This window comes from Undibacterium sp. GW821-FHT07F11 (assembly GCF_059418665.1).
Genome location: NZ_JBWKQH010000003.1, coordinates 1 through 115,343 on the forward strand (window position 1 = coordinate 1; position 115,343 = coordinate 115,343).

General features: G+C 49.0%; 95 protein-coding genes and 1 tRNA gene (1 of these 96 running past the window's edge). 58 read left to right on the forward strand and 38 right to left on the reverse strand.

Features of this window, described 5'->3' with window-relative positions; translation table 11 throughout:
- A partial coding sequence (locus AC07OI_RS07480; RefSeq protein ID WP_495256771.1) for a beta strand repeat-containing protein occupies positions 1 to 1,788 on the forward strand: 1,788 nt, incomplete at its 5' end.
- Between the two features lie 269 nt (positions 1,789 to 2,057).
- Here the strand turns inward: AC07OI_RS07480 and AC07OI_RS07485 are convergent.
- From AC07OI_RS07485 to AC07OI_RS07495, 3 genes are read right to left on the reverse strand one after another with little or no spacing between them, the layout of a single operon-like run.
- Positions 2,058 to 3,017, reverse strand: coding sequence for a GlxA family transcriptional regulator (locus AC07OI_RS07485; protein ID WP_492704162.1), 960 nt, complete (start codon positions 3,015 to 3,017; stop codon positions 2,058 to 2,060).
- A 6-nt stretch (positions 3,018 to 3,023) separates the two neighbouring features.
- Entirely contained in the window at positions 3,024 to 3,935 is a 912-nt protein-coding gene (locus AC07OI_RS07490) for an EamA family transporter (protein WP_495256772.1), read from the reverse strand.
- A 17-nt stretch (positions 3,936 to 3,952) separates the two neighbouring features.
- Positions 3,953 to 4,186, reverse strand: a complete 234-nt coding sequence (locus AC07OI_RS07495; RefSeq protein ID WP_492704165.1) for a DUF1272 domain-containing protein — start codon at positions 4,184 to 4,186, stop codon at positions 3,953 to 3,955.
- A 127-nt stretch (positions 4,187 to 4,313) separates the two neighbouring features.
- Between AC07OI_RS07495 and AC07OI_RS07500 the strand changes: the two genes are divergently transcribed.
- The gene (locus AC07OI_RS07500) at positions 4,314 to 4,979 is read left to right on the forward strand and encodes a ribonuclease HI family protein (protein ID WP_492704167.1); all 666 of its coding nucleotides are present in this window, start codon (positions 4,314 to 4,316) and stop codon (positions 4,977 to 4,979) included.
- Between the two features lie 32 nt (positions 4,980 to 5,011).
- Here the strand turns inward: AC07OI_RS07500 and AC07OI_RS07505 are convergent, their stop codons facing one another.
- Positions 5,012 to 5,890 carry a LysR family transcriptional regulator gene (locus tag AC07OI_RS07505; protein WP_492704169.1) on the reverse strand — a complete coding sequence of 293 codons (879 nt, stop codon included), beginning with the start codon at positions 5,888 to 5,890 and terminating at the stop codon, positions 5,012 to 5,014.
- Positions 5,891 to 6,010: 120 nt separating this feature from the next.
- Here AC07OI_RS07505 and AC07OI_RS07510 point away from each other — a divergent pair, with 120 nt between their 5' ends.
- From AC07OI_RS07510 to AC07OI_RS07520, 3 genes are all read left to right on the forward strand, one after another.
- Entirely contained in the window at positions 6,011 to 6,424 is a 414-nt protein-coding gene (locus AC07OI_RS07510; protein ID WP_492704171.1) for a VOC family protein, read from the forward strand.
- Entirely contained in the window at positions 6,421 to 7,368 is a 948-nt protein-coding gene (locus tag AC07OI_RS07515; protein WP_495256773.1) for a 2-hydroxyacid dehydrogenase, read from the forward strand. Before AC07OI_RS07510 ends, AC07OI_RS07515 begins: the two co-directional genes overlap by 4 nt.
- Positions 7,369 to 7,689: 321 nt before the next feature.
- Positions 7,690 to 8,148, forward strand: coding sequence for a cache domain-containing protein (locus tag AC07OI_RS07520; RefSeq protein WP_495256774.1), 459 nt, complete (start codon positions 7,690 to 7,692; stop codon positions 8,146 to 8,148).
- A 144-nt stretch (positions 8,149 to 8,292) separates the two neighbouring features.
- Here the strand turns inward: AC07OI_RS07520 and AC07OI_RS07525 are convergent, their stop codons facing one another.
- The 8 genes from AC07OI_RS07525 to AC07OI_RS07560 form a co-directional block, all read right to left on the reverse strand.
- A complete protein-coding gene (locus AC07OI_RS07525; protein ID WP_495256775.1) occupies positions 8,293 to 9,681 on the reverse strand; it encodes a hypothetical protein in 1,389 nt (462 codons plus the stop codon).
- A gap of 295 nt (positions 9,682 to 9,976) precedes the next feature.
- Positions 9,977 to 10,681 (reverse strand): GDSL-type esterase/lipase family protein, encoded by a 705-nt coding sequence (locus AC07OI_RS07530; protein WP_495256776.1) that lies wholly within the window; start codon positions 10,679 to 10,681, stop codon positions 9,977 to 9,979.
- Between the two features lie 36 nt (positions 10,682 to 10,717).
- On the reverse strand, positions 10,718 to 11,584 hold the full coding sequence (locus AC07OI_RS07535; RefSeq protein WP_492704180.1) for a rhamnogalacturonan acetylesterase: 867 nt from the start codon (positions 11,582 to 11,584) through the stop codon (positions 10,718 to 10,720).
- Positions 11,585 to 11,654: 70 nt separating this feature from the next.
- Positions 11,655 to 12,845 (reverse strand): rhamnogalacturonan acetylesterase, encoded by a 1,191-nt coding sequence (locus AC07OI_RS07540; protein ID WP_495256777.1) that lies wholly within the window; start codon positions 12,843 to 12,845, stop codon positions 11,655 to 11,657.
- 248 nt (positions 12,846 to 13,093) lie between these two features.
- Positions 13,094 to 15,391, reverse strand: a complete 2,298-nt coding sequence (locus tag AC07OI_RS07545) for a TonB-dependent receptor domain-containing protein (RefSeq protein ID WP_495256778.1) — start codon at positions 15,389 to 15,391, stop codon at positions 13,094 to 13,096.
- A 232-nt stretch (positions 15,392 to 15,623) separates the two neighbouring features.
- Positions 15,624 to 18,395 carry an exo-rhamnogalacturonan lyase family protein gene (locus AC07OI_RS07550; protein ID WP_495256779.1) on the reverse strand — a complete coding sequence of 924 codons (2,772 nt, stop codon included), beginning with the start codon at positions 18,393 to 18,395 and terminating at the stop codon, positions 15,624 to 15,626.
- A 70-nt stretch (positions 18,396 to 18,465) separates the two neighbouring features.
- Positions 18,466 to 20,364 carry a rhamnogalacturonan lyase gene (locus tag AC07OI_RS07555; protein WP_495256780.1) on the reverse strand — a complete coding sequence of 633 codons (1,899 nt, stop codon included), beginning with the start codon at positions 20,362 to 20,364 and terminating at the stop codon, positions 18,466 to 18,468.
- A gap of 23 nt (positions 20,365 to 20,387) precedes the next feature.
- Positions 20,388 to 24,425 (reverse strand): beta-galactosidase, encoded by a 4,038-nt coding sequence (locus AC07OI_RS07560; RefSeq protein ID WP_495256781.1) that lies wholly within the window; start codon positions 24,423 to 24,425, stop codon positions 20,388 to 20,390.
- Between the two features lie 485 nt (positions 24,426 to 24,910).
- On the opposite strand from AC07OI_RS07560, the gene AC07OI_RS07565 reads away from it, so the two are divergent.
- From AC07OI_RS07565 to AC07OI_RS07620, 12 genes are all read left to right on the forward strand, one after another.
- Positions 24,911 to 26,605: a rhamnogalacturonidase gene (locus tag AC07OI_RS07565; RefSeq protein ID WP_495256782.1), complete on the forward strand. Its 1,695-nt coding sequence runs from the start codon at positions 24,911 to 24,913 to the stop codon at positions 26,603 to 26,605.
- Positions 26,606 to 26,802: 197 nt separating this feature from the next.
- Complete coding sequence (gene dgoD, locus AC07OI_RS07570; protein WP_495256783.1) at positions 26,803 to 27,951, forward strand: galactonate dehydratase; 1,149 nt, start codon at positions 26,803 to 26,805, stop codon at positions 27,949 to 27,951.
- Between the two features lie 2 nt (positions 27,952 to 27,953).
- Positions 27,954 to 28,955 carry a 2-dehydro-3-deoxygalactonokinase gene (locus tag AC07OI_RS07575; RefSeq protein ID WP_495256784.1) on the forward strand — a complete coding sequence of 334 codons (1,002 nt, stop codon included), beginning with the start codon at positions 27,954 to 27,956 and terminating at the stop codon, positions 28,953 to 28,955.
- Between the two features lie 32 nt (positions 28,956 to 28,987).
- On the forward strand, positions 28,988 to 29,641 hold the full coding sequence (locus AC07OI_RS07580) for a 2-dehydro-3-deoxy-6-phosphogalactonate aldolase (RefSeq protein WP_492704192.1): 654 nt from the start codon (positions 28,988 to 28,990) through the stop codon (positions 29,639 to 29,641).
- A 183-nt stretch (positions 29,642 to 29,824) separates the two neighbouring features.
- Positions 29,825 to 30,850, forward strand: a complete 1,026-nt coding sequence (locus AC07OI_RS07585; RefSeq protein WP_492704193.1) for an SMP-30/gluconolactonase/LRE family protein — start codon at positions 29,825 to 29,827, stop codon at positions 30,848 to 30,850.
- Positions 30,850 to 31,872, forward strand: a complete 1,023-nt coding sequence (locus AC07OI_RS07590; protein ID WP_495257172.1) for an arabinose ABC transporter substrate-binding protein — start codon at positions 30,850 to 30,852, stop codon at positions 31,870 to 31,872. The genes AC07OI_RS07585 and AC07OI_RS07590 overlap by 1 nt, the downstream gene beginning before the upstream one ends.
- A 13-nt stretch (positions 31,873 to 31,885) precedes the next feature.
- Positions 31,886 to 33,403, forward strand: coding sequence for an L-arabinose ABC transporter ATP-binding protein AraG (gene araG / locus AC07OI_RS07595; RefSeq protein WP_495256785.1), 1,518 nt, complete (start codon positions 31,886 to 31,888; stop codon positions 33,401 to 33,403).
- 18 nt (positions 33,404 to 33,421) lie between these two features.
- A complete protein-coding gene (gene araH / locus AC07OI_RS07600) occupies positions 33,422 to 34,441 on the forward strand; it encodes an L-arabinose ABC transporter permease AraH (protein WP_495256786.1) in 1,020 nt (339 codons plus the stop codon).
- Positions 34,441 to 35,241, forward strand: a complete 801-nt coding sequence (locus AC07OI_RS07605) for an SDR family oxidoreductase (protein WP_495256787.1) — start codon at positions 34,441 to 34,443, stop codon at positions 35,239 to 35,241. Before araH ends, AC07OI_RS07605 begins: the two co-directional genes overlap by 1 nt.
- Positions 35,242 to 35,264: 23 nt before the next feature.
- Positions 35,265 to 36,212 carry a LysR substrate-binding domain-containing protein gene (locus tag AC07OI_RS07610; RefSeq protein ID WP_495256788.1) on the forward strand — a complete coding sequence of 316 codons (948 nt, stop codon included), beginning with the start codon at positions 35,265 to 35,267 and terminating at the stop codon, positions 36,210 to 36,212.
- 403 nt (positions 36,213 to 36,615) lie between these two features.
- Positions 36,616 to 39,786 (forward strand): TonB-dependent receptor, encoded by a 3,171-nt coding sequence (locus tag AC07OI_RS07615; RefSeq protein WP_492704198.1) that lies wholly within the window; start codon positions 36,616 to 36,618, stop codon positions 39,784 to 39,786.
- 154 nt (positions 39,787 to 39,940) lie between these two features.
- Positions 39,941 to 41,866 carry a family 43 glycosylhydrolase gene (locus tag AC07OI_RS07620; RefSeq protein ID WP_495256789.1) on the forward strand — a complete coding sequence of 642 codons (1,926 nt, stop codon included), beginning with the start codon at positions 39,941 to 39,943 and terminating at the stop codon, positions 41,864 to 41,866.
- Positions 41,867 to 41,946: 80 nt separating this feature from the next.
- Here the strand turns inward: AC07OI_RS07620 and AC07OI_RS07625 are convergent, their stop codons facing one another.
- The 6 genes from AC07OI_RS07625 to AC07OI_RS07650 all read right to left on the reverse strand — a co-directional run bounded on the left by AC07OI_RS07625 (position 41,947) and on the right by AC07OI_RS07650 (position 48,960).
- Positions 41,947 to 43,323 (reverse strand): FGGY-family carbohydrate kinase, encoded by a 1,377-nt coding sequence (locus AC07OI_RS07625; RefSeq protein WP_495256790.1) that lies wholly within the window; start codon positions 43,321 to 43,323, stop codon positions 41,947 to 41,949.
- A 7-nt stretch (positions 43,324 to 43,330) separates the two neighbouring features.
- Positions 43,331 to 44,347, reverse strand: coding sequence for an ABC transporter permease (locus AC07OI_RS07630; RefSeq protein WP_495256791.1), 1,017 nt, complete (start codon positions 44,345 to 44,347; stop codon positions 43,331 to 43,333).
- On the reverse strand, positions 44,344 to 45,351 hold the full coding sequence (locus tag AC07OI_RS07635; protein WP_495256792.1) for an ABC transporter permease: 1,008 nt from the start codon (positions 45,349 to 45,351) through the stop codon (positions 44,344 to 44,346). The genes AC07OI_RS07630 and AC07OI_RS07635 overlap by 4 nt, the downstream gene beginning before the upstream one ends.
- Entirely contained in the window at positions 45,348 to 46,919 is a 1,572-nt protein-coding gene (locus AC07OI_RS07640; protein ID WP_495256793.1) for a sugar ABC transporter ATP-binding protein, read from the reverse strand. The genes AC07OI_RS07635 and AC07OI_RS07640 overlap by 4 nt, the downstream gene beginning before the upstream one ends.
- A gap of 173 nt (positions 46,920 to 47,092) precedes the next feature.
- A complete protein-coding gene (gene rhaS, locus AC07OI_RS07645; RefSeq protein WP_495256794.1) occupies positions 47,093 to 48,097 on the reverse strand; it encodes a rhamnose ABC transporter substrate-binding protein in 1,005 nt (334 codons plus the stop codon).
- Positions 48,097 to 48,960 (reverse strand): DeoR/GlpR family DNA-binding transcription regulator, encoded by an 864-nt coding sequence (locus tag AC07OI_RS07650; protein ID WP_492704207.1) that lies wholly within the window; start codon positions 48,958 to 48,960, stop codon positions 48,097 to 48,099. The genes rhaS and AC07OI_RS07650 overlap by 1 nt, the downstream gene beginning before the upstream one ends.
- 387 nt (positions 48,961 to 49,347) lie before the next feature.
- Here AC07OI_RS07650 and AC07OI_RS07655 point away from each other — a divergent pair, with 387 nt between their 5' ends.
- From AC07OI_RS07655 to AC07OI_RS07680, 6 genes are all read left to right on the forward strand, one after another.
- The gene (locus AC07OI_RS07655; RefSeq protein WP_492704209.1) at positions 49,348 to 51,456 is read left to right on the forward strand and encodes a bifunctional rhamnulose-1-phosphate aldolase/short-chain dehydrogenase; all 2,109 of its coding nucleotides are present in this window, start codon (positions 49,348 to 49,350) and stop codon (positions 51,454 to 51,456) included.
- A gap of 73 nt (positions 51,457 to 51,529) precedes the next feature.
- A complete protein-coding gene (gene rhaI, locus AC07OI_RS07660; RefSeq protein ID WP_495256795.1) occupies positions 51,530 to 52,825 on the forward strand; it encodes an L-rhamnose catabolism isomerase in 1,296 nt (431 codons plus the stop codon).
- Positions 52,826 to 52,993: 168 nt separating this feature from the next.
- Positions 52,994 to 55,759 (forward strand): glycosyl hydrolase, encoded by a 2,766-nt coding sequence (locus tag AC07OI_RS07665; protein WP_495256796.1) that lies wholly within the window; start codon positions 52,994 to 52,996, stop codon positions 55,757 to 55,759.
- Positions 55,756 to 57,222, forward strand: a complete 1,467-nt coding sequence (locus AC07OI_RS07670) for a glycoside hydrolase family 28 protein (RefSeq protein ID WP_495256797.1) — start codon at positions 55,756 to 55,758, stop codon at positions 57,220 to 57,222. Before AC07OI_RS07665 ends, AC07OI_RS07670 begins: the two co-directional genes overlap by 4 nt.
- Positions 57,223 to 57,259: 37 nt before the next feature.
- Positions 57,260 to 58,471 carry a glycoside hydrolase family 88/105 protein gene (locus tag AC07OI_RS07675; protein ID WP_492704215.1) on the forward strand — a complete coding sequence of 404 codons (1,212 nt, stop codon included), beginning with the start codon at positions 57,260 to 57,262 and terminating at the stop codon, positions 58,469 to 58,471.
- Positions 58,472 to 58,488: 17 nt separating this feature from the next.
- A complete protein-coding gene (locus AC07OI_RS07680) occupies positions 58,489 to 58,803 on the forward strand; it encodes an L-rhamnose mutarotase (RefSeq protein ID WP_492704216.1) in 315 nt (104 codons plus the stop codon).
- A 56-nt stretch (positions 58,804 to 58,859) separates the two neighbouring features.
- Here AC07OI_RS07680 and AC07OI_RS07685 read toward each other — a convergent pair whose 3' ends face one another.
- The gene (locus tag AC07OI_RS07685; protein ID WP_495256798.1) at positions 58,860 to 59,777 is read right to left on the reverse strand and encodes an alpha/beta hydrolase; all 918 of its coding nucleotides are present in this window, start codon (positions 59,775 to 59,777) and stop codon (positions 58,860 to 58,862) included.
- 55 nt (positions 59,778 to 59,832) lie between these two features.
- On the opposite strand from AC07OI_RS07685, the gene AC07OI_RS07690 reads away from it, so the two are divergent.
- On the forward strand, positions 59,833 to 60,498 hold the full coding sequence (locus tag AC07OI_RS07690) for a 3-keto-disaccharide hydrolase (protein WP_495256799.1): 666 nt from the start codon (positions 59,833 to 59,835) through the stop codon (positions 60,496 to 60,498).
- Between the two features lie 38 nt (positions 60,499 to 60,536).
- On the opposite strand, the gene AC07OI_RS07695 is transcribed toward AC07OI_RS07690, so the two are convergent.
- On the reverse strand, positions 60,537 to 61,928 hold the full coding sequence (locus AC07OI_RS07695) for a hypothetical protein (protein ID WP_495256800.1): 1,392 nt from the start codon (positions 61,926 to 61,928) through the stop codon (positions 60,537 to 60,539).
- Positions 61,929 to 62,243: 315 nt separating this feature from the next.
- Here AC07OI_RS07695 and AC07OI_RS07700 point away from each other — a divergent pair, with 315 nt between their 5' ends.
- From AC07OI_RS07700 to AC07OI_RS07735, 8 genes are all read left to right on the forward strand, one after another.
- Positions 62,244 to 63,173: a rhamnogalacturonan acetylesterase gene (locus tag AC07OI_RS07700; RefSeq protein ID WP_495256801.1), complete on the forward strand. Its 930-nt coding sequence runs from the start codon at positions 62,244 to 62,246 to the stop codon at positions 63,171 to 63,173.
- 80 nt (positions 63,174 to 63,253) lie between these two features.
- On the forward strand, positions 63,254 to 63,928 hold the full coding sequence (locus tag AC07OI_RS07705; RefSeq protein ID WP_495256802.1) for a DUF6250 domain-containing protein: 675 nt from the start codon (positions 63,254 to 63,256) through the stop codon (positions 63,926 to 63,928).
- Positions 63,929 to 63,976: 48 nt separating this feature from the next.
- Entirely contained in the window at positions 63,977 to 65,389 is a 1,413-nt protein-coding gene (locus AC07OI_RS07710; protein ID WP_495256803.1) for a glycoside hydrolase family 88/105 protein, read from the forward strand.
- A 349-nt stretch (positions 65,390 to 65,738) separates the two neighbouring features.
- A complete protein-coding gene (locus tag AC07OI_RS07715; RefSeq protein ID WP_492704226.1) occupies positions 65,739 to 66,506 on the forward strand; it encodes an SDR family NAD(P)-dependent oxidoreductase in 768 nt (255 codons plus the stop codon).
- Positions 66,507 to 66,642: 136 nt separating this feature from the next.
- On the forward strand, positions 66,643 to 68,226 hold the full coding sequence (locus AC07OI_RS07720) for an alpha-N-arabinofuranosidase (RefSeq protein ID WP_495256804.1): 1,584 nt from the start codon (positions 66,643 to 66,645) through the stop codon (positions 68,224 to 68,226).
- A gap of 47 nt (positions 68,227 to 68,273) precedes the next feature.
- Positions 68,274 to 69,830: a glycoside hydrolase family 43 protein gene (locus tag AC07OI_RS07725; RefSeq protein ID WP_495256805.1), complete on the forward strand. Its 1,557-nt coding sequence runs from the start codon at positions 68,274 to 68,276 to the stop codon at positions 69,828 to 69,830.
- Between the two features lie 330 nt (positions 69,831 to 70,160).
- Positions 70,161 to 72,119 carry a TOL_0244 family TonB-dependent receptor gene (locus AC07OI_RS07730; RefSeq protein WP_492704230.1) on the forward strand — a complete coding sequence of 653 codons (1,959 nt, stop codon included), beginning with the start codon at positions 70,161 to 70,163 and terminating at the stop codon, positions 72,117 to 72,119.
- 110 nt (positions 72,120 to 72,229) lie between these two features.
- The gene (locus AC07OI_RS07735; RefSeq protein WP_492704231.1) at positions 72,230 to 72,712 is read left to right on the forward strand and encodes a TOL_0243 family YfiR-like periplasmic protein; all 483 of its coding nucleotides are present in this window, start codon (positions 72,230 to 72,232) and stop codon (positions 72,710 to 72,712) included.
- 16 nt (positions 72,713 to 72,728) lie between these two features.
- Here AC07OI_RS07735 and AC07OI_RS07740 read toward each other — a convergent pair whose 3' ends face one another.
- From AC07OI_RS07740 to AC07OI_RS07750, 3 genes are all read right to left on the reverse strand, one after another.
- Complete coding sequence (locus AC07OI_RS07740) at positions 72,729 to 75,374, reverse strand: EAL domain-containing protein (RefSeq protein ID WP_492704232.1); 2,646 nt, start codon at positions 75,372 to 75,374, stop codon at positions 72,729 to 72,731.
- A 3-nt stretch (positions 75,375 to 75,377) separates the two neighbouring features.
- Positions 75,378 to 78,416 (reverse strand): sensor histidine kinase, YfiR-like protein-associated, encoded by a 3,039-nt coding sequence (locus AC07OI_RS07745; protein ID WP_495256806.1) that lies wholly within the window; start codon positions 78,414 to 78,416, stop codon positions 75,378 to 75,380.
- Positions 78,417 to 79,020: 604 nt separating this feature from the next.
- Positions 79,021 to 79,097 (reverse strand) — tRNA-Pro (locus AC07OI_RS07750).
- A 209-nt stretch (positions 79,098 to 79,306) separates the two neighbouring features.
- On the opposite strand from AC07OI_RS07750, the gene AC07OI_RS07755 reads away from it, so the two are divergent.
- From AC07OI_RS07755 to AC07OI_RS07770, 4 genes are read left to right on the forward strand one after another with little or no spacing between them, the layout of a single operon-like run.
- Positions 79,307 to 80,431 carry a M14 family metallopeptidase gene (locus AC07OI_RS07755; RefSeq protein WP_495256807.1) on the forward strand — a complete coding sequence of 375 codons (1,125 nt, stop codon included), beginning with the start codon at positions 79,307 to 79,309 and terminating at the stop codon, positions 80,429 to 80,431.
- 27 nt (positions 80,432 to 80,458) lie between these two features.
- Positions 80,459 to 80,926 carry a CYTH domain-containing protein gene (locus tag AC07OI_RS07760; protein WP_492704236.1) on the forward strand — a complete coding sequence of 156 codons (468 nt, stop codon included), beginning with the start codon at positions 80,459 to 80,461 and terminating at the stop codon, positions 80,924 to 80,926.
- A gap of 2 nt (positions 80,927 to 80,928) precedes the next feature.
- Positions 80,929 to 81,198 carry a MoaD/ThiS family protein gene (locus AC07OI_RS07765; RefSeq protein WP_495256808.1) on the forward strand — a complete coding sequence of 90 codons (270 nt, stop codon included), beginning with the start codon at positions 80,929 to 80,931 and terminating at the stop codon, positions 81,196 to 81,198.
- A complete protein-coding gene (locus AC07OI_RS07770; protein WP_495256809.1) occupies positions 81,198 to 82,283 on the forward strand; it encodes a WD40/YVTN/BNR-like repeat-containing protein in 1,086 nt (361 codons plus the stop codon). The genes AC07OI_RS07765 and AC07OI_RS07770 overlap by 1 nt, the downstream gene beginning before the upstream one ends.
- A gap of 70 nt (positions 82,284 to 82,353) precedes the next feature.
- Here the strand turns inward: AC07OI_RS07770 and AC07OI_RS07775 are convergent, their stop codons facing one another.
- The 8 genes from AC07OI_RS07775 to AC07OI_RS07810 form a co-directional block, all read right to left on the reverse strand.
- Positions 82,354 to 82,734: a nuclear transport factor 2 family protein gene (locus AC07OI_RS07775; RefSeq protein ID WP_495256810.1), complete on the reverse strand. Its 381-nt coding sequence runs from the start codon at positions 82,732 to 82,734 to the stop codon at positions 82,354 to 82,356.
- Positions 82,735 to 82,767: 33 nt separating this feature from the next.
- On the reverse strand, positions 82,768 to 83,220 hold the full coding sequence (locus AC07OI_RS07780; protein WP_495257173.1) for a MaoC family dehydratase: 453 nt from the start codon (positions 83,218 to 83,220) through the stop codon (positions 82,768 to 82,770).
- A gap of 24 nt (positions 83,221 to 83,244) precedes the next feature.
- The gene (locus AC07OI_RS07785; protein WP_495256811.1) at positions 83,245 to 83,706 is read right to left on the reverse strand and encodes a MaoC family dehydratase; all 462 of its coding nucleotides are present in this window, start codon (positions 83,704 to 83,706) and stop codon (positions 83,245 to 83,247) included.
- A gap of 77 nt (positions 83,707 to 83,783) precedes the next feature.
- On the reverse strand, positions 83,784 to 84,923 hold the full coding sequence (locus AC07OI_RS07790; protein WP_495256812.1) for an acyl-CoA dehydrogenase family protein: 1,140 nt from the start codon (positions 84,921 to 84,923) through the stop codon (positions 83,784 to 83,786).
- 10 nt (positions 84,924 to 84,933) lie between these two features.
- Positions 84,934 to 86,124 (reverse strand): acyl-CoA dehydrogenase family protein, encoded by a 1,191-nt coding sequence (locus AC07OI_RS07795; RefSeq protein ID WP_495256813.1) that lies wholly within the window; start codon positions 86,122 to 86,124, stop codon positions 84,934 to 84,936.
- A gap of 145 nt (positions 86,125 to 86,269) precedes the next feature.
- Positions 86,270 to 86,797 (reverse strand): GNAT family N-acetyltransferase, encoded by a 528-nt coding sequence (locus AC07OI_RS07800; protein ID WP_495256814.1) that lies wholly within the window; start codon positions 86,795 to 86,797, stop codon positions 86,270 to 86,272.
- A 32-nt stretch (positions 86,798 to 86,829) separates the two neighbouring features.
- Positions 86,830 to 88,056 (reverse strand): DUF2863 family protein, encoded by a 1,227-nt coding sequence (locus tag AC07OI_RS07805; RefSeq protein ID WP_492704248.1) that lies wholly within the window; start codon positions 88,054 to 88,056, stop codon positions 86,830 to 86,832.
- A gap of 67 nt (positions 88,057 to 88,123) precedes the next feature.
- A complete protein-coding gene (locus tag AC07OI_RS07810; protein WP_492704250.1) occupies positions 88,124 to 88,816 on the reverse strand; it encodes a glutathione binding-like protein in 693 nt (230 codons plus the stop codon).
- Positions 88,817 to 88,984: 168 nt separating this feature from the next.
- Between AC07OI_RS07810 and AC07OI_RS07815 the strand changes: the two genes are divergently transcribed.
- The gene (locus tag AC07OI_RS07815; RefSeq protein ID WP_495256815.1) at positions 88,985 to 89,842 is read left to right on the forward strand and encodes a DMT family transporter; all 858 of its coding nucleotides are present in this window, start codon (positions 88,985 to 88,987) and stop codon (positions 89,840 to 89,842) included.
- A gap of 477 nt (positions 89,843 to 90,319) precedes the next feature.
- Here AC07OI_RS07815 and AC07OI_RS07820 read toward each other — a convergent pair whose 3' ends face one another.
- Positions 90,320 to 91,579 (reverse strand): acyl-CoA dehydrogenase family protein, encoded by a 1,260-nt coding sequence (locus AC07OI_RS07820; RefSeq protein ID WP_495256816.1) that lies wholly within the window; start codon positions 91,577 to 91,579, stop codon positions 90,320 to 90,322.
- 69 nt (positions 91,580 to 91,648) lie between these two features.
- Positions 91,649 to 92,716 (reverse strand): phosphotransferase family protein, encoded by a 1,068-nt coding sequence (locus AC07OI_RS07825; RefSeq protein WP_495256817.1) that lies wholly within the window; start codon positions 92,714 to 92,716, stop codon positions 91,649 to 91,651.
- A 408-nt stretch (positions 92,717 to 93,124) separates the two neighbouring features.
- On the opposite strand from AC07OI_RS07825, the gene AC07OI_RS07830 reads away from it, so the two are divergent.
- Positions 93,125 to 93,628, forward strand: a complete 504-nt coding sequence (locus AC07OI_RS07830) for a hypothetical protein (RefSeq protein ID WP_495256818.1) — start codon at positions 93,125 to 93,127, stop codon at positions 93,626 to 93,628.
- A 60-nt stretch (positions 93,629 to 93,688) separates the two neighbouring features.
- Here AC07OI_RS07830 and serB read toward each other — a convergent pair whose 3' ends face one another.
- Together serB and mfd are read right to left on the reverse strand one after the other, a co-directional pair.
- Positions 93,689 to 94,537: a phosphoserine phosphatase SerB gene (gene serB / locus AC07OI_RS07835; RefSeq protein WP_495256819.1), complete on the reverse strand. Its 849-nt coding sequence runs from the start codon at positions 94,535 to 94,537 to the stop codon at positions 93,689 to 93,691.
- A 23-nt stretch (positions 94,538 to 94,560) separates the two neighbouring features.
- Complete coding sequence (gene mfd / locus AC07OI_RS07840; protein WP_495256820.1) at positions 94,561 to 97,992, reverse strand: transcription-repair coupling factor; 3,432 nt, start codon at positions 97,990 to 97,992, stop codon at positions 94,561 to 94,563.
- A gap of 126 nt (positions 97,993 to 98,118) precedes the next feature.
- Here mfd and ispD point away from each other — a divergent pair, with 126 nt between their 5' ends.
- The 8 genes from ispD to AC07OI_RS07880 all read left to right on the forward strand — a co-directional run bounded on the left by ispD (position 98,119) and on the right by AC07OI_RS07880 (position 103,574).
- Complete coding sequence (gene ispD, locus AC07OI_RS07845; protein ID WP_495256821.1) at positions 98,119 to 98,847, forward strand: 2-C-methyl-D-erythritol 4-phosphate cytidylyltransferase; 729 nt, start codon at positions 98,119 to 98,121, stop codon at positions 98,845 to 98,847.
- A 10-nt stretch (positions 98,848 to 98,857) separates the two neighbouring features.
- On the forward strand, positions 98,858 to 99,361 hold the full coding sequence (gene ispF / locus AC07OI_RS07850; protein WP_495256822.1) for a 2-C-methyl-D-erythritol 2,4-cyclodiphosphate synthase: 504 nt from the start codon (positions 98,858 to 98,860) through the stop codon (positions 99,359 to 99,361).
- Between the two features lie 55 nt (positions 99,362 to 99,416).
- The gene (locus AC07OI_RS07855; RefSeq protein ID WP_492704262.1) at positions 99,417 to 99,689 is read left to right on the forward strand and encodes a DUF4404 family protein; all 273 of its coding nucleotides are present in this window, start codon (positions 99,417 to 99,419) and stop codon (positions 99,687 to 99,689) included.
- A gap of 308 nt (positions 99,690 to 99,997) precedes the next feature.
- Positions 99,998 to 100,477 carry an FKBP-type peptidyl-prolyl cis-trans isomerase gene (locus AC07OI_RS07860; protein ID WP_495256823.1) on the forward strand — a complete coding sequence of 160 codons (480 nt, stop codon included), beginning with the start codon at positions 99,998 to 100,000 and terminating at the stop codon, positions 100,475 to 100,477.
- A gap of 129 nt (positions 100,478 to 100,606) precedes the next feature.
- Positions 100,607 to 100,885: a DnaJ domain-containing protein gene (locus AC07OI_RS07865; protein WP_110253570.1), complete on the forward strand. Its 279-nt coding sequence runs from the start codon at positions 100,607 to 100,609 to the stop codon at positions 100,883 to 100,885.
- The gene (locus AC07OI_RS07870) at positions 100,882 to 101,484 is read left to right on the forward strand and encodes a hypothetical protein (protein ID WP_495256824.1); all 603 of its coding nucleotides are present in this window, start codon (positions 100,882 to 100,884) and stop codon (positions 101,482 to 101,484) included. The genes AC07OI_RS07865 and AC07OI_RS07870 overlap by 4 nt, the downstream gene beginning before the upstream one ends.
- A gap of 9 nt (positions 101,485 to 101,493) precedes the next feature.
- Positions 101,494 to 102,264, forward strand: coding sequence for a hypothetical protein (locus AC07OI_RS07875; protein WP_495256825.1), 771 nt, complete (start codon positions 101,494 to 101,496; stop codon positions 102,262 to 102,264).
- Between the two features lie 86 nt (positions 102,265 to 102,350).
- On the forward strand, positions 102,351 to 103,574 hold the full coding sequence (locus AC07OI_RS07880) for a hypothetical protein (protein WP_495256826.1): 1,224 nt from the start codon (positions 102,351 to 102,353) through the stop codon (positions 103,572 to 103,574).
- A gap of 44 nt (positions 103,575 to 103,618) precedes the next feature.
- On the opposite strand, the gene AC07OI_RS07885 is transcribed toward AC07OI_RS07880, so the two are convergent.
- The 3 genes from AC07OI_RS07885 to AC07OI_RS07895 form a co-directional block, all read right to left on the reverse strand.
- On the reverse strand, positions 103,619 to 104,779 hold the full coding sequence (locus AC07OI_RS07885; protein WP_495256827.1) for an iron-containing alcohol dehydrogenase: 1,161 nt from the start codon (positions 104,777 to 104,779) through the stop codon (positions 103,619 to 103,621).
- A 64-nt stretch (positions 104,780 to 104,843) separates the two neighbouring features.
- Positions 104,844 to 105,596, reverse strand: coding sequence for an SAM-dependent methyltransferase (locus tag AC07OI_RS07890; RefSeq protein WP_495256828.1), 753 nt, complete (start codon positions 105,594 to 105,596; stop codon positions 104,844 to 104,846).
- Positions 105,597 to 105,640: 44 nt separating this feature from the next.
- Complete coding sequence (locus tag AC07OI_RS07895; protein ID WP_495256829.1) at positions 105,641 to 106,252, reverse strand: Maf family nucleotide pyrophosphatase; 612 nt, start codon at positions 106,250 to 106,252, stop codon at positions 105,641 to 105,643.
- Positions 106,253 to 106,368: 116 nt separating this feature from the next.
- Here AC07OI_RS07895 and AC07OI_RS07900 point away from each other — a divergent pair, with 116 nt between their 5' ends.
- From AC07OI_RS07900 to AC07OI_RS07955, 12 genes are all read left to right on the forward strand, one after another.
- Complete coding sequence (locus tag AC07OI_RS07900; protein ID WP_495256830.1) at positions 106,369 to 106,893, forward strand: YceD family protein; 525 nt, start codon at positions 106,369 to 106,371, stop codon at positions 106,891 to 106,893.
- A gap of 124 nt (positions 106,894 to 107,017) precedes the next feature.
- Complete coding sequence (rpmF, locus tag AC07OI_RS07905) at positions 107,018 to 107,200, forward strand: 50S ribosomal protein L32 (RefSeq protein WP_008449924.1); 183 nt, start codon at positions 107,018 to 107,020, stop codon at positions 107,198 to 107,200.
- A 256-nt stretch (positions 107,201 to 107,456) separates the two neighbouring features.
- Entirely contained in the window at positions 107,457 to 108,548 is a 1,092-nt protein-coding gene (gene plsX / locus AC07OI_RS07910; protein WP_492704279.1) for a phosphate acyltransferase PlsX, read from the forward strand.
- Positions 108,545 to 109,531, forward strand: a complete 987-nt coding sequence (locus AC07OI_RS07915) for a beta-ketoacyl-ACP synthase III (protein WP_495256831.1) — start codon at positions 108,545 to 108,547, stop codon at positions 109,529 to 109,531. The genes plsX and AC07OI_RS07915 overlap by 4 nt, the downstream gene beginning before the upstream one ends.
- A gap of 63 nt (positions 109,532 to 109,594) precedes the next feature.
- Positions 109,595 to 110,536 carry an ACP S-malonyltransferase gene (gene fabD / locus AC07OI_RS07920; protein WP_495256832.1) on the forward strand — a complete coding sequence of 314 codons (942 nt, stop codon included), beginning with the start codon at positions 109,595 to 109,597 and terminating at the stop codon, positions 110,534 to 110,536.
- Entirely contained in the window at positions 110,533 to 111,285 is a 753-nt protein-coding gene (fabG, locus tag AC07OI_RS07925; RefSeq protein WP_492704283.1) for a 3-oxoacyl-ACP reductase FabG, read from the forward strand. The genes fabD and fabG overlap by 4 nt, the downstream gene beginning before the upstream one ends.
- A 152-nt stretch (positions 111,286 to 111,437) precedes the next feature.
- Positions 111,438 to 111,677, forward strand: coding sequence for an acyl carrier protein (gene acpP / locus AC07OI_RS07930; protein ID WP_110253556.1), 240 nt, complete (start codon positions 111,438 to 111,440; stop codon positions 111,675 to 111,677).
- Positions 111,678 to 111,710: 33 nt separating this feature from the next.
- Positions 111,711 to 112,952 (forward strand): beta-ketoacyl-ACP synthase II, encoded by a 1,242-nt coding sequence (fabF, locus tag AC07OI_RS07935; protein WP_495256833.1) that lies wholly within the window; start codon positions 111,711 to 111,713, stop codon positions 112,950 to 112,952.
- Positions 112,953 to 113,013: 61 nt separating this feature from the next.
- Positions 113,014 to 113,472, forward strand: coding sequence for a protein YgfX (locus AC07OI_RS07940; protein WP_495256834.1), 459 nt, complete (start codon positions 113,014 to 113,016; stop codon positions 113,470 to 113,472).
- A gap of 136 nt (positions 113,473 to 113,608) precedes the next feature.
- Positions 113,609 to 114,211, forward strand: coding sequence for an RNA polymerase sigma factor RpoE (rpoE, locus tag AC07OI_RS07945; RefSeq protein ID WP_492704286.1), 603 nt, complete (start codon positions 113,609 to 113,611; stop codon positions 114,209 to 114,211).
- A 73-nt stretch (positions 114,212 to 114,284) separates the two neighbouring features.
- Positions 114,285 to 114,962 carry a sigma-E factor negative regulatory protein gene (locus tag AC07OI_RS07950; RefSeq protein ID WP_495256835.1) on the forward strand — a complete coding sequence of 226 codons (678 nt, stop codon included), beginning with the start codon at positions 114,285 to 114,287 and terminating at the stop codon, positions 114,960 to 114,962.
- Between the two features lie 2 nt (positions 114,963 to 114,964).
- Positions 114,965 to 115,343, forward strand: the start of a protein-coding gene (locus AC07OI_RS07955) for a MucB/RseB C-terminal domain-containing protein (RefSeq protein ID WP_492704288.1). 638 nt of this gene lie beyond the right edge of the window; the window shows 379 of its 1,017 coding nt (coding positions 1-379); its start codon is at positions 114,965 to 114,967; its stop codon lies off the right edge, out of view.

Sequence of the window (115,343 nt, forward strand, 5' to 3'; positions counted from 1 at the left end):
GGTGCGATCAACCTGGCCGGTGCACAACTGTCCAACATCGAAAACATCACTGCGAACTCTGCGGTTGTGATTACTGCTTCCCAGTATGCTGCTCTGGTCGCTGCCCGTGCTGCTCTGTCCCTGAGCACACCAGTGATCACTTTCACAGGCAATGTGCCACATCAACTGACTATCGTTGATGACATCGCTGGTGTAAACAACATCGATCTGTCCTTGATCTCTGTTACTAGCGGCACTTTGGTGATTGACACAACGTCTTCTTCCAATGCAACTGGCGGCGGCGTGAACAACACGACAACATCCAATGCAGTGACAGTGTCTGGTGGCGCAACAGTAACAACAGGTGTTGTTGGTACTAACCCAGTCAACGGCGGCGGTACAGCTTTGACTCCAACAGCATTGACAGCTGGCGGCACATTCAATAGCACATTGAACGTGAACGACAATTTCACAGGCTTGACTGCAACTTTGAATGGTACAACTGTCAACGGTAATGCTGCTGATACAGATATCATCACTCTGGGCGATGCAGCTACAGTTGCTATCGGCAACGGTACAGCTGGCGGTACTATCACCAACATCAAAACTCTGAACCTGGCTAACGCAACTAACGCCATCACTTTCGGTGCAACTACCACTGGTATCACTACAGTGAACGGCGGCACAGGTAATGACAGCGTTGACGTAACAGGTGCTGGTGCTTCCTTTGCAGCTGGTAATGTGAATCTGGGTACAGGTACTAACAACCTGACATTGGGTGCTTTCACTTACGCTGGTACTTTCAGTGCAGGTGCAGGTACAGATACGTTGACTTTGGCAGCTAATGCTAACATCGCTGGTTCAAATATCTCCGGCTTTGAAAACCTGACATTGGCAGCGACTGGTAACTACACCATGACTGCAGCGCAATACAATGGCTTCACAGGCACTGTAACTGCAGGCAATACAGAAACTATCACTCTGACTACAGCCGGCACTATCGTTGCTAACGCAGCGCTGGAACGCTTCACACTGGCTAACGGTACTAACACTTTCACTGCTGGTACTAACACAGTGAGCGTTGTTGGTGGCACAGGTGCAGATACATTCAACTACACAGCAACACAAATCGCCGGCGCAACAACGCTGGACGGCGGCTTGGGTGCAGACGTTCTGAACATCGGTGCTATCGGTGCTAACTTGAACATCTCTGCTCTGGTTACTGGCGTTGAAACACTGAACGTCACTGGCTCTGCAGCAACTGGCTACACTTTCACCAATGAAAACGGTGCTGGTGTTGTTCTGAACTACTCCAAAGGCGCAACTGGCGACGTAGTTGTTCTGGGTACAGGCGGCCAAACAGTTAATCTGTTGGGTACAGCTGCGACAGCAGTAACAGTCACAGGCGGTACAGGTGCTGATACGATCAATCTGTCTGCAACTGCAACTGGTGCTGAAACTATCACTACTGGTTCTGTTCTGGGCAATATCGATACAGTGGCAAACTTCAAAGTTGCTGGCGCTGACGTGTTCAAAACTGGCACTGCAGCAACAACATTGAACTTGTTGTCTATCGCTTCTGCTGACACAGCAACTCTGGCAGCAGCTATCGCTACAGCAGCAACTGCAGCTGGCGCGACTCTGGCAGCTAACACCCAGGCTTACGTCATCACTGTAACTGCAGGTACAGCAGCTGGTACTTATGCCTTCCAAAACATCGGTGGCACGGTAGGTACTGTTGATGCAACTGACTTTATCGTTAAAATCACTGGCGCAGGTTCTATCGTTGCCGGCGACTTCATCGCTTAATTCAGTAAGCTATGCAGGAAAATGGGTAGCTTGCTACCCATGCAGCAGGGAGAGAATATCCTCCCTGTTGTGTAAAAATAAAAACCCCACCTCTGGAAAGCGGTGGGTTTTTTGCAATGTGACTTGCAATTGTTTTAAAATTAAGCCGATATAGATCGGTAACAAGGCCGGGGTAAGATCCCTTCACAGCACGATAAGAACAGACAAGCCCGTCACTGTAAAGTGTCGGGCTTATCTGTCTTTATTAAATGCCATTTGAGCCTGACGTGCTATCTGAATTGTCCGGCTGAAGGTGGGGCAGAAAAATGCATGTGCCAAATACGTCTGAATTGTCTTGCTGAGCCAAAACCGGCTGCTTCAGCAATACGTTCTATTGACCAATCAGTATTAGCCAGGAATTTACTCGCCAGCGATAAACGGAGTGAAGTCAGATAGGTTTGTATTGAAACTTCTGCATGTAACTTGAAGAGCCGTGTGACATGGCGTGTGCTGCTACAGGCAATATTTGCCAGTTCAGTCAAGTTCCAGGGATAGGCAGGATCTTTGACCATGGCATCCTGTATTTTGTGAACGATGGGATGCAAATGGTTACGACATTTTAGCCACGGCGATAATTGTGGGTCATTGCCCGAGCGACGCATGTACACCACCAGATTGCGTGCTACCGCACTCGCTGCCAACGGGCCGGCTAGTTCGCTAACCAGGTGCAGCGCCAGGTCTATGCCTGCAGTAACGCCGGCACTGGTACTGATACGACCGTCTTCAACGAAGATGCGGTTTTCTTCTATCCTGATAGAGCTATCTATTTCAGCTAATTCATGACAATGATTATGATGTGTGGTTGCCTTATGGCCACTTAATAAGCCAGCGTGAGCTGCCAGTAAGGCACCAGAACAAATGCACACCACCCTGTGATCGGAGTGCACATGTTGTGACAGCCATGTGATGGCAATTTGTGCGTCTGGCAGCGCATAGACTTCATTGCCGCCTATCAGTCCGGGCAAGATCAGGATGGTATTTTCAGCAAGTTGTTCCGGCAAAGCTTGCAATGGTCCTAGTTGCAAGCCAACAGAAGAGTTGACGCTCTGCTTGGGGCTGATAAAGTGCATCTCAAAACGCACTGCATCCTGATAGCGATTAGCGAACAAGAGCGCATCTGCTGGCCCGGCGATATCCAGGAGCAGAGTGTCTGATAACAATAGAAAATAAATTGGCTGAATGCGGGGCATGGTCAGTCAGGCGAATATATTGCGTAAATTGTGAGCCAGTTTTGATCCGAATACATTAATGAGTAAGCCCGCCATTACAGTAACTGCACCTAATAGCTGGATTTGACTCAGTTTCTCATCAAGCATCAGCCATGCTGCTGTCAAGCCAACCACTGGCACTATCAGTGTCAACGGTGCAACCAGATGGGTGGGTAAGCTGGACAGTAGTTTTCCCCACAAGGTATAACCTATCAGAGTTGCTGCGACTGCCAGATAAACAATAGTCAGGCCAGATGACAAACTCATATTGCTCAAGCTATGCAGAATGACATCGCTACCTTCAAAAAAATAAGAGAGCAAAAGAAATGGCAGTATAGGCACCAAAGCGCTCCATGACACCAGGCTCAATACATTCGTCACACCTATCTTTTTATTGATGACATTACCACTCGCCCATGAAAATGCTGCGCATAAAGTCAGCATAAAACCTGCCAAGGTCACTTGACTGCCTGAGCTGGCAATACTTGCGCTGCCCAATAATATCAGACCAACGCTAGCTACCAGCATGCCAAGTAAATTACTGGTGCGCAGCTTATCGCCAAACACCATAGCAGATAAACCGACGGTAAAGAAAGCCTGAGCCTGCAAAACCAGCGACGCTACACCGGCCGGCATACCAACTGCCATCGCTGTAAATAGAAAAGCAAATTGTCCAAGGCTGATGAACATGGCATACGCCAATAATAATTTGAAAGGCACTTTTGGGCGTGGCAAAAAGAAAATTGCCGGGAATGCCACCAACATAAAGCGCAGCGCACCCATCAGGAAGGGAGGGATGCCTTTCAAGCCTATTTTTATCACCACAAAATTCATCCCCCACAGCAAAATGACAATGGCAGCGATCAGTATATGGCGTGTGCTAAGGACAGATTTGGACATGGATTAGTCAACTGACGTTAATTTGTTTTTGCATGTACGCGTTTGTTCGACGCAGGATTGTTGAGCAACTTATTTTGAGGTCTGATAGGCCTGGGGACAAAATTTCCACCACAATTCGGACACACGCCTTGCAACGGGCCTTCAACGCAATTGCTACAGAACGTGCATTCAAAAGTGCAGATGCGGGCTTTGTCAGAATCCGCTGGCAAATCGCAGTCACAACGCTCGCAATTTGGTCTGAGTTCAAGCATGATACATTTCCTTTCTGTTGTGGGTGAATATCAAGAAGAATATCAGTTTTAATGTTACATGCCAGTGTAGATCGCGACCTATATCGGTCATATCAGGACATCTATTAAATCCAAATTACAAAGCTGTATGTATTTCAATTTTACACATCAACAACTAATCAAGATTGCCACACGCAAAGAGCATGCACTTAGCCGCCAATTGGCAAGGCAGGAAAAACTGCAACCAGTGCAGGCGCTTTTTAATCTGCTGGAACAAGCAGCACAGAATGCAGGTTTGCAGGACATCGCAGAACTTGCATTACAGCGCGATGCAGTAAAAGCGACAGGTGCAGCTCATAGATTGGCAAAGAAAGCAGAAAAGAAGAGAGACAGAAAAATTCAGCAACTTACCGCTTTGCCCTTAAATACGTGGCAAGCCTGGTTCGATGGCTCGGCTGTCCCCAATCCTGGAAAGTGTCAGATTGCTTGCATATTTAAAGCCCCGGATGGCCAAAATTTTGAATACGTAGGTCATATGGAATATGGTGACAGCTGCGATGCAGAATATAGTGGTTTGATTTTGGTATTGCGTCAGGCGCAACAACTCCAGATTGTGAACTTGCTTGTGCGTGGAGACAGCCAGGTCGTCATCAATGACTTTAATCAGATCAAGGCTAGTGACTTGGCGCGTATGCAGCAATATCGACAGCGGGCACAACAATTGGCCTCAGCTTTTGAGCAATTGCAGGTATGTTGGGTTCCTCGACACAAAAATCAAATGGCTGATGCGCTTACTCAAATCCGCTCAAAATAGCAAAAATGAACTCGGCTATTGATCAGATGAAATTAGAGCCGGTCAGATCGGGACTTGATCTTCAATGATTGAGTTAACAGGTCCAACATCGCAGGCCGTGAATGTAAGGTTTTTCTGAGTAATACCAATTCGCGTGCATATGCCGGATCAGGTATGCTGGTTAATGCACAATGCCTGGCCAGTTGCTCAAGACCTGACCAATGCGGTATCAAGCTAACGCCTACATCATCTGCCACGAGCATAGCGATGGTTTCAAGTGCATCAAGGTCGCACATGGCTTGCAGCTTCAAACCCTGGTCTTTAAGGTACTTTTCAGCATAACGCCCACCCCATGCCATCGGGTCATAGCGCAGATACGGTTTTGATTGCAGTGTAGATTTAATATCACCCTGTGGCACATACCTGGAAAGCAAAACAAGGTTCTCTGTCTTGATGCGGTATGCTGTCAGGCTTTTGGGCAATTCAAACGCTGGAATAACCAGTATCGCTGCGTCTAACTCTTCATCCAGTACAGCCTGATACAAGGAGCGGGATGTACCAGGCACGATACCTGGCTTCAGATTCGGGGCGTGCCTGTTCAAATGGCGTAGTACTGCGGGCAGCATGCCTGTCATTGCGGTAGAAATGGCACCAATCTTTATCGTGCCGGTTAAACCATCCGTGTCTGCATCACCAGCCAACAAACTGACTTCGCGCACAATATTGCGTGCCCGTGGCAATAAATGCAAACAGGCCTCAGTCGGCCTTGCTGCATGCATGTGTCTCGATAATAAAGGAAAACCCAGTTCCCTTTCCAAAGCCTGAATTCTCTGGCTGATGGCGGCCGCAGTCAGGTTTTCAACTCTCGCGGCTTCGGCGATCGAACCATACTCTATCGTTGCGATCAGGCTTTGCAAATACCGGGTGTCCATAAAAAATTCTTTTGAACTTCATAAAAATAATATGCTATCTCTTTCGAATGAATGGCGCTAGCATTTCAAGCTTGCTGAATCGCTATGCGAGCAACAATAATTCAACAAGGAGTCAAATGTATGAAGGCCTTATTTCACCTTGCCTATCACGTACACGATCTTGATCAGGCCAGGCAATTTTATGCGGGCATACTGGGTTGTTGTGAAGGGCGTAGCACTACCACCTGGGTAGACTTTGATTTCTTTGGTCACCAAATTTCCCTGCATTTGGGTGCGCCCTTTGCCACGACTAACACTGGTAGGGTAGGGGATCATATGGTGCCCATGCCTCATTTAGGCGTGATTTTAACGATGGCTGATTGGCAGAAATTGGCTGAACGATTACGCAGTCATGAGCTGACATTTGTGATGGAACCAGCGATACGCTTTGCTGGTCAGCCAGGTGAGCAAGCAACCATGTTTTTTCTCGATCCTTCAGGTAATCCTATAGAAATCAAAGGTTTCAACAATCTTGAAAGTGTTTACGAAAAATGACATCAAATGTAATTCCATTCTTGGCTGCGCCTGGTTACTCTCATACTCAAGCTTGGGTAGATGCACTGCAAAAAGCCTTGCCTGATGAGCAGATTCTCGATTTTGATGCCATGAGTGATGAGGATAAGGCTACTTGTAAAGTCGCCATCGTCGCCAACCCCAATCCGGAACAATTAAAGCAATTGCCACAACTGCAATGGGTGCATAGTGTCTGGGCCGGGGTGGAGCGCCTGGTCGCCGACTTGGGTAATACAAAATTGAAAATAGTACGCCTGATTGATCCGCAACTTGCCAGTACCATGGCAGAAGCCGTGTTGACATGGGCGCTGTACCTGCATCGTGAAATACCTGCTTATGCGAGACAACAGGCGCAAGGACTATGGCTGCCACGCACTTATACGCCTGCCCAGCAAAGGACTGTAAGTCTGCTTGGCCTGGGAGCCTTGGGGGAAGCTGCAGCCCAAAGTTTGGTGAGGGCAGGGTTTACAGTTTGTGGCTGGAGCCGTAGTGAGAAATCTGTTGCTGACATTGAATGTTTTACTGGTGAAAGTGAATTGCCTGCTATGCTGGCGAAAACCAGTATCCTGGTTTGTCTGTTGCCCTTGACACCTGATACCAGGGGGCTTATCAATGCCAAGGTGCTGACACAATTGCCGCTTGGCGCATCCGTGATTAATTTTGCCCGCGGCGCTGTCATCAACGACGAAGATTTGCATGCAGCCCTTGATAATGGTCATGTTTCGCATGCAGTTCTTGATGTATTTGAAACGGAACCATTACCGACATCAGAATGGCATTGGCAACATCCGCATGTGTCAGTATTGCCACATTGTGCGGCACCAACAGATAGAGCGACCGCTTCGCTGATTGTTGCTGAAAATATACGGCGCTATCGGAATAGTGGCGAATTACCGCAGGCTGTGGATATTGTCAGAGGGTACTGATACGCTACAAATGCTATTCCTGCAAAATTGAGCTTACTTTCCAAGAGAGTATGCAGGAAGCAATGTCTTGAAACGAGCCCTTTCTTATGCAACGGGAGATAGGGAAAAATATCTGTTAATTGACGCTGTATTTTGTGGAGACTGTTCTGGACAGTCTTATTGTCCAACAATATACTGATTTTCCATATGAGCTTCTGATGCTATTCGTGTCTCATATTCATTTTAAGGGAATTGAAAATCTTCTTGATACCATAATTGCATATTCAAACCTACAGTTTCGACGTTCTCAAAAATAAATTTTATTTCTTAAGGAGACGCACCATGAGGAAACTTTTTTCACTGATTTTATTTGCATTTTTATCCTTGGCGCTACAAGGTTTTACGCATGCGGCCGAAAATAGCAGCAGCGACCAGGCCAAGGCGATGGTTAAAAAAGTGATTGCCTATTACAAGGCAAATGGCAAAGACAAGACCTTTGAAGCTGTGAACGACACTGCTGGTCCTTTCAATGAACGCGATCTGTACGTCGTCGCATATGATCTGACGGGTACAGTCGTTGCACATGGGGCTAACAAGAAACTGATAGGCAAAAATATCATTGATCTTAAAGATTCTGATGGTGTGATGATCATGAAAGAACAATTATTGGCAGCGAAGGGCAAGAATGCAGGTTGGGTTAATTATAAATGGCCGCACCCTTTGACCAAGGAAATGACGCAAAAATCCATGTATAACGAAATCGTTGATGATGTCATGTTTGCCAGCGGAGTTTACAAATAACGCTCTGCATATCTCCAAAAAAATGAAAACATAGTTTCCAAATGGCAAGAAATTATGCGTCTATTTTGTTGTTAAAGACGGGAGCAATCAATACTCCCGTCATGCCTGTTTTCAGTGAATTATTTCACTTGATATCACTGTAGTTCAAAATCCCAACAAGCCTTTCAAGACATCTGTTGCCTTGACCTTGGGTTCTTCTTTTGGCTCAGGTCTTTGCTGCTGTTCTGCTTGCGATGCATTGTTTGACCTGCGTCCGCCCATATCACCCATGCCGCCCAGAATAGAGCTGTAAGTCGACTTCATGCGCAGCTTGGTCTGCCAGTCAGGTTCCCAGGCTATTTTGGGATCACTTGGACGTGGTGGATATGCAAAATAAGCGTCTGAACCATACGCAATCATGCGCAGCATGCCAGCACCTTGTTCACCAAAAATGCCCTTGGGGACATCACATTTGGTCGTGCTGGCAGGCAGGACGACTTTTTCATTAAGCCATTTATCAACATCTGCATTCGCTTGATAATCTACCAGACCAAAACCAAAGTCTGGTAATTCACTGGATGTCCAGAGCACGACTTCAGGATTATCACCGCCACCAGACTGACCACCCATGACGCTAATGAAATAGCCGCGTGCACTTGGCACTGGTTTCCATTCCAGGCCAACGCCGCCGGTCTTCTTGGTTTGTACCAGTTCAATCGCCGCCATCAAATCATTGTTTGACGCCAGATTGAGTTTGAAACTTTCAGGTATGCCATTACCAACAAACTGATGTTGTCCTACCAGTGAGGCTGTATCCGGCACTTTTCTATCATCGTTCTTGTTAGGCCATGCCGGGTTGCCAGGCTGCGAACGCGCGCCCTTGGTGACTTTGCCACGCATGGCAAAGAATTTTGCATAGTCCTCTGGTGACGCCTTGGAAGCATCGAGTGTGCGAGGTTGGCCGGGTCTTATAGTTTCACCACAGCCCCAGTAAATCGAAATCTTACCTTTGGGTTTTTCATAATTGGGCTCTGATGGTGTTTCTTCAGATTGGGTGTATTGCACAGGCTTTTCTGGAGCGGGAGCTACCAGCTTCAAGCTATCACCCAGATTCATGCCAACGGGTATCATCTGGTTGGCATCTGTCAGCGAGGTATTCTTGTTTGTGAAAACTGACACATCCATAAATTTACCGCTGACAAAACCCATGGAATGAGTATTGCCGAACACGTTTCCCCTGTCATTGTTAGTTGTGCCGCCACGAGTCATACCGCCCAATGCACCGAAAAATCCACCAGACTGCGCGCCCTGCATGGCGCCACCCATCATGCCGCCAGGCATATCGCTGGCATTGGTCGCCAAGTCGATATACGCAAAAGCAATCGGGGGTTTAACCACTTGTGTTCCAGTTTTTGTAGTGGTGGTTTTGCTTTGTGCACTGGCGGCGGGTTTGGTTTGTGATGTTGCAATCAGAGGGGCGGCTAATAAACCGCAGGTAATGAGCGTTGTTTTTAGAAAAGGCACGCTGCTTTTCTTTGTCATCAAAGTCTTCATGGAATAACTCCTGTTATCGATCAGTTGCTGAAAGAGAAAAACCAGAAAATTTTTTGAGGCTGAGGATGTTCTGGCTCAAACCCTTGAAAGGATTATGTTAGCGCAAAAGAATCGCAACAATACGGATTTGATCCAAACATTTGCTGCAAGAATTTATCTTCCTTGCAATTTGAGGATACATATTTAATTTCCACGCAGATGTGGACGCGGAAAATTAAAACAAAGACAGAGTGCTTTTTTATTGGTGCTGCGTCAAAGAAAAAAATGAAAATTGAATTTGCCAAAAATGGCTATATTATTTTTGGTTCATCATTGTCGAAAGCAAAGGTTCCAGGGCGTTTGCCCAAATTTCGTATCCTTCAGTAGATAAATGCAGCTTGTCCTTGCTCATACCTTTCCAGTTGTCACCCAGAGGTGGAAGTTGCGCAGCGAGATCAAGGTAATAGATGTTTTTTTGATCGTCCAGCGGTGCTAGTAATGTGTTGGTCGCTGCCATTTTTTCTGTCGCTCGCGCATTAGGTAAAATACTTAACAAGACAATTTTGATCCCAGAGAATTTCTTTTGAGTTGCCGCAATGACGGCTTTTACACCATCAGCAATTTCTTCTGGCGTATCTTGTACATTATTTGTGCCAATAAGGATGATAGCGATCTGAGGCGCAAAGGCAGACAGATCGATATTTTCAAGGCGCCAGATCGTATGTTGAGTTCTGTCCGAACCTAGTCCGAAGTCGATAGCGCGTTCTTCAAAATGTTTTTTCCATACGGGGGAGCCAGCTCCCCAGCGCCATTGCTCTGTAATAGAGTCCCCGATGAAAATAAGATCAGCCGGGCGATCCTTTCTGAGCGTTATATAGTCATTGAAGTAGACTTGATAAGCCAATTTCGGACTGTAATTCTGATCGCTTGCAACAGTAGTTGGCTGCTTGACTGGCAGCGAACCTACTTGCGCATTGCAAAGGGATGTGAATAGAAGAGCAGAAAAAAGTAAGCGTTTCATGAGGCGATCAATGATGGTAGAAATTCGTCAAAAAAATCACTCAGGTTGCGGTGAGATTAGACCAGCCTTAAGTGAAAGATAGTTGTTCAAACCATTGCTTGAAAGACCCTTGATGCCTGCAATGACAGATTCTGCATTGATCCTCGCACCAGTAATGTTGGTATGGGTGCGCTGATCGCTAAATAAGGTATCGACTTTTTCTTTACCCAGGACCTCATATGTTTTACCAGTAATAGCTGTGACATCAATCAAGGCTACCTGCGTTTCGTTTGCTACAGTGCTCGCCAGTTTGCGATGCTCGGCGAAATCATTAACCCAGTCTTTGTGTGGAACAGGTGTGGCGATGATGATGGAAATACCTTTAGCCCTGGCATCTTGTATATATTTCTTCAAATACCAGCCATAGCTATGTACGATCTCAATACTGCCATCTGGTTTGTTGATGATTTCGGTATCTTCACCGGTACTGCGCAAGGAACCCCTGAATTTACCTCTGGCATCCACTGGGCCAACATCATTGTGTCCAAACTGTACAAGCAAAAAATCACCGGCTTTCATTTCACCCAATACCTTTTCCCAGCGACCTTCCTGGATATAGGTGCGACTACTGCGGCCGCCTATGGCGCGATTGATGACATTGATCTTGCTGAGGTCAAAGTAGGGTGCAATCTCATCAGCCCAGCCACGCATGGGGGCATCACTGCGAGCTGTGGAGTCACCAACGATAAAGAAAGAGGGCAGTTTTGGATCTATCGCCTGTTTGGCCACCTGTTTGCTTTCTTCCACGATAGGTCTGTCATCTTCCTTGGCAGTCTGTGCTGAGGCTATACCGGTAACCGCCAGGAGGAGAGCGATTTGTATGGCCTTGCGCCAGGAGAGAGTAATTGTGTCGTGTATGATCATGAAAAGTCCTGTGAGCGGTGCAATAATAACAATTGGCCAAACTGATTATAAGGTGCGCATCAATAAGAACTCAACTGCCATCTGGTTTCTTGGTGCTGACATTGGCAGGACTGGCCGGTACAAAAAACGATTCAGGAGCATCCGGTTTTGCAGGATCGAAACTCTCTGATTGAGAAAGAATGGATTTTGCCAGAGGTAATTTGGCTTGGCGTACACCCTCAACTACGCACTTTGCCAGCTCGTAAGCGCCATAGGCATTGTGATGCGTACCATCGCCCGGTTTGAAGGCAAGTAATGATTTCTCTGGCCCCAGCGCTTCATAAAAAACCTTGCTCATGGCGTGTAAATCGATCAGGGGCAAGCCTTCTTCTTTGGCTACTTCGCGTACGGCATCCGGATAGCCCTTGTGTGAATTGGTGATTATCTCCCCATCAAACGTACGACGTTGCACCTGCGTGACCAGAATCACTTGCACATGCTTTTCAGCCAGTGCTGCTGTATAGGTTTTCAGATTGTTTTTGTAGGTGGCTGCATCTATTGCCTTCATGTCATTGTGCCCAAATTGAATGAACGCATAATCGTTAGGCTTGACCAGACTGAGTACTTTGTCCAGTCGGCGTGCTGCTCTGGACGAGGCCAGGGATTCGCCAGATTGCGCATAATTGGCGACACTGATATCGGATGAAAAAAAGCGTGGCAACATCTGACCCCAACTGGCATAGGGTTCGCCGGGTTGATCGGTGACGGTGGAGTCCCCCAGCAAATAAAGAGTAGGGATGTTGTCGATACGTTCTATCTCGATTGCTTCAAGGCTGGGGTGAGTGCCGTTGAATTCCAGTGTCAGCTTCTCATCCCAGGTAAATTGTTCTTCTGCTGTTTCACGCGGCTTTAGTTTTACTTCACCACCACCTGCAATGGCTGGACGACGGACATTAACAACAAAGCTTCTGTCAACTCGCTCACCTTTTTGAGTAACCACTTTCTCCAGCATCAGACGGCGTGTCTCGGCCTTCACCGTGGTTTCGGATACGCTATCAGCATCACCCAGTGTGACTTTTACACGGTAATTTCCTTCCGGTACTGCCACCGAGAACAGGAAAGGTTTGGTGCTGCTGACGCCAGTGCGGGTGCTAAGGATTTGCGCGCCGTTTTCAAAGCCATATCCAGTATCGACCGTATAGATAGTGTCGGGTTTTATAGCCTGGGACTTAGCTGCTGGTTTGACATTGAAATCAAATGAATATGTCTGCGCATACAGCATGCAGCTAAATGCAGCGCCGTTAAGAAAAATAAATGCGTTTAAAAGAGACAGTATCTTCATAAGTGAATGTGGTAAATGAGTGCGTAGGAACTAAATATGAGCAAACAAATTATCAAGGTATTTTAGGGGGGCCACGTAGCAAAGTGCAGCATCCTGAAAAACAATCAAGCCTATGATTAACGGTATGAAATGCAAGTGGCCTGCTGATTGCTATCAGCAGGCCACTTCAATGCGAATGAATTTGGTTTTTAGCCTGACGGGCGGCGCATTTCAGGGCGATTATTGCCAGATCCAGCCGGAGTAAAGCCACCAAACCGATACGAGAGGCCAACATAGATCAGGCGGCCATCATACCGTCTGGTGTTGCGTTCCTTTAGCGTATCCGTATCGACTATCGTTTCTGTTTTGTTGGAGTTGAAGATGTCAGTGACATTCAAAACCAGATTCAGATTTTGTGTAATGTTGTGGCGCAGACTGAAATTAGCTGTCGAATTGGGTTGACGGTATCCTTCTCCTGACAGGGTTTTTCCCTGCGTATTCAAACTCAATTGCAGATGGTCTTGATCACTAAGCTGATAATTGAAGCGCCCGCGCAAGCTCAGTGAAGATGCTGAACGCTGTATCTCCTGGCCAGATGTGGTCAGGATTTTTTGTTCTGTGAATAAAAGATTGCCGCTGGTATTGATAGAGAACTTGGGTGTCACCTTGCCACTGAGCGTGAATTCTATACCGCTGGAATGATTGCCACCGCCATTGTCCAATGTAGTCAGTAATACCGTGTCAGTAATGAAGGTGCGGCGATACAGTATGCTGTCACTTTCTTTGCGATAGTATCCTCTGATATTCATGTCCAGGCCCATCGCCCGGGTTTCGTAAGCAAGTTCAAAAGAGTCCGTCTGGGTCGGCTTTAACTTGGGATTGCCGCTCGATACATTCAATTCATCGCGGTACACAACAAAGGGATTCAACTCATTCGCATTGGCGCGACGTATGCGATGGGCATAGCTAAAACGTATGGTGGCGTCGTCGCTGGCTTTGTAGCTGACAAAGAAACTGGGAATATAATTAATATAGTGATTGGTTGCTCCAATTTGCGCAGTCAATTGCTGAATATCGATATGCGTGTATTCAGTTCTCAACCCAGCCAGTACACCCCATTTTTCATTCAGGCGTAACTGATAGGAGCCATATAGTGCAATGTTTGCTTCATCCAGATTATAGCGATTGGTGCGCAATGGATTAATCGTTGCTATGCCGCTGGCGGGATCAACATTAAAATATCCTGTATCGAAATCGCTTTTGTTATTGGCTATTTTATAGCCCATCTTCAAAATTCCCCGATCATCTGGGCGCTCATAGTCACCGGTAAAATCGACGATTTTGATGTTGTTGACGTTATTTTGCTTGCTGTGTATGTCGTTGAAGAAACCAGGGTTAATGGCATACACATTCGAATAGTTATTTTCGCTGGCATTGTCAGACGCTGAAACACGCAAATCCAGGCGCATCAGTTCGCCATTGATATCGCCCTTATGGTCATAGCGCCCACCCCAGCTATAGTTGGTGCTTTCTCCACTGCGCAGGGTAGAACGCACATAGTCACTATAAGGATTATTGTTTTGATCAAGTGTGAAGTAATGATCGGTCGATTTTTGATCATTGCTGCGCCTGGCATAAGAAAAGTTGGCACCCAGGGTATCTTTGGTGCCAAGGTTATAAGTGACTGCCGCGTTGATGCCAGATGAATCATTCAGCCCTGCAGAGTTGGATGACTGGGTACTGTGTTGGCTAATGCCAGTGAAGCCATCTGTGCGGTCGCGAACTGCTTCACCCACTGAATTTCTGCCATCGTGACGGAAGTTGACACCACCCTGTATGCCAAATGGACCCTCATGATAACTACCGGATAATGCAGTGTTAAAGCGGCCTGCAGATCCGGCGTTGGCATTGATAACGCCAAAGCCACCTGGTTGACGATTGCGACGCATTACCAGATTGATGATAGGTCCGCCACCACCTTCATTACCGAATTGTGCGCCAGGATTGTTTATGACCTCTACCGACTCTATATCATGTGAAGGCATGGCATTCAACGCAGCGCCACGGTTGTCACCCTGCATCATGGCAGATGGTTTGCCGTCAATCAGAATTTGTACTTTTGTACTGCCTCGCAAACTGACCGTGCCATCGGGATCGACCGCTACTGAAGGGACATTATTGAGTGCATCTGCTGCTGTTCCGTTAGTGCTGGCAACATCTGATTTAACGTCATAAACCTGGCGGTCTATGCGATTGCTAGGGCGTTCTGCCTGCACCGTAACAGATGGAATATCAGCATTGCCGGGAGCAGCTTGTTCTGGTGTTGCGGGTTTGATTTCCGTTTTATTGACGGCACTCGTCTTGCTGTCAACTTCTTCTGGTTTGTTATCCCCAGTTTTTGCTGGGACCGTAGCATTGGGTACGTTGACAGCGGGAGTAGCAGGTGTAGTTGGTATTGCAGGTACAACTGGTTTTGCCGGAGGCTGCGCGTAAGCACTGTGTCCCATACACAAAATCTTGGTGATTAACACACCAAGTACCAGGTTTTGGTTTGTCTTGCCACCATGACGGATAAATTGCGTTACAGTTGAAGCGCATCTTTTTTTACTACGTGTAGTCATGATTTAGGTTTAGTTAAATACCATTGGATGAAATTGCCAACACTATGACGTAAAAAAGCTTGCGTGGTTCAACTTGCTTTGTATCAGTTTGTTGTCAAAAGATAGTTTTTCCATTTGTTCAGTCGTTGTCGGTAGCATCCATTTTTTTTAGGTCTGCGATCGAAGGAATATACTCACCGATTAGCGCCAGGTTTTGTATTGCTGCCAAACCCCATTGTGCCGTGTCATTGGTACTGATCCAGGGCACTTCATCGACCGGATTCAAACTATTAACACCCTGCACATGTACTGTCTTCAGCAATGGAGGTACACCACGGTTGCCAAAAAACTCGCGCCAGGCGCGTTGTGCCAATGCTGGATTTTTGTTTTTCCAGGCAACGTAGGCAGTGAGCCTGGAGTGACCGTTACGCAGGGCATTGCCAGCACCGTGCGGCATGCCCAGTGCATTGATCTGCTCCTGTTTGCCTGCATTAAAGAGCTCGCAATACTGCAGCCATGCTCGTACAAACCCGGGTTCGTCAGTCAGGGTCACCAGTTCGGCAAAGATTTCTACCGCACCAAAGACAGCATTCAAATGGCTGGCAGATGCGCGGTTGCCAAAGACGTTAATCAGATGGCTGGTGTCAGCGTCATAGGCAAAGCTGTTGCCATTGAAAAAACCATGGGGCATGCCAGCTATGTCGCGCATGCCGGTCAATATCTTGTTGCGGTATTTGGTGTCACCGCTGCGCTCCCATTCGGTCAGCCAGTTACCGGCGAGCGAGCCCCAGTCCGTGCCGAAACCAGCATGTGCCTTGATCTTGTTGATATCTTCTTTAGGCTTGAGTTTGCGTGCAGGATCGGTGGTTTCCAGTTTTTTGTCAGCGTCTATCAGTGAATGCATGATGTCACCTATACGCTCATCTGCCGTCAGGTAATAATAAAAGCGGCGATAGACGGCGGCACTGATGCGCAACTGCTTTGCACTGCAGCCCCAGTGCTGGACATTATGGCGTGAACCCAGACCGGCAAACTGGCCCAGGTGATAGGTATCAACTTCACTGGTATGCCTTACCATGGCTTCGGCAAAACGGAAGATGTCTGCCCGCCCGGTGCGTAGAAAGGAATACCAGAGCCATAGATCAGGGGAGAGTTCGGAATTATCCCATGCAAAACCACCCACGTCATAACGCCACTCATGCCGGTCCAGATCATAGGTATGGCGGATGTCACCGTAATCCCAGAAGCCATACCAGTGGCGTTGCTCTACCTGTTCCTTGTAAAAATTGAAGCGGAAATCAAGCTGATCTTCAAGCGCTGCTTTTACGGGATGCGAGCGATCAGGAAGGCTCCATAGCCCTCCGAAGACGCCAGTCGCCAGGATATGGCTGGGCTTCGCCATCAGTTGCGGCGGTGTCTGTATGGCATTGGCAAACTGCACCAGTTTTTCCCTTGAAGGAGTGGCGGCGCATACCCATAAAGTGATTTCGCTGCTGCGGGCCACACCCATAGGGCTGCCAAATCCTTTTTCATAATCTTCGTAGGTGATTTCCAGGCCTTCGCGTTCCTGATCATGGGTTTCCATACCCATGCCATCATGATAAAAACGCAGATCCATGGCCGGGGCATCAGGTGACCACATCCAGACGGTGACCTGGGCGGTATCGGTATGGGCCTGACGGATATCCAACTGGGTGGGATGACGTTGCCAGAAATCACGCAAGCCAAAAGCGACGCCGCCACTGACCCCGCCTATATAGCCGGTACCGGGTGATCTGTGTCCCCAGGCTGCTTCCACCCAGCCGTAACCGGATTTAGTGCGTTTGCGTATCTTGAAGCCGTCTGCTGATTGTTGTGACAGGGTGTAGTCACCCCATGCCGGCACCAGATGGATCAGGCGCTGTATCACGTCGGGAAATTGTGTCAATGGCGGACAGGCGAGACCTGCCAGTTGGGCATTCCGTACTGCGGGGCCAGGGTCACGGCGTAGGCCGGTCATATTACGCACACCTTCTGCCCACAAACCTGTGTTCTCACCGGCAAAGCGCACATGTCTGTCATACAGCGCGTCACGCATGGCGACATCGAAGCGTAAACCTATTCCGCGCAAGAAATCGCGCTGTTCATCACCATCATAAACAAAGCTGTGCATGATGCGTATTGTATCCGCGCCTGCATAGAAATACAGCCTGAGTACGAATGGCAACCAGGCCCGTTTGGCATCCTTGTGCATGCCTTCCACCTTCAGTACTGCACGTACCGGGCCATCTTGCTCTAGACTGACCTGGCTGATATTGCTGAGGTAATTGTGCTGACGGGTGGTACCGTTTTCGCCATCTGGCTGATCATCGTTGATGACGACCAGGTGGCCGTTGCACATGATGTCTTTTCCATCACGCTGCACGCTGCGGATAAACTGTGCCCCATGAGTGGCCACTTCGCACACCATCAGGCCGGTATCTATCAAATACCTATCTTTGCTTTGTTTGACGCTGACAATCTTTTCAGATGGCAGGTTAGTTTTTGCTACAGGCTTAACCTGCAATTCAGAGCCCAGGCTGACGCCAGCAGCGACTGCATGTGCAGTCCATTTCAAAGTGCCATCGGGCCAGTATGCCAAGGGCCAGCTTTGGGTAGGCAGGTCTTTGCCGTCCTGATTAATCAATTGAAACTGCTGGCTCTTGGTGATCTTGCCGCGTGGCCAGGGTACGCCTACTGTCGTACCTGTCAATATCTGTGGGGCTTTGGCTTCCAGCCAATTCAGACGTATGAACTCATCTGCTTTTACTGTAGCACCTGTGGTCCCCACATTGTCCGGAGACAGATTCTGTGCTTGTATGGATGGTATTTGGCTGGCAAATGCGGTAGCTGCCGTTGTCTTGATGAAACTGCGACGCGTTAATTTAAACATTATCCGTTGCTTTATAGGTCTGGAGATAGCTGTGCTTGTTGCTTACTCGCGCATTGAAAATCAGGGCGTATCAAGGTGTGTAAATGGGCTCTGGCTTGGTCACGGTCATACCGTCACCCAGGTAAAAACTCGGGTGAGGGGGCTGGTTGTAACCGGCATTTTGTCCCGCCACTTGCATCCTGTATTGCGGATTGTGCATCAGGCTGGTGATACGATGCGCTGTCGGTATGGTGGTACTGAATACCAACAGGGCAGTGCTGTCACTATTGCGCCAGACAACTTCTTCGCGCCAGTCACCGAACAAGTCTGCTGACAGTACAGGTGTAGATTTGGTGCCATTATTGGATGCAGCATTGTAAGTCGCACCATTCAGCAATCTCTCGAAGGCGAAGGCTTTTGGATTCCATTTTTCTATGAGGGTGCCGTCCAGTGATTCACGGAGCAGATCACCATCCCACCATACAGCGAAGTTGACGCGGCGTGGATGCTGGGGTGAAATTTCCACACCTGCGGCGCTCATCAGCCCACCGACTGATCCCCAGCATTCTTCACCGGGATAAGCAGGATCTATGTCCATGCAGACGCCTCGGCCAACATCGGCACCTTTGCCATCTATGCTCCAGAGTATTTTTCCGGTAGCAGCATCATGCATTTCCAGACCATGCGGGCCATAACAACTTGGTGTTTCATGCACCATGTAAATTTGTTGTCCCGGGCGATTGGGATCAAGCTTGCCTACATGCAGGGCATCACCGTGGCACAGGCCCGTGCTGTACAGCATCTTGCCGTTGCTGCCTACCGTGGCAGCGCCATAGATGAGGTCGTCTTTGCCATCGCCGTCCACATCAGCGACCGACATCCAGTGTGCGCCCTGGTGATTGACCGGACTGCCTTCGATATCGCTGTCAAATGTCCAACGGCTGGTGAGTTTGCCATCGCGCCAATCCCAGGCTGCAATGACTGCGCGTGTGTAATAGCCGCGCGAAAATACAGCGCTGGGACGTTCTCCATCCAGAAATGCCACCGTGCCAAGAAAGCGATCTACCCGGTTGCCATATGCATCACCCCAGGCAGCAACATCGCCACGTGCCGGGATATAGTTGGTGCTGGCCATGGCGGCACCGGTCATGCCATTGAATACAGTCAGGTATTCAGGGCCGGATAAAATGTATCCCTTGCTATTGCGATAGTCAGCAGCTGCATTGCCGATGACTTTGCCTTTGCCATCTATGGTGCCATCCGCAGTTTTCATCATGACTTCTGCCTTGCCATCACCATCGAAGTCGTACGCGAGGAAGGTGGTGTAATGTGCACCGGCACGGATGTTCTTGCCGAGATCGATGCGCCACAACAATTTACCATCGAGCTTGTAGGCATCCACATAGGTATTGCCGGTGTAGCCAGCCTGGGAATTATCCTTGGCATTAGTCGGTTGCCATTTGATGATGAGCTCATATTCGCCATCACCGTCTAGGTCCGCTGCAGAACCATCATTCAGCATATAGCTGTAACTTGATCCATCAGGGGTAATGCCATCGGCCGGTTTTTGTACAGGTATGGTTTTATATAAATTGCTCCATGTGCTTTTGGGCGCATCTGCCAGCAATTCAGCACCGTCAATGACCGGACGTATGGTGTAGCTGCTGGCAGGTGTACCTGCGTCATCGGTGTAATTGGTTACATGCTGGGGTACTCTGTTTAATTTTTCCTGTCCGCGATAAATATTGAAACTGATATTTTCTGGATCGGTTCCCAACAAGCGCCAACTGATGAAATTGGTCTTGCCGGTATTGATGGCTACGACCCCGCGATCGAGTTTTTCCATTTGCTTGCCGCTCAGCGATGTGTTACCCAGGCTTACAGTTTTGGCTTTGACAGTGGTATGGCCTGCTGCCTGCACCTGGCTGTTGTAAACACCGGTCAGACTGGTGACTACCAAGGCGCAGGTCAATACATGATTGATTTTCATATTTGCAGATTTTCTGTTTGTCATCAGCGTTGCAGATTGGAAGGGCTTGGTACCAGTTCCAGCGGTACACCACCACGGGCTGCGCGTATCTTGACCAATTCCAGTGGCTCCAGCGCATTCGCAGGCTTGCCATCGGTACTGACTGCCAAAGCAAGCGTATTTTCACCATTCGGGTTCAATATGCCCGGTGGCAGGATGAAAAGACGTTGCGGGCCTATATGGGAAATGAAATTCCCTATATTCCAGCCATTGACGAAAATCAGGACGCGATTTCTGCGGTCAGAACGTGGCTGACTGGTATCACCTATGGCCAGGCCTAGTTGTACGTCATGGCCAGCCGGCATATCCAGATTGAAATTGGTACGTAACCAGTAAGTACCTGCCGCTGGTGGTGCAGCGTCGGGGCTGGTTTTTTCCCAACCGTTATTTTTTTTCTCGGCATCAGGTTTCGCACCAACCGGCAAATACCAGCCTGCACGCTCACCATACAGGCCGCCGTTATTCATGGGGCCGCGTACCAGATCAGCAATTTCTTCACCGCCTTTATTACCCTGGATTTTCCAGGAAATTGGTGTGGCAAATTTTTCTTTGATGTCATGCGTCAGTGACACGCTGATCAGGCCACGCGCTACTTTATGTTCATCGTCCGCTGCCAGATCCCAGTTATGGGAATTATTTCTGACCATGACAGACAGTACATGCTCGCCTGCACTTAATGCCTCGGCGGGCAGCTTGAAGTTGGCTGTGCCCCAGTTGTCTGGCTTGGGTTTCCCAGTCGGCATTTCATTTTCACCGATGTAGACACCATCCAGCCATAGCTGCATGAAGCCCGCACCGCCGCCGCCATAGCTTATTTCCAATTGTTCAGGCAGTGGTTTGTTAGTCTGAACCTTGAAGTAACCTCGGTACCAGACATCGCCATGGTGAAAGCCATAATCACTCATGCTGAGTATGGGTTGACCAGCAGGTGGTGTGGTCTTGATAGTGGCTGCAGTAGAGGTCAGGTCAGTCTTGCGCCACTTGCTGTCGTCAAATACTTTGGCTGCCTCAGGCGAATCCATGCGGCGCATCCATGTTTGTTGCATCAGTTTTGGCAAAACAATGTCAGCAGGGCCAGTCAGGGGCTCGGTCGACAAACTGCCATCAACATTCTTGTTGCTGGCGATGGCGACTGTATTCCAGGTAATGTGCGTGACGGCTTTTGGTGCCCATATGTCCAGCTTACTACTTTCGTGAGTATCGCCACTCAGGTGCAAGGTGCTGCCTTGCACGCTGGCCTGACGCACCAGTGCTGGCGAGCGCTCAAGGACGGTACCGTGCGAGGTTTCCTGGCGCCAGAAGTTGCGTCCAGTTTCATCATCTGCCAGCAAGAGCAATAAATCTGCTTTGCCGCCACCACTGATACGTACACGTATCAAATCCTTGTGCACATAATTCAATCGCAGATCGCCGTTTTTAGGATCAAAGACTGTATTGACTGCACCTTCCAGTACTTCGACTTTTGGCGCTGATTTATAACGCAGCACGGTTTCACCATCTTCACCCTTGCGGCCATACAGCAGGGCGATATCGCGCTCGTCTTGTCGCAGGTGGGTCTGGGTATCTGATGTAGTGTAGACCAGATGCTGGCGCTCCAGTGCATAATCAGATAACAGCAATTTGACGTTCTGGTCCTTGATACGCAAAGTACCTGCCTGCGGAATCTGGTAGCTGCCATTACGTGTAGTGAGCTTGAAGCTGAATAATTCTTCCGTGATGGAATCGGTCTTGGTATGGATGGCGAAAATCAGACGTGAGCCATTCACCGGACTGATATTGTGGTACAGCCTGACCGCAGGATTGGAAGCGGTGATTGCCTCGCCTTTATCCATGGCACTCAACACAGATTTTGCGGCTTCTACAAAATGACCCATCTGTTTCAATGTCAGGGCTTTTTCGCGCAAGCCACGGCCTTCGTCAATTGCTGCACCATAATCGTAGGACGTATACACCACTTGCGCTGGCAGCCAGCCCCAGGATGTGCCGCCATACATCATGTAGATGGAGTGGATGGAAATGCCATTGATCAGATTCGCGCCATAGAATGTGCGTACGTATTTCGACCCGGTGCGCTGCGCGGTACAGTCATAGGTACCGACGCTGCCCCAGAAATCAAACCAGCCGCCGCCCATTTCTGCTGCAAAGCCTGGTGTGTTGGGAGAGGCGAGGGCTCCAATCTTGACAGGCCCAGTTCCTGTATTGGCAGGGATTTCACCATACATACCCCAGTTAGGCACGACATTTGGTTTGCCAATTTCTTTGGTATTGGTGCAGCCGCCGCCAGGGTATCCGTCAAAGCTGTACAAGTCAGTGGGGCCAGGCACTGCGTAAGGAGCGCTGGAATTGGGTGGGGTCCAGTTAGGCAGGCGACCGGCAGAATTGTGGAACAGCGGCACGCTGATGCCATCCGCCCTGGCTTTGTCTGCCAGGTGTTGCATATAGCGCTTATGCGTATCCGAGGTATTTGATAATTCGTTTTCCAACTGATAGGCAATCACGGTGCCACCGCCAGTGGTGATTTGATGGCGCGCGATGATCGCATCAACCTGGGTCAGCCATTCATCAGCAGACTGCATATATTCGGCAGCATCAGTACGGGCAATCGCCTTTTGCCTGGCCAGATAACCGGGGAAACCACCCAGTGTCAGCTCTGCATTCACATAAGGGCCGGGGCGGGCTATGACATACATGCCTTCCTGTTCTGCCATTTCTATCGCCAGTTCTACATTACGTATGCTGGAAAAATCATATTGATTCGGGCGAGATGAGTGATAGCCCCAGTCAAAGTAAATGGCTACAGTGTTGAGGCCGGTGGCCTTCATTTTCTGTATGACATCACGCCACAGTGAGGGATTGGGCAGGCGGAAGGGATGAAATTCACCGGCCCAGATCATTTCCCTTTTGCCGTCTATCATCAGCGAGTGTTTATCCCAGGTGATCTTCCTGGCAGGGGCTTTGGCTGCGGTGGCCTGCTCGAGGACCTTGGTCGGTTCGCTGATGACGGTGAAATGGCGTACCGCACCCGATACGCCACCCAGTTCTTGCTTTGCTGACCAGGTTTTGAAATTGTCCTTGCTGTCTGAATACCAGTAATGCTTGGTCGTATAGTCGTCAAAGTAAATGCGCCAGCCGCCATCTTTCAGCTTGACCAGGGCCTGGCCTTCCGAAGGCTTGCCCCAGCCTGCCCAGTCGCCAGTTTTTTCCACTTTCCATGGCCCGGCAAGAGCTGGGGCGGTCGCCATTTCTATGTACTTGCTGGTTTCATTTTTGGTGAAAACCACATAGCGTGAACCATCCTTGACAGTGAAGGTATCAATGTAATTATGTTGCAGACCTGCCATAGCCTGGGCTTGCGAGAAATTGGCATATGTCTTGTCCAGGGCATGCAGTACATAGGCACCAAAGGGGCCCTTGGTCCCCTGAGTTGATACTGAAACGACGATGTGGACCGAGCCATCACTGTCTGTAAACCATTCAGGCGCCCAGACATTGCTGACTTTGGCATTCGCATCCGGCAATTGCAGGCGTACGTCACGCACGTGCTGCCAGTGGCGCAGGTCGCGGCTTTTGGCGACACCAAAGGTATCGCCAGTCCAGCCGGTCGTGTAAATCACATAATAATAGCCATCATCTGCATGCAAAATTGATGGATCACGCAGCAGGCCCTGTGGTGGTGTATAGGCTTCGGAGGCAAGTGGTGCAAAGCTTATGCCGTCATAAGAAGTGAACAGGCTGAGTTTGTTTTGTGATGTAGAAGGAAAGGCTGACATCAGAAAACTGGTGTCACCTTTGAGCGGAATCACTTTGGGGTTGGCGTTTGGCGGTGCAACAGTATTATTGGTCTGCACCTTGTTGGTACTGGTCAGTCCGAAACTGTCCATCAGGGCATCACCGGTGATGGGGGAACTTTGTGGCGGATTTTGAGGTTGTACTGTATTTTGTGCCTGCGCCTGCGCCTGCACCAAGCTTACGCTGCACGTCAATGCCAGCATAGTCAATCCTAATCGTACTACTGAGTTCATCGTTTTCCTTCTGACCATAGTCAAACAAAGAATTGGGAATGAGTAGATGAATGCCCACACCGGGCGGTGAACCTTGTCCATCTGGCCTGGTAGCTTGATTTGCTTGGACTTGGTGTGAGATGTCTCTGTTTTTATGGCTACATTCATATTTAAGACTGCAGCTTATTATTTCGAGTATCAATTTGGCGGTAAAGCATGTCAACAGCAGGGAGTGATGTAATCACGCTGATGAGCAATAGCAGATTGCTTTCGTTTTTTTCAAGCAATTCAGAGTGTGCAATATCTTATCCACCAGATCAGATCAGAATAATTGATGCTTTTCATGCGAATTGCTCAGGGATTTGCTCACTATTAATCATCAAGTTGAACATTTTGACCAGATGTACCCTCGTTTTTTAATGGTAATCTCAATTGATATTTTGCATGGATAAAAAGAAAAAATGCTATGTCAAATCCATTAAAAAGATCAGTTGGAGACAAGAAGATTGAATAAACAGACATCATCGCCATTGCGACGTGGCCTTTTGCGCATGTTCGGCACAGGAGCTATAGCTGCCACGCTACCCATATATGTGCTGCCAGTGATGGCGCAAGGGAAAGCAGCTGCCAACACCAATCTGGTGGGTAATTTTAATGTCAGGGGTTTCGGTGCCAGCGGCAATGGCAAGAAGCTTGATACTGATGCCATCAATCGCGCTATCAAGGCTGCTGCGGCAGCAGGTGGTGGAACAGTATACTTCCCGGCTGGTAAATACCTGAGTTTTTCGATTCGCCTGCAAAGTCATGTCACTCTGTATCTGGATGCTGGTGCCACCCTGATTGCTGCAGACCCTGCAAGACATGGTGGTAGTTACGATGAGGCAGAATCAAACGAATGGGATGCCTATCAAGATTTTGGGCATAGCCATTGGCACAATAGTCTGATCTGGGGCGAAAATCTTGAACACATCGCTATTTTGGGTAGCGGACTCATCTATGGTGCCGGTTTAACGCATGCCGGGCCTGGGCCGCGCCGCACTGCCAAGCCTGGTGATATGCCACTCAGTCTTGGCGGTAGCGATCCGCATGGTGAGCGTGGTAATGGCAAGACTTATGGTGCTGATATGGTGGGCAAGGGCAATAAAGCGATTGCCCTTAAAAACTGTAAAAACATTATCTTGCGTGACATCAGTATTTTCAATGGCGGTCACTTCGCCTTGCTGGCAACAGCCGCTGACAATATGACGATAGATAATTTAAAAGTCGATACCGACAGGGATGGCTTTGATATAGATTGTTGCCGTAATGTTCATATCTCTAATTGCAGTATCAATTCCCCCAATGATGACGCGATATGCCTGAAAAGTTCATACGCACTGGGCTACAAACGCTTTACCGAAAATATCAGCATCACTAATTGCCAGGTTTCTGGCTTTGATCTGGGCACTTTCCTGGATGGCAGTTTCCAGCGCAAGCAAGAATTTGCGCCAGATAAAGAAGGCGTGGCTGGGCGCATCAAGCTAGGTACAGAGTCAAACGGCGGTTTCCGTAATATTGCAATTTCAAATTGTGTGTTTGAGCGCTGCCGTGGGCTGGCTATAGAAAGCGTCGACGGTGCCATTATTGAGGATATCAGCGTCAACAATCTGACCATGCGTGATTTGACCAATCCACCCATATTCATCCGTCTTGGTAGCCGCTTGCGAGCCCCTGATGGTGCAACGACTGGTGCCATAAGGCGCATCAATATAAGCAATATCACAGTGTCGGGCGCCGATTCACGCTATGCCTCCATCATCAGTGGTGTGCCTGGCTATCCTATAGAAGATGTGCGTATCAGTAATATGCATGTCTTGCATCAGGGCGGTGGTGAGCTTGGTAAAGTAGCTGCCAATCCGCCAGAAAATGCCAGTAGTTATCCCGAACCCAGCATGTTTGGCCTCAGCCCTGCGCATGCATTGTTTGCCCGTCACGTCAATAGCCTGGAGTTGCATCATGTGGATATCAAATATGCGCAACCAGACAGCAGGTCAGCCTTTGTTTTGCATGATGTAAGTCGTGCTTATTTTGGGCGGGTGAATTTCCCGCTTCGATCTGGAACACCAGGTTTTAGCCTGCAGGACGTGAAGGATTTTTCTGTGAAAGATTGTAGTGGGCTGGCAGATATCCAGCGCAAACAGGTAGAGCGAGAGAGCCTGTAGTTGTGTATCAGCGTCGAGCCTGTCTTCCGCAATACGCTCTGCGATCCTGACTGATGTTGAGCAGGTTGGTACGGACCTGGCTTGCCTGGTCATGTCAGCAGCTATTCCAAATTCATATACTTTGGGCCAGTTAATTCATATTTCTTATCATGAGTGCCCATCTACACTCATGACTTCATTTGCTTAGCCATTGCGTCATGAAAATAACAAAACTGACTACTTACCGTGTTCCTCCAAGGTGGATGTTGTTGAAGATAGAAACCGATGAAGGCATCGTTGGTTGGGGCGAGCCTGTCATAGAAGGGCGGGCCCGCACTGTAGAAACAGCGGTGCAGGAATTTGCCCCCTATCTGATAGGCCAAGACCCGGCCCGCATCAATGACCTTTGGCAAGTCATGTATCGCGGCAGTTTTTATCGTGGTGGTGCCATTCTCATGAGCGCCATGGCAGGAATTGATCAGGCTTTGTGGGATATCAAGGGCAAAGCCCTGGGCGTGCCGGTATATCAGTTGCTGGGTGGCCTGGTGCGTGACCGCATGAAGACCTATAGCTGGGTGGGCGGTGATAGACCTGCTGACGTGATTGCCGATATTCGTCGTTTGCGTGAAGCCGGCTTTGATACCTTCAAGATGAACGGCACGGAAGAATTTGGCATCATCGACAGCGCGGCGGCAGTCGATGCAGCTGTGGGGCGTATTGCTGAAATTCGCGGTGCCTTTGGTAACCAGATCGAATTTGGCATTGATTTTCATGGTCGTGTTGCAGCACCCATGGCCAAGGTCTTGTTGCGCGCTCTGGAGCCATACCGCCCCTTGTTTGTGGAAGAGCCGGTGCTGGCAGAGCAGGCAGAATATTATCCGCGCCTGGCAGAAAGTACCTCAATACCGCTGGCCGCGGGCGAGCGCATGTATTCGCGTTTTGAATTCAAACGGGTGTTCCAGGAGGGGGGCATTGCCATCGTCCAGCCTGATTTGTCTCATGCTGGTGGTATTTCCGAATGCCATAAAATTGCCGCAATGGCAGAAGCCTACGATATTGCCCTGGCACCGCATTGTCCCTTGGGGCCGATTGCGCTTGCAGCCTGTTTGCAACTGGATTTTGTCGCCCATAACGCAGTTTTACAAGAGCAAAGCATGGGTATCCATTACAACAAGGATGCAGAGCTGCTTGATTACGTCATCAATCGCGAAGACGTGCGGATTACCGATGGCTATATTGCCGCCTTGCCGAAGCCTGGCCTGGGCGTGGAAATTGATGAAGAACGCGTAAAAGAAGCCAGCCTGCGTGCCCCTGACTGGCGCAATCCGCTATGGCGCCATCCTGACGGCAGTGTTGCGGAATGGTAGAAATGAATACCACACAAAGCAAGGCAGTTCTGCCTTTGGACGCGAAAGAAAATGTCAGCCTGATCGGTATTGACTGGGGTAGTACAGGCTTGCGGGTTTTCTCGATTGGACAAAATGGTCAGCTTATCGATAGCCGGGAAGCGGCTTCGGGTATTTCTGTCATGCAGGGCAGACAAGCAGCTTATGTGCAGGTACTGCAGGAACTGGCGGGCGACTGGCTGGCAAGTTGGCCTGATGCTCCATTGCTGACTTGTGGCATGGTCGGCAGCAAGCATGGCTGGCAAGAAGTGCCGTATGTGCAAAGTCCGGCAAATGCACGGGATATTGCTATCAATATCCTATCTATAGATGCAGGAGATTTGCGCTCTGTGCCTTCACGCATGGGTATTGTGCCGGGCTTGTTATATCGCGGCGATGCACCTGATGTCATGCGTGGCGAAGAAACCCAGATTGTTGGTGCACTGCAAGGACAGCCAGACTGGGCTGGCCAGTCATGCATAGTCATGCCAGGCACGCATTCGAAATGGGCCAGTATTGTAGATGGAAAAGTGCATGCTTTTGCCACGCACGTGACAGGTGAATTGTTTGCCGTGCTTAAGCAGCATTCAGTCCTTGGCCGCCTGATGCCTTCGGACCATGGTGAAATTGACGATGCCAGCTTCATTGCTGGCCTGGATGCCGCCCGCAAGATGATGGGCCAGGGTTTGAGCCATCAATTGTTCAGTGTGCGCACTCTGGGGTTGATGGGTGATATGGCACCTGGTGGACTGGCTGACTATCTGTCTGGCTTGTTGATCGCCAATGAATTATTGGCCGGTTTGCATTGGCGCTCAGAACGTGGCCTGGTACATGCACCACTGATAGTAATAGGCGATGCCTCTCTTTGCGCACGATACACTTTGGCTTTTTCACGCCTGGGTGTCAAACCAGATGCAGTGCTGGCCAATACTGCACCAGCGGGTTTATGGCATCTGGCAGTTACGGCTGGCATGCTGCAACCCTGAATGTAGACATCCACGCAATCTGGAAGAATTTCATGAAAACCATCCCCGCCACATTCGATCAGGCATTTGCTGATTTGCCCTTGATTGCCATCTTGCGTGGCATACGCCCCGAAGAAGTGGAAACACTATCCACTGATTTGTATGAAGCCGGTTTCCGCATCATAGAAGTCCCGCTGAATTCACCTTCTGCGCTCGAATCGATAGGCATATTGAGCCGTTGCCTGCCAGCAGATGCCTTGGTGGGAGCTGGCACGGTGTTGAGTACGGATGCCGTACGTCAGGTGCGTGACGCTGGTGGGCGCTTGATCGTCATGCCGCACGCTGATGTTCAGGTCATCAAGGAAGCCAAAACCCAGGGCCTGTATTGCGTGCCAGGTGCCAGTTCACTGACGGAGGCATTTGCTGCCATGTACGCAGGTGCAGATGCGGTCAAGCTTTTCCCCGCTGAACTGGTCACGCCACCGATAGTACGCGCCATGCGTGCCGTCTTGCCAGCCAGCTTGCGTCTCTTGCCTGTGGGTGGGATTACTCCGGACAATATGCAGGCTTACTTGAAGGCTGGCGTCAGTGGATTTGGTCTGGGGTCTGCCCTGTATAAGCCAGGGATGGATGCTGCAGCAGTAAGGGTGCAGGCACGCAATTTTGTCAGAACGATCAGGGAAGGCGTGGAGAAAAACCATTCTTGATATTTAAATTGGGAGCTATGCCAAATTCATATACATAATACGAAAATTCATATTTGTTCGGGATAGTTGGAATTGTTATTTTATTGTCTGTATTGAAAAGAATTTGCTGGCGATCAGGATCGCTGGCACGCAAGCATCTATTAGCAATAAACATAATTTTTACACAGAATACCTATAGAAGTCATGCCACTTTCTCATATTGCATCATCGAGTGACAAAACGAGCAGTCTGCAACAGGCCGTCGCGCATTCTGCCACTTTGGGTGAGGGCCTGAGCTGGCATGGTGTCACAGAAAGCTGGTGGTGGACCGATATTGAAGCCGCAAGCCTGCAAACCTGGAAGCCTGGTCAAGCTGTGGTCACGTACAGATTGCCAGATCGCCTGGGTTCTTTCGCTCACTGTCGTTCTGGCCGTATTTTGCTTGGTTTGGCAAAGCGCCTGTGTTTTGCCAGTTTGCCAAAAAATACAGGAGCACCTGCTTCATCTGCACAGTTGACGGCGAGTGCAACTGCGGCAGTCCAGTTGGCGGTGCAGTCACTGGTTGCGGTTGATCCGGCAGAAGCTCGCACACGTGTGAATGATGGGCGTACCGACAGGCGTGGTTATTTCGTATTTGGCACCATGAATGAAGCGCCAGAAAAACGTCCTATTGCCAGTTTTTACCAGTTTTCCATGCCTTATGGTTTGCGCCGGCTGGCTTTGCCTGCCGTAGCAATTGCCAACAGTATTTGCTTTAGCCTTGATGGCAAGATCATGTACTTTACCGACACATTAAGTCGTCGCATACAACAATGTGATTATGACGCTGAAACTGCCAGTGTTAGTAATATCCGTTTGTTTGCCGTACCGGAAGGCGATAAAGCCTATCCAGACGGCTCTGTCATTGACAGTAATGGATGCCTGTGGAATGCAGAGTGGGGCGCTGGCAGTGTTGCCCAGTACGCGCCGGATGGGCATTGCCTGCAGAGACTATCCGTGCCGACCAAAAATCCTACCTGCCCTGCATTTGGTGGCGCCAATGGCGACTATCTCATGGTCAGCAGCGCACGCCAGGAAATGAGTGCCGAAGAGTTATTACGTATGCCGGCTGCTGGCAGCTTGTTTGCGATGCAGATGGATGCACCGTTGGCAGTAGCAGATGTCTTGTTTGATGACAGTGATGCTGGCTCTGTATTGCCCTTAGCCCCAAAAACAATAAAGAGACAATGATGATAAAAAACGCAATAAAAAAAGTAAGTGCGCAGCTCTTGAGTGTCATCGGCACCACTTTAGCTGTTGGCTGTTTCAGTCTTGCAGCAATATCGGCAGCGCAGGCTGCTGATCCTGTAAAAATAGGTTTTCTGGTGAAACAGGCTGAAGAACCCTGGTTTCAGGATGAATGGCGTTATGCAGAACAGGCTGCCAAGGAAAAAGGGTTTTCCCTGGTGAAAATAGGCGTGGCTAATGGTGAGAAAATGATGGCTGCCATAGATAACCTGGCTGCGCAAAAAGCCCAGGGTTTTGTGATTTGTGCGCCTGATGTCAAACTGGGTATGGCGGTTGAACGTGCCGCCAAAAGAAATAACCTGAAAGTGATGTCGGTCGATGACCAGCTTGTCGATGGTAGTGGCAAGCCAATAGCATCTATTCCGCACATGGGTATTTCGGCCTATGAAATTGGCAAGCAGGTTGGGCAGGGGCTGGTAGAAGAATTGAAATCACGTGGCTGGAATATGGCTGAAGTCGGTGCCATGCGGATGGCATTTGATCAGTTACCTACGGCTCGTGAACGTACTCAGGGGGCATTAGATGCATTAAAGGCTGCGGGTTTCCCGGCAACCAATATTGTGGATGCAGCACAGGCAAAAACGGATACAGAAAGTGCCTTCAATGCTGCCAATATCGCTTTGACCAAACAAACAAAATTCAAGCGTTGGCTGGTTTTTGGAATGAATGATGAAGCTGTTCTTGGCACAGTGCGTGCAGCCGAGGGCAGGGGCTTGCGCAGTGATGCCGTGATAGGCATAGGCATAGGCGGCAGCAAAACCGCATTGAATGAATTTGCCAAACCCAATCCAACTGGATTTTATGGCACCGTACTGATCAGTCCTAAGCGTCATGGTTATGAAACATCAGTGAACATGTATAAATGGATAGCTGAAAACAAGGCTCCTGCGCCACTGACACTGACTACCGGTGTCTTGATGACACGTCGCAATCAGAGCGATGTACGTGCAGAATTCGGACTCTAGGATACAGTCGCTCATGTCATCATCTCAGGCTCCATCTCTTCAGTTTGAAGATGTGTGTAAATATTTTCCGGGTGTGAAAGCACTTAATGGCGTCAGCTTTGAAGCCCATGCGGGTACGGTACATGGCTTGCTTGGCGAAAATGGCGCGGGTAAATCGACACTCTTGAAAATACTGGGTGGTCAGTACAAACCGGATGGCGGGCGCTTGTTGTTGAATGGACGCGCTTGTCATTTCTCGTCTGCCGGTGATGCCATCGCAGCGGGCATCGCAGTCATTCATCAGGAGTTGCAATATGTCCCTGAACTGACGGTGGCAGAAAACCTGCTACTGGGACGCTTGCCGCAAAAGCTGGGTTTCGTGAACAGGGTTGAAGCACGGCGCCAGGTAAGCCAGCGTTTGCAACAAATGGGCGTGGATCTCGATCCGGATGCCCGGCTCTGTGATTTGTCGATAGCACAAAGGCAAATGGCAGAAATATGCAAGGCCTTGCTGCAGGACGCACAGGTTATTGCCTTCGATGAACCTACCAGCAGTTTGTCATATCGCGAAAGCGAAATTCTGTTCCGTCTGATACGTGATCTGCGTACAGCAGGTCGCACCATCATCTATATTTCACACAGACTGGAAGAGTTATACGCTCTCTGTGACACCTGCACGATCTTTCGTGATGGTCAAAAAATCGTCACCCATCCGGTAATGGCCGATGTGCCACGGGATGTACTCATCAACGACATGGTGGGACGTGAACTCAGTGATATTTACGATTACCGGCCACGCCAACTACAGTCTGAAAGGCTGGTGGTAAAGCAGTTGAAAGGCGAGACGCTAAAAGTAGCTCAAAATTTCAGTGTGCGCGGTGGTGAAGTGCTTGGTTTCTTTGGCCTGGTTGGCGCTGGCCGCACCGAGTTAATGCGGCTCTTATATGGTGCCGACAAGAAAAGTGCTGGTTACAGTGTGACGTTGGATGGTGTCAATGTACCTGATCATGGGCCAGCCGCAGCTATAGAGGCAGGCATAGTCTTGTGCCCTGAAGACCGCAAAGAACAAGGTATTCTGGCAGATGCATCCGTCGCAGAAAACATCAATATCAGTTGTCGCCGTCATGGCTTGTTGGTGGGTCTTTTTTTAAGACACAAACATGAAGCAGAACTGGCTGATCGCTTTATTCAAAGGTTAAAAATAAAGACACCGAATCGCGAACAAGAAATTCGCCTGCTGTCAGGTGGCAATCAGCAAAAAGTGATTCTTGCCCGATGGCTGGCAGAACCAGGTTTGAAGGTACTGATACTGGACGAACCAACGCGTGGAATAGATGTGGGCGCAAAAAATGAAATCTATCGCATCATTCATGAAGTCGCCGAGCGTGGTTGCTGTGTGATTGTGGTGTCAAGTGAATTGCCTGAAGTATTGGGAATTTGCGACCGCGTCATAGTCATGCGTGAAGGGCAGATCAGTGGCGAACTTGAGCGCAGCCAGGCAAATGAAGCAGCAGTTTTGCAACTGGCGCTGCCTGATTTGCAAGTGGCATAATTTTTACAGGAATTTTTCATGTCTTCCCTTAATCCTGCACAGACAGATGATGAAACAGTAGTTCAGCAAATAAAACCGAGACAGAACAACAGTATGAAGACGACCCAGCACTGGTTGCATGAGCAGAGTATGCCATTGGCATATGCCTTACTTTTTATTGTGTTGTCCTTCACAGTAGAAAATTTTTTCTCAGGTACCAATATTGTCGGGTTGATGCTCTCCGTGGCACAGATAGGCATGGTCGCCTGTACAATGATGATGTGTCTTGCTTCACGTGATTTTGATTTGTCCATAGGATCGACCATTGCCTTCACTGGCGTGCTGGGGGCGATCATCCTTGAACGTACCGGCAGTATCACACTTGCGGTTGGTGGCGGTTTGCTAGCTGGTGCATTGATAGGTGCAGGCAATGGCGTGTTGATTGCCTATTTGCGGGTGAATGCCTTGATCGCTACACTCGCTACCATGTTGATGGTGCGTGGTCTGGCTTTCATTGTTTCAAAAGGCCAGGCAGTGGGTATTTCCAATGAGGCGTTCATCAGTTTTGGTGATGGCCGTATTTTGGGATTGCCGTTTCCGGTGCTGGTTGTTGCGGCCTGTTTTTTGATATTTGGTATTCTGCTCAATCACACGGTATTTGGCAGAAACACTTTGGCGATTGGTGGTAATCCAGATGCCGCAGGCCTTGCAGGGATCCGGGTTGAACGCTTGCGTATCTGGATATTTCTGTTGCAGGGTCTGGTGACTGCATTGGCTGGCCTGATACTCGCATCCCGCATCACCAGTGGCCAACCAAATTCGGCGCAAGGTTTTGAACTTGATGTCATCTCCGCTTGCGTACTGGGTGGCGTATCCCTGCAAGGTGGAAAAGCCAGAATCACCGGGGTACTGGTCGGTGTGCTGATTATGGGTACGGTAGAGAACGTCATGAACTTGCTGGATGTAGACGCTTTCTATCAATACCTGATGCGCGGCTTCATTCTGTTGGCTGCTGTATTGCTGGACCAGTTAAAAAGCCGGTCTGCGCGCAAATCATAATGTCCTCACCAGTCAATAATACTCAGGTGCCCGGAAGATTGCATGGCAAAGTCGCTATCATCACTGGCTCTACCTTGGGCATAGGCGCAGCTATCGCACGCCTTTTTGTGCAGCAAGGCGCGCGCGTTGTATTGAATAGTCATAATCATGATGCCGCTGCTGAACGTATCTCGTCTGAGCTTGGGCCTGAGCATAGTCTTTTTGTTCAGGCAGACGTCGCTGATGCCAGTGCCATGCGAACCCTGGTAGACCAGGCGATAGCCAGATTTGGTAAAGTGGATGTGCTGGTCAACAATGCAGGCATGAATGTATTTTCTGACCCCTTGCAAATGACAGATGAAGAATGGCAACGTTGTTTTTCTGTCGACCTGGAAGGTGCCTGGAATACTACCCGCGCCGTCTTGCCGTTCATGCTTGAACAGGGTGCTGGCAGTATCATCAATATCGCTTCTGTACATGGGCATAAAATCATACCGGGATGTTTCCCATATCCAGTTGCCAAACATGCTTTGATAGGCCTGACGCGGTCTTTGGGTATGGAGTATGCAGCGCGCGGAATACGAGTTAATTCCATTTCACCTGGTTTGATACTAACTGAAGCCATACAATCCTGGTTTGCCAGTTGCCCTGATCCAGTAGCAGAACAACAACGACAAGCCTCCTTGTTGCCTTGTCGTCGCATAGGTGAGCCTGAAGAGGTCGCTTATACGGCGGTTTTTCTTGCTAGTGATGAAGCACGTTTCATCAATGCCACCGATATCTTGATTGATGGGGGGCGGTCACAGTTGTATCATGATTGACCTTAGTCTTTACTGCTGAAGCCATGAGCAATTCCAGCCCCGACCGTTTTGTCCGTACCCATCTGAAAACACGTCATCTGGTGTTATTGGTTGAATTGGGACGCCACGGTTCCATTTTTCATGCGGCTGAGGCTGCTCATCTGACTCAGCCTGCGGCATCCAAATTGCTGACAGAATTGGAATATGCTCTGGGTGTACAGTTGTTTGAGCGTCTTCCACGCGGGATATCACCGACCTGGTATGGCGAGATCATGATACGCAGGGCAGGTGCGGCGCTGGCAGAAATGAATGCCGCCCACCAGGAAGTCATGGAGTTGTTGTCAGGTTTAAGTGGCTTTGTCTCGATAGGCTCGGTTATGACTCCATCGACGAATCTTATCCCACAAGCAGTAAGCCTGCTTAAATCACGCCACACGCGCTTGCATGTTGCCATACAAGTTGATACCAGCAAAATACTGATACAGCGTTTGCGTGCAGGTGAGCTGGATATGGTGATAGGACGTATCCTTGATTCTGAATCTGCCGCGGAATTAAATTTTGAGCCCTTGACCGATGAGCCTCACAGCCTGATTGCACGTAGCAAGCATGCGCTTGCATTGCGTAAAAAATTGACTCTGAATGATCTCGCGAAAGAGGCCTGGATACTTCCCCCGAGTGGCAGCATTCTGCGCGATCGCCTGACCTCACTGTTCTTGTCTCATGGTCTTGATCAACCTATAGAAACGGTAGAGACCCTATCGCTGCCAGTGATTACGAGTTTATTGATGGCCAGTGATATGGTGGCGGCTTTACCGGAAGACCTGATCCGCACCTATCTTGATTCTGATCTGTTGACTGTGCTCCCATTTGATCTGGGATTGCGTATGGATGCCTATGGTATTGTCACCAGAAAGCAACATCGCTTGTCACCAGGTGCACAAGCCATGCTCGATATCTTGCGCGAGTTGGCAGTGCAAGGTGCTGGCAAGTAAGTCACGGGGCATTTCAGCTATTTGTTTCCTGCATTTCTTAATGAGGGAATTTGAATGCCTTATCTGGCCTTATTCTTAAGGACTTGACAAACTCTATCCCATTTTTCGCTTTGTTTTTTTGATGTTTTTTATTTCTATTATTGCATGCTGCATCGCATGAAAATGCGTTGAAAATCTGCAATCAGCTTTAATCATTTTTTCATCTTCTCGTCTTAAACGATCAAATTTCTGCTTAAAAACCAATCACTTTCTTGATTCTTTTTTTTATGAACGTAATTGGAATTAATCATCACTTAAAATCTTTTTCATTGAATGAGCTGGATTTAATGACATACCAAATTTGATAGTCGGAATACAGCTAATAACACAGGCCATAAATGGCCGACAAATGGAGGAGACAATTGTGTTAAACAATCGCAGCAAAAAAGAATTTTTTAATCCTAAGCTCAAAGGCACAGCCTTGGCCGTACTTTCTGTTTTGGCTGCCAATTCAAGCATGGCACAAGAAGCAAAAAAACCGGCAGAAACTAAAGAGCAGGCAGATCATGTTGTCGTTGTTTCCGGTACGCGCAAATCAGTAGCCTCGGCAATTGATAGAAAACTGCGCGCAGATACGGTAGCTGATTCCATTGTTGCTGAAGACATCGGTCAATTCCCGGACAAGAACGTCGGTGAAGCACTGTCGCGGGTTACAGGTGTGCAACTGGAACGTTCGTTTGGTGAAGGTACCAGTGTTTCCATTCGCGGTGTTGAGCCGGACTTGAACAGGATTGAAGTCAATGGTGTTTCAGTGTTGAGTACAACCGGTGGAGCCGGGCGTGGTGCTGATTTGCGTGAATTGCCTGCAGAACTGATTTCTTCGATTGACGTTATCAAAGGTGTGACAGCCAATATGACCGAGGGCGGTATTGGTGGTTCGGTACAGATTACGACACGCAAGCCACTCGATTTCAAAAAAATGACTGTCGTTGGCAGTGTCGCTGGTGAGCAGGCGCCACAGCGCGGTGGTATACAGCCACGCGTCAATCTCTTTATCACTGATAAATTCTTTGATAACCGTCTTGGACTGATGGCGAATGTCATTTACGACAAGGTGTTGACGCGTGGTGATTTTTCGCGGAATACTTCATGGCGTTATTTCCGTGACTGGGACTTTTCGGCGCAAAAAACAGTACCCAGTATTGATCCGGTATTGGCAGGAGTGGGCTCCAAAGCTGATTGCTCCAATTTGAGTAGCCCAGCGAATGCAACACAGACTGCAGCTGTTGCTACAGCTGCTCTGCAGGCAAGCTGCATATCACAGTGGAATGATTATTCGCCACAGATTGCGCGTTACGGTATTTGGGAACGTGATCATGAAAGAACTTCGGCCGAACTGACCGCTCAATATAAATTTACCGACCGCTTGAATGCCTGGGTAAGTTACCAGACCAATATTCAGAATCAAAAACTGAGGGATTACAACTACGGTACAGATTTCAGTGCAGTAACGCGCTTGTCAGGTACAGGTACTTTACCGACCTATGCCGCAACGACTGCTGTACCGACTGGTGGCTCATGTACACCGGTTTCAACAACCACGACGCCAGCCGGGATGATTGTGGAAAATCATATTGTTACTCAGTATGTGCTCGGCAATTGCCTGGTGCCAGGTAGTGCGGCTTCGCCAAATGGCGGGCAAGCAGGCTTCAGTACATCCCTGCGTGATTTTGGCTTGAAGATTGATTCGAAATATACGACAGCGGGTTTTACTTATAAGGGTGAAAGCCTTGATGTAGAAGGCTTGGCATCAACTGCCAAATCTACTTACAGCAGCGATTCAAATAATCTGATATTGACGCAGAATGCTCCAGGTCTGCAGGTGAACCTTGATTCTTCCGGGCTGCCACGTTTCACTTTCCCTTCAGGCTACAACCCTTCGAATCCAAATTCTTATGTTGCTGCTCAGTTGCAGTATCGTCCTTCAGAGACGATCAACAAAGAAGACCAGCTCAAGCTTGACTTTAAATATAAGCTGAAGACTGATTTCTTGTCCCGCATCTGGTTTGGCGTGCAGTCGCAGCAGGCAAAATCCAGTCAATATAATGGCGGTGGTTACCTTGCAAGTGCAGGCAATGACTTGAACAGTACAGCAGACGATGTTTATGTGCAAACAGCAAATATCAACCAGACTTACAGTTACGATCCATTGAATACGACCAATGTGGTGCGTGCGACAGTGGGCCCGACAAATCTTGCTGACGCGAATGCATGGACCAGGTCAGTCAATGGTTCTGCAATGGCTGCGCTGGCGCAATCTGTATTCTCGACTTCGCCTGGTACCTTCTTCAAGGGGTATAGCGGCATCAGCAATGTGCCCACAAACTGGGTTGCTCCTTCATTTGCAAATGTGGGCTCCAACTTTGATCTGACCCACTTTAACCATGATTACCTGTATAACGCCCCTGGTAGTGACGGTAAAATGTATGCACAGATTCCTGCCTATGTTGTCGATGAGAAAGTGAAATCAGTCTATCTGCGAGCAGACTTTGACACTGAATTGTTTGGTAAGGATATCTTCGGTAATATCGGTGTCCGGTATACGCAAACGCGCGATGTCTCTCAGGGTTTGTTCAAGCAACAGATCAATGTCGAGAAAACACCTGGCTCCACAACTTTTAATACAGTCATTCTGTCGAATTCCATTACCAGCATAGACAATACTTATTCGAATGTATTGCCAAGCTTTAACGCCGGTGCATGGTTGATACCAAATCAGTTCCTGGTACGTGTAGGTTGGGGTAAGGTCATGGCCAGGCCAAGGATCCTGGATATCGTCCCGAATGCGACATGTACCAAGAATAGCGGTGCCGCACAATTTGGTGGCGATGGTACAGATGATTGCACAGCTGGTAACCCTGCCTTGAAACCATTCCAGGCAAGCAATACAGATCTGAGTCTGGAATATTATCCAAATGCTGACAGTCAGCTCAGTCTGGCAGTATTTCGCAAGAACATCACTGTTGGTAATAGCGTATCGACTAACGTGAAGAATGTGGATCTGTTCAAAGACGGCACCTTGTGGGACGTCAAGATGCCTATCAATTACCCTGGTGCTGTGACGCGCGGTATAGAACTTGCTGGCAGGACGGCACTCACTTTCTTGCCTGGCTTCCTCAGCGGTTTTGGTGTTGATGCCAACTATACACGCATGAATTTTACCTATGCGCCAGGAACAGAGCGTTTGAATCCTCTGGATAACTCGATTTTGCCATATGCTGGCCTGTCCAAAAATGCCTATAACCTGGGTCTGTGGTATGACAAGGACAAGTTCAATGCACGGCTTGCCTATCACTATCGTGACCGTTATTACACAGGTACCAATGATGTATCTGGTAATCCTAACTTTATCGAGAAAACCGGTTACCTGGATGCGAAATTTCAATATCGTTACAGCCCGTTTATTACTATCTCATTCGAAGGCAAGAACCTGACTGATCAGGCAAATATCACGGATGCAGGTGATCTGTCACGTCCGAATGAGCTGGCATGGTCTGGTCGTCGTTACTTCATCGGTGTCTCGATCAAGAATTAATTCGTAAAAATTTTTGTTAATCGCAGTATTTGACCCAGCCATGCTAGTGCAGATGGCTGGTTTTTTATTGCACGCTATTATTTTTAAGTTATTTCCTATGACTTCACATGTAAAGTACCGGATTGCCATCCTTAGCCTGATATGGATAGTATTAATGTCTGTCGTTAGTTCGCTGTCTGCCCAGCCTGTCTTTAATAATCCATTAGTGAAAAATCGGGCAGATCCGCAGATATTTTTACACACAGATGGCTATTATTACTTTACTGCTACAGCGCCAGAATATGATCGTATCGAGTTGAGACGTGCACGCAGCATCAATGAGCTGGGTACAGCAGATGTCAAAATCATCTGGCGCAAACATGCCAGTGGCACCATGAGTCATCACATCTGGGCACCAGAATTACATTTCATTGATGGAAAATGGTATCTGTACTTTACAGCTGGCAGAGCAGATGCGATCTGGGACATACGCCTGTATGCGCTGGAAAACAGTGCACTCAATCCTGTTGAGGGAGAGTGGGTAGAGCGGGGTCAGATCAAGACGGGTTGGGAATCGTTTTCACTGGACGCGACCACCTTTTCCCATGTAGGCCAACGTTACATGGTGTGGACGCAACGCGATTCTGCGCCCGATAAAAAGAATACCAATATCTATCTGGCGAAGATGGATACACCTTTGTCCATTACCGGGCCGGCCACTTTATTGTCGCGCCCAGACTATGAATGGGAAAAGCGTAAATACGAAGTCAATGAAGCACCAGCAGTATTGATCAGGAATGGTCACATATTCATCACCTATTCAGCCAGTGCTACCGATGAAAATTACTGTATGGGTTTATTGACAGCGCCAGCAAACGCAAATCTGCTTGATGCAAAGGTGTGGAGCAAATCTGCACAGCCTGTATTCAAGAGCAACGCCGCAAGTAATCAGTATGGACCTGGGCATAACTCCTTCACGACTACTGTGGATGGCAAGACTGATGTACTGGTATATCACGCACGTGATTACCGGGAAATCAAGGGAAATGCACTGAATGACCCGAACCGGCATGTTCGTGCTCAGACATTTAGTTGGAACGCTGACGGAACACCAGATTTTGGCCAGCCTGGTGCGCCCATGATTAATCAGGGCAAACGGGCCGCCAAACCTTTGTTCAGAGATCCCATCATGGATGGCGCTGCAGATCCTGTGCTGGTGCGCAATACAGCATTGGGGAAATGGTGGATGTTTTACACCAACCGACGGGCTAATGTTTCTGATGCACCTGGCGTCGCCTGGGTACACGGGACACGCATAGGCATTGCTGAATCAGATGACGAGGGTGCCAACTGGCATTACATAGGTGAAGCAGACATAGCGTTGCCACCATCCATGGGCGAGCTTGAAGCTACTAATTGGGCGCCGGATATCATCCGGGCTGATGATGGCAGCTATCATATGTTCCTGACCGTGGTGCCCGGCATCTTTAGTGACTGGAAGCACCCTCGCTACATGGTGCATCTGGTCAGCCAGGATTTACGCCACTGGCGTAATGCCAGGGTATTACAACTTGCTTCTGAAAGAGTGATTGATGCCACGGTGCTGCGCTTGCCAGAAGGTGGGTATCGGATGTGGTACAACAATGAAGTGGACAAGAAATCTATTTACTATGCTGACAGCGCTGACCTGGAAAATTGGATAGACAAAGGCAAGGCCGTAGGTGACCAAAGCGGGGAAGGGCCCAAGGTTTTTCGCTGGAAAGAGCAATGGTGGATGATTACTGATGCGTGGCGCGGATTGGCCGCATACCGTTCGGATGACTTACTGAATTGGAAGCGTCAGTCAGGTGGAAACCTGCTGGAGATGCCGGGACATGGCGAAGATGACGGCGTCATCGGCGGACATCCCGACGTTGTCGTGAATGGTGACAGGGCATTTTTATTTTACTTCACTCACCCGGGGAAGCGTGGTGCAGATCAGAAAAAAGACGGTAAGGAACAGAGACGCAGTTCCTTGCACGTAGTCGAGTTATTGCTGACGGAGCAGGGCTTGCAGGTTGATCGCGATGCGCCTGCCTATATCCGTTTATCAAATGAGTAGTTATTGAATAAATGCAAAATGGGAGCGTGATGACAAGGCTTCCATTGTTGAATTGATGAATTACCGAGACCGATAAAGACTTATCTGGACATCACCAATTCGCGCCACTTGGCTTTATACGCTAGCCAGCCTTGAGGTTTCAATTTGTTCGTGGCATCTGCTTGTTCACTCACGACTGGCAATTGGTCCCAGTGATGAAGCATCCAGGCCCCGTAAGTGGTGCCGCTGGTATCATTTGACAGCATGATGCTTTGCATTGGTCGCAAGCTGGCCAATAATGCTGCCAGGTAAGGGTTGTTAGTGAAACTTCCCTCAATAATGATATCGCCTTCAGACCCCAATTTTTCCAGGCAATAATCTGTCATGAGTACGCAGTACAGAGTGGCGAGCGCATACCTTTCCTGCATGTTTTCTGGTGCCTGTCCTGATATTTTGGCCAATTGTCCAGAAAACGGGCCGCCTGATTCGGCAAAGCAAGGGAGTGCGTAGGTATTTTGGCTGATTAGTCTGGACAGGTCCGATGGGCTGCATGTGACAGGTTCTTGTCCAGCCAAAGTTGCAAATTCTCGCCCGCCCATAAAGCGCATGCATGAAACTGCCTCACCCAGCACATTGGTGTTGGCCAGCATATCTGCATGTTCGTCCAGCCTTTTCTGATCTGCACCCAAGGCGGCTGCGATCATCCAGGTACCCGTTGATAGTACAGTACGATGCGTATTGCCTGTATTTTTCATATGCCTCAGCAGGGATGCATTGCTGTCATGCACACCACATACTATTTGACAATTTGCTGGCAAACCGGTTTCCATCGCCAATGTGGGACGTATCGTTGCCAGTCTGGACCATGCTTTTTGCATGGGTGGGAAAAGGGATGTCCATCCCTTTTTTTCCACTAAAATAGAGTATGTCTGCTGGCTGGTGTCCCACAAATCAGTATGACAACCCAAGGAACTGACTTCAGTTGCGGCAACGCCAGATAAGCGCCACGCCCAGTACTGTGGATACATCAGTATATGTGAGGCTTTGGCAAACTCATGCGGATAGCTGTTTTGCAGCCAGGCCAGTTGGCGGCCCAGATTGAGGCCCGCTGGCAAATCAGGAGAATAGCTTTGCTGGTATGGCGGGCGTAGCGGCTGATATTGATGATTATCCCGCTCAGGCAATTCTGACTCATAGTCCAGAACTGGTAGCATCAAGCCTTTATCATTCACTAGCGCAGCAGTTGCACCATGGGTCACAGGGATGATTGCTGACACCCTGGCAATCCTGGAAAACTCACTGAATACCTGCAGCATCCACGACCATATCCTGTCGGTATCGTGATGTGGATAGATACCATCCTGGATGATGTTATTAGCGCAGCGTTGCTCGGCCAAAGTATTTGCCTGCGCATCCAGCAAGCTGAGTTTTACATTGGTCTTGCCTATGTCAAGGATGATGCTGGCATTCTGCTTCATTTGCTTTTTATTTTCTTTGTTTCTTAAGATTCATCAGGCGGGGCAGGGCAATAGTGATCAGCAACAGGATACCTACTATGATGGTCATGATAATGCCAGGGATATTTGCCAATGCCATACCGTAATTGACGATGCCCAATGTCAAAACTGCCAGGAACACACCGATAATGGTTCCGGCACCACCTGCAATGCTGACACCACCCAAGATCACCATGGTAATGATTTCCAGTTCCCATCCCGTGGCAATATTCGGGCGCGTACTGCCGATACGACCTGTCAGGAAAAATGCAGCCAGGCCAGCCATAGAGCCGGTCAGTGTAAATAGCATGAAACGATATTTATCGACCGCCACACCAGAAAATCTGGCAGCAACAGGGTTGTTGCCAATCGCATAGATGCGGCGTCCCCAACTGGTTGCATGGAGCAGAATCGCAAACAGTACGACAAAGACCAACAGGACGATGAATTGTCTGGGAATAAGATCAAAGAAATAGCCCTGGCCCCAGTCTATCAATAACTGAGGATAAGAAGTAAATGCCTGATCGCCAAGCACGACGCTGGCCAGGCCACGAAACAATGACACACTGCCTATCGTCACGACGATGGAGGGAAGGGCAAAGCGTGTCACCAGCAAACCATTCAAACTGCCACAGGCTGCACCGGTAAATATGGCGATGAATAATAAAGTGTAAGCAGGAAAACCATGTGAATTAGCCAGCCCCATGGCAACTGAACATAATGCCAATATGCCGGACACAGAAATATCGATCTCGCGGCAGATGATCAGCAAGGCCATGGGCAAGGCGATCAATGCTTTTTCACTGAAATTGAAAGTGCCATCAGCCAGATTGTGCAAATCAAAAAAATTTGGTAATACCAGGCTGTTGACAATGAAGGCCGCGACAAACAGCATGGCCAGCAGGGTCTCCCAATGCGAGAAGATTTTTTTAAACTGAAAATCTTCCCGGTCGCGTATGGTGTAGCGTGAGTTGTTGCTTGATGGTGTCATGGTCGTTGTGTTCACGTACTGCTCCTGATTGCATTTTTTTGCAGCAACTGCAAAGGCAAAATCTGGCGGCTGCTTTTCTTATTGCTACGCGCATTGATCATTACAGCGGTAAGTATCACAACGCCGGTCAGTGCGCTTTGCCAGAATGGAGAGATTTTCATGATAGGCAGGGCGTTGTTGATGACTGCCAGGAACAGTGAACCCAGCACGGCTCCAGATACTGTACCTGCACCACCGGCGATATTGATGCCGCCAATAACGCAGGCTGCAATGACGGTAAATTCAAAGCCATAGGCAATTTCTGTATAGGCCACTGCGTAACGCGCCACCCACAGATAACCACACAAGCCAGCCATCAAGCCCGACAAGCCATAGGTCCAGAACAGACGGCGCGGAGTAGGGATGCCAATGTAGTTGGCCGCATTCGGTTGATTGCCAATAGCATACAAGTCTCTGCCAAAATGCGTATAACGGGCAAGATACCACATCACCGCAATAACGATAGCGGCAATCCAGACCAGGTGCGTAATCCCCAATAACTGACTGAGCGGGAAGGCAATGAAGTCTGCAGGCATCTGGTGCGACGATACCCAGGCACCACCAGACAATACAAATACCAGGCCGCGGTAGACACTCATGGTGCCCAGCGTTACGACAATAGGTGGCAAGCCCAGATAACCGATCAGGTAACCATTGATCAGGCCCAGACCAAGGCCAATGGCGATTGCCACCAATATAATCAGCAACAGGGGTAGGTCAGGGAATTTTGACGCCAGCAAGGCAGACATCATGCCTGACAGTGCCAGATTGGATGCCACTGATAAATCAATACCACGTGTAATGATGACAAACATCTGGGTCACCGCCAGCATGATCAACAGCGTGCTGTCCGTTAACAGATTGGACAGGCTGGATACGCTGAGAAAAACCGGTGCACGTAGTCCAACCAGGCTTATCATAAAAACGATCATGAATCCCAGCAATACTTCCCTTTGCTGTAAATACTTCAAGTGCTTCATGCTATTTCCTCTGCCATTTCCCTTACTAGTGCATCGCTGCCAGATGCCGCAGCGACTACGTTCTCTGGTGTGGCATGTGCTCTGTCAAATATTTTTTTGATATGTCCCTGATGCATGACGATAACTCGGTCAGACATGCCCAGTACTTCCGGTAATTCGGACGACACCAGTATCACTGACAATCCGGTTGAAACCAGTTCACTGATGAAGCGGTGCACCGCAGCCTTGGAACCAATATCGATTCCCTTGGTTGGCTCGTCCAGAATGATGACTTTGGGTTTGGTTGCCAGCCACTTGCCCAGGATGACTTTTTGCTGGTTGCCGCCAGACAGCTCGGCGATCAGTTGCGTCAAATGACTAGCCTTGAGTTCCAGTTGTTCGCTGTAGTGTCGTGAAATTGCAGCTTCTTCGCTGCGTCGCTTGCCCAGCAGAAAGCCTATGCGGTCCAGGATAGGCAAGGTGATATTTTGCTGCACCGACATGGTCAGATGCCCACCTTGATGCTGCCGGTCTTCTGGCACATAGGCTATGCCATGGGCTATTGCATCTTTGGCTGATTTGATGGCCAACACCTTGCCTTCCAGGCTTACGCTGCCACTAACGTCACTGCTGAGCCCGAACAGGGCTTGCATGACTTCTGAACGGCCCGCACCCACCAGACCATAAAACCCCAGAATCTCCCCCTTGCGTAAAGAAAAACTGACATTGTCAAACTCGGTAGGATGACAAAAATCTTTTACTTCAAGCAGAGTGTCGCCTATGGCCACGTCTTGCTTGGGGAAGGTTTGATGGATGGAGCGTCCCACCATGAGGGACACCAGATCTGGTTCCGTGATATCAGCCAGTGCGCCTTCGGCAACAAAATGACCGTCACGTAAAACGGTATAGCGATCGGCCACGGCATAGATTTCATCAAACTTGTGTGAGATGAAAATCACTGCTGTTCCAGCGGCGCGCAGTTGCCTGATGATGCGGTACAACTCTTGAATTTCCCGCTGTGACAAGGATGCGGTGGGCTCATCCATGATGACCACGCGCGCATCTTGCGACAGGGCGCGGGCAATTTCGACAAAATGGCGTTGTGCCACGCTCAGGTCCTTGACCTTGGCGCGTACCGGCAGCGACACTTCTAATCTGGCAAACAGTTTTTCAGACTGTGCTTCCATCAATGCCCAGTCCACCCGTGCCGGAAATCCATGCATGGGCTGACGGCCTATGAAAATATTTTCTGCCACCGTCAATTCATCAAACATGACGGTTTCTTGATGGACAGCTGTAATGCCTGCCAACATGGCATCTTGTGGATTGGCGAAGCGAACTTGCCTGCCAGCGATGTGCATGCTGCCACTATCCGGTTGATAAATGCCAGTCAGTGTTTTTACTAAAGTGGATTTTCCTGCACCGTTTTCACCGATCAGTGCCATGACTTCGCCTGCACGCACATTGAGCGCAACTTCATGCAATGCAATGATGCCCTGGAAGCGTTTACAAATACCTGTCAATGCCAGAATAGGTGGTGCCGGTGAACCGTCCGGGGCGATAGGAAACGGATTGTGCTCGTTCGTCATTAACGTCATTAATATAAGGCAAGGCGATAATAGAAAAGAAGTCAGTTGTCTGCATCAAAAAATAACAGGCACAAGCATCTGCTGCAGGTATGAATTTTTACAAACAACTGACCTCTATTTGCAGGCGGCCCATTGAAGCGAATCACGGGCCGATACTGAACATGTATCTTTACTTAAAAGATCTTGGAGAATTGCTCTACATTCTCTTTGTTATAAGTAAACGGCGGGGCCATCGCTGCCTCACCATTGGCATCAATCGCAATCGTACCCATACGGCCTATGGTAAAGTTGCCACCTGCCTTGGCATTTGGGTTCCCTTTGACAAATTCATTGGCGATATAAGTTGCAGCATAACCAAGATCGATAGGATTCCAGATGGCGAATTCCTTGACCGCACCGCTTTTAACATGCCCAGCCATTTCTGATGGCAAGCCCAGGCCGGTAACGAATACCTTGCCTACCAGTTTTTCATCGACCACGGCCTTGCTGGCAGCGTTGATACCAACAGTGGAAGGGGAAATAATGACTTTCAGATTTGGATTGCTGCGCAACAGGCCTATCGCTTCGCGGTAACTTTTATCAGACTGGTCATCACCATACACAGTTGCCACCAGTTTCAGGCCAGCAAACTCAGGCTTTTCCAGGCCTTTTTTCATGACGTTGATCCAGATGTTCTGGTTGGTCGCCTGGGCGGATGCGGACAAGATAGCGATTTCACCCTTGCCACCAGTCGCATTGGATGCCATCTCCAATTGCTTGATCCCTATCAATTCAGCATTGGATGGATTAAGCTGCATCAACCGGCCTTCTGGTGCGATCCCGCTGTCGAAAGAGATGACCTTGATGCCGCGTTGCATGGCTTTTTTGGTAATAGGCACCAGGGCATTGGCATCATTTGCTGAAATGACGATGGCATTGACCTTTTGGCTGATCAGTGAATTGATAATTTCTATCTGGCCTTCGGCACTGGGTGTGGTCGGGCCTGTGTAAATGATCTCTACATTGCCAATTTGTTTGGCCGCTTCTTTGGCACCTTCATGTGCAGCATCAAAAAAACCATTACCCAGATTTTTAACAACGATGGCAATTTTTGTTTTGTCTGATTTCTGTTCACAACCCTGCAAGGCACCCAGCATGCCAAATACAATTGCTGCCAGTAATACTTTTCTTCTTTTCATCAAACTGTCTCCGCCTGGAACATGCTTGCAGACTCGGTGTCATAAGCATTTGTAAATTTATTTAATATGTCTTTTGCAGGTAATTCTTCCGGTGCCACAGTAATGACTTTGACGCCAGACTGCTCTAGCAATTGCACGGCTGAGTCGGATGCATAATGATCAGTGATGAGGCAAGACACGCGATTCAAACCGCAGAGTATGAGCCCGGCTTTCTTGGCGAATTTTGAGCTGTCTGCCAAAACGATCAGTTCCTCAGCCTGACTGATCAAACGTTTTTCAGCCTGTATCAAGAGCGGGTCAACTTCCATCAGACCCAGCAAAGACAAGCCATACACGCTCATGAACATTTTGCCAGCGTAATGGTGCTGAGTGATGTCGTTGTCAAAAGGGCTGAGGATGACATTCTGTTCGCGATACACGCGGCCGCCAGGGACGATGATTTCATTTTCACTGGAGACCAGCAGGCGTTCTGCCATCATGAAAGAATTCGTCAGTATCTTGAGCTTTTTATCAACCAGGAACTCAGCCATCATGAAAGTCGTTGTGCCGCCGTTGATGATGATGGTTTCGCCGTCGTTGCACATGTTTGCCGCATAGCGCGCAATAGCTCGCTTTCTGTCGGCATAGCATTTGATATTGTTCTGGAAGGTTTCGCTGGTGAGTGCAATTGAGCGCTTTACCTGCTGCAGGTTTTCTGCACCACCACGTGTGCGGGTAAGCAGATTGCGGGCTGCAAGCCAGCTGATATCACGCCTGACTGTAGCCGGGGATGCACTGAGCCAAGCAACCAACTGTTGGACGCTTGCTGAATTATGCTCGGCGAGCAATTTTAGCAAACGCTTACGACGTTTGTGATTTACCATTTTTTGTCTCCGTCTATTGCCGTCTATTATCTTTATCGCGGCATGCACCAGTCATTAATTCGTAGCAATTTGCTGGCATATGGCGAGACTAATCACTTAAAAATCGGGCGTCAATCATATATTGATCAAATGATTGATTATTTACCTCCACATTAATCTGGCTCTGGAAATTTCAATCATCATGCTGACTATTGCGACTTCGATCAGCTTCTTGATTGCTTCTGTATTGACACTCAAAGCTGGCTGTTTTCTACTGACTGCCACTGCCAAAACGGACAAAATGCTTCACATGAGCAAGTGATGTGATTGATCCGGTCAGCCCTTGATCACTTGGGGCTTCAGGCTAATGAATTTGTCATAAAAACACTAATTAATCACGGAGAATGTATGACCTCAACGATGCAAACCGAGCAGAAGAAGCCTATCACTTCACTTTGGGATGATGCATACGCAACTGGCCTGACTGAGCCAGAATTATTGCTGTATCGCTCAAATCTGCTCGGCTCTGATATGCGCATCACCAACTTTGGCGGAGGTAATACCTCGGCCAAAGTGATGATGCCGGATTACCTGACTGGTGAGCAGGTAGAAGTGCTGTGGGTAAAAGGTTCTGGTGGCGATCTGGGGAGCATCAAGATGGATGGCTTCTCGACCCTGTACATGGATAAATTGCATTCCCTGAAAGGCCGCTATCGTGGTCTGGCACTGGAAGACGAAATGGTAGCTTATTTGCCACACTGCACCTTCAACCTGAACCCCCGCGCCGCCAGTATCGATACGCCATTGCATGCGTATATCAATCGCAAGCATGTTGATCATATGCATCCTGATTCAGTCATTGCCATTGCTGCATGCGCCAATAGCAAGGAATTGACGCAAAAAATATTCGAAGGCGAGTTAGGTTGGTTGCCATGGCAGCGTCCTGGCTATGACCTGGGCCTGAAATTGGAGGCGGTTTCCCAGGCTCAGCCGAATCTGAAAGGCATCATTCTCGAAGGTCACGGCCTGTTCACCTGGGGGGATACTGCCAAATCCTGCTATGAAACTACCTTGGCGATCATACAGCGTGCCGAATCGTGGCTGGAAGAAAACAGCCGTAAGCCTGCATTTGGCGGTGCCAGGTATAGTGCCTTGCCAGCGGCTGAACGTGCCAGCCTGGTTGCTCGCCTGATGCCTGTGCTGCGTGGCAAAATCAGTAAGACAGAATTCAAGCTAGGTCATTTTGATGACAGCGCAACTGTGCTGGATTTTGTCTGCAGCAAAGACTTGCGGGCACTGGCTGCACTGGGTACATCTTGCCCTGATCACTTCCTGCGCACCAAGATTCGCCCGTTTGTGATTGATTTCGATCCTGCCAATCCCAACTTTGATCAGCTTTTGAGCGGTTTGGATGAAGGTTTGCGTCAATATCGCGCAGATTACGTTGCTTATTATGATCGTTGCAAACATGATAACAGCCCGGCAGTGCGTGACGCCAACCCGATTATTTATCTGATCCCTGGGATAGGCATGCTGTCGTTTGCCAAAGACAAGGCAACTGCCAGGATTGCTGGCGAATTCTATGTGAATGCCATCAATGTCATGCGCGGTGCGAATGGTGTTGACAGCTATGTCGGTTTGCCAGAGCAAGAAGCCTTTGATATCGAATATTGGTTGCTGGAAGAAGCCAAACTGCAGCGCATGCCCAAGCCCAAGAGTCTGGCAGGTCGCATCGCATTGGTGACGGGTGCTGCCGGTGGTATCGGTCAGGCAGTGGCACGCCAGTTATTGCAAGAGGGTGCTTGCGTCATGTTGACAGACATTGATGGCGAGGCATTGAGCCAGGCACATCAGGTTTTGTCCAAGGTGGCAGGCAAAGACAATGTAGCCATCATCAGCGCCAATATCACCCGCGAAAGCGATGTCGACGCCATACTAAGCGAAACTTCCCTGCGCTTTGGCGGTATCGATTTGCTGATTTCGAATGCAGGTATCGCATCGTCTGCACCGTTGGATGAAACGACACTGGAAATCTGGGAGCGTAATCAGGACATCCTGGTCAAGGGTTATTTCTTGGTCAGCCGTAGTGCATTCCGCATCATGAAGCAGCAGCAAATCGGTGGCAGTATGGTATTTGTTGCGAGCAAAAATGGCCTGGTTGCTTCCGCTGGTGCATCTGCATATTGCACGGCAAAAGCGGCTGAAATCCACCTGGCACGCTGTATCGCTCTCGAAGGCGCAGCCCACGGCATACGTGTCAATGTGGTCAATCCGGATGCAGTGATCCGTGGCTCACGTATCTGGGATGGCAAATGGAAAGAAGAACGTGCGGTCTCGAATAAAATCGATGCAGATGATATCGAAGAATTCTATCGTCAGCGCAGCATGCTGAAACTCAGCGTATTGCCAGAAGATATCGCAGAAGCAGTGTATTTCCTGGCCAGCGACAAGTCTGCCAAGAGCACAGGTAACATCATCAACGTAGATGCAGGCAATGCTGCTGCATTCACGCGCTAAAATATAAAAATTGACTGACCTGAGCCTGATATCAGGTATCAGGTTCAGGTCAGCAACAAGACGGAGACACAAGATGGATAAAGTAATTGACCTCGGCCAGGTGGCAGAACACAACGCCAGACTGCAACAGAATCTGGATGCCGATTATGCTGCCCTGGGTAGTATGCTGGCCAGACGCGGACAGGATATTGAGCAACTGACAGCCAAAGCCCAGACCTTTGCCGTCGCCTTGCCAAGCTGGGGTGTCGGTACCGGTGGTACCCGCTTTGCACGCTTTCCAGGTAAGGGTGAGCCACGCGATGTCATGGAAAAGTTGGAAGACTGTGCCGTCATTCATCAACTGACACAGGCTACACCTACTGTATCTCTGCATTTTCCCTGGGATAAAAACAGCGATCTGGCAGCCATGCGCGAATTTGCCAGCAAACACGGATTGGGATTTGATACCGTTAATTCGAATACCTTCCAGGATCAGGTCAATCAGGAACAGACCTATAAATTTGGCAGCCTGACTGCCAATGCCAAGGCCATACGTGAACAGGCAGTAGCACACAATATCGAATGCATAGAACTGGGCCGTGCACTGGGCTCCAAAGGCTTGACCGTATGGGTGGGCGACGGTGCCAACTTCCCTGGCCAGCATAATTTGCGTGGTGCGCTCGAACGCTATCTCGACAGCATGCGCGACATCTACCAGGCACTGCCAGCAGACTGGCTGATGTATATCGAGCACAAGCTGTTTGAACCCGCATTCTATGCCACTACAATTGCCGACTGGGGTACCAGTTATGCCTGCGCTACAGAATTGGGGCCCAAGGCAAAATGCCTGGTTGATCTTGGTCACCACGCGCCAAATACCAATATAGAAATGATCGTGGCCCGCCTTGCGCAATTTGGCAAACTGGGTGGCTTCCATTTCAATGACAGCAAATATGGTGATGACGATCTGGATTCTGGCAGTATCAATCCTTTTCAGCTGTTCCTGATTTTCAATGAACTGGCCGATGTTGCGCAACGTGACGGTGATGCCTTTAAACCGTCCTACATGCTGGATCAGTCACACAATGTGACCGACCCTATAGAAAGCCTGATGTCAAGTGCGATCGAAGTACAGCGTTCTTTCGTACAGTCCGCACTGGTAGACCGCAAAGCATTGAGCGCATATCAGGAAAACAATGATGTGCTGCTGGCTGCACAAACACTGAAACAGGCTTTCCGCACTGATGTCAGTCCTATCCTGGCCATGGCACGTGCGCGTTCTGGTGCGGCTATTGATCCGGTGGCCTGCTATCGTGCAACTGGCTATCGTGAAAAACAGGCGACACTTCGCCCCGCCAAGGCTGGTGCCAGTGGTAGCGGAATAGTCTGATTCAGCTCCCTCTGACGTCTTTTCGCTGCTGCGCCTTCTTGCGCACAGTTGATCTGCTTCAGACGGATTTTCTCATCGCCATGTCTGCATATGGAATAGGCTTAGCGATAAGCTGATCTCTATTCAGGATAGATACCTGTTTTCTGTTTGTCTGGACTATCATTTTCTATGACCAAGCCTACATTGCCTGCATTTGCGGTTCACGAATTGCGCACCTGCGTCCTGTTTTCTATTGCCATGCTGTGCGTTGTTCCGGCGATGGCACAAACCAAGGCAGCAGCGAATTTTCCATCTTTGAAAGAAGTCGCCAAAGCGTTCGCCACGCCGCCTGATGATGCGCGCCCCATGGTACGCTGGTGGTGGTTTGGGCCATCGGTAGAAAAGAAGCAACTGGAACGTGAAATACTGGACATGAAAGCAGGAGGGTTTGGAGGCTTTGAGATTCAGGCTGTCTACCCCATGGAACTGGATGATGCGGCCAAAGGTACACACAATTATCCATATCTGTCGAAACAATTTTTGGAACACGTCAGTTTTGCCAATGACAAGGCACGTGCCAACAAACTCAGGGTAGATATTACACTGGGCAGCGGCTGGCCATACGGCGGCCCACATGTCAGCGTGCGTGATGCCGCCAGTCGTTTGCGTGTCGCCGTGATTGAGTTACCGGCCGGGAATGAAAGTTTCGCCTTGCCAGCCATCATGAATGGTGAAAAATTATTGGCCAGCTTTGTGGCAGATGGTACGACAAAACAGTTAGATAGCAGCAAATTGCAATTATTTGAACCCCGGCTACTGGCAAGTAAAAGTGGCCGTGCAGGCGTCAAGGCTGCAAGCACTGACCGCGTAGTGGTGTGCTATATCGCCAGCCGTACCGGCCAGCAGGTCAAACGTGCCGCTTTGGGGGCAGAAGGTTTTGTGCTTGATCATTTGAGCCGCAATGCAATTGATCATCATCTTAAAACTGTGGCTGAACCACTGTTGAAAGCCTTTGGGAAAAATCCGCCATACGCCGTATTTTCTGACAGCCTGGAAGCCTACGGTACCGACTGGACCGATGATTTTCTGGATGAGTTCCAGCGCCGTCGCGGCTATGACCTGAAACCACACCTGCCAAAAATTGAATATGGCATTGGTGCAGATGCCGCCGCCATACGGCGTGACTGGGCATTGACACAGACCGAACTGGTAAACGAACGCTATCTGGTACCTGTGAATCAATGGGCAAAAACTCATGGCACCCGTTTCCGTTCGCAAACCTATGGCGAACCGGCGGTGACCATGTCGAGTAATAAACTGGTTGATTTGCCAGAAGGCGAGGGTTATCAGTTCCGTCAGTTTTCATTTACCCGCTGGGCGACATCCGCTGGCCACCTATATGGCCGTCCCGTCATTTCTGCTGAAACCTGGACCTGGCTGCATTCGCCTGCATTCAGCGCGACACCGCTGGATATGAAGGTAGAAGCTGACCGCATGCTGTTGCAGGGCGTTAATCAGTTCGTCGGCCATGGTTGGCCCTATACACCACCCGGTACGCTGGAGCCTGGCCACGCGTTCTACGCAGCGGCGGTATTCAATACCCATCTGCCATGGTGGAATGTCATGCCGGACATCAATGGCTATCTGCAAAGAATGAGTTACCTGATGCGCCAGGGTAAACCGGCGAACCAGGTTGCCGTGTTCCTGCCGGTGGACGACGTGTACGCGACCCTGTCTTTGGGCAAGGTGTCGGTGTCGGCAGAAATGGGTAAGTATGTAACGCCGGAGTTAAGTGCCCAGATACTCGATGCAGGACATAACATTGACTACGTGGATGCTGAATCCGTCATGGAGTTGGGTATCAATTATCCCGTTCTGATTTTGCCGCATGTGACCCGGTTGTCACCAGCAGTCATTGCCAAATTGAATGACTATGTGCGTGCAGGTGGCAAAATCATTGCGGTTGGCAGCAAGCCATCGCTGGCACCAGGCTACCTGGATGCGGCGCGCATCAGTGCAGAAGTGCAGACTGCATCAGATATCCTGTTTGCCAATCAGGGCAAGGTAAGCCTGCTCAATAGCGATAGCGCCGTGGGTGCTGCTTTGAGAGCTGCTATTCCCGCAGATATGGAGTTGAGTGCCGAAAAAGAAAACATAGGATTCATTCGCCGGCAGTTGACTGATTCTGATGTCTATTTCATCGCCAACACCAGCAATCGCGATGTAACTGCGAATGCCGCCTTCCGTAGCAAGTACAAGACAGCTTACTGGTGGAATCCTTACGATGGCAAGATCAGCAATGCTGATACCAAGCCGGTTTTACGTCTGGCTCCGTATGAATCACGGGTGCTGGTACTGACCGATACGCCGCAGAATGCAACACAGGAACCAAGGCTGGCAGATGCCACCACCGTTATTGATTTAAGCCGTGACTGGAAAGTGCAGTTCAGCGAAAAACCACAGGTGGTAAACATGTCCAGTCTGCATTCATGGACTGACGATGAGGCAACGCGCTGTTTTTCTGGTATAGCAAGCTATACCAAAGACCTGGAATTGAGTGCGGCACAATTAAAGGACAGCAGGCTGACGTTGGATTTCGGTCCCGGCACACCACTGGAGGTGACGCCCAAAGTGCCTAGCGGCATGCGTGCCATGCTTGACAGTCCGGTGCGGGAAGCTGCCATTGTCTTCGTCAATGGTCAGCGCGCCGGTTCTGTATGGAAACCGCCTTATCAACTGGATATCAGCAAATTACTGCGTGCCGGTAATAACCGTCTTGAGATACAGGTCGCCAACCTGGGATTGAATGCCTTGGCTGGCCATGCCTTGCCGGACTATCGTTTGCTGTCTGCCCGTTATGGGCAACGATTCATCCCGCAGGATACACATTTGATACAGGCCCAACCCGCCGGTATTCTTGGACCAGTCAAGCTAATAGGCGCGAAGTTGCAATGAAAGCCTTGGCCCGGCGCTGGTTGCGCCATACTGACATAGTATTTGTCTTGCCGACACTCTTGCATCTGGCAGTTGCCGCATTATTGATGCTCTTGTTGATGTTGACGTCGCTGACTGCAGTTGGGAAAGAGATCAGTGCCGATATCTATGGTGTCAAAGGCGATGGCAAGACGCTCAATACCCTCGCCATACAGAAAGCAATTGATGCTGCTGCCAAAGAGGGGAATACATTGACTTTCCCGGCTGGCACTTACCTGACCGGGGCCTTGTTCCTCAAAACTGGTGTCACGCTGCGTCTGGACAAGGATGTTATCTTGCTGGGTTCGCAAAACATACAGGATTATCCTGTCATGCCTACCCGGGTTGCCGGTATAGAGATGAGCTGGCCGGCAGCGCTGATCAATGTATATGAACAAAGAAAGGTTGCCATTACTGGTGAAGGTGTGATTGACGGTGATGGCAAGATATTCTGGGAAAGTTACTGGAAGCTGCGCAAGGCCTACGAACCTCGTGGCCTGAGATGGGCGTCGGATTACGATGCCGGTCGTCCGCGTTTGCTGCAAATCTACAAGGCATCTGATGTGCGTGTGGGCGATGGTTTGCTGTTGCGTCGCTCCGGCTTCTGGACCTTGCATATCTGTTACTCGAACAAAGTGGTCGTTGACCGCATCACCATCCGCAATAACGAAGGTGGGCATGGGCCATCCACTGACGGCATAGACATCGATTCATCCAAAGACATCCTGGTCCAGCAGGCAGATATCGCGGTCAATGATGATGCAATCGTTTTGAAGGCGGGACGCGACTCTGATGGCTTGCGTGTCAATCGCCCGACAGAAGATGTGGTCATACGTGATATCACTGTCCGGGAAGCAGTTGCCGGATTAAGTTTTGGTAGCGAGACCTCGGGAGGGTTCCGCCGTATTGAAGCATATCGCTTCAAGGTAATGAAAGATGTGCCAGTAGGCATATTGTTCAAATCAGCGCATACACGTGGTGGCTTTGGTGAAGACCTTAATATCCATGATTTTGTCATGAATGACGTACCTGTGGTATTGCGCGTGATCATGAACTGGAACCCGCAATACAGCTATGCAAAGATTCCCGATGATGTGAAAGATGCGCCGGACTACTGGAAAGTGTTGGTGACACCAGTACCAGAAAAAGACGGCATATCCAGACTGCGTCGCGTCAATATTTCCAGCATCAAGGCACGTGGTGCAAAAACCGCTTTTGAGATTGAAGGATATGCGCAAGCTCCGCTTGAGGATTTTAATCTCAGCAAGCTGGATATTGAGGCGAACAGCGGTGGTTTTATCCGTTATGTAAGACGCTGGAAGTTGTCAGATTCCAGGCTGGTTTTCGAAGATGGCAAACCGGTACAGATATCAGCAGATTCAGAAGTGTTGGGCCTGGCTATAGGGTCTGCTGTAAACAGCAAGACCTCTGACACCACAAAATGAGAACGAAACAAACAACAATAAAATGAAGGAGAACACTTTGAAGCTTAAAAGAAAATACCTTGTGCTTGCCAGTTTGGGTTTTGTCGGTAGCATGTTGCCAGCCTTGGGTTGGGCGCAGAACTATCCACTACCCACACCAGCCATGCAAGCCATCATCGACAAGGATACTTCGCGTCATTTTGGTGATGCGCCTGCTGATGGTGGCCCTCTGGCAACGGACTTGTCCGCAGAGCTGGAACCAGCAGCAATAGAAAAAGCCTTGCGCAAGGTGGCTGACTGGCAATTGGCACGCTCACAAGCGCATTTCGGGCGTATCTGGACATCCAGCGTAATGTATACAGGCTTCATGGCTGCGTCGGAAGCGACAAACGACAGCAAATACAAAGACGCCATGCTGGCCATGAGCCAGCAGCATCAATGGCAATTGGCGAAGCGTCTGCCAAATGCGGATGACCAGAGCGTGGCGCAGACTTATCTGGATCTGTATTTCCTCAACAATCAGCCTGAATTCATCACCCCGACCAAAGCTGATCTGGATACCCTGATTGATCTGAAGACTCTCAAACCAGGCGACGACCGCCTGCCATGGTGGTGGTGTGATGCCTTGTTCATGGCACCACCCGTATGGGCAAAAATGTATGTGGCAACAGGTGAGCGCAAATACCTCGATTATGTGCATACCCAGTGGAAAAACACTTACGACTTGCTGTACGACAAACAAGAACACCTGTACGCACGCGATGTCAGTTATATCAACAAGACCGAACCCAATGGCAAGAAAATTTTCTGGTCACGCGGCGAAGGCTGGGTCATGGGTGGGATAGCCAGGACACTGGACTATATCCCCAAAGATGATCCACAACGCCCGTTTTACGTGCAGCAGTTACGTGAAATGTCCGCCCGTTTAGCGCAGCTGCAGGATGAAAACGGCCTGTGGCATGCCGGTTTGCTGGACCGGGCGACTTATCCCTTGCCGGAAATTTCTGGCTCAGCCCTGTTTGTGTATGGTATGGCCTATGGCATCAATCGCGGCATTCTTGATCCCAAAGAATATCAACCAGTAATCGCCAGGGCGTGGAAAGGCATACTGAAACATGTCTATGCAGATGGCCGATTGGGTGGCATACAGCAGACCGGTGCCGAACCAGCCTTCTATAGGCCAGCATCGAGCTTTGACTATGGTGTCGGCGGCTTCATGCTGGCCGCTGCCGAATTGAAGAAGATGGTCACAGTCAAACCAGTGAAATGACAGCAGGAGAGTCAGCCATGATAACGCGTGCTTTTCGCATGAAACTAAAGTCAGGCAATGCAGAGGAATATCAGCGCCGCCACGATGAGTTATGGCCAGATCTTGCAGAGGCATTGCACGCTGCTGGTATTTATGATTATGCCATTTTTCTGGATGAAGAGACTTTGCATCTGTTTGGCGTACTCAAATTGCATCCCAACCACCAGATCGATGACTTACCTAAGCATCCTGTCATGCGACATTGGTGGGATTACATGGCGGACCTGATGGAGGTTGAAGCCGATAATCGCCCCCAGCAATTGGCATTGAAATCCGTATTTTATTTCGCATGAAAAAGTCACCAGCCTGTACATGATGGAGGCTGGCGATTTTTGTATCTCCGCGTAGCTTATTTTTCTGATAGGTTGTCGGATTGCAGTATTTTTCTATCCCTCAACCATTCTTCAGCACGATGCGGCCAATCGGATGCATTGCCGTTACCAAGTCGCATGCCCATGCCATGTGTGCCACGTTCAAACAAGAGCATTTCCGCTGGCACACCAGCTTTCGTCAAAGCTTGGTAAAACAGGATACTGTTTTCAACCGGGACAGTTTTGTCATTCTGGGTATGGATCAACAGCGTAGGGGGCGTCGTGCTGCTAACCTGTTTTTCCAGCGACATCAATTGCATGGATTCTGCGCTGGGCGATGCACCCAGCAGGGCTTTGCGGGATCCCGCATGTACCGACGGGTCTTGCATGGTGATCACGGGGTACATCAGTATCATGAAATCAGGGCGGGCATTGACACCATCAAGTGCGGTGCCGGTGCGCCCCAGGGGGTGATCAAACAGAGTGCCAGCACTGGCTGCCAGATGGCCGCCCGCCGAGCTGCCCATGACGCCGATGCGTTTGGGATCTATGCCATATTGCGAGGCACTGGAGCGTACCAGGCGAATGGCACGCAAGGCATCCTGTAAAGGGGCAGGGTGGCCAAATTCTGCCAGGCGGGATTTCAATACAAAGCTGCTGACACCCAGTGTGCTGAGCCAGTGGGCGTATTGCTCACCTTCACGCAGGGTAGAGAGGCGTACATAGCCACCACCGGGGCAAATGATCACGGCGGCACCGTTTTTTCTATCTGCAGCGGCAGGATAAAAAGTCAACGTGGGTTCGCTGACATTTGATGTACGACCATCAGAACTCTGTTCTGACCCTATGCTTTTCGCCCCTGGGACGCCCTCTGGCCACAGGGTGATGGAACTTGATTGTGCGTGAGAAGAAAAAGCCGAGAGTGCCAGTAACAAAGTGAAAAAAAGTCGTGTCATGGTAGTAAATGAAGTATTTTATGAAAAATATCGACCCTATTTGAGAAAGAATATCATGCGTCAACTTTCCCGTTTTTTGAGACCATTTCAATTATCAGTATTGCCTGTTGCATCCATCCTTTCTCTCATGGTCAGCCCTGTTGCAAATGCCGAAGAACTGTTCAATGGCCGTGATTTCAAGGGCTGGGAAATTCAAACTACACCCGCAAGCAAGATTGAAGAAGTGTTCAGTTTCACGGCTGATGGCGTGATTGCTTCTGCCGGCAAGCCTTCGGGCTATATCGCCACGACTGAAAGCTATACAAATTTTGTACTGCATGCAGAATGGCGCTGGACTGCAGCTCCTGGCAACGGTGGCGTCCTGATACACATCAGTTCTGGCCCCAAAGACAAGGTTTGGCCGTTGAGTCTGCAAATCCAGACCAAATACAAAAATGTCGGCGACCTGTTACCCATGGCCGGTGCCAGCTTTGCCGAGCCCCTGACTACAGCCGAGGGCGCATATCCTCCCATCAAGGCAAAACTTGCTGATAGCGAAAAACCAGTCGGTGAATGGAATAGCTGTGACATTCTTGCCAGGGATGGATCGGTTGAAGTCAAGATCAATGGTGTAGTACAGAACAAAATCAGCAAATCCAGCCCGGATTCTGGCCGCATCGGCTTTCAGCTTGAAGGCACTGCATATGAACTGCGCAATGTGCGCGTTCAAAAACTGGATTGATGTTCGCCGCATGATCTGAATACACCTGTCAATTTACATCAATCCGGTACAGGGATAATGCAGATATTCAATGTCCGGTTATCTGCCGACAGCATGGCTGACTGAATTTCTATCTTTTTGCCGTCTGGGCTGAATGTAGGATGAGGGTGGTCCGCCGCCGTGTCCTTGTGCCCGGTACTGAGCAAACTCATCTTGCCGCTCAGACGCTCTATCAGATAGATGCTGCGGCTGAAATCATCACCGACCGCCCAGCGACCGTCGCTTGATCCATGCACATGCCACAAGCCGCTGCCTGACGGTGTTTGTCCCACGATACGCATTTCACGTGTGCGCAAATTCACTATGGCAAGGCCGCTGGGTTTTTCACGTGTACCAGCATTACCCCAGCCCGGGTCTTGCCCCGGGTTAGCACCCTCAACGGCAGTGCCTTTGTTAGCATTATTATTTGTTCCCCCGATGGTGCGATGTCCCATAATCGCCATCGCCACTTCATTTTTTGAAATTACCGCTTCATGAGTGACCCATTCATAATCAGCTTCTGGATAAAGCGGGCGCAAGCCACTGCCATCAGCCATTACTACCCAGGTGCGCTGAGGTGATTTGCCACCGGTTTCCCAGCAAAAGATGATTTCTCCGGGATTCCAAAGATTAGCCTGGATATGACCGATCTGGAATGGTACCGAGATAACGTGGCGTATTTCCCCCGTCTTGACATGCATTTTTGCAATACCACCGGGGCCTGCACCCATGTTTCTGGGGCCGAAGCTTTTTTCTATACGCGCATTTTTTGCCAGGTATTTTGCCGCTTCCTGTGAGGTCTCGCGGAAGTATATCCATTCGTCGGCAGCATCCAGTGCCAGGTCGGCGGCTTGTCCGACTTCAGCAGGTACTACGCCACATACGCGCTGGTAGTTTTCTGCCGGCTTCATCTTGCCAGCTTTGCTGTCTGCAAATACCGCAGCAAGATCAACTTCCACCAATTCAAGCGGCGTAGCCTGACGTGGACGACCAGGTCTTCCTTCGCGTGGAGATTTATCCGTGCTACGCATGAAATACAGCTTCATTGCACGTGTCGATACATTCAGCATGCCGGTATAACCACCTTCAGACACCTGCACGATATCCCCGGTTTGCTCATTGACTGCCATCGCTTCGCCTTTTGCGATGCCTGAACGAAAGATCACCCATTGCCCATCCGAAGTCCACTGTGGATGGGTGGGGTAGATTTTTGAATCACCATGCGGCTGGCTGGTCAAAAAGGTCAACATCACCCCAGTAACCGGGTCTTTGACCACTTTGCGTTCGCTGGGGAAGCGATGACCTATTTGCGCGAAGGCAGATGCTGAGTACAGACAGAACAGGCACAGGAAGAGAATCGGAAGGAGAATCGAGAAACGGGAGGATAAGATGCGAACAGATAAGCGGTTCATGGAATTTTGATATGTGTGGGAGTAATCGGTTAAATCCCGGATGATCATTCCCTCAACGTGTTTGAATGGAATGGCATCAGTGCTGCATATTGTGCGCGGATTTCGCGCAAATTTTCCAGAATTTGCATCTTCCGATCAACTTGATCATTTTTTTGATTCTTTAAGCAAGTCTTGCAGTCAATTACAAGCTCTCGAATAAAATGAAATTATGTGAGAAAGCTGTTGAGATCATTAAATTCTGATCTGTCCATGATGATCAATACACATCAGTTTTTTGCAAAGACGATACTTAACCATCATTGCCATCATCCATCTATGAATACCAGTATGTCTGCGGTACGCCGCCTGATCTGTGTAAGTGTGCTGGGCTGGACTTGTTCTGCTCTGGCGCAGACTATGCCGCCACCTGCAGTGAATACCGACCCCAATGCAGCCGCGCGTATCGTATTGCCCGAGCAAGCGAATCCGCAATTGCCTTCGGTATTTTTTATTGGTGATTCAACCGTGCGCAATGGCCGGGATGACGGTCAAAACAAGGGGGCAGAAGGGCAGTGGGGCTGGGGTAATCCCATCAAGGCCTATTTTCAGGTGGATAAAATCAATGTCGTCAACCGCGCCATCGGCGGACTCAGCAGCCGTACTTATCTGACAGGTGGGCACTGGCAAAGAAGCCTGGCCTTGATGAAGCCGGGTGATTTTGTCATCATGCAATTCGGCCATAATGACAATGGCCCGCTTAACGATACCAGCCGTGCGCGTGGAACCATCAAGGGCATAGGTGACGAGGCTGAGGATATCGATAACCTGCTGACCAAGGTGCCAGAAACAGTACACAGCTATGGCTGGTATTTACGCAAATATATCGCAGAGGCCAAGGCAAAAGGCGTGCAGGCTATCGTATGTTCTCCCATACCACGCAAGAACTGGGACGCCAATGGAAAAATCAATCGTAGCAAAGCCAGTTATGGCGGCTGGGCTGAACAGGTGGCGAAACAGGAAAAAGCAGATTTCATTGACCTGAATGAAAGCATCGCCGCTGCCTACGACACCATGGGCAAGGATGAGGTGATGAAACTGTTCCCTTTGGTGACGCCAGACGAACATACCCACACCAATCTGGCTGGCGCAGAATTTAATGCACGAATGGTCGTGGCGGGCATCAAGACTTTGCAATATGCACAGTTGAAAAACTATTTAAATGATAAGTCAGCCGATCTCAAATTGCCTGCTGCATTACCAAAATAGTAATTCATAAAATGATACCCATGCCTCATGTTCGAACAAACCTGCGACCAGTTTGCAAGGCTATTTCAACTCTCGTTGTCATGATCCTGGCTTTACCTGCCGTTGCACAGTCTACGGACGCTACTTGCAGTCAATGGGGCAAGGCAGGTAAGCTGATTTACAAGGATGACTTTGATGCTGATTTGTGGCAGTGGCAGGTGGAGTCCGCCGACACAGAGAACTCCGATATCAGCGTTGACCATCACCAGCTTTTGATCGATGCAGCGAAAGGGGTGACGGTGTGGTTCAAACAAAAATTATCTGGCGACATGTTGATCAGCTACACCCGCAGGGTAGTGATGGAACAGGGGCGTAATGACCGCCTGTCTGATTTGAATCAATTCTGGATGGCGACTGATCCGCATGATCAAAACATCTTTACCCGCAAGGGAGCATTTGAACAATACGATGATTTACGTCTGTATTACGCAGGCATTGGCGGCAATACCAACACCACAACCAGGTTTCGCAAATACCAGGGTAATGGTGAACGTAGCTTGCTGACCGAGTTGAATGAACGCGACACTTTATTGCAGGCAAACCGGGACTACTTCATAGAAACTGCGGTGTACCAAGGCTGCACGCGCGTTCTGGTCGATGGCAAAGTTTTCTTTTCATACAAAGACAAAGATGCCTTGCGGGATGGCTACTTTGGATTCCGCACCACACAATCCCGGCAAAAAATACGTGATTTCAAGATTTACCAATTGGAATAAAACTGGTACTCGCAGGACTAATTTACAGAGCAAAAAATGATGATAAAGATGAGACAAAAAAACCAATCCGGCTTGCGTTTAATATTCAAATTATTGACCATCGCAGGTATTAGCTGCATGCTGCCACTAAGCATGCACACAGCAGTGGCTGCCGGTAAAGAAAATAATAAAGGCAAGGCAGCCAATGACGTCACCGCGCCCCTGCATTTGATGCAACCCGATTACCCGACGCCGTACGGTCAACCAACAGCAGAAGATGTCAAAAAAGTGTTGTATCGCGTCCATGCTTATCTGGATAATGTTACGCCTGCCAGGATTATTGATGGCAAAACAAAAAAGCAGGTAACGGATTTTTCTCAGATCAATGACGATACGATACTGGCACCCGGTGATTATCGTTTGACCAGCTATGAATGGGGTGTCACCTACGCAGGCATGCTGCTTGCTGGCAGCGCTACAGGTGACAAACGCTTCAGCAATTACGCCAGTGATCGCCTCGGTTTTCTGGCAGACCTGGCACCGCATTATATTGCGCGGCTGAAAGCCAATCCCAAGAGCCCTTCACCTATCCGTTCCTTGTTGCAGCCCCATGCGCTGGATGATGCCGGTGCCATGTGTGCCGCCATGATCAAGGCCACCAGGGACGGTGTTTCCAATAAGCTGACCAGCCTGATTGATATTTGCAGCAGTTATGTCAGCACCAAGGAGTTCCGTCTGCCGGATGGCACGCTGGCCCGCAACCGGCCACAGCCAAATACCTTGTGGCTCGACGATTTGTTCATGAGTGTGCCGGCCTTGGCGCAAATGGGTAAATTGACAGGCGACACCAGGTACTATGACGATGCAGTGAAACAGGTCAAACAGTTTTCTGAACGCATGTTCAACAAGGAAAAAGGTGTGTACATGCATGGCTGGGTGCAGGACATGGGTGTTCATCCGCAATTCCACTGGGCCAGGGCAAATGGCTGGGCCGTCATGACCTTGGTTGAATTGCTGGATGTACTGCCGCCAAATCACCCTGGCTATGCCGACGTACTGGCGCAATTGCAGGCACACGTCAAAGGTCTGGCGTCTTATCAACATGGCACAGGCTTCTGGCATCAACTACTGGACCGTAATGACAGTTATCTGGAAACATCCGCCACTGCCATCTATACCTATGCCATGGCACACGCCATTAATCGCGGCTTCATCGATAAACGTGCCTACGCACCAGTAGTCATGCTGGCATGGAATGCAGTAGCCAGTAAAGTGACGCAAAAAGGCCAGGTGGAAGGTACCTGTGTGGGTACGGGCATGGGCTTTGATCCGGCGTTTTATTATTATCGCCCGGTAAATGTATTTGCTGCACATAGCTACGGCCCGGTATTGCTGGCCGGTGCAGAAGTCATCAATCTGATGAAGGCCAATACCTTTGAAATCAATGATAGTTCACTGCAGATCAAACTGATGAAACCCTGATTTTATTTTATAGAATGGATCACCAAGCTCTATTGCAAGGTCAAATTATTTCGACAGACCCAGATTGCGCTAGTCTGGATTAGTGTGCTGATTTATTTCCTGGTGAAACCGGGTGGTGCTGGATTTTATCCTGTATTTTCTATTGTCTATCTTAGTGGACTTGCATGTGCCAGCAATCCTGTCACGGCTATTATTGCCAATAAGCCTGCGCAATGAGAATGCGGCGAATATCTGGCGTCGTCATGGTGGCGTATCAGGAAAAAAATAGTTTGTAATTGGAATAGATGCAGTAAATCGGTTTAGCCGACAAAAAAATAGCTACATCATCAAACTCTAAGCAGGAAACGACATGAATCAATTGGCACACTATGCCAGCCTCAAAGGGCGAACAGTATTTATTACTGGTGGCGGCACCGGCATCGGTGAAGAGCTGGTCAGTGCTTTTACCCGTCAGGGTGCAAAGGTAGCTTTCGTTGATATCGCCAAAGATGCCAGCGAGGCACTGTGCTCCAAATTGACTACTACTGGCATGCCTGTGCCCCTGTACCGCTATTGCGATATCACTGATATTCCGGCGCTGCAAAAAGCCATGGCTGAACTGGCGGCAGAGATCGGTGACTTTGATGTTCTGGTCAACAATGCAGCCAATGATCAGCGCCATCAGACTGAAGAAGTCAGTGTCGATTATTGGAATGAACGCATCGCCATTAACCAGCGCCCCATGTTTTTTACCTGTCAGTCTGTCTTGCCTGGCATGAAGAAAAAAGGTGGTGGCTCCATCATCAATGTAAGCTCGATTTCCTGGCATATCAAGGGTGCGGGTTACCCAGTGTACGCCACTGCAAAGGCAGCAGTCGTCGGCCTGACCCGTGGACTGGCACGCGAATTTGGTGCGCATGGCATACGGGTGAATACCGTATCACCTGGTTGGGTGATGACACAGCGCCAGATTGACTTGTGGGTAGATGAGTCAGGTGAGCAGGAAATCAAGCGAAATCAATGCCTGCGCGGAAAACTGATGCCTGCACATATTGCCTCGATGGTGTTGTTCCTGGCGGCGGATGACGGTGCCATGTGCAGCGCGCAGGAATTTATCGTCGATGGCGGCTGGGTCTGATCCTGTGAATTTGATCTCGACTGCTGTCAGACCATATAGCGTATAGCAATGCCTGTTGCCTCTGATTCGCTGTGACCGCCTGTGGAAAAGCAGGCGGTGGGTGCACGCATCTATCCTAAAAATCAGGAAACAAAAAATGAAAATATTAAAAACCAGTTTTAAAGCAGATGTATTGTCTGCAGTAGTTTTTGCTTCTGCGGTGATTGCCATTCCGGTCTCTGCTGGTAATCAAGTCAGCGTCAGCATCGATACGAAAAAGCCCGGCCCCGTTATCAACAAGAATATTTATGGTCAATTTGCTGAGCACTTGGGCACAGGCGTTTATGAAGGCATGTGGGTAGGGCCAGATTCATCTATTCCTAATACGAAGGGTTGGCGCAACGACGTCATCGGTGCTTTGAAAAAAATGCATGTGCCACTAGTACGCTGGCCTGGTGGCTGTTTTGCTGATGAGTATCACTGGCGTGATGGCATAGGTACGCGTGAGAGCCGTCCAGTGAAGATGAACACCAACTGGGGTAATGTGGAAGAACGCAATGCCGTTGGTACACACGAATTTTTTGATCTGGTTGATCTGCTGGGGGCTGATGCCTACGTGAATGGCAATCTGGGTTCTGGTACACCGCAGGAAATGGCAGAGTGGCTGGAGTATATGACGGGTGACGGCAAGTCCACCCTGGCAGAATTGCGCCGAAAAAATGGCCGCGACAAGCCATTTAATGTTGCATTCTTTGGCGTTGGTAATGAGGCCTGGGGTTGTGGTGGCAATATGAAGGTCGAATACTACACCAGCCTGTTCAATCAATATGCCAGTTTCTTGAAAGCCCCCAAGGCTTACATGCCGAAAATCATTGCCAGTGGCGGTCATGACGATGACACTGCCTGGACAGATTATTTGACCAAGAACATTCATGAACAATGGAATATGCGCTTTGACGGTGTCAGCTTCCATTATTACACCTTGCCTACCGGCGTATGGGAAAAGAAAGGCATGGCGCTTGGTTTTGGTGAAGATCAATGGATATCCACGCTAAAAAATACGCTGCGCATGGACAGCCTGATCAAGAACAATGTCGCCAAGATGGAAGTCAACGATCCAAAAAACAAAATTTCTTTCAATGTCGATGAGTGGGGTACCTGGTATGACGTAGAAGCAGGCACTAATCCTGGATTTTTATATCAGCAAAACAGTCTGCGTGATGCCCTGGTTGCGGCATTGAACTTCAATATTTTTCATACTCATGCAGCGCGTGTACGCATGACCAATATTGCCCAGATGGTCAATGTCTTGCAAGCCATGATACTGACTGATAAAGACAAGATGCTGCTGACACCAACTTATCATGCATTTGAAATGTATGTGCCATTCCAAAATGCGACTGCCTTGCCTTTGATGATAACCAATAACCCTGAATACAGTTTTGGTAAAACCAGTATCCCTGAAGTGAGTGCTTCGGCTGCACGTGCCCTGGACGGGAAATTGTATTTATCGCTGGTGAACACCAATCCCAACAAGAGTGTTGAGATAGACATTGATGTGGCTGGTGAAAAGCTGAAAGCCGCCAAAGGCCGGGTACTGACTGCCAAGGCCATGGACGCCCACAATACCTTTGCCCAACCGCAATCAGTCCAGCCAGGCAGTTTTAATGCAAACGCGAAAGCTGGCAAGTTGACATTGAATATCCCGGCCAAGGCAATAGTTGTGGTTGCGCTTGAATAATTGCTACATATCGTTGTGCAATTATCTAAAACCATACGAGAACAAAAATGGCATCATCAACTTTGACGCAGGCGATGGTATTGGCAGGCTTGCTGATACTGACCGTTTGCGGTGAATGTAGTGCAGGAGGTGGAGCAGTTGAAGTGGTCGGCACAAGTGCTACTGCAACAGGTACTGCCCCTACAGGTACGACGAATGGCGGTAATTTGACACAGGCGGCCTTGAGTTTTAATAATGTATCTGTGCATGACCCGTCGATAGTGAAGACCGGGGGCACTTACTATATTTTTGGTTCGCATCTGGCAGCAGCAAAATCTACTGATCTGATGAGCTGGACCAAAGTAGCTGACGGCATCAATACGGGTAATCCTTTATTTGCTGACGTGACCAGGGTTTTATCTGATTTGTTTTCCTGGTCGAAGGTAGTAGATTTATGGGCGCCCGATGTAGTCCAGCTTGATGACGGTAAGTTTTATTTTTACTATAACTCTTGCAAAGGTGATTCTCCCCGTTCGGCCTTGGGTGTGGCGGTTGCTGACAAGATAGAGGGGCCATATGTCAATAAGCAGATTTTCCTGAAATCCGGGATGTGGGGGCAACTAAGCGAAGATGGCAAGACCATCTATGATCCGCTGGTGCACCCGAATGCGGTTGATCCCAATGTGTTTCGTGATAAGGATGGCAATCTGTGGATGATCTATGGTTCTTATTCTGGCGGGATTTTTATCCTTGCCATGGATAAAACCACGGGCTTGCCCAAAGCGAATCAGGGTTATGGTAAACACCTGATGGGCAGTAACCATAGTCGCATTGAAGGTGCTTACGTCATGTATAGCCCACAATCGAAGTATTACTATATGTTCACTTCCTTTGGCGGGCTGGATGCGAATGGAGCCTACAATTTACGCGTAGCCCGTTCGCTGGCACCAGATGGTCCTTATCTGGATGCCAGAGGGAATGATATGGGCAAGGTCAAATCCAATCCGGCATTGCCTTTGTTTGATGACGCAAGCATTGCGTCATATGGACAAAAACTGATGGGTAACCACCAGTTTGCCCTGGCTGTGGGGGAGACTGGTACACCTTTGGGGTATGTTTCACCCGGCCATAATTCAGCTTATTATGAGGCCTCAACTAATCAGTATTTTTTGATTTTCCATACCCGTTTCCCAAACACTGGCGAACTGCATGAAGTGCGTGCGCATGAGATGTTCATTAATGAAGATGGCTGGCCGGTAGTGGCTCCTTTCCGTTATGCACCATTAAGCAAAAGCTTGCCAGCACAGCCGGCAGAAGTCAGTAGCAAGGACGCTGAAGGCAGCTACAAAATGATTAATCATGGCAAGGATATTTCTACTAACTTGAAGCTGTCGCAAAATATCAGGCTTAACAGCGACGGTAGTATCTCCGGTGCGGTTGGCGGTAGCTGGAAACATCGTGGTAATAACAATGTCCAGATTACTCTGGACGGCGGTGGCATATTCAGCGGTGTTTTGTCGCGTCAGTGGAATACAAACGCTTCAGCTTTTGTCGTCAGTTTTACCGCACAATCGCAAGAAGGAGTATCAATCTGGGGTGCACGGACAGGTGGCACAGGTAGCTAGAATAGTTTAAGGATGAATAGTATGAAATCTCTCTGCTTGTGGTTTATGGCCAATGTTTTTAGTCTTTTGATGCTGTCTAAACTCATGGCTGCGGAAGTCACTGTAGACTGAACATTTATTGTTCCCAGGCGCTGATCTGTTATTGCGCACCGTACGTGATATGGCAAAAGAGCTGTATTAAGTGTAGTTGTAAAAAAGCTGTTTTTTTACAAAAATATCTTATTCCTGTAGTAATTATTTAAAATAAAGTCTATCTTTAATTGCATATGTATTGCGCAATTCAATGGATAGAGGCATAGCCTCTGCAACCTCGCATTGTCAGAGGCTTAAATGAAATCATCCTGTTTATTCCGCAAGCGGCGAATAGATTCCCTGATCAGCTTTAAGACCTCAAGTCTGCTGTTTGCCGTGACAATGGCAACACCATGCTATGCGGCCGTGGCTGCATCAGATAATTTTCTCGATCTTTCCTTCGATGAGCTGGCTAATATACGCATTACTTCGGTCTCCAAAAAAGTCGAAAATGTTGCCAAGGCTCCCGCTTCCATCTTTGTTATTACGAACGAAGAAATCCGTCGTTCAGGGGTAGCCAGCTTGCCGGAAGCATTACGCCTTGCACCAAACCTGCAGGTGGCGCGGGTGGATGCTAGGAACTACGCGGTTACTGCTAGAGGGTTCAATAGTCCCTTTGAAAACAAGTTGTTGGTGTTGATTGACGGACGTACCGTTTATTCCCCCTTGTTTTCAGGGGTGTTCTGGGATGCACAGGACGTGGTACTGGAAGATGTTGAGCGTATAGAAGTGATCAGCGGTGCTGGCGCTACGCTGTGGGGAGCCAATGCTGTCAATGGCGTGATCAATATCATCACCCGGTCTGCCAAAGATACTACAGGTAGCCTGGTCAGTGCGGGTATCAGTCCACACGAGCGCAATATGGCAGTGCGATATGGCAGCAGTTTTGATAATGGAGCAAATTACAGGGTTTATGCCAAGCACGCAGACAATGATGACAGCCGTAACTTGAACGGCAAGCCATTGTTGGAAGGCTGGCGTCGCGACCAATTTGGATTCCGTTCTGATTGGGAGCAAGCAGAGCGTACGCAGGTTTTTATTGGCAATACTTATCACGCCAGCCTGCACCAGGCCGGCACGGCAGATATTGAGCTTGCTGGCATCAATCTGCTCAGCCGCACAGGTTGGAAGGCTGCTGACAATACCGATAGCAGTTTGCAATTGTATTGGGATCATACTGAGCGCAATCAGCCAAACGCCTATAACGAACATCTCGATACACTGGATATGGAGTTCCAGCAATCCCAGACCATCGGCAGTTTGCACAATCTGGTGTGGGGAGCTGGCTACCGGTATGCAATAGACAGGGTACAGAACGGTAATGGCTTTGGGTTTTTGCCCGGTGACCTGAACATGCATTGGGCAAATATCTTTATTCAGGACGAAATTCGTTTCAGAGAAAATTTACGCCTGACCCTGGGTTTGAAATTTGAAAAAAACAGTTATACCGGCCTGGAAAATTTGCCTAATTTGCGCCTGGCATGGGAACCCACAGACAAGCACTTGCTATGGGCATCATTGTCGCGTTCAGTACGGACACCGTCACGTATAGATCGTGATTTATTTGCGCCAACCAAACCCATACTGATAGGTGGGAAGCTCAGATATATTTATGCCGGCGGTCCGGACTTTGAGTCTGAGATAGCCAAAACCACAGAACTGGGTTACCGCGGCCAATTAAATAAAAACATTACTTATTCCGCAACCATTTTCTATACTGAATATGACAAAATGCGAACCTTGGAGCCGGGTGCCGGGGGGCTGGATGCAGTTTTTCGCAATCTGGCTGAGGGCAGGACCAAGGGTGTTGAAATGTGGGCAACCTGGCAAGCCAATTCTGCGTGGCGTCTGACGGCGGGTGGTGTTTGGCAAAATATCAGCACCCAATTAAAGGCAGGTAGCAAGGACATTTCAAGTGGAAATGGTTTAACCATAGTCAATGATGCCGATAGCTACTGGATGATACGCAGCAGTTTCGAGCTGGCAAAAGATAAGGAGCTTGACCTCCATCTGCGTCATGTAGCGAGCCTGCCGAAACCCGCTGTACCCGCTTATACTTCATTAAATATGCGCTTGGGTTGGAAAATCAGACCCGGTATAGAGCTTTCGTTGATAGGGCAAAATCTGCTACAGAAATCTCATGCCGAATTTGGAGCCAGCCCGAACAGGGCTGAATTCGAGCGCAGTCTGATGGTCAGGGTGATATGGAAGCTTTAAAATCTGGAAAATCATGGTTTGTCCCAAAACCGGAGGGAAAACTATTTTCTGGCTTTTTGCTTTCATTGATGTTGCTCTTGTTCAGAGTTCCTTGCGTACAAGCAAATGACTTGAGCGACAATCTTGAGCAGCGTGTCAAGGCCGCATATCTGTTTAAATTTTGCAGTTATGTTGAATGGCCAGAAAAATCATTTTCTGCAGCAGACAGCGCATTGAATATTGCCGTTCTTGGTTCGGATGGTGTTGCGAATGAATTGGTGCAAATGGCATTGGGTCGCAATATCAATGGGCGTGCTTTTTTAGTGAAAAAGCTAAAGGGCGATGAAGGTGCTAATGGTCTGAATGGTGTCCATGTACTTTTTGTGGCACGTTCCAGTAACAAAATAGCGGATGTTTTAGCGACTGCCAAAGGACGTGCGATCCTGACGGTGACAGAAACAGAAGGTGCATTGTCTACGGGCAGCATGATCAATTTTGTCGTTGTTGACGGCAAGGTCCGGTTTGAAGTCGCCCCAAAAACAGCAACCCAGGACTTGGTGCTCATCAGTTCACGCCTTATCTCCGTCGCATATAGAGTCGCCAGCGGGCAGTAAATTTTTTTGCTGACGTTTACTCAATTAGCGATGGGCGATAACGCCGGAATGCTTCACTGATATTTTGTCTGAGCAGTTCATCATCCCAAGGTTTGGTAAGGAATCGATAAATTTCGCCACGGTTAATGACATCAAGGACTGACTGCAATTCCGTGTAACCACTGAGTACAATGCGCATGGTATCGGGGTACAGTTTGGCTGCTATCGTCAGAAAATCCGAACCTGTCATTTTGGACAGGCGTTGTTCGCACAAAATGACTTGCACCGGGTTGACTGCCAATAGTTCCAAGGCTTTCTGACTGTCAGGGGCAGTAAGTATGCGGTATCCCTGACCACGCAAGGACCGTTTTAATGCTGCGAGTATGGCTTCTTCGCTATCGACAAGCAGCAAGGTTTGCTGCTCACTATCAGCTTCTGGCACCAACTGCTTGTCGTTGAGCAGCATCATGGCAAAATCCTTTGCTGGAACTGGGGGGCTGAAGAAGTAGCCCTGTATCTGGTCGCAATTTCGGGTACGCAGGAACTTCAATTGCGCCTCGGTCTCGACCCCTTCCGCAATCACATTCATATGCAGGCTGTGTGCCATTCCAATGATGGCAGTAGCGATGGCTGCATCCTCGGGATTTTGTGTAATATCTGTGATAAAAGCCTTGTCAATTTTTACAGTATTAAATGGAAAACGTTTCAGGTAAGCCAGGGAAGAGTAGCCAGTACCAAAGTCATCGAGTGACAGGCACAGGCCGTGTTCGCGGAATGCATGCATGATGACTTCAGCATCTTCAGGCTTGTGCATGATCGTAGACTCTGTCAATTCCAATTCTATGGACTCTGATCCCAACTTGTTTTTTGAAAGAGCTTCCCGCACAATTCCCAACACGTTGCCTTCCTTGAATTGCAGCGCTGAGAGATTGACGGCGGTTGGCACGATATGCAGTCCATCACGCAACCAGGCAGCTTGCTGCGCGCAAACTGCATTGATGACCCAGGTGCCAATGGGGACGATGAGTCCGGTTTCTTCAGCCAATTCAATGAAAGCACCCGGTGGCAACAATCCACGCTCAGGATGTTGCCAGCGTATGAGAGCCTCGCTGCCGATGATCTGGCCGGTCCGCAAGTCTATCTTGGGTTGGAAAAACAATACAAACTGATTCTGGTCCAAGGCAGCCTTCAACATGTTTTCCATTTCTATCATGTCAGAAATCCTGGCGTTGATTTCCCATGAATAGAATTGAAAGCGTTTCTTTTGCAACTTGCATTGTTTTAATGCTGCCTCTGCATTCTTGAACAGAGATTCTGCATTAATGGCATCTGTGGGGTAAATGGCAACCCCCAGTCTGGCCAATACTTGCGTGCGGCAGTCATCAATCAGCATGGGCTCTTGCAATAAACTGATGATCTGCTCACAAGTGGCGCTGACATCTGCGTTACTCGCCAGTTCCCCCAGTATCGCGAAATTATCTGCACCTATACGTGCCACACTGTAGTGACCAGGCAGAGTATCGATAAGACGTTTGGCAACCAGCTTCAAGATGTGGTCGCCTACATGTCTCCCCAAAGTATCGTTCAAATGCTTGAAACGATCCAGATTGATTGCCATGACAAACACACCGTAATTTTCCCTGTGGGCCGACTGTATCAGTTGATCTACACGGTCCAGAAAAAGACTGGTATTGGGGAGTGCGGTGAGAGGATCGAAATAGGATAAAAAATTCGCCCTTTTCTCGTTATTGATCGCCAATAATGCAAATGACATGTCACCTGCCAGTTCACTGAGCAGTTTCATTTCTTCATCATCGAAATAATGATTTTCTCTGGCGTACAGGACCATGACCCCGACCACCTTGTCATTTATCATCAAAGGCAGGCCGATAATGGAAAGGTAGCCGCGCTCAAGAGCGTCACGACAACTGCGATCTGAATCTGCCCTGGTTCGTACGTCATTGCAGTAAGCAGCCTGGCCGGTTTTAAATATATGCTCAGGTATCCCATGTTCTGCAGTGACGCTGTTTGTCTCTGACAGCAAGGACACATTCATTTGCTCAAGGTCTACTCCCTGGCTTGCTGCCAGTTTGAAAGAACTGTCGTTGTCATTAAAAATAGCGATCCAGGCGATACCAAAGCCACCTTGCTCGACGGCGATATGACAAGCTTCTTCCAGTAGTGCTTGCGGCTCCCTGATGCGGACAATGGCAGAATTGGTGCCGCTTAAGACGGCATGTATCCGGCTCAGGCGGGCAGTTTTTGCCTGCTCGATTTCAAGTTGTTTAACGTAGCGTTCAAGTATGGTGGTGCGCACCAGTGATAAATGAGTGCGCACGCGCGCACGTACCAAGGCAGACGACACCGGCTTGATAATATAATCAACACCACCACAATCGAAACCCGCAGTCTCATCTCCAACTTCGCCTAAAGAAGAAACAAAGATGATGGGTATGCTTTCCGTTTCTGTATCTGCTTTGAGCATTTTGCAAACGGTATATCCGTCCATGTCAGGCATCTGTATATCAAGCAGTATCAAGGCAGGTTTGTGTTTTTTTGCAGCATTCAGACACTCTTGGCCACTACGTGCAAATGCCAGCAGGTAATCGGCCCCCAAGATCTGCTTTAAAGTGGCTAGATTGCCAGGTTCGTCATCAACGATGAGAATGGGTGCGGTGGGCATGGATTAGTCCTTCAGTTCGATCTCGAAATCTTTAGCAAGGTGCCAGGTCAGTGTCTCGGCACCCCGAAAATCAAAATCGTCAACAAGTGAGCGCAGCGACGCAAGTTTGTCGGCAGGCAGCAAAGGTTTGAGTGCTTCAAATAACTGGTTGGCTCGATCAGGGTGATCGGTATCCAGCGCCTGTAAAAGCTCAAGCAACAAGGGACCAACTTTTCCTTTGTCGATAGAGTCAGGTTCTATCGATGATTCTTCTGTTTCTTTTTCTTCGGTACACAAGAGTGAGATGGATGCAAAGGTTTTATCCATAGCCACTTGCAGTTTATCCAGGGCAAATTGACCTTCTCCTGATGTCCCGGTGGTTTCGATTTCTGCCGCAGCATGCGCAATATCAAAAAGCCCTAAATTTCCTGCACACCCTTTCAACTTATGTGCCAAAGCTTTGATTGCATCAAGATCATTTGCCGCGTAGCAAGCGGAAAACTGGTCGGCACTATCAATATAGTCGATCTTGAATTTCAGCAAAAATTTACGATAAACTGCGAAATCATTCCACACGGCCATCGCTTCTTTTACGGCAATGCCCGGAAGTTTTTCAATATTCTGTGTAACTATGATGCCTGAGGTTTGCGTATGATCATCATCTTCAGACATCTCTGACTGGCAGTGAGTCAACTGCTGTATGGCAGTCATTAACTCTTCTACGTTGAAAGGCTTGGCAACAAATGCATTCATGCCCGCTTCATGCGCAGCTTCTTGTTGCATTTTGAATGCGCCGGCAGTGAGGGCGATGACAGGCAGTTTGCCAGCATCCGGCAAGGCACGTAATTGTCTTGTAGCTTCGTAGCCGTCCATCAATGGCATCTGTACATCCATCAACACAATATCAACCACCTTAGGGTGCTTGCGCAGCCATTCCACTGCTGCTAGCCCATCATTTGCCAAATAGACCGTAGCGCCATCCGCAGCAAGGATTCTTTGAGCGACTTCGCGATTGACTTCGCTATCGTCAACTACCAGCACATTCACTCCGGGAATGCGTTTTTCTTTTAATATCCTGGCCTGACGTTTCCTTTGCAGACGGCCAGTACCGCGACGGCCCAGTACTTCGGCGACGCAGTTATAAAGGGTTGAGCAGGTCACAGGTTTGCTGAGTACGCCATCGATCAGGCCGATATCTGCATGCTTCAACAATTCATCCCGTGAAAAAGCAGTAACCATCACAACAATAGGTGAAGCATCGTCTTTCAATACACTACGAATCAGGCTTGCAGTTTGCAAACCATCTATTCCAGGCATTTTCCAGTCAAACAGCAGCACGTCATATTTAGTATTGCTTTCAAGCCTGGCCTGAACTTTTTGAATGGCGGCTTCGCCTGAATCCACCTTGGTTGGGTTCCAGCCCACTGAACGCGCTGTGAGAGCCATGTTTTCGCGGGCATTCTCACTGTCATCCGCGATCAGGATATCCAGCGCAGCCATTTCGGCCGGCGCATAGGCGCTGGTTGGCGACCATTCAAAGGGTATGGTGAACCAAAATTCGCTGCCCGTACCGGGCTCGCTGATGACACCGATCTCTCCGCCCATCTTGTTCACCAGATGGCGACAGATGGTCAATCCCAAACCGGTACCACCAAAACGACGGGTAGTCGAAATATCGGCTTGAGAAAATGCTGCAAAAATCTGTGATTGTTTATCCAGCGGAATACCGATGCCAGAATCCCGCACAGAAAAGCGCAAGGTAATCGTGCTGTTATCCCTGGCTAGTTGACTGATGCTCACCGTGACAGAGCCATGCTCGGTAAACTTGATGGCATTTCCGGTAAGGTTAATCAGTACCTGCTCTACCCGCAGTGCGTCGCCAAGCAATTGGCCGCTGAACGCGGGAGGCGGGGAAATGTTCAGTTCGATATCTTTGTCACCAGCGGTGGCAGCCATAATCCCTGCCAGATTGTCCAGCAAATCGACGATACGGAAAGGGGCATGCTCCACCTCCAGTTGCCCGGCCTCGATCTTGGAAAAATCCAGGATGTCATTGATGATAGCTTGCAATGAACGGCCAGCATTGCGGATTTTTTTGACCAGATCTATGGCGTCATCATTAAGTTGATTCTGTTCCAGCAAATAAGCGAACCCCAGGATGGCATTCATGGGAGTGCGAATTTCATGGCTCATATTGGCGAGAAAATCTGCCTTGGCACGATTGGCACTTTCAGCTTCTTCGGTTCTGCTGATCAAGGTTTGGTTAGCAACTTGCAGTTCATTGGTGCGATCAATCACTCTGCCTTCAAGTTCTGCATTCAGGGTACGTACAGCCTGTTCTGCCTGGCTTTTTTCACTGATCTCGCGCTCCAGAGTTTGCAGCATGTCATTGAAGGATTGGGCCAACTGACCAATTTCATCTTCCGTACTTTTACTGGCACGTAAATGATAATTGCGCTGTTCCATGACTTGTCTTGCGACACTGCTGATGGCGTGAATCGGAACTGAAATCCAACGCTGCAAATGAGATGAAATAAGTACACCTAATGCAAGGCTGGCAAATAAAACCAGACCAAGTATGACTAGATAATCAAGCAGCCACTTGCCGAGTTGATAGTGCTGCCTCAAATATATTGTGCCAAGAGTTTCGTGATCTGAACTGATGCGTTTGAAGACTGCGAGTTCACCATCTTCAAAATGAGAATTTTCGACACTGGGACTGGCAGGCAATTGATTCTTGCGACCAGGTTCACGTAAATAGTGAGCAAATAATTTGCCTTGAGATGTGTATATCGCCGCAGCGACAATATTGGGGTTAGCCCGTAATTGCGCCAGATTTTCATTGGCCACTTTGATGTCATCAAATTCCAACGCTACTGCACTTCCTTGCGCCAGGATACTTGCCAGTACCGATAATTCAGCTACCGTCTTGGCGCGATTTTCCATTAATTCATGATAGAGCAGAGCCCCGCCAGCGGATGCTAAAGTGACTAAGTTGGCGATCAAGACCATGAGCAGCAGTTTATGGCGAACCGTGCGCAATCTTAGTGTCGGCATTTTCATAAATACCCCGCTTTTCTGCGGATTCGCAAGCGGAATATATCTGCACATGGAACAAAAGAACCATGGAAGATTAAGAGACGCTTAAATTGATAGGGAAAGAAAAAAAGGGGGGCTTCAGTCATCAACACCCGCTTGCAGGTGATAGTGTGCCGACTTGAAACGATATTCTGGAAAATCTGTAAGCGTTCTTGCCAGCTCTGTCTGGAGCCGGAGAATATCAACTTATCGCTCTGTTTAGCGTAAGGACATATATCGATGTAACAAAGCTTTTGTTTCATCTTACCCACGCTTAAGTATTTGCGTCGTCAGAATCTTGCTAAGCTATTTTAATCAATTTTAGTGATTGATTATGATATTTATATAAATATTTCAAATTTAATACAAAACGCTAAACTTGCAAGGCTTTTGGGTTGATGTGCGACGCATTTTAAATACAACAATACCGGGAATTAACGGAAATATGAGAGGTAAATGATACTTTTCAGTAAAATGAAATACTGAAATAAAAAAACCTGCGCAAGGCAGGTTTTAAAAGTATTGAAGATTTCTTCAATATACAGTGCTGATTATGTAATCAGCAAACTGGGTAAGTCTTTGATTTCAATGGTCGGGGCGAGAGGATTCGAACCTCCGACCCCGTGCACCCCATGCACGTACGCTACCAGGCTGCGCTACGCCCCGACACTGAGCGAAAGATTATAGTATATCGTGGCGAATTTTGCTATGTTTGGCCGGAAACTTCTTAAATGCTTGCCTTGGTGAAAAGATTTGTCCGATTTTATTCATTATTTGACTGAAATATTTTCATAATTCAGAAAAAACTGTGAAAATACTCATCCTAGGTCGCCGTATCACCACGGTGCTTAAAAACATTTCTGAATAAATACAAGATGACAATTAAAATCAGTCAGAATTTCGACGCGGGAGCGATCGAAGTCGTCAAGGCGGAACAGGCGGGGGCCATCGATTTAAATTTGCGCAAGGATTCACATGCCGATATCTGGCAGTGGTTTCACTTTCGCTTGCAGGGTGCGCGTGGTCAGGAGACCGTCATGCGTATCCTCAATGCGGGTGATGCCACCTATGCCAAGGGCTGGGAAGGCTATCGCGCGGTAGCAAGTTATGACAGGGCCAACTGGTTCCGTGTGGATACCGAGTTTGATGGCAAGGTCATGACCATACGCCATACCCCTGAGCGTGACAGCGTGTATTACGCTTATTTTGAGCCTTATACCTGGGAACGTCACTTGGCCTTGCTGGGCGGAGTAGAAAACTCTTCTATTGCCCGTGTTGAAGACCTGGGCAATACCGTCGATGGCCGCGATCTGAACCTGATCGTAGTTGGTGACCCAGCTGCTGAAAAGAAAGTCTGGATTATTGCGCGCCAGCATCCTGGTGAAACCATGGCTGAATGGCTGGTTGAGGGCACTTTGAATGCCTTGCTGGACCCATCCAATCCAATCGCACGCAGCATCCTGGAAAAAGCGGTTGTGTATATTGTCCCTAATATGAACCCGGATGGTTCTGTACGCGGCAACCTGCGCACCAATGCAGCTGGCGCCAACCTTAACCGTGAATGGATGACACCTTCGCTGGAAACCAGCCCTGAAGTGTATTATGTGAAGAACAAGATCCATGAAACAGGTTGCGACCTGTTCCTGGATATCCATGGTGATGAAGCCTTGCCTTACATCTTCGTGGCTGGCAGCGAAATGCTGGCAGGCTTTAGCGAAAAGCAAATGCAGGAGCAGCAGCATTTTGTGAATAGCTTCTGCCTGGCCAGCCCGGACTTCCAGACCAAATACGGTTACGAAGCATCCAAATACAATGAAGATGTACTGAAACTGGCATCCAAGTATATGGGACATACCTTCAAATGCGTTTCACTGACGTTGGAACTGCCATTCAAGGACAATGCCAATTTGCCGGATGCAGAAGTGGGTTGGGATGGTTCTCGCAGTATCAAATTGGGTGAAGCAATGTTGCAACCGATTTTGGCTACATTGAGTGCATAATTCCGGTATTTATTGATCGGAGTAGTAATGGGCGTAGAAATTGAACGCAAATTCCTTGTTGTGAATCAGGATTTCAAACAACAGGGGCAGGGCACGTTTCTGCGCCAGGGTTATATTTGTTCTGACCCGGGTCGCATCGTACGGGTACGCATAGAAGCAGAACGTGCGATGCTGACCATCAAAGGCATGTCAACCGGTATTAGCTGTGGCGAATGGGAATACCCCATCCCGCTGGTCGATGCTCAAATCTTGCTGGACACAGTCTGCCAGCAACCTCTCATAGAAAAAACACGTTACCGTATTCCTCTTGCAGGTTTGACCTGGGAAGTGGATGAGTTCATTGGCGATAATCTAGGCCTTATTGTGGCAGAGGTTGAGCTTGAATCCGAGCAACAGCAATTTGACCGTCCGGCCTGGCTGGGTGAAGAAGTCAGCCACGACCGGCGTTATGCAAATGCGAATTTGCTCAAACACCCATACAAGGACTGGGCATAATCATGGCCAGGTTGATTTTCACCCAGCAACTCAGTCGTTTTACTGAAGTTCCTGAAGTGGAAACGGTGGCGGATAATTTGCGCGATGCGCTGGAAGTAGTATTTCAGGTCAACCCCACTCTACGCGGCTATATCCTGGATGAACAGGGTGATCTGCGTTTTCATGTGGTGATCTTTATCGATGGCAAGCGTGTCATGCAACGCAGTGGCTTGCGTGACCCTTTAAATTCAAATAGCCAAGTCTATGTCTTGCAGGCTCTTTCAGGAGGCTAATGATGAAAGCAATGGTAGCAACCCGCAAGGGTTTGTTTGAATTGATCCATATTGACGGTAAGTGGAAGCTGGATCAGATCAGTTTTCTGGGAGAACCCCTGAGCATGTGCCTGCATGACAAACGCGATGGCGCCGTCTATGCAGCATTGAATCTCGGACACTTTGGAGTCAAGTTGCATAGACGGGATGAAGGCCGTGACGACTGGACAGAGATCGCCGTGCCAGCTTACCCTGAACACCCTAAAACAGAGGATGATGTCGAATGGAAACTGAAGGCTATCTGGTCACTGGAAACTGGTGGCAGTGAAGAGCCGGGTGTGTTGTGGGCCGGTACCTTGCCTGGTGGCTTATTCCGTTCTGTTGACCGTGGCAACAACTGGGAGCTGGTGCGCAGTCTGTGGGACAGGGAAGAGCGCAAGGAGTGGATGGGCGGCGGTTACGATACGCCAGGCATACATTCGATATGCGTCAACCCGCGCAATTCTCAGCATATTTTGCTGGGTATCTCCTGTGGCGGCGCCTGGAAAACTGAAGATGGCGGCAAGAACTGGGGATTATGTGCATCCGGTATGCATGCGGCTTATATGCCGCCTGACATGGCAGACAAGCAAAATATCCAGGACCCGCACCTGATCGCACGCAGCAAATTCGCCAGCCATGTTTTATGGTGTCAGCATCACAATGGCATTTGGCGCAGTGAAGATGATGCAGCAAGCTGGCAGCAATTGCATTTGCCTGAAGGTATTCCAGATTTTGGTTTTGCTGTAGCCGCCCACCCACGCAACCCCGATATTGCCTGGTTTGTGCCTGCTGTGGCGGACCAAAAGCGTGTGCCCCTGCATGGCGCCATGAGCGTCACGCGTACCAGGGATGGTGGCAAGACCTTTGAATCTTTGAGAAACGGTCTGCCACAACAAGATTGCTATGACCTGGTGTATCGCCATGGATTGGCTGTGTCGGAAAATGGCAAAAATCTGTTGATGGCATCGACTACCGGCAACTTGTGGGCGAGTGAGAATGAGGGGGATGATTGGTACCAGATATCTGTTAATTTGCCACCGATTTACGCCGTCAAATTTTATTAATCTCATTCACTGAAGCTATTGAGACCATGGCATATGCTTTGGCCTCACCGCACTTCAAGTGTCAACTATTTCAAGTGCTGGCTCGCTGAGGGATACGTTGTGCTGGATCATAAAAGAAAGTTTCCTCAGCTATGCATTCACCTTCCCAGCGCTGGTAGGCAAGTTCTTCCATTTGGGTGACACTGCCATCCAACCACTCGAACCTGAAAATCCAGCGTATGACGACATGGTCACCATTCACCAATACCGGATGCACGCAGGTAGATGTGACTGACCTGGCGCGCGACATGACGGCATGTTCGGCAGCGACATGTGCTGCACGGCCTATCCTGGGTTTGGCCTGGTTTTCCTGCATGCTGGAATTTTCGGTATAAAACTCTTCGCACGCTGCGACATGTTGGTTTGCTTCAACCTTGGCGATGAAGCGTTTTAATGTGTCTGGGTTGGGCATGTATTCGTTCTCAAAGAGGTGTAAGTGGCTGAGCTAATAGCAGCGTGAAATTGATTCTGCCACGCATACCGGTTTATCCTGGCCTTCACGTTCTATCGTGACTTCCCAGGTGAATTGCGCGCCATCCTTGATGTCTTCTATTTCCAGCAGTTTCAAACGCGCGCGTACCCGGCTGCCGACAGGTACAGGGGAGGGGAAGCGTACCTTGTTGAGTCCATAATTGACACCCATTTTGACGTAGGTGAGTTTGATGGCATTGGCAACCAGCATGGGCAGTAAGGATAAAGTCAAAAAGCCATGTGCAATCGGCCCGCCAAACGGGGATTCACGTTCGGCTCTTTCTACATCGATATGTATCCACTGATGATCGCCAGTAGCATCAGCAAAAGTGTTCACTCTTTCCTGACTGATTTCTACCCATTCTGATTGCGCAACTTCCTGGCCTATCAAGTCTTTTAATTCGGCAAGACTATTAAATTCTCTCATCATGTCTCCTTGATGTTGATTTTTTTACTCTGGACGACGGCCAAACATGCCCATGCCGGTAATCGTGCAGACCAGCTTGCCTTCCTGGTTATAGGCTTTCCACAAGGTATTGATGACACCGCGGTCTGGCTTTGAAGTAGACAGCTTGCTACCCGTAGTTTCGGCTGTGACAGTCAGGGTGTCGCCGGGACGTACCGGTAATATCCAGCGTATTTCATCAACGCCAGGAGAGCCCATGCTGGATGAATTGGCCAGGAAACCATCCACCACCATACGCATGATCATGCCGCAGGTATGCCAGCCGCTGGCGATGACGCCACCAAAGATGGAATGGCTGGCGGCTTCTTTATCGACGTGAAAAGATTGCGGGTCAAATTGCCTGGCGAAAGTGATGATTTCTTCTTCCGTTACTACACGCTGTCCCAGTTCTATGACTGTACCGGGAATGAAGTCTTCAAAATACCAGCGATCTGTTTTGATACCCATAGTGTGTCCTCGTTGTTTCCTTATTGTTTTAAAAGGCAAAAAAAATCCCGAACACAGTCGGGATTTTTCTACAGCATTCAGGCTGCGCTTTTAAAGCCGGGTTGTGCGACAAATCTGGCCAGATGATGATCCGTGTCACCCAGTGTGAGCTCTATCGTGGTCAGGCGTTTGAACATGTGGGCAACCGGCAATTCATTGGTGACACCCATGCCACCATGCAATTGCACGGCTTGCTGGCCTATGTATTTGGCAGCCTGGCCTATCCTTGCCTTGGCGGCAGATACTGTGCGCCGACGCTCCTCTACATCATCAGAAGCGATTTTGACGGCAGCCAGCGTTGCCATTGAGCGTGCCTGTTCCATTTCCATGAACATTTCTGCCATGCGATGTTGCAAGACTTGGAATTTGCCGATAGGTACGCCAAATTGCTGACGGGTTTTCAGATAATCCAGGGTAGCTGCGGTAATTGCTTCCATGATGCCTATGGATTCTGCACACAACAGGGTAACGCCGTAATCTGCCACCGCATCGAGTAATTCCCAGCTGCCGTCTACGGTAGTTAGCAGCGCATCTGCACCAACTTGTACATTTTTGAATGTTATATCAGCGGCTCGATAACCATCGATGGTACGGTAATCGCGACGGTTGATGCCTTCTGCATTTGCATCGACGATAAACAGGCTGATGCCATTCGCATCGCGTTGCGTGCCGCTGCTGCGTGCAGAGACGATCAGTTTGTCTGCCTGAGCGCCGTGCAGCACCACGGTCTTGCTGCCATTGAGTACAAAACCATCGCCACTTTTGCTGGCAGTGGTGGCAATGTCAAACAGGTCGTGACGTGATTGCCTTTCACCGAGTGCATTTGCCAGCTTGACTTCACCGCCAGCGATTTGCTCAAGCACATCTGCATGCTTGCCGGATTTTTTCAAAAACTCTGCGCCCATGACCGTGGCGAAGTAGGGCTCGATAACAATGCCGCGTCCCAGTTCTTGCATGATGACCAGCATGTCGATGGCAGAACCATTGAAGCCGCCTTGCTCTTCTGGTACGGGTAAGGCCAGTGCGCCAAGTTCTGTCAGGCCACCCCAGGCTTTTGCAGATACACCTTCCGTAGATTCTATGATTTGCTTACGCTGTTCAAAGCCATAGTCTTTTTCTACCCAGCGACGCAAGGCATCAGCAAACTGTGTTTGTTCTTGTGTTAAATTGAAATCCATTTTGCTCTCCTCACAGACCCAGAATCATCTGGGTGATGATGTTTTTTTGAATTTCGTTGGAACCACCATAAATGGAAGTCTTGCGGAAATTGAAGTAATACGGTGCCAAAGGTGCAGCATCATCGTCACCGACTATGCTATGTTCAGTCTCACCTTCGAGGAAAGCCGGGTCAAATGGCAGGCCGTAAGGGCCAACTGCCTCTACCATCAATTCCGTCAATCTTTGCTGGATTTCTGTGCCCTTGATCTTGAGGAGCGAAGCTTCCGGGCCAGGGCGGCCACTGTCTTGTGAAATAACACGCAGGACTGTAATTTCCAATGCCATCAATTCCACTTCCAGACTGGCGACCTTGCTGGCATAGACGGCATCGTCAATCAGCGGCAGGCCATTTTTTTGATGTTTGGCAGCTATGCGCTTGAGAAATTGCAATTCACGTTTGGCACGGCCTACGGCAGCGATATTCGTGCGCTCATGGCCGAGTAGGTATTTGGCATATGTCCAGCCCTTGTTTTCTTCGCCTATCAGGTTTTCTACAGGGACTTTGACATTGTCGAAGAAGACTTCATTTACTTCATGCTCTTCATCGAGCATGATGATCGGGCGTACGGTAATGCCCGGCGTCTTCATATCGATGAGCAGGAAAGAGATGCCTTCCTGTTTACGTACACCAGTGTCAGTGCGCACCAGGCAAAAGATCATATCGGCATGCTGTGCGAGAGTGGTCCAGGTTTTTTGGCCGTTGACGATGTAATGCTCACCTTCGCGCTCGGCGCGGGTTTTCAGGGATGCAAGATCTGAACCTGAGCCTGGTTCTGAGTAGCCCTGGCACCACCAGTCTTCGCAACTCAGTATGCGTGGCAGGTAGTAGTCTTTTTGTGCCTGGTTGCCAAAGGCCATGATGACAGGGGCCACCATATTCACGCCAAAGGGCAGTATGGCCGGTGTGCCAGCGCGGGCGCATTCTTCTTCAAACATATGGCGCTGGGTTGCTGTCCAGCCTGTGCCGCCATATTCTGCGGGCCAGCCTGTGGCTACCCAGCCCTGTTTGGCTAGTATTTTGTGCCAGCGAACAAAATCTTCTCTGGACAGGCGTTTATGATTCAATACTTTTTGCTGCAGGTCTTGTGGAAGATTGGCTTCAAGGTAGGTGCGCACCTGATCCCGGAAGGCAAGGTCTTCTGCCGTATAGTTCAAATCCATGTTGTCTCCTGTTTATATGGGCCGCAGTAAGCAATTAAAGAAAAAAGCAGAAAAAAAGCACGACCGTTCAAAACTAATTGTACAACGGATTTTCACAAATGTGCCAAGCAAAATTGGCAGCTAGTGTTTGAGTCGTAAAAACTTGTTACAGATGGACTATGGGAGTTTGCATAGGCAGGAAGGCGATGCCGTGCATTTCTACTACCTCACCTTTGGTCTGAAAACCAAAACGCTCATATACGGGAATAGCATTCAAGGAAGAATTGACAGTAAAATGACCCGTATGCCCTTGTGCGGCAGCATGCTGATGTGCGCGCTGCCATAGGGCGCTTGACAGTCTTTGCTTCTGAAATGATGGATTGACGAACAGGTGAAACAGATGGCTGAGGTCGCGCATGGCAATGAAACCAGCCAGCGTTTCACCATGCCACGCAAGAATGAAATGATAGCGTGCATCAGAGAGATAAGAAAATTCTGCAGGCTCTGATACAGACTGCAAAAATAAATCAGCACCGCTGCCATCAGGGTTGACGCAAAAATCCAGAACAAACTGGGAGATTAATTGGTTAATGGCTGGTGCGTCAGTAGTCAGACCATCTCTGAAATGAAAATCAGAGTCTGTTCCAGAGATGGTTTGTTCACTTTTATGCGCAGGGTTGCCCGTTGTCGTCATCTATCACCACCAAACTAGACAAATTTTGACGCTTAGTGGAAGTGGGTTGCACCTGGTGTTGGTGCATCATCCGGCATTTCGGTATGAACCAGATCGCTATCCCTGTCTGCAAATAGTGGTGTGCCGCAATCATCGCAGAATTCCATGGCAAAAATTTCTTCCAGTTGAATGATGTCAGTGACGCCGCATTCTTGCAAGATGCCTGGTATCTCACCGGCAAGTTGTTCATTTTCATCCAGATTGACAGCGATGATCTGGTCCTCTGCCTGGTACAGCGGCCAGACTACACCATAGATAACTTCAGGCGCGTCGCGCAGGCAAAAACTGATGCGGTATTCGTCAATTTGTCCTGGATTTTCCTGCTCGCCAAAAGATGCGATGATGACTGTGAACTGGTCGGCCTCTTTACCCAGAGTCTGGGTCAGATAGAACATGGCAGAGCGTATGGTTGCAGGACGTATCCTGATATCTGCTTCACGGCAGGCCGTGTAATAGGCTTCGGGCAATAAAAGTTCTATGCCACATCCGGGTAACAGGCGTTTGACAGTCGCATCTGTTTGTAGCTGCCATTGCAACAAGGCATCATTTTTGGCTTGTGCGCAATCATAAGGCGCATCTATGGTTTGCCACTGGAAGAGTGGAGCATCTTTTTTCACTACCAGGACCCCAAGTACATAACGTATGTCAGCCAAAAAAGGAATAGTAGGGGCGCGCTCGGCTTCTGTTGGTGCAGGCGTATTTTTTAACAAAGCCAAGCTATGACGCTCAAGCAAGGCATAGGTTTCTACATGGCTGCGCGGTAATTGATCTATCGAGTACAAACCGGGTAGCAAGCGCAGCTTTGCTTCATCCGCCAGCAAGTGGGCATTCAATTGCGTGTGCAGGGTGTCCAGCGCTTCTGTAGGTATGCTGCCCGAGGCAATTTCAAAACGCGTCCAGGCCAGTATGGGGGCAGCGATCAACAAGCTGGTGTAAGGCTGTCCCTCATGCTCAAACTGGGCGCAGGTGCTCACAGATTCCAGTGTTTCGGTCAGTACCTCATAGCCATTGGGATGCGTCTGGAACAGATGCTCAGTGGCTGACTCCAACATGTCCTGATGGTGTTGTCTGAGGCTTTTCGTTACCAGTGCATCCAGTTTGGCTTGCCAGTCCAGGTCTTCCACACGGCTGGCAGATTGTGCAACTGCAAGCGCAAGATTAGCGACGCGCTGGCTTTCAGCGGCGAGTTTGAGGCGGTTTCTTTTTATAGGGCGACGCATACTGAAATAGTGTTGAGGGGGTGAAGCCCATTGTAACGGTAATTGGCGACTCCCCCGGTGAATGAGTTTATTTCTTTGCGTACTGTGTTTTTCCAAACAAAACTTCTCTTGCCTTGTCATTGTCGAGAGGTTTGCGCAAATCTGCCAATACTTGCACGCCACGTTGTACCGCAGGACGTTGGCTGATAGCATCAAACCAGCGTTTGGCATTCGGGAATTCTGCCCAGTCTACACCCTGATTGGCGAATGAACGTGTCCATGGGAAGGTGGCAATGTCGGCGATGCCATATTCCTCTCCTGCCAGATAAGTGGTTTTTTCCAGTTGCTTATCAATGACACCGTAGATGCGCTTTGTTTCATTTGTATAGCGGTCAACGGCATATTCTATCTTTTCAGGCGCATAGATGCGGAAATGATGAGCCTGACCCAGCATGGGGCCAACGCTACCCATTTGAAACATCAGCCATTGCAGAGCTTCGTATTTCTCCCTGTCGGTTTTTCCAAGGAATAAGCCAGTTTTAGCAGCAAGATAAATCAGTATTGCACCAGATTCAAACAGGGCGATAGGTTTGCCGTCGGGGCCGTCGGCATCGACAATGGCAGGTATCTTGTTATTTGGTGATATCGCCAGGAAATCGGCTTTAAATTGATCACCAGCGCCAATATCAACGGGAATGACGCGGTAAGGCAAGCCGCATTCTTCCAGCATGATGTGTACTTTGTGTCCGTTTGGTGTCGGCCAGGAATAAACGTCTATCATTGCTTCCCTCTTTAATGGGTTGATGAAAACAGCAAGTATCCATTATGCATAGATTCATGCGTTTGCGCTTTAATCCAAAATAAAAGTGCAAAACCTTCATCTGACATGTTGCATGAACGGTTTTATATTTCAGCTTTATACTTGGCACTCGTCAAGCACTTAGACTATATGAAAAAAACTGTACTGCCTTCCTTGTTTGCCTTGCATATCGCCGTGTTTTTATTTGGTGCTGCGGGTGTCTTGGGCAAATTGTTGGCGGTCAGTGCATTATTGCTGGTATTTGGGCGCACCTTGTTTGCGGCCTTGTGTCTGCTGCCAGTGCTGGCATATCAGCGACAACTGCATTTTCGTGATGTATCAAAAAGCATTATCGCTTGCGGTTTTTTACTGGCCATACATTGGCTGACTTTTTTTGCTTCTCTCAATTTTGCGCCAGTTGCTTTTGGCTTGATGGGTTTTGCCAGTTTTCCTTTATTTGTCGCTTTACTCGAACCCTGGTTTTTTAAAGAAACAAGAAAAGCACACGATGCTTGGGCAGCCATATTTGTTGTCATCGGCATGGTAGTCATGGTCAGCGCTACTTCATGGGGGGATGGTGCGGTCTATGCACTGGGTCTGGGGATATTATCTGGCTTCAGTTTCGCTTTGCTGGCAATGATGAATCGCTGGCAAGGTGCTCAAATGCCGCCGTTCAAGCAGGCATGCCTGCAAAATGGCGTGGCAGCTGTCTTGCTCTTGCCTTTTATGTTGATGACGGGCGATCTGGCGGGCAAAAGCATGCAAACCTGGTCTGGATTGATCTTGCTGGGTGTCGTATTTACTGCATTGTCCCATGGCTTGTTCATGTTTAGCCTGGGTAAATTATCCACCAGTTTTGCCAGCATCATGACCTCGCTGGAACCAGTGTATGGCATGTTGCTGGCCTATCTGCTCTTGCAAGAAACTCCGGGCATGCATGAGTTAAGCGGTGCTTTCATCATACTGGCGGCTACTGCGTACGCCAGCTATCAGCATCAACGACACTAGCTGGTTACCGGTTTAACCCTGCCATTGCATTTTCTATCCTGTGCTTCTATTTGTATCTTTTTAGTACTTGTTTTAATATGGGCAAACTCATTTGACGGAAACCGACAACAGCAGAACTGGATTTACTGCGCTTTATGTGGACATGTCAGCAAAGAAGAATGCGAAGAAATTCAAAAATTGTTGGGTGACGACAAAAAATGAGCTAATTCTTTCAACACGCCGTTGATGCGCTTGGCTGTGGTGTTAGTTTTGATGGGATATGCCCAGGCAAAAAAAGCGTTATGCCGCCAAGTATGCTGTCTTGATTGCTTGCATCCTTTTTCCGGTCACCGAGTTTTTCCTGAGGATGGGTGAAATTCCGATTCAACTTGAGCTTGATAATGTTATTTTTTGTGCCAGGAGATACTATGGCGATGCCTCCATGCGCCATTCATGAACTTGCCGAATTGCGCACGGAGTCAATTTGATCTTATTTACTTAAGAGCGGGTAATCGGCAAACCCAAATCTTCAGTCAGGCTGATGTGCTTGGCTAGTTCCAGTTTGGCGATCGCATTCCTGTGGACTTCATCTGGGCCATCTGCCAGGCGTAAAGTACGGTTACCAGCCCATTGTGCTGCCAGCGGGAAATCGCCAGAAACACCACCAGCACCATGGGCCTGTATCGCCCAGTCCAGCACTTGCTGGGCGACATTCGGTGCCAATACCTTGATCATGGCAATTTCTGCCTGAGCATGCTTGTTGCCGACGGTATCCATCATATAAGCCGCCTTCAGAGTCAACAGGCGCGCCGTGTCGATTTGTATGCGCGATTCTGCAATGCGCTCACGCCAGATGCTTTGTTCGGAAATTTTCTTGCCAAAGGCAGTGCGGCTGTTCAGACGCTTGCACATCAATTCCAGCGCACGCTCTGCCACGCCTATGGCACGCATGCAGTGATGGATGCGGCCAGGGCCAAGACGACCCTGGGCAATTTCAAAACCACGGCCTTCACCTAAAAGAATATTCGATGCTGGCACGCGCACGTTTTCAAACAGGATTTCGCAATGACCATGTGGAGCATCGTCGTAACCAAAAACGGGAAGAGGGCGGACAACTGTAATGCCAGGAGTTTTGGCATCCACCAGTATCATCGATTGCTGTGAATGGCGGGCGGCATTGAAATCAGTCTTGCCCATCAATATATACGCTGCGCAACGTGGATCCCCAGCACCGGATATCCACCACTTGTGACCATTGATGACATAGTCATCGCCATCGCGGTCTATGCGGGTTTCGATGTTGGTGGCGTCAGATGAGGCAACTCCTGGCTCTGTCATCGCAAAGGCAGAGCGGATTTCACCGCGCAAGAGTGGTTCCAGCCATTGCTTCTTGTGTTCTTCGCTGCCATAGCGTTCTATGGTTTCCATATTGCCGGTGTCAGGTGCTGAGCAGTTGAATACTTCCGGTGCCCAGCTCACGCGGCCCATGATTTCGCATAGTGGCGCGTAATCCAGATTCGACAAGCCTTCTGGCGCACGCACTGATTTTGGCAGGAATAAGTTCCACAAGCCTTGTGCACGCGCTTTTGGTTTTAAGTCTTCAATGATCTGGGTAGCGATCCAGCGATTGCCTTTTTCCAGGCCATTACGGTCAATTTCTTCCTTATAGGCCTTTTCATTGGGATAAATATGTTCATCCATGAAACGCAAGAGTCTGCCTTGCAAGTCTTTACAGCGATCTGAGTATTCGAATTCCATGTTGTCTCCAATGATATTGTCGTTTTGCGCTGCTTTGGAACTGAGAGAATGTGCTGTCTGAATAGATGATTACTTTTTAGCGTAGCTCCAGCCCAGTTCAGCCATGGGGCGTGCCGCTTCGCCAGATTTTTTCGCCTGTGCGCTGGATGCAGTGCCATCAACATAGCGTTTCATGATGCCTTGCAAAATTCCAGCCATGCGGAACAAGTTATAAGCCAGGTAGAAGTTGAAGTCTTCCTGACGTATGGTTTTACCAGTGCGCTCGCAATATTTGGCAATGTATTCTTGCTCATTGGGGATGCCCAATTCCTTGTGATCAAGACCAGCGATGCCACGGAACTGGCCGGGGGTTACATGCCAACTCATGCAATGATAAGAAAAATCAGCAAGGGGGTGACCAAGCGTTGACAGTTCCCAATCCAGTATCGCCATGATGCGTGGCTCGGTTGGGTGGAACATCATATTGTCGAGGCGGTAATCGCCGTGCACGATACTGGTGTCGTCTCCTGGCGGGATATTATGCGGCAGCCATTCAATAAGATTGTCCATGGCTTCGATTTTTTCAGTCTCGGAAGCACGATATTGTTTGGTCCAACGATCTATCTGGCGAGCAAAATAATTGCCTGGCTTGCCGTAGTCGGCCAAACCTATGGCTGCATAATCGATGGTGTGCAATTGCGCGATGACGCGGTTCATTTCATCGTAGATTTCACCGCGTTGAGCTGGCGTCATGTCGGGCAGAGATTGATCCCACAGCACACGCCCATCGACAAATTCCATGATATAGAAGGCGCGACCTATGACATCTTCATCGGCACACAAGGCATATTGGCGCGCTGCCGGAAAGCCTGCCTTGTTCAAGGCATTCATGACCTTGAATTCACGTTCTATGGCATGAGCAGACGGCAGTAGTTTTGCGACTGGCCCAGGCTTGGCACGCATAACATAACGCTGATCACCCGCACTGAGTTTGAAAGTTGGGTTGGACTGGCCACCCTTGAATTGTTCGACTACCAGCTTGTCTGCCAGCTTAGCATCGAAACCCTCCACGTGCTGGCGCATGTAGTCTGCCAGTGCAGCAACATCAAATTTCTGGCGTTCGGCCACTGGCATGGTGCCCATGAATTCTTCAAACATCGGTGTCTCCCAATTGTTTCAGTTTTAGTATGATCTTACTCCTGGCACAGGTTGATGTGCTGGATGAGCTAAAACTATTCTAACTCAAATAATAGAACGTTCGTACTATTTATTGTGTGCTTATGACATTTGCTCATTTTTTGAACGACTACATTGTTGAAAGTTAGCGAGCTGTCCAGTTGAACGTAGAGAGCTGGTCATGTGCGCACTGTTGCTTTGAGCGTCACGCCTTACTCTGATGTGCTGTCTTCTACTTCAATTACTACAATCTATTAGTTATTCGAGGCGTGTTTTTTGACGATACGCTCTGTATAAGAAAATGCGACTTTTTAGCAGCTGGTTGCTGTGCCTGATTCAATGCTGCAGACTTGTATTTCCTCTATAACTTTGCCATACAAGGAAGTATACATGCTCAATCATATCCTCGTCAGCCTTGCTATCTTGTTATTCACTTCTATGCCAGTGGCCGCAGCGCCTGGCTATGTGATTATTGATGCCAGAAAACCTAATGTGACAGTGTATACCTCAGTACGCAAGTCCTTGCCTGAAGCTGAGCTCGATAAGGTAGGGGCGGCAGTGAACCTGCAAGCTGGAGTCAGCATGGAAGTATGGGATACCTTCAAAAACAATTTGAATCTATATGTAGAAGCCAGGATACAGAAGAATGACTATCCCGAGTTGCGTACCAAGGAAGGATTGATAGCCTTTCTTGAAAAGTATGAAGGCATGCCTTTAGGTCTGGCATGGAACGGTGGTATCGCTTTTACCTACAACGACTACGCGTATACGCAAAAAACTTACCAGACCTATTTGGAAAAGCCGGATTCTGTGACGAGAATAAGCGACAGAAAACGTGACCCTGTGCATCCGGCTAATCACTTTGGGCCGTTGTTGTCGAATCTGTTCGATTAAACCAGTGGCTGACGCCCATTGTAACTAGTGGCAGATTAAGCATTGAACCAAACCATATGTTCAAAGCAGATTTAACACTCCATCCAGCCCGACAAAATTCAGGGCCACGTCTGCTTGTGCACGCACCACAGGCTTGGCCCTGAATGCGACGGACAAACCAGAAATTTTCATCATTTTCAAATCATTCGCACCGTCACCCATGACGATGGCCTGATCGGTGGGAATGCCCATCTCGGCACAGACGCGCTCCACGGTTCTCTGTTTTTCATCTGCATCAACAATGGTGCCTATGACTTTGCCTGTCAGTTTGCCATCCTGGATTTCAAGTACATTGGAGTGGGTGTAGTCCAGATTCAGGCGTGATCTCATGCGGTCGGTGAAGAAAGTAAAACCACCGGATACCAGTAAAGTCTTTAGACCGGCTTGCTGTATGGTCTTCAGCATCTGATCTGCACCCAGGGACAATTGCAGGCGCTCGTCGTATACGCGTTGCAGGGCGCTGGCATCGAGGCCTTTGAGCAGGGCGACGCGACGGACCAGGCTCTCCTGGAATTCCAGTTCGCCGCGCATGGCGGCTTCGGTAATTTCTGCCACTTGCGGTTTCAAGCCCTGCATGTCAGCGATTTCATCTATGCATTCTATAGTGATCAGGGTTGAATCCATGTCCATGGCGACCAGTTTGAAATCAGTCAGCGCAAGTTGCGTGTCCAGAGCCGTGATATCTAATTGGGCAGCGAAGCAGCGCTCGCGTATTGCGCTCAAAGTCTGCGCATCAAATTCTGCATCGTCGAGGCGCACTGCCTGGGCATTCAGTTGCATCAGTTTTGCCCTGGTCTGGCTGGCGATATCCTGAACGAGCGCGATATTATTGCTGAGCGTGTTGTTCAAGCCTTGTATGGTCAAATGCATGGTTGTCTCTTTTATTCAATTAATTAGTGCAGTGCCTTGATGGTGGCCTTGATCTGGGCTACGCGGCTGGCGAGGTCGGGCATGGCGGCTGTGATGCGCAACTTGTCCTGACCATTGAGTTTGATATGCTTGTTCTTTTGCACCAGTTCTATGATGCGCATGCCGTCTATCGGTGGCTTGGGTTCGAATTGCAGGGTTGCGGCTTCGCTGTGTGCGTCAATCTTGATGATGCCCAGTGGCTTGGCTGCAACGCGCAGTCTATGGGTTTCCAGCAGCGATTTTACGGGTTCTGGCAGTTTGCCAAAACGGTCTATCATTTCTTCCTGCATATCATCAATACCATTGGCGCTGCTGCAATTGGCCAGGCGCTTGTAGATGGACAGGCGTTCATGTACGTCACCACAGAATTCATTCGGCAGCAGGGCAGGGATGTGCAGGTTGATTTCTGTCGTCGTTGATAATGGTGCAGCCAGGTCAGGTTCCTTGCCATTCTTCAGTGAGCGCACAGCTTCACTGAGCATGTCGGAATACATCTGGAAACCTATCTCATGCATTTCACCAGACTGGTTATCACCCAGCACTTCACCGGCCCCACGAATTTCCAGGTCATGCATGGCCAGGTAAAAGCCGCTACCCAGTTCTTCCATCTGCTGGATGGCTTCAAGGCGGCGATTCGCTTGCTTGGTCAGGCTTTGCACATCATGCACCAGCAAGTAGGCATAGGCTTGATGGTGGGAACGACCGACGCGGCCACGCAATTGATGTAACTGTGCCAGACCGAATTTGTCGGCTCTGTGCATGATGATGGTATTGGCAGTTGGTACGTCGATACCGGTTTCGATAATCGTGGTACACAGCAAAATATTATGCCGTTGGGCCACAAAGTCACGCATGACTTTTTCCAGGTCACGCTCATGCATTTGGCCATGTGCCACGACTACGCGTGCCTCTGGCAGCAAGGCTTCCAGCATGGCCTTGCGGTTTTCTATGGTTTCAACTTCATTGTGAAGGAAATAGACCTGACCACCACGCTTCAATTCACGCAAGCAGGCTTCGCGGATGACAGAATCATCTTCGCCGCGTACGAAGGTCTTGATCGCCAGCCGCTTTTGCGGTGCTGTCGCGATGACAGAAAAGTCACGCAAGCCTTCCAGTGCCATGCCCAGGGTGCGTGGTATCGGTGTCGCTGTCAGCGTCAATACATCGACCTCTGCACGCAAAGCCTTCAAGGCTTCTTTTTGGCGTACACCAAAGCGATGTTCTTCATCGATAATCACCAGGCCAAGGCGGGAGAATTTAACATCGTCAGACAGCAGTTTATGCGTGCCAATGACGATATCAACAGTGCCGTCGCCCATGCCTTTCATGGCGATGCTGATTTCCTTGCCGGAGCGGAATCGTGATAATTCAGCAATTTTCACTGGCCAGGCGGCAAAGCGGTCAGCAAAAGTCTGGGCATGTTGCTCTGCCAGCAGGGTGGTAGGTGCCAGAATGGCTACTTGCTTGCCACCCATGACGGCAACGAAGGCGGCACGCAAGGCTACCTCTGTCTTGCCAAAGCCAACGTCGCCACAGATCAGCCTGTCCATAGGCTTGCCTGAGGTCATGTCGCCAATGACAGCGGTGATGGCTGCTGCCTGGTCCGGTGTTTCATCAAAGCCAAAGCTATCGGCAAAGGCTTCATAGTCACGTGCAGAATACTCAAAGGCATGGCCCTGGCGCGCGGCGCGGCGGGCATACAGGTTCAGCAACTCGGCGGCAGTATCGCGAATTTGCTGCGCCGCTTTTTTCTTGGCTTTTTCCCACTGGCCTGAACCCAGGCTATGCAAAGGCGCGTCATCTGGCGAAGCACCGGAGTAGCGTGAAATGACATGCAATTGCGATACCGGCACGTACAGTTTGGTATCTTTAGCGTATTCCAGATGCAGGAATTCGGTTTCACCTTCGCCCAGGTCCATGCTGATCAGGCCCATGTAGCGGCCTATGCCATGGTTGCTATGGACGACGGGGTCACCGATTTTCAATTCTGACAGGTCGCGCACCATGTGCTCGACCTGGGTAACTGCTTCCTGCTTTTTGCGGCCTATGCGCTTGCCACTACCGGCATACAGTTCGGCTTCGGTAACAAAGGCCAGGCCATCGGCCAGCACAAAGCCAGTGTGCAGAGGCGCAACGCCCAGCATCAGCTTGGCATCTGCTGTCGCAAAATCGGTATAGCCTTCGCACAGACTCAGACGAATATCGTATTCAGTGAAATACTGCTGCAAGGTTTCGCGCCGCCCCAAAGTCTCGGCGCAAATCATTACTCGCTTATCTGTTTGCAGCAGGAAGGAGCGCAAGTTTATCAATGGGTCGTCGGCGCGACGATTGACGGCGATATCTGGTAAAAAGCTGGATACTTCAGAAGCGGCTGCAGCCTTGTCTGCTTCTGCGATGGTCCAGCGCGCCAGTGGCTTTATGGCGGCAAAGAAGTCTTCATCGCGTAAAAACACAATTTCCGGTGCCAGTACCGGACGTTCGCGGTCAGACTTTAAAAACTGGTAGCGTGAACGGGTATCGTTCCAGAAGCGTCTGATGGCATCGTCTATATCACCTATCAATGCAAAATGCGGCGCTTCAGGCAGATAATCAAACAGGGTGGCGGTTTGTTCAAAGAACAGCGGCAGGTAATATTCTATGCCAGCTGAAGGTATGCCATTGCCTATGTCTTTATAGATACTGGAACGAGAAGGATCACCTTCAAAAGTCTCACGCCAGCGGCTGCGGAAGGCGGCTCGCGCTGGTTCATCCATAGGGAATTCACGCCCTGGCAGCAGGCGTACCTCCGGCACAGGGTAGAGCGAACGTTGCGTATCGGCATCAAAGGTGCGTATGGTCTCTATGGTGTCGCCAAATAGATCCAGGCGGTAAGGTAGGGTCGAACCCATGGGGAACAAGTCTATCAAACCACCGCGTACAGAATATTCACCCGGTGACATGACCTGGTTGACATGGCTATAACCTGCCAGTGTCAGTTGGTTTTTTAGCTTGGCCTCGTCAAGACGATCACCTTTTTTGAAAAAGAAGGTGTAGGCTGCCAGGAAAGAGGGTGGGGCCATGCGCAGCAAGGCTGTGGTTGCCGGAACCAGCAAGACATCGCAATTGCCATTCTGGATTTCATGCAGGCTGGCCAGGCGCTCAGACACCAAGTCCTGATGCGGTGAAAAGGCGTCGTAAGGCAGGGTTTCCCAGTCTGGCAGCAAATGGCAGCGCAGTTCTGCATTAAACCAGGGGATTTCATCCAGCAGACGCTGGGCATCTCCAGGGTTGGCGACAAAAATGGTCAGCATGCGCTTGTCAGCCTTGAGCGCCGTCGCTGCTTGCGCCAGGGCATAAGCATCGGAAGAACCATGCAAATTGGGGAGTGCCAGTTTATGGCCGGGTTTTGCTAAGGATTTGCTGAAATCAAATGACATTGCGGCTATACATGTGGAATGCCGTAAAAGCTGCTTACGGAACAAGATACGCGGTTAAAATGAGCGCCTAATTATAAACGAAGGGGCTCTTTCTTATCGGGGCAGCTTCAAGAGCTTGTGACATTCATGGAAAAACAATTGCAAGAACATCATTTTGACGCCGAAAAGCTGATAGATACGCTTCGCTATGTTGCGCTGATTCCTGCTGCGGGCGTGGGTTCGCGTATGGGCGCAGCTACACCTAAGCAATATATGCGTATAGGCAGTAAATCAGTTCTGCAGCACACTGTCGATGCATTCCTTGGTTTTTCAAAAATACAGCATACCTATGTCGTCGTCGGCCCGGAGGACGCTTATGTAGATGAATATCTGCATAAAGCAGAAAAGCTGACAATCTTGCGTTGTGGTGGTGCCAGTCGCCGTGATACGGTCAGAAATGGCTTGAGCGAGCTGGCCAGTACTTTGGGTAATGCAGACTGGGTACTCGTGCACGATGCCGCCAGACCGGGTTTGACATCTGGCCTGCTGCAGCATTTAATTGATCAGGTTGCTGATAATACAGTCGGCGGCTTGTTGGCCCTGCCGGTAGTTGATACCGTCAAACGGGTGGAAAACGGCAAAGTACAAACCATACCTCGTGATGGCTTGTGGTTGGCGCAAACCCCGCAAATGTTCCGTTATCAGTTGTTGTGCGATGCCCTGGATGTGGCAGATCAGGTGACCGATGAAGCCAGCGCTATTGAAGCTGCAGGCCATGCCCCCATACTGGTTGAAGGGCATGCACGAAATATGAAGCTGACTTTACCCAGCGATATGGCATTAATCGCCCAGTATTTAAATAGCCCGGAAGAATAAAGGAAGCTTGATGCAAAATAAGATGTTACCGTTCAGAATAGGTCAGGGTTATGACTGTCATGCATTGGTGCCCGGTCGCAAATTGATTATTGGTGGGGTGACTATCCCGCACATCACAGGATTGCTTGGGCATTCAGATGCGGATGTGTTATTGCATGCGATTACCGATGCACTCTTTGGTTCAGTCGCCTTGGGTGATATAGGGGGGCATTTCCCCGATACCGATACCCGTTTTGCCGGTGCTGATTCACGTGTTTTATTGCGTGAGGCTGTCAAGCGTATTCACGCTGCAGGTTATGAGGTGGGGAATCTGGACGCCACCATCATTGCCCAGGCACCGAAGATGGTGCCGCATATCGCAGGCATGGTGGCAAATATTGCTGAAGATATGCAGGTTGATATCAATCAGGTCAATATCAAGGCAAAAACCAATGAACGTCTTGGTTATCTGGGGAGGGAAGAGGGTATAGCTGCCGAAGCCGTGGTACTGGTTTTTCCGCGAGTCAGCAACTAAACTGCAAAAAGCTAAGCTGCAAAAAGCTAAGAATGTTCCATCAAGGAGATATGATATGAAACAAGAGCAATTGAAACATTTGCTGGGCCTCTTACATCAAGAGTTGGCAAGTACTGAAGCTGTTGATGATGAGTTGAAATCCTTGCTGGAGAAATTGAATGAGGATATTCAACATGTCTTGTCTACTACAAAAAATCACGATGACCCAGTATTCGCGGCCTTGAGTGAGCGTTCGCAGGCTTTGTCAGCGAAATTCGCTGCACAGCACCCCAAGCTGGAACCAGCTCTGCGTGAACTGGGTACCATGCTTGAAAAAATTGGTGTTTGACGGGCTTTCATCAATCCAGTTCCACTTTTAAAACCGCCGCTGGCGGTTTTTTATTGCCTAACGGAAAATAAAATTGTGCTGTAACCAAGCTTAATCAAGCTAAGTTCCTGGTGTTCATTGAAGAAAGAGCATTACGAGCAGAAGAGATAGAATAACAAAGACAGCAAACTCCAAAAATAGAAGGTGGCTCTGCTACAATACGCGGTTAGTCTATTGAAATGAGTGCTTGTAGGCTATATATGCTTGGATATCAGGCTTACTCATTTCAATTTTGTCGCAATAATGCGCAATTACTCTATTTATTTGTCATGCAAATCACACAAAATACCGCTGTCACTTTGAATTACACCATGTTCAGTGCTGAGGGCGAGCTCATAGACCAGAATCAGCAGCCCATCGTTTATTTGCATGGTGGATATGATAATATTTTGCCAGCAGTTGAGGCCGCGCTGGATGGTAAAGCTGTAGGTGACAAAGTCTCTGTGACTTTGGTACCAGAAGAAGGTTTTGGCGAATTTGATCCAGAATTCGTGCGCGAAGAAGATATCAGTGCTTTTCCTCCTGATATCGAAGTTGGCATGATGTTTGAAACACGTGAACCAGAAACTGGCGAAACCACGCAGTTCCGCGTTACTGCCATTGATGCAGGCGTGGTGACTGTCGATGGCAATCATCCTCTGGCTGGCATGACCATACGTTTCGATGCAGAAGTGCTGGAAGTACGCGAAGCTACTGATGAAGAAGTTGTGCATGGTCACGTGCATGGCGAACACGGTCATCACCATTAATATGTATCTACAGGAATAGCTGAATTCTGGCTTGTTCCTGCATAGGGGGATCCATGCAAATGGTTCCCCTTGTTCTTCGCTGCTGATCTGCAGTGTCAATTCAAGTCCAAGTGCAAGCCAAGGGTGTGTATGAAAGACTATTATTTTATTCTCGGTATTGCCACCAATGCGAGTCTGGCAGACGTCAAGAAGGCGTTTCGTCAAAAGGCTGCAGAGTTTCATCCAGACAGAAATGATTCTGAACTGGCGCCGGAAAAATTCCATGCGGTCAAAGAAGCTTACGATATCTTGTCGGACGAGGCGGCGCGTACTGCCTATGATGAAAATCGCAGGCGCAATTTGCTGGATTCTCCCATAGAGACAGCGACCGAAATCTGGAAAAATTATTTATCAGGAGTATTGCAGTGAAATTGTCACGTTTTTTTGAAGATATTATTCCGCTCTACAAGGCTGAATTGGAAGATTTGAAATCCGATTCCGAGGGCAAAAACGTGCTCAAGGCCAGGTTGCGTGAAAAGGCTGAACAATTGCCTATGTTATTACCCATGATGGCCAGCAATCCTGAAATGCTGGCAGTGGCTTTTCATCAGGGCTTCATTTTCATGAATCCATTGACGATGGAATCATTGATTACCAAAGAAGCAGGCAAATTCCCTTCCTGGAAAAGTTTATCGACAGCAGTCAAGCTGGAGCCTTGGGCTGAGCCGCTGAGTCGTATTGTCTTGAAAGACCCTGACGGTGAAGCCTTCCTGGTGACGGCTGCAGCGCTGGAATATCTGAACCGTAGTAATACCACGCGTAAAGCTGGTGCTAGCGATGCGGCAGGTGCTGATGAGGATGAAGATAAAGAAGCCAATGAGGAAAATGAAGAGCTGAAAGAACATGGCGATCTTGATGGCCAATATGGCAGGCACGGTCGCGATGACGGTGATGATGGTGATGATTATGATCTGGGCGAAGCCGGTGCGGACTGGTTGGCTGAGCAAGGTTTTGACCGCAAAGAATAAGGAGTACAGATGAATTATCCTGCATTAATCGAAGCCCAAAGCCTGGTCAAGGCGGGTGACATCGCCGGTGCTGAACATGCGCTGGCTAATCTGGCCGAAACCGAAGGCGACAAAGCACTGGTAGCTGCCCTTGATGAATTTCCGGCCAAGGATTTGCTGGCAATTATCCGTGAGTACGATGCATCGAAAGAGTCTTTGGTGAACCTGCTGGTCACCCCTGAGCAATTTGCCCAGGCTGTGGTGCTGGAACGCCGCTATGGCGATCAGACACATGAACAATTGCGTGGCATGGTCAATTCCGTCATTTTCCGCGAAGGTGCTGACCCGGCAGAATTTTTGTATGAAATCGCCGAAGTGGAGGGTGGCTATGACGCTCTCGTCGATTACCTGCTCGACAGGGCGCAAATGGTAGAGCATTTCTACCGCTACGCGACTTTCGATTTGTATGAATATGGCGACGACAACAAAACCCAGGCACGTGATGATGATTTGTTGAACCTGACACGCGATACCGAGAGCCTGGCGTCGCCTTTGGACATGGCAAATCTGGAAGATCATGACTGGATGCAGGTGACTTATATCCTGCGCTATGAACTGCCAGAAATCTTCCGCGAAGTACTGATGAAATTGCGTGCACGTTACAAAGCTTACCAGGCCAGCCTGGCGCAAGATGAATTATTGGAAGGCGGCGAGGGTGGCACTGAAGAAGAGCAGGACGAGCGCCCTAAAAACAATGATGATGGTGACGACAAGGATGATGACGAAGAGTCAGCCTTGTAATTGTTCATGTTATTTTGATGCACGTGGCAGGCAGGAGTTTTTCTGCCTGCCTTTCATTTCCATAGTCTGCTTCTATTCTGGTATTTATGCCTGAAAATACTTTTGAAATTGCCCTGCTTGATAATCGCCCCTTCTTTGAATCGGCGCTGCGTTATGGCGTGCAAAAGGCAATTATCTCCACCACCAAGATTGCTGCGATTGAGGCAGAAGCCCCAAAAGGCATGGTGCAGATAGCGGATACTTTTGGCAGTAAATACCTGCGCCCGGAAATTGAAGCAGCACGCAAACGTATCGTCAACCTGGCCAGCCTATATCTGATCGAAACCACAAAGGGTGATCTTGAACTGGCCGCCAAGATGATACGCGACAATACCTTTCTGACCTTGTCGCGTGGCGGCTCAGGTTTGCTGAAAGTATTGTTCGCCATGCCGGAATATGCCTTGCTGGGTCATGAAGCCAAGGGTAAGGTAGAAGATTTTCTGGAAGCCTGGTCACTCAAGGAAAAGCCGATTGAGTATAGAAATACTCTTGAACACCGGCAAATGAATGCGCTGGAAATTGAGGCTGGCTACTGGTTTGGTGAAGAACTGGGCTTGTCTGCCAGCTATCTCAAAGAAGAAGATGTCGAAGCCGTGTCAGTAGTCCGCACAGCCTTGTTGCTGCAAATGTTTGGCAAGCCTGAAGCGACACTGCAAAACCAGGTGGAGTTCGCCAGCCTGATAGATGCTATCCGTGCGTATACCGCAGCGAAGTTGAAGAAGGCTTTGTCAGCCATTGATATGGCTGATATCCCTGAGAAATTTCATGCCATCGTTGAGCGCGTACTGGGTGAGATCAAATCCCATGATTTGCCACGCCTGCAAGATAAGTCGGCCTCTCTGGATAAGCTGGTGTATGAACTCAAGGATCGCTATTATTTGCGCGACCACGAAGTGGAAGACACTTCTGAATACGATGCCCTGGTGTCCAAGGAGTGGACGAAATTGACCAAGGGTAAAACCGATATCGATTCGCTGCTGACCCTGTTCGTCTGTATTGTTGGTGGCATTACACCAAAAACGACATTACCAGAAAAAACAGCAAAAAGCCTGGTGAAAAAATTCCGTGATGAGGGATTCAAATCAGAGTTGGCGACGGGCTGGATAAAGACAGCAGCGCCTCACGAAAAGCAGGAAGGCTTGCTGGAGGACTGGAATAATTTCGTGGAAGAGGCTGGTAATTATTTAATGGATGACTGGGATACCAATTACACAGGAGCCATGCGTTTTCTGGATGCGAATTGCCATATCCAGAAAACGGTAAAGAAATAAATTTACGGCCATTCAATCCTGTTGGAATAAATGGCCGCAATTAATTACAAACTCAATTCCAATACCTGACGACTGACGTCCAAAGTCACATCACGCTTTTCACCCAGGCTCACCATGCGATGGGTTTCCAGTGCTGACAAGATAGGTGCGATATCATTGCTGCCAAGCTGATAGTCGCTGAGACGGGTTTTGACGCCCATTTGCTCAAAGTAATCCTGCATGCGGCTGATGGCTGTTTCTATGCGCTTATCTTCATCGCCATCATGCAAACCCCATACGCGTTCTGCAAATTGCAGCAACTTTTCCCGTTTGCCTTCCTTGCGTACTCGCAGCATGCTAGGCAGCACGATGGCGAGGGTTTGGGCGTGGTCGATGTTATGCAAGGCGGTCAGTTCATGACCTATCATGTGCGTCGCCCAGTCTTGCGGCACGCCAGTCGAAATCAAACCATTCAGGGCCATGGTGGCACACCACATGAGATTGGCGCGCACATCGTAATCTTCAGGGTTAGCCAGGGCTTTCGGACCTTCTTCTATCAGTGTCAGCAGCAGGCCTTCAGCAAATCTGTCTTGCACCGGTGAATTAACCGGGTAGGTCAGATACTGTTCCATGATGTGGACAAAGGCATCAACTGCGCCATTGCCGATCTGGCGTACAGGCAGGGTAAAAGTCTTGGTCGGGTCCAACACCGAGAATTGCGGGAAGCAATGGCGGCTGGAGAACGCCATTTTTGCCTTGATGGATTTGCGGGTGACGACACCGCCATTATTCATTTCGGAGCCAGTGGCCGGCAAAGTCAGTACGCTGCCAAATGGCATGGCCTTGGTCACATTGTTGCCACGTTTTTCCATGATGACCCAGGGATCATCGCCTTCAAACAAGGCCGCAGCGGCGATGAATTTGGTGCCATCGATAACAGAGCCGCCACCAACTGCAAGCAAAAAGTCTATCTTGTTTTGCTTGATGAGTTCGACAGCCTTCATCAGTGTTTCATAGCTGGGATTGGGTTCTATGCCAGTAAATTCCGTCACCTGACGTGTTCCAAGTGCAGCAATGACTTCATCATAGACACCATTTTGTTTAATGCTGCCACCACCATACAGCATCAACACATGGGCTTCAACTGGGATAGCCTTGTTCAGATCGGCTATGCGCCCTTTGCCAAACAGGATTTGTGTAGGGTTATAAAAATCAAAATTCAGCATGTGCATTCCTCCAGAAAAAATACATCTTAGCGCAAATAGGAAAAATCGACCGGTCGTGCACTTTTTAATTGCTTAAGAATAAGAAAACTGTCGGTTTTTTATGAAAATCAGGGCCTTGTTGCTTGCTTAAATTGGTTTTCCACTCAGCAGCCGTTTTTGTTTGCAGTGATTCCGTGTTGAGGCTCAAATCCGTCGCCACGCAGATCAGCGTAGATCCGTGGCAGTGATTACTCAAGGCTTCCAGCATGGAAGCATTGCGATAAGGGGTTTCTATCAATAATTGTGTTTGCTTCTCTTTTTTTGATCTCTCTTCGAGTTCTTTGATGCGCTTTGCACGCAACGCGGCATCTGTCGGCAAATAGCCATGAAAGGCAAAGCTTTGCCCATTCAGCCCACTGCCCATCAAAGCCAGTAATAGCGAGGAGGGGCCAACCAGAGGGCGTACCTTGATATTGCGTTGATGAGCGAGCCTGACGAGGCTGGAACCCGGATCAGCAACCGCGGGCACACCAGCCTCAGATATCAAACCCACGTCATGACCTTGCAGCAGTGGTTGCAGCAGGCCTTCCAGTGCTTGCGCTGGCGTATTGATATTCAGCTCGCTGATCTGGATTTCCTGCATGGCTTTTTGCAGGGGGTGTGCCTGTGACAGGTATTTCAGATAAGCGCGTGTAGTTTTGGCATTTTCAGCGACGAAGTGACTGAGTTCTGCCGTCATTTTTTGTACGGTGTCGGGGATGATGCTGGCAAGTAAATTAACTTGCTGATCTTCGTTCAGACCCAGGGTATTGGGGATTAAGTAAAGCGTGCCTGTCATGGGGTTTTGATTTTTTATTTTATGAAATGGATAAAGCGATCAATTCAAAGATTGAAGAAGCTCAGGCCGGTATTGCGCAGCATGCTGGTCAGGGCAATAAGTGGCAGGCCGGTTAATGCTGTGGGATCGTCGCTTTTGATGCTTTCTATGATAGCGATTCCCAGTCCTTCATTCTTAGCGCTGCCTGCGCAATCGTAGGGCTGCTCTATGCGCAAATAGGCATCCAGTTCCGCGTTGCTTAAGTCCCTGAACCTGACCATAGTGCGGATATCTTGAATTTGTAGAGGGGAGGGGGCGTTTTGACGATTGTCCAGGACACAGAGAGCCGTATGGAACGCCACTTCACGTCCGCGCATGAGTAGCAACTGCTTTAAAGCTGCTTCATGATTGCCAGGTTTGCCAATTTGTAGGTCACCCAGCGTCGCGACCTGATCTGAACCTATGATTATAGAGTCTGGCTGATTTTTTGCTATCGCCTCAGCTTTTTGTTGCGCCAGACGCAGGGCGGTTTGCTCGGGGCTTTCTCCCAGGTTTGGGCTTTCATCAAGTTCGGGTGCTATACTTTCGAAATTGAATTGCAGTCTTGTTAGTAATTCACGGCGGTAAACTGAGCTTGATGCCAGTATCAACCTGCTTTGCTGCTTATTTATTTGCATTGTGGAAACATTTCCTATGGTTTTCATAGCCATTACGCGAAAAAATCACGCCAATTCTTTGACTACTTAGGTGTAATCCTGTTATTATCGCAGGTTTTCTGGGTTCAAATAATCCTATGCAAGCATTTGTGATTGACGCTTTCACGTTCTCCCGGCTCGAAGAGCAGCGTTCGGGAAGCATTTTAGTCGCAGATTTACCTCGCCTGTCAGAAGAAAGTGCAAATGCCGAAGGTGCGTTGAACTGGTCTCTGCAGGGTGGCAAAGACAAGCTGGGTCATCCGCAGTTGCAATTATCTGTGGATGGTACGGTGCAGTTGATGTGTCAGCGTTGTTTGACACCATTTGCATTTGATATTGACTCTGAATCCATATTGGTACTCGCCAAAAACGAAGAAAATGCAGATGAAATTGAAGCATTGCTTGAAGATGACGAGATCGATGTTGTAGTAGGTAGCAAAACATTCAATATCATGGATTTGATAGAGGATGAGGCGCTACTGGCAATACCCCAATCGCCCAAACATGCAGTATGCCCGGATCTACCGTTGGCTTCAGCAGATACTACTGCAGCGATTGACGCGGAAGTCGGCAAAAAAGAATCAGCTTTTGCCGTGCTGAAGAAAATTAATGGGCGTACCTAGTGGCATTATTCTGAAAAAACACTCAGGTCGAAGTATTGTTAGGGATTCTTGGTTGCTGATGTTCGCATTCTTCAACCAGGCGTGTTAAATTTTAGAAACATTTTTTGAAGTATTAGGAGTTATCATGGCAGTTCAGCAAAATAAAAAATCCCCATCCAAGCGTGGCATGCACCGTTCCCACGATTTCCTGGTTGCACCGCAACTGGGTATCGAGCCAACAACTGGTGAAACACATCTGCGTCACCACATCAGCCCTAACGGCTTTTACCGTGGTCGTAAAGTATTGAAAACCAAGAACGACGAGTAATCTCTGTTCCTGGTAAAGAAGCGGCGTGACGAGTCTTTGACTTGGCGCCGCTTTTTTGCGTTAACCTATCCCCTGACTTGCTTGTTTAATACATTCTTGCGAGATTGAGTGGGTGCTTAATTTGCTTTTTGATTGAATTGTTGTCGGCGAGTCTTTGAATTTTTGAGATAATCCTGCTTTTGAAAAATTAATTCGGGATGATGTCTGTTCCGGTTTGATACACTCGCTGTTTCGGATTGAAGTTTCGTATCACTACATGACAATTAAAATTTCCATAGACTGCATGGGCGGAGATCATGGCCCGGCAGTTACAGTGGCAGCAGCTGTTGCTTTTGCCAATCGCGAACCTGATGTCGAATTTCTCCTGGTGGGCTCTGAATCTATCATTCAGGCCGAGCTGAAGAAGCTACATGCCGGTGCACATACACGCTTAAAAATTATCAACGCCACAGAAGTGGTAGAGATGGATGACCCTATAGAGGTTGCCTTGCGCCGCAAGAAAGATTCTTCCATGCGCGTCGCCATCAATCAGGTTAAAGAAGGCACTGCCCAGGCCTGCGTTTCTGCGGGGAACACCGGCGCACTCATGGCAGTTTCCCGTTATGTATTGAAAACCATGCAAGGCGTGGACCGTCCGGCAATTTGCAGCATCCTGCCGAATCAAAAAAATCTTCCTACCTATATGCTGGATCTGGGCGCGAATGTAGATTGCGAGCCTCTGCATTTGCATCAGTTTGCCATCATGGGTTCTGCCCTGGTATCTGCGCTGGAGGGTAAAGATAAGCCAAGTATAGGTTTGTTGAATGTAGGTGAGGAGGACATCAAAGGTAATGACGTCGTCAAAAAAACGGCGCAATTATTGCGTGCCGACCATGAGCGTGGCCTGCTGAATTTTTATGGCAATGTCGAAGGCAATGATATTTTTGAGGGCACGACTGATATCGTTGTTTGCGATGGCTTTGTCGGAAATGTTACCTTGAAAGCGGCTGAGGGGATGGGGCGTTTTGTAAAAATCACGCTGACTGCAGCCTTTAAGAGTAATCCCCTGAATATGTTGGGTGCCATCTTCGCTCGTGGCGCTTTGAAATCCATCTCGCGCACCATGAATCCGTCCAATTACAATGGTGGTAGTTTGCTGGGCTTGCGTGGCCTTGTGTTTAAAAGCCATGGTAGCGCAGACAAGTATAGTTATGAGTGGGCAATACAGCGCGCATTCGATGCGGCAAAAAATGATGTATTGTCACGCATTGCGACTTCAATGGCGAAATTGATGCCGATTGCAGATGCTGACGCAGTTGCTGAGGTCGCTCCAGACAACAATGAACTCTTGGTACAGAAAACCGCATGACTTTCTATAGCAAAATTATCGGTACAGGCAGCTACCTGCCTCCCAAAAAAGTAAGCAATCAGGAATTGACAGATCAACTGGCGGCGAAGGGTATAGAAACTTCAGACGAGTGGATATTCTCCCGTAGCGGGATTTCTTTCCGTCATTATGCTGAGCCATCCGTGGCGGTCAGTGATATGGCGGTAGAGGCAGCAAAACGGGCGCTGGATGCCGCCAGGATGCAGGCTAATGATATTGACTTGATCGTGCTGGCAACATCAACACCTGATTTTCTGGGGGGCTTCCCCAGTACTGCATGCGTAGTGCAAAACAAGCTTGGTATCACGAATGGTGGGGCCGCTGTTGACGTGCAAGCGGTATGCAGCGGCTTCATGTATGCCATGTCCATCGCTGATAGCATGATCAAGGCGGGCAATCATAAAAACGTGCTGGTGATCGGTGCTGAGGTATTTTCCCGCATCCTGAATTTTGAAGACCGTACTACTTGCGTGCTGTTTGGTGATGGTGCAGGTGCTATCGTCATGTCGCGCTCTGACGAGCCCGGTGTGTTGGCCACCAAATTGCATGCTGATGGCAGCTATGCCAATATTTTATGTGTGCCAGGCAATGTCCAGAGTGGCGTAGTTGAGGGTAGCGCGTTTTTGTATATGGATGGTCAGGCTGTCTTTAAGCTTGCTGTTAATTTACTGGAAAAGGTTGCCAACGAAGCGCTGGAAATCGCTGGTCTGACTACAGATCAGATCGACTGGCTGATACCGCATCAGGCAAACATACGCATCATGCAAAGTACTGCAAAAAAAATGCGCATGCCTATGGATAGAGTGGTGGTCACGGTTGATCAGCATGGTAATACCTCTGCCGCTTCGATACCGCTGGCATTGGACCTTGCTGTACGTGATGGCCGGGTCAAGCCTGGGCATACAGTGATGCTTGAAGGTGTAGGTGGTGGTTTTACCTGGGGTGCGGCCATCGTCAAGATGTGAGTGTCCTGGGGCGAGAGTTGGGCAATCAATAATGAATATTAGAGATAAGATTAGAGATAAGAAATGACGCAATTTGCATTTGTATTCCCTGGACAGGGTTCGCAAGCAATAGGCATGTTGAATGGCTTTGCTGATAATCCTGTCGTGCAACAAACCATTGCTGAAGCATCTGATGCACTGCAACTGGATTTGGGCAAGATGATTAATGAAGGTCCAAAAGAAGCACTGGATCTGACCACTAATACCCAGCCTGTCATGTTGACGGCAGCCGTAGCTTGCTACCGTGCCTGGATCGCTGCAGGTGGTGCAGCCCCCAAGCTGGTGGCTGGTCATAGTTTGGGTGAGTATTCAGCCCTGGTGGCCGCTGGCGTTATCGCTTTTAAAGATGCGGTGCCTATGGTGCGCTTCCGTGCGCAAGCCATGCAAGATGCCGTGCCTGTGGGACAGGGCGGCATGGCCGCTATTTTGGGTTTGTCTGACGAGGATGTGCAGGCCGCTTGTGCAGAAGCAATGGCTGCAGTGTCGGGCGAAGTGGTAGAGGCTGTGAATTTCAATGCGCCGGCACAGGTTGTCATTGCTGGCAATAAAGCCGCTGTGGACCGCGCTTGCGAAATTGCCAAGGCAAAAGGCGCCAAGCGCGCCTTGCCTTTGGCAGTTTCTGCACCTTTTCATTCATCCTTGCTCAACCCTGCTTCAGACAAATTGCGCGAATATCTGGCTGGCATTCCATTTTCGGCGCCAGCAATTCCATTGATTAATAATGTCGATGTTGCTGTTGTTAGTGATGTTGATGCTATCAAGGATGCGCTTGTCAGGCAGGCTGCCAGTCCGGTACGTTGGGTCGAAACTATTGATAAGATGCATGCCGATGGCATCACGCATGTGATTGAATGTGGTCCAGGCAAGGTCTTGACTGGCCTGACGAAGCGTATTCAGGCTGAATTGACGGGCGACACTGTATTTGATCAGGCAAGTTTAGAAAAAGTATTGGAACTCTTGAAATGACTCAACAATTAGAAAATCAAGTGGCGCTGGTTACTGGCGCATCCCGCGGTATTGGCAAGGCAATTGCTATTGGTCTGGCCAAGGCCGGTGCTAAAGTCATAGGTACTGCAACAACAGAATCTGGTGCGGCAGCAATTACTGCGTATCTCGAAGAAGTAGCGCCTGGCTCAGGTAAGGGCGTAGCTTTCAATGTCAATGATGTAGAGCGTACTGCAGGTCTGGTCGATGAAATCCAGAAAGAATTTGGCAGCCTGTCTATCCTGGTCAATAACGCTGGAATTACCCAGGATCAACTGGCCATGCGCATGAAGGAGGAGGAGTGGGATAGCGTCATCACTACCAATCTCACTTCAGTCGCACGTTTATCCCGCGCTGTATTGCGTGGCATGATGAAGGCCAAGCATGGCCGCATCATCAATATTACTTCCGTAGTGGGCTCTTCTGGTAATCCTGGGCAAATGAACTATGCTGCTGCCAAGGCCGGTGTGGCTGGCATGAGCCGTGCATTGGCCAGGGAAATAGGCAGCCGCAATATTACGGTGAACTGTATTGCCCCTGGTTTTATCGATACTGACATGACCAGGGCCTTGAATGAGGACCAAAAAGCGGCCATTTTGCAGCAAATCCCACTCGCCAAACTTGGTCGTCCGGAAGATATTGCCGCAGCAACAGTGTTTTTGGCATCACCAGATGCAGGGTACATCACAGGAACGACACTGCACGTGAATGGCGGGATGTACCTCGCCTAATCATTTTGTTGATTTTTATAGGCAACTTCGACGAAAATAGCAGGAGTTGTTGCCGGGGATCAGAGGCTTGCTTTTTTTGCTCACAAACCTGCTAAAATGCGCGCACCTTTCTGTAGGCCCTTATTTTTTTGATTTTTTCACTGGAGACACACATGTCCGATATCGAACAACGCGTTAAGAAAATCGTCGCTGAACAACTGGGCGTCGCTGAAGCTGACATCAAAATCGAATCTTCTTTCGTAGATGATTTGGGTGCAGACTCTTTGGACACAGTTGAACTGGTGATGGCACTCGAAGACGAATTCGAAATGGAAATCCCTGACGAACAAGCTGAGAAAATCACTACTGTTCAACAAGCGATTGACTACGCTAAAGCCCATCTGAAGGCTTAATTAGTCGAATTTTTTCAAATCCAGGAGAAACGCTTGAGTCGTTCGCTTAAACGTCGAGTCGTTGTAACCGGGCTCGGTTGTATTTCGCCAGTCGGCAATACTGTTGCAGATGCCTGGAGTGCCATCACTTCAGGTAAATCCGGAATTGCAACGATTACCAAATTTGATGCAACTCCTTTCACTACACATTTTGCAGGTGAGGTGAAGGGCTTCAATGTCGAGGATTATATTCCGGCAAAAGAAGCTCGCAACATGGACACCTTTATCCACTACGGCATCGCCGCAGGGATGCAGGCGTTTCAAGACTCTGGTCTTGCCGTCACCGAAGAAAATGCCGACCGTATTGGCGTCATCGTAGGTTCAGGTATTGGCGGTTTGCCGTTGATAGAGGAAACCAAGGAAACCTTGATAGCGCGTGGACCACGCCGTATCAGCCCGTTCTTTGTGCCAGCCTCGATCATTAATATGATTTCTGGCAATCTGTCGATCAAGTATGGTCTGAAAGGGCCTAATCTTGCGATCGTGACAGCTTGTACCACTGGCCTGCATTGCATAGGTTCCGCTGCTCGCATGATTGAGTATGGCGATGCTGATGTGATGATCGCCGGCGGTGCAGAATCGACGATTTCTCCTCTGGGTCTGGGTGGTTTTGCTTCAGCAAGGGCACTCTCCACCAGAAACGACGATCCGGCGACGGCTTCCCGTCCTTGGGATAAAGACCGCGATGGCTTTGTTCTGGGTGAAGGTGCTGGTGTCATGGTTCTGGAAGAATATGAACATGCCAAGGCGCGTGGTGCAAAGATTTATGCTGAAGTCATTGGTTTTGGTATGAGCGCTGATGCTTATCACATCACTACGCCAACCATGGATGGTCCGCGCCGCAGTATGATCAATGCCATGAAAGATGCTGAGATTAATCCTGAGCAAATCAGTTATCTGAATGCGCATGGCACGTCTACATCAATTGGTGATCAGAACGAGACGGATGCAATCAAGGCGACTTTTGCTGATCATGCATACAAGATGACCATCAATTCGACCAAGTCGATGACGGGGCATTTGCTGGGTGGCGCTGGTGGTCTTGAATCTTTGTTTACGGTTCTTGCTCTGCACAATCAGGTTTCACCACCTACCATGAATATCTTTAATCAGGATCCAGGATGTGATCTTGATTATTGTGCGAATACCGCACGTGATATGCGCATAGATTATGCAGTGAAAAATTCGTTTGGCTTTGGCGGAACGAATGGTACGCTGATATTTGCAAAAGTCTGATTTTTAAAAAATTAGCCTTGGCACTTCATTTCAAGCGAAATGAAGTGCCATTTTTTTTACCATGACGATAGCACTGCATATTGTTACCCGGGCTTCACGCATACTGCTATTGGCATGCTTATGCGTGCTGGTACTGGCGCATCTGAGCATCCTGTTGCTGGTGAAATCAAGCTCAGTGCCAGCCTATGTCACCTACCTGATTATCAGCAGTTCATTTTGCAGCAGCGCTTACCTTGTTTCCAGACATTGGCAACACATCCAGCAAAGCAGGCAGTTGAGTATTTCTGCGACAGGGGAGATGATACTTCACCTGAAAATACAGCAAGAGGTGCAGTTAACGAGGCTGAATGTGCATTTAAGTCACAAAAGTCGTATTTGGCCATACTTTTTATCAATTTTTTTACTTGATGAAGCGGGCAAGGAACATAAGTTGCTTATACTGCCAGATTCGTTGAGCCCTGCTGCATTCCAGGCATTGAGGGTTAGTTTGATATGGATTGGACAACATCAAGCAAACTGACATGAAATTTACTTCTGCCAAAGGAACTTTTAGGATTCACGCGGACTCTGACAGTATATAGATCGCGTATGTTGACGGTAATAACATGCATTTGGGACGGGCTTTTCTCGTTCCATGCAAATTTAGGAATGAATGAGTGACGACAGAACGCGAAATTGATCAGCTATTGGTTGAGCGCGTCCAGCGTGGTGACAAAAAAGCATTCGAGCTTCTGGTTTCCAAATACCAAAGGAAACTAATGCGGCTCGTGTCCCGGCTCGTCTACGATCATGCAGAAGCGGAAGATGTAGTGCAGGAAGCATTTATCAAGGCATACAGAGCATTACCGAATTTTCGTGGCGATTCCGCTTTTTATACCTGGTTGTACCGTATTGGGGTAAATACAGCGAAAAACCACCTGGTCACCCAAGGGCGCAGGGCTCCTACATCAACAGAAGCTGATGTGGATGAAGCAGAGTCTTTTGTTGATGCAGATGGCTTAAGGGATATCAATACGCCAGAGTCCCTGTTGGCAAGCAAGCAGATAGCAGAAACGGTGAACTCAGCCATGTCGACTTTGCCAGAGGAATTGCGTAATGCAATTACCCTGCGCGAGATAGAAGGCTTGAGCTACGATGAAATTGCAGAAGTCATGCTTTGTCCCATAGGGACGGTGAGAAGCAGGATATTCAGGGCGCGTGAAGCGATAGCCGAGAAATTGCGCCCCTTGTTGGGTACTACACTGGAACAACGCTGGTGAACGCTGGTCAAAGCTTGTATCGAACAAAACGCAGTACAAACGAATTCAAAAATAGTGGTAAAAGGTGAAAATTATGAACAAAAGCACAAATCAACACGAGAGTATCTCAGCCATGGCAGATGGCGAATTGAGTGATGCTCAGCTGGATTCCCTGCTTGCGAGCTTAAATGAAGCAGAAAGCAAAGATGCATGGGAAATTTATCACCAGATAGGTGATGTGCTTCGTTCAGAAGAATTGGCAGTTACTTTCAGTGCAGATTTTTCTCGGCGGTTTTCTGAAAAACTGAATGCCGAGCCTGTTGTACTGGCGCCAACAGCCATGCAAAAAAGCAGCGGGCAGGATAATCAGGGCAGGCAAAGGAAGCAAAAATTCCTGGGGGCTTACGCAGCCGTGGCTGGTATGGCTGCCGCAGCGGTGTTCGCCTTTGTCATGATCCCGCAATTGCAGTCTTTTCAGACTAATCCCGAAGCAGCGAGTCAAATCAGCAGCAAGGCTGCAAGTTCAGGCAATGTACAGCTAGCCAATCATACCGAAAACCCTGGTGTGAATACGCTGGCAGTGAATGAGCCTGTCAAACAAGCTTCTCAGCTTATGTCAGGCAATGATAAAAAGCCGGTAGAAATCGATATGCTGCGCGATCCACGAATTGACAGCTATCTGATGGCGCATCAGCGCTTTTCTCCCGCAATCAATAACGGAGCACAATACGTTACGCACGCTAACGCTGTTTCATCTGCTTCGGAAAAATAAATATGATGTGCGTATGGCGTTTTAATATCGCATTGACTGGGGCTGCCTGCTTGCTGGGTTTGTTGGCACCGGCAGCGGCGCAAGAGACAGTGGACGATAAGCGTGAAGTGCATAGCGTACTGCGTAAAATGCAGGCTTCTGCGCAAAAGCTGAATTATTCCGGTACTTTTGTTTATCAGCAAGCCAGTCAAATCAGGACTTCCAGAATTACCCATGTTCTTGATGGGAATAATGAACTGGAAAAATTGGAAATTCTTGATGGACAACCCAGAGAATACTTGCGAAAAAACGAAGAAGTAACCTGCTACCTGCCTGAAAGTAAGACCTTGCAGGTAGAGAAAAATGCAACACAAGAAGTATTTCCCGCCTTGTTGACCTCGA

Bases quoted from the DNA above. Each gene is read 5' to 3' on its own strand.
- AC07OI_RS07765 (WP_495256808.1), top strand. From the start codon at position 80,929: ATGGCCAGGTTGATTTTCACCCAGCAACTCAGTCGTTTTACTGAAGTT.
- fabD (WP_495256832.1), top strand. From the start codon at position 109,595: ATGACGCAATTTGCATTTGTATTCCCTGGACAGGGTTCGCAAGCAATA.
- rhaI (WP_495256795.1), top strand. From the start codon at position 51,530: ATGGATAAAGTAATTGACCTCGGCCAGGTGGCAGAACACAACGCCAGA.
- AC07OI_RS07635 (WP_495256792.1), bottom strand. From the start codon at position 45,351: ATGAAGCACTTGAAGTATTTACAGCAAAGGGAAGTATTGCTGGGATTC.
- AC07OI_RS07895 (WP_495256829.1), bottom strand. From the start codon at position 106,252: ATGCAAATAAATAAGCAGCAAAGCAGGTTGATACTGGCATCAAGCTCA.
- AC07OI_RS07650 (WP_492704207.1), bottom strand. From the start codon at position 48,960: ATGGTAAATCACAAACGTCGTAAGCGTTTGCTAAAATTGCTCGCCGAG.
- AC07OI_RS07500 (WP_492704167.1), top strand. From the start codon at position 4,314: ATGTATTTCAATTTTACACATCAACAACTAATCAAGATTGCCACACGC.
- AC07OI_RS07495 (WP_492704165.1), bottom strand. From the start codon at position 4,186: ATGCTTGAACTCAGACCAAATTGCGAGCGTTGTGACTGCGATTTGCCA.
- AC07OI_RS07670 (WP_495256797.1), top strand. From the start codon at position 55,756: ATGAAAGCCTTGGCCCGGCGCTGGTTGCGCCATACTGACATAGTATTT.
- AC07OI_RS07625 (WP_495256790.1), bottom strand. From the start codon at position 43,323: ATGAAGCAGAATGCCAGCATCATCCTTGACATAGGCAAGACCAATGTA.
- AC07OI_RS07520 (WP_495256774.1), top strand. From the start codon at position 7,690: ATGAGGAAACTTTTTTCACTGATTTTATTTGCATTTTTATCCTTGGCG.
- AC07OI_RS07690 (WP_495256799.1), top strand. From the start codon at position 59,833: ATGCGTCAACTTTCCCGTTTTTTGAGACCATTTCAATTATCAGTATTG.
- AC07OI_RS07795 (WP_495256813.1), bottom strand. From the start codon at position 86,124: ATGGATTTGAACTATACGGCAGAAGACCTTGCCTTCCGGGATCAGGTG.
- araG (WP_495256785.1), top strand. From the start codon at position 31,886: ATGTCATCATCTCAGGCTCCATCTCTTCAGTTTGAAGATGTGTGTAAA.
- serB (WP_495256819.1), bottom strand. From the start codon at position 94,537: ATGCATTTGACCATACAAGGCTTGAACAACACGCTCAGCAATAATATC.
- AC07OI_RS07710 (WP_495256803.1), top strand. From the start codon at position 63,977: ATGAGACAAAAAAACCAATCCGGCTTGCGTTTAATATTCAAATTATTG.
- AC07OI_RS07740 (WP_492704232.1), bottom strand. From the start codon at position 75,374: ATGCCCACCGCACCCATTCTCATCGTTGATGACGAACCTGGCAATCTA.
- AC07OI_RS07620 (WP_495256789.1), top strand. From the start codon at position 39,941: ATGTCTGTCGTTAGTTCGCTGTCTGCCCAGCCTGTCTTTAATAATCCA.
- AC07OI_RS07655 (WP_492704209.1), top strand. From the start codon at position 49,348: ATGACCTCAACGATGCAAACCGAGCAGAAGAAGCCTATCACTTCACTT.
- AC07OI_RS07875 (WP_495256825.1), top strand. From the start codon at position 101,494: ATGAATTATCCTGCATTAATCGAAGCCCAAAGCCTGGTCAAGGCGGGT.
- AC07OI_RS07865 (WP_110253570.1), top strand. From the start codon at position 100,607: ATGAAAGACTATTATTTTATTCTCGGTATTGCCACCAATGCGAGTCTG.
- dgoD (WP_495256783.1), top strand. From the start codon at position 26,803: ATGAAAATAACAAAACTGACTACTTACCGTGTTCCTCCAAGGTGGATG.
- AC07OI_RS07510 (WP_492704171.1), top strand. From the start codon at position 6,011: ATGAAGGCCTTATTTCACCTTGCCTATCACGTACACGATCTTGATCAG.
- AC07OI_RS07950 (WP_495256835.1), top strand. From the start codon at position 114,285: ATGAACAAAAGCACAAATCAACACGAGAGTATCTCAGCCATGGCAGAT.
- AC07OI_RS07810 (WP_492704250.1), bottom strand. From the start codon at position 88,816: ATGATAGACGTTTATTCCTGGCCGACACCAAACGGACACAAAGTACAC.
- AC07OI_RS07485 (WP_492704162.1), bottom strand. From the start codon at position 3,017: ATGCCCCGCATTCAGCCAATTTATTTTCTATTGTTATCAGACACTCTG.
- AC07OI_RS07705 (WP_495256802.1), top strand. From the start codon at position 63,254: ATGATCCTGGCTTTACCTGCCGTTGCACAGTCTACGGACGCTACTTGC.
- fabG (WP_492704283.1), top strand. From the start codon at position 110,533: ATGACTCAACAATTAGAAAATCAAGTGGCGCTGGTTACTGGCGCATCC.
- AC07OI_RS07540 (WP_495256777.1), bottom strand. From the start codon at position 12,845: ATGCTGTATGCGCAGACATATTCATTTGATTTCAATGTCAAACCAGCA.
- AC07OI_RS07805 (WP_492704248.1), bottom strand. From the start codon at position 88,056: ATGCGTCGCCCTATAAAAAGAAACCGCCTCAAACTCGCCGCTGAAAGC.
- AC07OI_RS07535 (WP_492704180.1), bottom strand. From the start codon at position 11,584: ATGATCATACACGACACAATTACTCTCTCCTGGCGCAAGGCCATACAA.
- AC07OI_RS07550 (WP_495256779.1), bottom strand. From the start codon at position 18,395: ATGTTTAAATTAACGCGTCGCAGTTTCATCAAGACAACGGCAGCTACC.
- AC07OI_RS07575 (WP_495256784.1), top strand. From the start codon at position 27,954: ATGAATACCACACAAAGCAAGGCAGTTCTGCCTTTGGACGCGAAAGAA.
- AC07OI_RS07760 (WP_492704236.1), top strand. From the start codon at position 80,459: ATGGGCGTAGAAATTGAACGCAAATTCCTTGTTGTGAATCAGGATTTC.
- ispD (WP_495256821.1), top strand. From the start codon at position 98,119: ATGGAAAAACAATTGCAAGAACATCATTTTGACGCCGAAAAGCTGATA.
- AC07OI_RS07770 (WP_495256809.1), top strand. From the start codon at position 81,198: ATGATGAAAGCAATGGTAGCAACCCGCAAGGGTTTGTTTGAATTGATC.
- AC07OI_RS07715 (WP_492704226.1), top strand. From the start codon at position 65,739: ATGAATCAATTGGCACACTATGCCAGCCTCAAAGGGCGAACAGTATTT.
- AC07OI_RS07530 (WP_495256776.1), bottom strand. From the start codon at position 10,681: ATGAAACGCTTACTTTTTTCTGCTCTTCTATTCACATCCCTTTGCAAT.
- AC07OI_RS07820 (WP_495256816.1), bottom strand. From the start codon at position 91,579: ATGGAATTCGAATACTCAGATCGCTGTAAAGACTTGCAAGGCAGACTC.
- AC07OI_RS07900 (WP_495256830.1), top strand. From the start codon at position 106,369: ATGCAAGCATTTGTGATTGACGCTTTCACGTTCTCCCGGCTCGAAGAG.
- AC07OI_RS07505 (WP_492704169.1), bottom strand. From the start codon at position 5,890: ATGGACACCCGGTATTTGCAAAGCCTGATCGCAACGATAGAGTATGGT.
- AC07OI_RS07915 (WP_495256831.1), top strand. From the start codon at position 108,545: ATGACTTTCTATAGCAAAATTATCGGTACAGGCAGCTACCTGCCTCCC.
- AC07OI_RS07725 (WP_495256805.1), top strand. From the start codon at position 68,274: ATGGCATCATCAACTTTGACGCAGGCGATGGTATTGGCAGGCTTGCTG.
- acpP (WP_110253556.1), top strand. From the start codon at position 111,438: ATGTCCGATATCGAACAACGCGTTAAGAAAATCGTCGCTGAACAACTG.
- AC07OI_RS07755 (WP_495256807.1), top strand. From the start codon at position 79,307: ATGACAATTAAAATCAGTCAGAATTTCGACGCGGGAGCGATCGAAGTC.
- AC07OI_RS07585 (WP_492704193.1), top strand. From the start codon at position 29,825: ATGCCACTTTCTCATATTGCATCATCGAGTGACAAAACGAGCAGTCTG.
- AC07OI_RS07855 (WP_492704262.1), top strand. From the start codon at position 99,417: ATGAAACAAGAGCAATTGAAACATTTGCTGGGCCTCTTACATCAAGAG.
- AC07OI_RS07940 (WP_495256834.1), top strand. From the start codon at position 113,014: ATGACGATAGCACTGCATATTGTTACCCGGGCTTCACGCATACTGCTA.
- AC07OI_RS07890 (WP_495256828.1), bottom strand. From the start codon at position 105,596: ATGACAGGCACGCTTTACTTAATCCCCAATACCCTGGGTCTGAACGAA.
- AC07OI_RS07545 (WP_495256778.1), bottom strand. From the start codon at position 15,391: ATGGGACACAGTGCTTACGCGCAGCCTCCGGCAAAACCAGTTGTACCT.
- AC07OI_RS07560 (WP_495256781.1), bottom strand. From the start codon at position 24,425: ATGAACTCAGTAGTACGATTAGGATTGACTATGCTGGCATTGACGTGC.
- AC07OI_RS07790 (WP_495256812.1), bottom strand. From the start codon at position 84,923: ATGGATTTCAATTTAACACAAGAACAAACACAGTTTGCTGATGCCTTG.
- AC07OI_RS07785 (WP_495256811.1), bottom strand. From the start codon at position 83,706: ATGGGTATCAAAACAGATCGCTGGTATTTTGAAGACTTCATTCCCGGT.
- AC07OI_RS07525 (WP_495256775.1), bottom strand. From the start codon at position 9,681: ATGAAGACTTTGATGACAAAGAAAAGCAGCGTGCCTTTTCTAAAAACA.
- AC07OI_RS07815 (WP_495256815.1), top strand. From the start codon at position 88,985: ATGAAAAAAACTGTACTGCCTTCCTTGTTTGCCTTGCATATCGCCGTG.
- AC07OI_RS07555 (WP_495256780.1), bottom strand. From the start codon at position 20,364: ATGAAAATCAATCATGTATTGACCTGCGCCTTGGTAGTCACCAGTCTG.
- AC07OI_RS07610 (WP_495256788.1), top strand. From the start codon at position 35,265: ATGAGCAATTCCAGCCCCGACCGTTTTGTCCGTACCCATCTGAAAACA.
- AC07OI_RS07800 (WP_495256814.1), bottom strand. From the start codon at position 86,797: ATGACGACAACGGGCAACCCTGCGCATAAAAGTGAACAAACCATCTCT.
- AC07OI_RS07830 (WP_495256818.1), top strand. From the start codon at position 93,125: ATGCTCAATCATATCCTCGTCAGCCTTGCTATCTTGTTATTCACTTCT.
- AC07OI_RS07580 (WP_492704192.1), top strand. From the start codon at position 28,988: ATGAAAACCATCCCCGCCACATTCGATCAGGCATTTGCTGATTTGCCC.
- AC07OI_RS07860 (WP_495256823.1), top strand. From the start codon at position 99,998: ATGCAAATCACACAAAATACCGCTGTCACTTTGAATTACACCATGTTC.
- rpmF (WP_008449924.1), top strand. From the start codon at position 107,018: ATGGCAGTTCAGCAAAATAAAAAATCCCCATCCAAGCGTGGCATGCAC.
- ispF (WP_495256822.1), top strand. From the start codon at position 98,858: ATGCAAAATAAGATGTTACCGTTCAGAATAGGTCAGGGTTATGACTGT.
- rhaS (WP_495256794.1), bottom strand. From the start codon at position 48,097: ATGAAAAGAAGAAAAGTATTACTGGCAGCAATTGTATTTGGCATGCTG.
- AC07OI_RS07720 (WP_495256804.1), top strand. From the start codon at position 66,643: ATGAAAATATTAAAAACCAGTTTTAAAGCAGATGTATTGTCTGCAGTA.
- AC07OI_RS07700 (WP_495256801.1), top strand. From the start codon at position 62,244: ATGAATACCAGTATGTCTGCGGTACGCCGCCTGATCTGTGTAAGTGTG.
- AC07OI_RS07825 (WP_495256817.1), bottom strand. From the start codon at position 92,716: ATGTTTGAAGAATTCATGGGCACCATGCCAGTGGCCGAACGCCAGAAA.
- AC07OI_RS07665 (WP_495256796.1), top strand. From the start codon at position 52,994: ATGACCAAGCCTACATTGCCTGCATTTGCGGTTCACGAATTGCGCACC.
- plsX (WP_492704279.1), top strand. From the start codon at position 107,457: ATGACAATTAAAATTTCCATAGACTGCATGGGCGGAGATCATGGCCCG.
- AC07OI_RS07775 (WP_495256810.1), bottom strand. From the start codon at position 82,734: ATGCCCAACCCAGACACATTAAAACGCTTCATCGCCAAGGTTGAAGCA.
- AC07OI_RS07515 (WP_495256773.1), top strand. From the start codon at position 6,421: ATGACATCAAATGTAATTCCATTCTTGGCTGCGCCTGGTTACTCTCAT.
- AC07OI_RS07885 (WP_495256827.1), bottom strand. From the start codon at position 104,779: ATGCTGAATTTTGATTTTTATAACCCTACACAAATCCTGTTTGGCAAA.
- araH (WP_495256786.1), top strand. From the start codon at position 33,422: ATGTCTTCCCTTAATCCTGCACAGACAGATGATGAAACAGTAGTTCAG.
- AC07OI_RS07590 (WP_495257172.1), top strand. From the start codon at position 30,850: ATGATAAAAAACGCAATAAAAAAAGTAAGTGCGCAGCTCTTGAGTGTC.
- AC07OI_RS07745 (WP_495256806.1), bottom strand. From the start codon at position 78,416: ATGAAAATGCCGACACTAAGATTGCGCACGGTTCGCCATAAACTGCTG.
- mfd (WP_495256820.1), bottom strand. From the start codon at position 97,992: ATGTCATTTGATTTCAGCAAATCCTTAGCAAAACCCGGCCATAAACTG.
- AC07OI_RS07680 (WP_492704216.1), top strand. From the start codon at position 58,489: ATGATAACGCGTGCTTTTCGCATGAAACTAAAGTCAGGCAATGCAGAG.
- AC07OI_RS07640 (WP_495256793.1), bottom strand. From the start codon at position 46,919: ATGACGAACGAGCACAATCCGTTTCCTATCGCCCCGGACGGTTCACCG.
- AC07OI_RS07780 (WP_495257173.1), bottom strand. From the start codon at position 83,220: ATGAGAGAATTTAATAGTCTTGCCGAATTAAAAGACTTGATAGGCCAG.
- AC07OI_RS07490 (WP_495256772.1), bottom strand. From the start codon at position 3,935: ATGTCCAAATCTGTCCTTAGCACACGCCATATACTGATCGCTGCCATT.
- AC07OI_RS07685 (WP_495256798.1), bottom strand. From the start codon at position 59,777: ATGACACGACTTTTTTTCACTTTGTTACTGGCACTCTCGGCTTTTTCT.
- AC07OI_RS07730 (WP_492704230.1), top strand. From the start codon at position 70,161: ATGAAATCATCCTGTTTATTCCGCAAGCGGCGAATAGATTCCCTGATC.
- AC07OI_RS07880 (WP_495256826.1), top strand. From the start codon at position 102,351: ATGCCTGAAAATACTTTTGAAATTGCCCTGCTTGATAATCGCCCCTTC.
- AC07OI_RS07605 (WP_495256787.1), top strand. From the start codon at position 34,441: ATGTCCTCACCAGTCAATAATACTCAGGTGCCCGGAAGATTGCATGGC.
- AC07OI_RS07695 (WP_495256800.1), bottom strand. From the start codon at position 61,928: ATGAACCGCTTATCTGTTCGCATCTTATCCTCCCGTTTCTCGATTCTC.